General features: G+C 61.8%; 106 protein-coding genes, 3 tRNA genes and 1 rRNA gene (2 of these 110 cut by a window edge). 74 read left to right on the top strand and 36 right to left on the bottom strand.

The features are described 5' to 3' along the window. The 14 genes from OH764_RS11575 to OH764_RS11510 all read left to right on the top strand — a co-directional run. Positions 1-380, top strand: partial view of a CoA transferase subunit B gene (locus tag OH764_RS11575; protein WP_020069522.1) — the 3' portion only. It extends 262 nt beyond the left edge of the window; 380 of the gene's 642 nt are visible here — the last part of the coding sequence; its start codon lies off the left edge, out of view; its stop codon occupies positions 378-380. A gap of 275 nt (positions 381-655) precedes the next feature. Next, positions 656-1,567 carry an alpha/beta fold hydrolase gene (locus tag OH764_RS11570; protein ID WP_498846890.1) on the top strand — a complete coding sequence of 304 codons (912 nt, stop codon included), beginning with the start codon at positions 656-658 and terminating at the stop codon, positions 1,565-1,567. 81 nt (positions 1,568-1,648) lie between these two features. Then, positions 1,649-2,002, top strand: coding sequence for a RidA family protein (locus OH764_RS11565; protein WP_027776596.1), 354 nt, complete (start codon positions 1,649-1,651; stop codon positions 2,000-2,002). 69 nt (positions 2,003-2,071) lie between these two features. Beyond that, positions 2,072-4,315 (top strand): RelA/SpoT family protein, encoded by a 2,244-nt coding sequence (locus OH764_RS11560; RefSeq protein ID WP_498846889.1) that lies wholly within the window; start codon positions 2,072-2,074, stop codon positions 4,313-4,315. 138 nt (positions 4,316-4,453) lie between these two features. After that, positions 4,454-4,530, top strand: a tRNA-Val gene (locus OH764_RS11555). Positions 4,531-4,781: 251 nt separating this feature from the next. Beyond that, positions 4,782-6,689 (top strand): threonine--tRNA ligase, encoded by a 1,908-nt coding sequence (gene thrS, locus OH764_RS11550; RefSeq protein ID WP_498846888.1) that lies wholly within the window; start codon positions 4,782-4,784, stop codon positions 6,687-6,689. Between the two features lie 49 nt (positions 6,690-6,738). Then, a complete protein-coding gene (infC, locus tag OH764_RS11545) occupies positions 6,739-7,263 on the top strand; it encodes a translation initiation factor IF-3 (RefSeq protein WP_074263967.1) in 525 nt (174 codons plus the stop codon). 246 nt (positions 7,264-7,509) lie between these two features. After that, positions 7,510-7,707 (top strand): 50S ribosomal protein L35, encoded by a 198-nt coding sequence (gene rpmI / locus OH764_RS11540; protein WP_006052501.1) that lies wholly within the window; start codon positions 7,510-7,512, stop codon positions 7,705-7,707. 29 nt (positions 7,708-7,736) lie between these two features. After that, on the top strand, positions 7,737-8,096 hold the full coding sequence (gene rplT, locus OH764_RS11535; protein ID WP_006052502.1) for a 50S ribosomal protein L20: 360 nt from the start codon (positions 7,737-7,739) through the stop codon (positions 8,094-8,096). Positions 8,097-8,254: 158 nt separating this feature from the next. Continuing rightward, positions 8,255-9,268, top strand: coding sequence for a phenylalanine--tRNA ligase subunit alpha (gene pheS / locus OH764_RS11530; protein ID WP_020069527.1), 1,014 nt, complete (start codon positions 8,255-8,257; stop codon positions 9,266-9,268). 184 nt (positions 9,269-9,452) lie between these two features. Next, a complete protein-coding gene (gene pheT / locus OH764_RS11525) occupies positions 9,453-11,888 on the top strand; it encodes a phenylalanine--tRNA ligase subunit beta (protein ID WP_498846887.1) in 2,436 nt (811 codons plus the stop codon). Positions 11,889-11,957: 69 nt separating this feature from the next. Further along, the gene (locus OH764_RS11520) at positions 11,958-12,368 is read left to right on the top strand and encodes an integration host factor subunit alpha (RefSeq protein ID WP_012433735.1); all 411 of its coding nucleotides are present in this window, start codon (positions 11,958-11,960) and stop codon (positions 12,366-12,368) included. A 46-nt stretch (positions 12,369-12,414) separates the two neighbouring features. Continuing rightward, positions 12,415-12,828 (top strand): MerR family transcriptional regulator, encoded by a 414-nt coding sequence (locus OH764_RS11515; protein ID WP_027776601.1) that lies wholly within the window; start codon positions 12,415-12,417, stop codon positions 12,826-12,828. Positions 12,829-12,889: 61 nt separating this feature from the next. Continuing rightward, positions 12,890-12,966, top strand: a tRNA-Pro gene (locus OH764_RS11510). Between the two features lie 191 nt (positions 12,967-13,157). Here OH764_RS11510 and OH764_RS11505 read toward each other — a convergent pair. Further along, on the bottom strand, positions 13,158-14,066 hold the full coding sequence (locus tag OH764_RS11505; protein ID WP_498846886.1) for a LysR family transcriptional regulator: 909 nt from the start codon (positions 14,064-14,066) through the stop codon (positions 13,158-13,160). 111 nt (positions 14,067-14,177) lie between these two features. On the opposite strand from OH764_RS11505, the gene OH764_RS11500 reads away from it, so the two are divergent. The 3 genes from OH764_RS11500 to OH764_RS11490 are packed head-to-tail and all read left to right on the top strand — an operon-like array spanning position 14,178 to position 18,282. Continuing rightward, on the top strand, positions 14,178-15,527 hold the full coding sequence (locus tag OH764_RS11500; RefSeq protein WP_498846885.1) for an MFS transporter: 1,350 nt from the start codon (positions 14,178-14,180) through the stop codon (positions 15,525-15,527). Continuing rightward, positions 15,524-16,567, top strand: a complete 1,044-nt coding sequence (locus OH764_RS11495; RefSeq protein WP_498846884.1) for a hypothetical protein — start codon at positions 15,524-15,526, stop codon at positions 16,565-16,567. Before OH764_RS11500 ends, OH764_RS11495 begins: the two co-directional genes overlap by 4 nt. 59 nt (positions 16,568-16,626) lie before the next feature. Beyond that, the gene (locus OH764_RS11490; protein ID WP_498846883.1) at positions 16,627-18,282 is read left to right on the top strand and encodes an alpha/beta hydrolase family protein; all 1,656 of its coding nucleotides are present in this window, start codon (positions 16,627-16,629) and stop codon (positions 18,280-18,282) included. A gap of 99 nt (positions 18,283-18,381) precedes the next feature. Here OH764_RS11490 and rng read toward each other — a convergent pair whose 3' ends face one another. The 9 genes from rng to upp form a co-directional block, all read right to left on the bottom strand. After that, positions 18,382-19,851 (bottom strand): ribonuclease G, encoded by a 1,470-nt coding sequence (rng, locus tag OH764_RS11485; RefSeq protein WP_020069534.1) that lies wholly within the window; start codon positions 19,849-19,851, stop codon positions 18,382-18,384. A 9-nt stretch (positions 19,852-19,860) separates the two neighbouring features. Further along, complete coding sequence (locus OH764_RS11480; RefSeq protein ID WP_498846882.1) at positions 19,861-20,490, bottom strand: Maf family protein; 630 nt, start codon at positions 20,488-20,490, stop codon at positions 19,861-19,863. Positions 20,491-20,699: 209 nt separating this feature from the next. Further along, positions 20,700-21,170 (bottom strand): 23S rRNA (pseudouridine(1915)-N(3))-methyltransferase RlmH, encoded by a 471-nt coding sequence (gene rlmH / locus OH764_RS11475; RefSeq protein ID WP_020069536.1) that lies wholly within the window; start codon positions 21,168-21,170, stop codon positions 20,700-20,702. Between the two features lie 66 nt (positions 21,171-21,236). Next, the gene (rsfS, locus tag OH764_RS11470) at positions 21,237-21,692 is read right to left on the bottom strand and encodes a ribosome silencing factor (protein WP_020069537.1); all 456 of its coding nucleotides are present in this window, start codon (positions 21,690-21,692) and stop codon (positions 21,237-21,239) included. Between the two features lie 4 nt (positions 21,693-21,696). Further along, entirely contained in the window at positions 21,697-22,413 is a 717-nt protein-coding gene (locus OH764_RS11465; protein ID WP_498848809.1) for a nicotinate-nucleotide adenylyltransferase, read from the bottom strand. A gap of 61 nt (positions 22,414-22,474) precedes the next feature. Then, on the bottom strand, positions 22,475-23,398 hold the full coding sequence (hemF, locus tag OH764_RS11460; protein WP_498846881.1) for an oxygen-dependent coproporphyrinogen-III oxidase: 924 nt from the start codon (positions 23,396-23,398) through the stop codon (positions 22,475-22,477). 160 nt (positions 23,399-23,558) lie between these two features. After that, complete coding sequence (gene purD, locus OH764_RS11455) at positions 23,559-24,857, bottom strand: phosphoribosylamine--glycine ligase (protein ID WP_214877715.1); 1,299 nt, start codon at positions 24,855-24,857, stop codon at positions 23,559-23,561. 330 nt (positions 24,858-25,187) lie between these two features. Next, positions 25,188-25,916, bottom strand: a complete 729-nt coding sequence (locus tag OH764_RS11450) for a YebC/PmpR family DNA-binding transcriptional regulator (RefSeq protein ID WP_498846880.1) — start codon at positions 25,914-25,916, stop codon at positions 25,188-25,190. Positions 25,917-26,372: 456 nt separating this feature from the next. Continuing rightward, positions 26,373-27,023 carry a uracil phosphoribosyltransferase gene (gene upp, locus OH764_RS11445; RefSeq protein WP_027776630.1) on the bottom strand — a complete coding sequence of 217 codons (651 nt, stop codon included), beginning with the start codon at positions 27,021-27,023 and terminating at the stop codon, positions 26,373-26,375. Positions 27,024-27,271: 248 nt separating this feature from the next. Between upp and OH764_RS11440 the strand changes: the two genes are divergently transcribed. The 15 genes from OH764_RS11440 (at position 27,272) to OH764_RS11370 (ending at position 43,444) form a co-directional block, all read left to right on the top strand. Next, on the top strand, positions 27,272-28,051 hold the full coding sequence (locus OH764_RS11440; protein WP_498846879.1) for an SDR family oxidoreductase: 780 nt from the start codon (positions 27,272-27,274) through the stop codon (positions 28,049-28,051). A 98-nt stretch (positions 28,052-28,149) separates the two neighbouring features. Then, entirely contained in the window at positions 28,150-28,539 is a 390-nt protein-coding gene (locus OH764_RS11435) for a methylglyoxal synthase (RefSeq protein WP_020069544.1), read from the top strand. 63 nt (positions 28,540-28,602) lie between these two features. Next, the gene (locus OH764_RS11430) at positions 28,603-29,577 is read left to right on the top strand and encodes a quinone oxidoreductase family protein (protein WP_498846878.1); all 975 of its coding nucleotides are present in this window, start codon (positions 28,603-28,605) and stop codon (positions 29,575-29,577) included. 213 nt (positions 29,578-29,790) lie between these two features. After that, complete coding sequence (locus tag OH764_RS11425; RefSeq protein ID WP_020069546.1) at positions 29,791-29,904, top strand: hypothetical protein; 114 nt, start codon at positions 29,791-29,793, stop codon at positions 29,902-29,904. Next, a complete protein-coding gene (kdpF, locus tag OH764_RS11420; RefSeq protein WP_020069547.1) occupies positions 29,901-29,993 on the top strand; it encodes a K(+)-transporting ATPase subunit F in 93 nt (30 codons plus the stop codon). Before OH764_RS11425 ends, kdpF begins: the two co-directional genes overlap by 4 nt. Then, complete coding sequence (kdpA, locus tag OH764_RS11415) at positions 29,990-31,795, top strand: potassium-transporting ATPase subunit KdpA (RefSeq protein WP_498846877.1); 1,806 nt, start codon at positions 29,990-29,992, stop codon at positions 31,793-31,795. The genes kdpF and kdpA overlap by 4 nt, the downstream gene beginning before the upstream one ends. 82 nt (positions 31,796-31,877) lie before the next feature. Further along, positions 31,878-33,974 carry a potassium-transporting ATPase subunit KdpB gene (gene kdpB, locus OH764_RS11410; protein ID WP_498846876.1) on the top strand — a complete coding sequence of 699 codons (2,097 nt, stop codon included), beginning with the start codon at positions 31,878-31,880 and terminating at the stop codon, positions 33,972-33,974. Positions 33,975-34,019: 45 nt separating this feature from the next. Next, the gene (gene kdpC, locus OH764_RS11405) at positions 34,020-34,598 is read left to right on the top strand and encodes a potassium-transporting ATPase subunit C (protein WP_498846875.1); all 579 of its coding nucleotides are present in this window, start codon (positions 34,020-34,022) and stop codon (positions 34,596-34,598) included. Positions 34,599-34,791: 193 nt separating this feature from the next. Then, positions 34,792-37,710, top strand: coding sequence for a KdpD family sensor histidine kinase (locus tag OH764_RS11400; RefSeq protein ID WP_498846874.1), 2,919 nt, complete (start codon positions 34,792-34,794; stop codon positions 37,708-37,710). Continuing rightward, positions 37,703-38,401: a response regulator transcription factor KdpE gene (gene kdpE / locus OH764_RS11395; RefSeq protein ID WP_498846873.1), complete on the top strand. Its 699-nt coding sequence runs from the start codon at positions 37,703-37,705 to the stop codon at positions 38,399-38,401. Before OH764_RS11400 ends, kdpE begins: the two co-directional genes overlap by 8 nt. Positions 38,402-38,521: 120 nt before the next feature. Further along, positions 38,522-38,842 (top strand): quaternary ammonium compound efflux SMR transporter SugE, encoded by a 321-nt coding sequence (sugE, locus tag OH764_RS11390; protein ID WP_020069553.1) that lies wholly within the window; start codon positions 38,522-38,524, stop codon positions 38,840-38,842. A 203-nt stretch (positions 38,843-39,045) separates the two neighbouring features. Next, positions 39,046-39,657: a DUF4126 domain-containing protein gene (locus OH764_RS11385; RefSeq protein ID WP_088173579.1), complete on the top strand. Its 612-nt coding sequence runs from the start codon at positions 39,046-39,048 to the stop codon at positions 39,655-39,657. Between the two features lie 134 nt (positions 39,658-39,791). Further along, the gene (locus OH764_RS11380) at positions 39,792-42,281 is read left to right on the top strand and encodes an ABC transporter permease (protein WP_498848808.1); all 2,490 of its coding nucleotides are present in this window, start codon (positions 39,792-39,794) and stop codon (positions 42,279-42,281) included. A gap of 31 nt (positions 42,282-42,312) precedes the next feature. Then, the gene (locus OH764_RS11375; RefSeq protein ID WP_498846872.1) at positions 42,313-42,726 is read left to right on the top strand and encodes a group II truncated hemoglobin; all 414 of its coding nucleotides are present in this window, start codon (positions 42,313-42,315) and stop codon (positions 42,724-42,726) included. Beyond that, a complete protein-coding gene (locus OH764_RS11370; protein ID WP_498846871.1) occupies positions 42,719-43,444 on the top strand; it encodes a DUF924 family protein in 726 nt (241 codons plus the stop codon). The genes OH764_RS11375 and OH764_RS11370 overlap by 8 nt, the downstream gene beginning before the upstream one ends. A gap of 140 nt (positions 43,445-43,584) precedes the next feature. On the opposite strand, the gene OH764_RS11365 is transcribed toward OH764_RS11370, so the two are convergent. The 11 genes from OH764_RS11365 to OH764_RS11315 form a co-directional block, all read right to left on the bottom strand. Then, positions 43,585-45,420, bottom strand: a complete 1,836-nt coding sequence (locus OH764_RS11365; RefSeq protein ID WP_498846870.1) for an ArnT family glycosyltransferase — start codon at positions 45,418-45,420, stop codon at positions 43,585-43,587. A gap of 258 nt (positions 45,421-45,678) precedes the next feature. Beyond that, the gene (locus OH764_RS11360; protein WP_498846869.1) at positions 45,679-46,425 is read right to left on the bottom strand and encodes an SDR family oxidoreductase; all 747 of its coding nucleotides are present in this window, start codon (positions 46,423-46,425) and stop codon (positions 45,679-45,681) included. A gap of 66 nt (positions 46,426-46,491) precedes the next feature. Further along, complete coding sequence (locus tag OH764_RS11355) at positions 46,492-47,076, bottom strand: LOG family protein (protein WP_498846868.1); 585 nt, start codon at positions 47,074-47,076, stop codon at positions 46,492-46,494. Positions 47,077-47,087: 11 nt separating this feature from the next. Further along, complete coding sequence (locus OH764_RS11350; protein ID WP_020069561.1) at positions 47,088-47,801, bottom strand: TetR/AcrR family transcriptional regulator; 714 nt, start codon at positions 47,799-47,801, stop codon at positions 47,088-47,090. A gap of 246 nt (positions 47,802-48,047) precedes the next feature. Then, positions 48,048-48,695 (bottom strand): diacylglycerol kinase, encoded by a 648-nt coding sequence (locus OH764_RS11345; protein WP_498846867.1) that lies wholly within the window; start codon positions 48,693-48,695, stop codon positions 48,048-48,050. Between the two features lie 20 nt (positions 48,696-48,715). After that, the gene (locus tag OH764_RS11340) at positions 48,716-49,747 is read right to left on the bottom strand and encodes a glycosyltransferase family 4 protein (protein ID WP_498846866.1); all 1,032 of its coding nucleotides are present in this window, start codon (positions 49,745-49,747) and stop codon (positions 48,716-48,718) included. A 42-nt stretch (positions 49,748-49,789) separates the two neighbouring features. Next, a complete protein-coding gene (locus OH764_RS11335) occupies positions 49,790-50,731 on the bottom strand; it encodes a UDP-2,3-diacylglucosamine diphosphatase (protein ID WP_498846865.1) in 942 nt (313 codons plus the stop codon). 175 nt (positions 50,732-50,906) lie between these two features. Continuing rightward, a complete protein-coding gene (locus tag OH764_RS11330) occupies positions 50,907-51,407 on the bottom strand; it encodes an RDD family protein (RefSeq protein WP_440784343.1) in 501 nt (166 codons plus the stop codon). 70 nt (positions 51,408-51,477) lie between these two features. Beyond that, on the bottom strand, positions 51,478-52,236 hold the full coding sequence (locus OH764_RS11325) for a DUF3106 domain-containing protein (RefSeq protein WP_498846864.1): 759 nt from the start codon (positions 52,234-52,236) through the stop codon (positions 51,478-51,480). A gap of 16 nt (positions 52,237-52,252) precedes the next feature. Then, positions 52,253-52,681: a DUF3619 family protein gene (locus OH764_RS11320; RefSeq protein WP_498846863.1), complete on the bottom strand. Its 429-nt coding sequence runs from the start codon at positions 52,679-52,681 to the stop codon at positions 52,253-52,255. After that, positions 52,678-53,241: an RNA polymerase sigma factor gene (locus OH764_RS11315; RefSeq protein ID WP_020069568.1), complete on the bottom strand. Its 564-nt coding sequence runs from the start codon at positions 53,239-53,241 to the stop codon at positions 52,678-52,680. The genes OH764_RS11320 and OH764_RS11315 overlap by 4 nt, the downstream gene beginning before the upstream one ends. A 355-nt stretch (positions 53,242-53,596) precedes the next feature. Here OH764_RS11315 and OH764_RS11310 point away from each other — a divergent pair, with 355 nt between their 5' ends. The 7 genes from OH764_RS11310 (at position 53,597) to OH764_RS11280 (ending at position 63,626) form a co-directional block, all read left to right on the top strand. After that, positions 53,597-55,360 (top strand): acetolactate synthase 3 catalytic subunit, encoded by a 1,764-nt coding sequence (locus tag OH764_RS11310; RefSeq protein ID WP_498846862.1) that lies wholly within the window; start codon positions 53,597-53,599, stop codon positions 55,358-55,360. A 111-nt stretch (positions 55,361-55,471) separates the two neighbouring features. Beyond that, positions 55,472-55,963, top strand: a complete 492-nt coding sequence (gene ilvN, locus OH764_RS11305; RefSeq protein ID WP_020069570.1) for an acetolactate synthase small subunit — start codon at positions 55,472-55,474, stop codon at positions 55,961-55,963. A gap of 112 nt (positions 55,964-56,075) precedes the next feature. Next, positions 56,076-57,092, top strand: a complete 1,017-nt coding sequence (gene ilvC, locus OH764_RS11300; protein WP_020069571.1) for a ketol-acid reductoisomerase — start codon at positions 56,076-56,078, stop codon at positions 57,090-57,092. A gap of 1,171 nt (positions 57,093-58,263) precedes the next feature. Then, positions 58,264-59,961, top strand: coding sequence for a group II intron reverse transcriptase/maturase (gene ltrA / locus OH764_RS11295; protein ID WP_498846861.1), 1,698 nt, complete (start codon positions 58,264-58,266; stop codon positions 59,959-59,961). A 117-nt stretch (positions 59,962-60,078) separates the two neighbouring features. After that, positions 60,079-60,717, top strand: a complete 639-nt coding sequence (locus tag OH764_RS11290; RefSeq protein ID WP_027776652.1) for a phosphatidylserine decarboxylase — start codon at positions 60,079-60,081, stop codon at positions 60,715-60,717. Positions 60,718-60,741: 24 nt separating this feature from the next. Then, positions 60,742-61,611: a CDP-alcohol phosphatidyltransferase family protein gene (gene pssA / locus OH764_RS11285; RefSeq protein WP_498846860.1), complete on the top strand. Its 870-nt coding sequence runs from the start codon at positions 60,742-60,744 to the stop codon at positions 61,609-61,611. Between the two features lie 467 nt (positions 61,612-62,078). Next, the gene (locus tag OH764_RS11280; RefSeq protein WP_087754085.1) at positions 62,079-63,626 is read left to right on the top strand and encodes a 2-isopropylmalate synthase; all 1,548 of its coding nucleotides are present in this window, start codon (positions 62,079-62,081) and stop codon (positions 63,624-63,626) included. 122 nt (positions 63,627-63,748) lie between these two features. On the opposite strand, the gene OH764_RS11275 is transcribed toward OH764_RS11280, so the two are convergent. The 3 genes from OH764_RS11275 to OH764_RS11265 all read right to left on the bottom strand — a co-directional run bounded on the left by OH764_RS11275 (position 63,749) and on the right by OH764_RS11265 (position 66,828). Then, entirely contained in the window at positions 63,749-65,329 is a 1,581-nt protein-coding gene (locus OH764_RS11275; RefSeq protein ID WP_498846859.1) for a SulP family inorganic anion transporter, read from the bottom strand. A 77-nt stretch (positions 65,330-65,406) separates the two neighbouring features. Continuing rightward, positions 65,407-66,042, bottom strand: a complete 636-nt coding sequence (locus OH764_RS11270) for a carbonic anhydrase (protein ID WP_498846858.1) — start codon at positions 66,040-66,042, stop codon at positions 65,407-65,409. A gap of 234 nt (positions 66,043-66,276) precedes the next feature. After that, entirely contained in the window at positions 66,277-66,828 is a 552-nt protein-coding gene (locus OH764_RS11265) for a hypothetical protein (RefSeq protein WP_498846857.1), read from the bottom strand. A 185-nt stretch (positions 66,829-67,013) separates the two neighbouring features. Here OH764_RS11265 and OH764_RS11260 point away from each other — a divergent pair, with 185 nt between their 5' ends. The 30 genes from OH764_RS11260 (at position 67,014) to OH764_RS11115 (ending at position 95,579) form a co-directional block, all read left to right on the top strand. After that, entirely contained in the window at positions 67,014-68,330 is a 1,317-nt protein-coding gene (locus OH764_RS11260; RefSeq protein ID WP_498846856.1) for a branched-chain amino acid ABC transporter substrate-binding protein, read from the top strand. 206 nt (positions 68,331-68,536) lie between these two features. Next, positions 68,537-68,809 (top strand): 30S ribosomal protein S15, encoded by a 273-nt coding sequence (rpsO, locus tag OH764_RS11255; protein WP_006048211.1) that lies wholly within the window; start codon positions 68,537-68,539, stop codon positions 68,807-68,809. A 356-nt stretch (positions 68,810-69,165) separates the two neighbouring features. After that, positions 69,166-71,313, top strand: a complete 2,148-nt coding sequence (gene pnp, locus OH764_RS11250) for a polyribonucleotide nucleotidyltransferase (RefSeq protein WP_020069579.1) — start codon at positions 69,166-69,168, stop codon at positions 71,311-71,313. A gap of 234 nt (positions 71,314-71,547) precedes the next feature. Next, positions 71,548-72,564, top strand: coding sequence for an NAD(P)H-quinone oxidoreductase (locus tag OH764_RS11245; RefSeq protein ID WP_498846855.1), 1,017 nt, complete (start codon positions 71,548-71,550; stop codon positions 72,562-72,564). Between the two features lie 197 nt (positions 72,565-72,761). After that, positions 72,762-73,541, top strand: coding sequence for a triose-phosphate isomerase family protein (gene tpiA, locus OH764_RS11240; RefSeq protein WP_498848807.1), 780 nt, complete (start codon positions 72,762-72,764; stop codon positions 73,539-73,541). 83 nt (positions 73,542-73,624) lie between these two features. Then, positions 73,625-74,002, top strand: a complete 378-nt coding sequence (secG, locus tag OH764_RS11235) for a preprotein translocase subunit SecG (protein ID WP_088173587.1) — start codon at positions 73,625-73,627, stop codon at positions 74,000-74,002. 112 nt (positions 74,003-74,114) lie between these two features. After that, positions 74,115-74,199 (top strand) — tRNA-Leu (locus OH764_RS11230). Between the two features lie 160 nt (positions 74,200-74,359). Continuing rightward, entirely contained in the window at positions 74,360-74,719 is a 360-nt protein-coding gene (locus OH764_RS11225; RefSeq protein ID WP_498846854.1) for an NADH-quinone oxidoreductase subunit A, read from the top strand. A gap of 63 nt (positions 74,720-74,782) precedes the next feature. Next, positions 74,783-75,262: a NuoB/complex I 20 kDa subunit family protein gene (locus OH764_RS11220; protein WP_006052903.1), complete on the top strand. Its 480-nt coding sequence runs from the start codon at positions 74,783-74,785 to the stop codon at positions 75,260-75,262. Between the two features lie 20 nt (positions 75,263-75,282). Then, on the top strand, positions 75,283-75,885 hold the full coding sequence (locus OH764_RS11215; RefSeq protein WP_020069583.1) for an NADH-quinone oxidoreductase subunit C: 603 nt from the start codon (positions 75,283-75,285) through the stop codon (positions 75,883-75,885). A 9-nt stretch (positions 75,886-75,894) separates the two neighbouring features. Continuing rightward, positions 75,895-77,148 (top strand): NADH-quinone oxidoreductase subunit D, encoded by a 1,254-nt coding sequence (locus OH764_RS11210; protein ID WP_498846853.1) that lies wholly within the window; start codon positions 75,895-75,897, stop codon positions 77,146-77,148. A gap of 131 nt (positions 77,149-77,279) precedes the next feature. Further along, the gene (gene nuoE, locus OH764_RS11205; protein WP_006052900.1) at positions 77,280-77,765 is read left to right on the top strand and encodes an NADH-quinone oxidoreductase subunit NuoE; all 486 of its coding nucleotides are present in this window, start codon (positions 77,280-77,282) and stop codon (positions 77,763-77,765) included. After that, positions 77,762-79,090 (top strand): complex I 51 kDa subunit family protein, encoded by a 1,329-nt coding sequence (nuoF, locus tag OH764_RS11200; RefSeq protein WP_498846852.1) that lies wholly within the window; start codon positions 77,762-77,764, stop codon positions 79,088-79,090. Before nuoE ends, nuoF begins: the two co-directional genes overlap by 4 nt. 160 nt (positions 79,091-79,250) lie before the next feature. Continuing rightward, complete coding sequence (gene nuoG / locus OH764_RS11195) at positions 79,251-81,584, top strand: NADH-quinone oxidoreductase subunit NuoG (RefSeq protein WP_498846851.1); 2,334 nt, start codon at positions 79,251-79,253, stop codon at positions 81,582-81,584. Further along, on the top strand, positions 81,585-82,649 hold the full coding sequence (gene nuoH / locus OH764_RS11190) for an NADH-quinone oxidoreductase subunit NuoH (protein ID WP_020069587.1): 1,065 nt from the start codon (positions 81,585-81,587) through the stop codon (positions 82,647-82,649). A 15-nt stretch (positions 82,650-82,664) separates the two neighbouring features. Continuing rightward, a complete protein-coding gene (nuoI, locus tag OH764_RS11185) occupies positions 82,665-83,153 on the top strand; it encodes an NADH-quinone oxidoreductase subunit NuoI (RefSeq protein ID WP_020069588.1) in 489 nt (162 codons plus the stop codon). A 210-nt stretch (positions 83,154-83,363) separates the two neighbouring features. After that, a complete protein-coding gene (locus tag OH764_RS11180; RefSeq protein ID WP_020069589.1) occupies positions 83,364-84,050 on the top strand; it encodes an NADH-quinone oxidoreductase subunit J in 687 nt (228 codons plus the stop codon). 20 nt (positions 84,051-84,070) lie between these two features. Next, positions 84,071-84,376, top strand: a complete 306-nt coding sequence (nuoK, locus tag OH764_RS11175) for an NADH-quinone oxidoreductase subunit NuoK (RefSeq protein ID WP_013339863.1) — start codon at positions 84,071-84,073, stop codon at positions 84,374-84,376. 17 nt (positions 84,377-84,393) lie between these two features. After that, on the top strand, positions 84,394-86,469 hold the full coding sequence (gene nuoL / locus OH764_RS11170; protein ID WP_498846850.1) for an NADH-quinone oxidoreductase subunit L: 2,076 nt from the start codon (positions 84,394-84,396) through the stop codon (positions 86,467-86,469). A gap of 14 nt (positions 86,470-86,483) precedes the next feature. Further along, the gene (locus OH764_RS11165) at positions 86,484-87,974 is read left to right on the top strand and encodes an NADH-quinone oxidoreductase subunit M (protein ID WP_498846849.1); all 1,491 of its coding nucleotides are present in this window, start codon (positions 86,484-86,486) and stop codon (positions 87,972-87,974) included. Between the two features lie 24 nt (positions 87,975-87,998). After that, positions 87,999-89,471, top strand: a complete 1,473-nt coding sequence (nuoN, locus tag OH764_RS11160) for an NADH-quinone oxidoreductase subunit N (RefSeq protein WP_498846848.1) — start codon at positions 87,999-88,001, stop codon at positions 89,469-89,471. Then, entirely contained in the window at positions 89,471-89,767 is a 297-nt protein-coding gene (locus OH764_RS11155) for a DUF2818 family protein (protein WP_027776670.1), read from the top strand. The genes nuoN and OH764_RS11155 overlap by 1 nt, the downstream gene beginning before the upstream one ends. 43 nt (positions 89,768-89,810) lie before the next feature. Further along, on the top strand, positions 89,811-90,401 hold the full coding sequence (locus tag OH764_RS11150) for an NUDIX hydrolase (protein ID WP_498846847.1): 591 nt from the start codon (positions 89,811-89,813) through the stop codon (positions 90,399-90,401). Positions 90,402-90,717: 316 nt separating this feature from the next. After that, a complete protein-coding gene (locus OH764_RS11145) occupies positions 90,718-90,963 on the top strand; it encodes a hypothetical protein (protein WP_498846846.1) in 246 nt (81 codons plus the stop codon). Between the two features lie 45 nt (positions 90,964-91,008). Next, a complete protein-coding gene (locus OH764_RS11140; protein WP_498846845.1) occupies positions 91,009-91,533 on the top strand; it encodes a helix-turn-helix transcriptional regulator in 525 nt (174 codons plus the stop codon). A 261-nt stretch (positions 91,534-91,794) separates the two neighbouring features. After that, positions 91,795-92,220 carry a DUF1178 family protein gene (locus OH764_RS11135; protein ID WP_498846844.1) on the top strand — a complete coding sequence of 142 codons (426 nt, stop codon included), beginning with the start codon at positions 91,795-91,797 and terminating at the stop codon, positions 92,218-92,220. 48 nt (positions 92,221-92,268) lie between these two features. Further along, positions 92,269-93,465, top strand: a complete 1,197-nt coding sequence (locus tag OH764_RS11130) for an acyl-CoA dehydrogenase family protein (protein ID WP_214877686.1) — start codon at positions 92,269-92,271, stop codon at positions 93,463-93,465. 10 nt (positions 93,466-93,475) lie between these two features. Further along, positions 93,476-94,603: an acyl-CoA dehydrogenase family protein gene (locus tag OH764_RS11125; RefSeq protein ID WP_498846843.1), complete on the top strand. Its 1,128-nt coding sequence runs from the start codon at positions 93,476-93,478 to the stop codon at positions 94,601-94,603. Positions 94,604-94,638: 35 nt separating this feature from the next. Beyond that, positions 94,639-95,097, top strand: a complete 459-nt coding sequence (locus OH764_RS11120; RefSeq protein ID WP_498846842.1) for a MaoC family dehydratase — start codon at positions 94,639-94,641, stop codon at positions 95,095-95,097. Between the two features lie 2 nt (positions 95,098-95,099). Next, positions 95,100-95,579 carry a MaoC family dehydratase gene (locus OH764_RS11115; protein ID WP_498846841.1) on the top strand — a complete coding sequence of 160 codons (480 nt, stop codon included), beginning with the start codon at positions 95,100-95,102 and terminating at the stop codon, positions 95,577-95,579. 89 nt (positions 95,580-95,668) lie between these two features. Here the strand turns inward: OH764_RS11115 and OH764_RS11110 are convergent, their stop codons facing one another. The 6 genes from OH764_RS11110 to OH764_RS11085 form a co-directional block, all read right to left on the bottom strand. Next, positions 95,669-96,370: a glutathione S-transferase family protein gene (locus OH764_RS11110; RefSeq protein WP_498846840.1), complete on the bottom strand. Its 702-nt coding sequence runs from the start codon at positions 96,368-96,370 to the stop codon at positions 95,669-95,671. A gap of 144 nt (positions 96,371-96,514) precedes the next feature. Further along, positions 96,515-97,771, bottom strand: a complete 1,257-nt coding sequence (locus tag OH764_RS11105) for an acyl-CoA dehydrogenase family protein (RefSeq protein ID WP_498846839.1) — start codon at positions 97,769-97,771, stop codon at positions 96,515-96,517. Positions 97,772-97,891: 120 nt separating this feature from the next. Then, entirely contained in the window at positions 97,892-98,998 is a 1,107-nt protein-coding gene (locus OH764_RS11100; protein ID WP_498846838.1) for a phosphotransferase, read from the bottom strand. 20 nt (positions 98,999-99,018) lie between these two features. Beyond that, positions 99,019-99,735: a histidine phosphatase family protein gene (locus OH764_RS11095; protein ID WP_498846837.1), complete on the bottom strand. Its 717-nt coding sequence runs from the start codon at positions 99,733-99,735 to the stop codon at positions 99,019-99,021. 10 nt (positions 99,736-99,745) lie between these two features. Then, complete coding sequence (locus OH764_RS11090) at positions 99,746-100,534, bottom strand: oxepin-CoA hydrolase, alternative type (RefSeq protein ID WP_020069605.1); 789 nt, start codon at positions 100,532-100,534, stop codon at positions 99,746-99,748. After that, the gene (locus tag OH764_RS11085; protein WP_498846836.1) at positions 100,531-102,096 is read right to left on the bottom strand and encodes a 3-hydroxyacyl-CoA dehydrogenase; all 1,566 of its coding nucleotides are present in this window, start codon (positions 102,094-102,096) and stop codon (positions 100,531-100,533) included. Before OH764_RS11085 ends, OH764_RS11090 begins: the two co-directional genes overlap by 4 nt. 123 nt (positions 102,097-102,219) lie before the next feature. Here OH764_RS11085 and OH764_RS11080 point away from each other — a divergent pair, with 123 nt between their 5' ends. Further along, positions 102,220-102,867, top strand: a complete 648-nt coding sequence (locus OH764_RS11080) for a glutathione S-transferase family protein (protein WP_498846835.1) — start codon at positions 102,220-102,222, stop codon at positions 102,865-102,867. 121 nt (positions 102,868-102,988) lie between these two features. Here the strand turns inward: OH764_RS11080 and OH764_RS11075 are convergent, their stop codons facing one another. Both OH764_RS11075 and OH764_RS11070 read right to left on the bottom strand, forming a co-directional pair. Then, positions 102,989-104,161 (bottom strand): pyridoxal phosphate-dependent aminotransferase, encoded by a 1,173-nt coding sequence (locus tag OH764_RS11075; protein WP_498846834.1) that lies wholly within the window; start codon positions 104,159-104,161, stop codon positions 102,989-102,991. Between the two features lie 124 nt (positions 104,162-104,285). Further along, positions 104,286-104,801: a PIN domain-containing protein gene (locus OH764_RS11070; RefSeq protein WP_498846833.1), complete on the bottom strand. Its 516-nt coding sequence runs from the start codon at positions 104,799-104,801 to the stop codon at positions 104,286-104,288. 57 nt (positions 104,802-104,858) lie between these two features. On the opposite strand from OH764_RS11070, the gene yaaA reads away from it, so the two are divergent. Further along, positions 104,859-105,641 carry a peroxide stress protein YaaA gene (yaaA, locus tag OH764_RS11065; RefSeq protein ID WP_020069610.1) on the top strand — a complete coding sequence of 261 codons (783 nt, stop codon included), beginning with the start codon at positions 104,859-104,861 and terminating at the stop codon, positions 105,639-105,641. A gap of 76 nt (positions 105,642-105,717) precedes the next feature. After that, positions 105,718-106,872, top strand: a complete 1,155-nt coding sequence (locus OH764_RS11060; RefSeq protein ID WP_498846832.1) for a M14 family metallopeptidase — start codon at positions 105,718-105,720, stop codon at positions 106,870-106,872. Between the two features lie 188 nt (positions 106,873-107,060). Here OH764_RS11060 and OH764_RS11055 read toward each other — a convergent pair whose 3' ends face one another. The 4 genes from OH764_RS11055 to OH764_RS11040 form a co-directional block, all read right to left on the bottom strand. Then, positions 107,061-107,690, bottom strand: coding sequence for a BspC domain-containing protein (locus OH764_RS11055; protein WP_498846831.1), 630 nt, complete (start codon positions 107,688-107,690; stop codon positions 107,061-107,063). 189 nt (positions 107,691-107,879) lie between these two features. Further along, a complete protein-coding gene (locus tag OH764_RS11050; RefSeq protein ID WP_498846830.1) occupies positions 107,880-108,554 on the bottom strand; it encodes an energy-coupling factor ABC transporter permease in 675 nt (224 codons plus the stop codon). A 109-nt stretch (positions 108,555-108,663) separates the two neighbouring features. Then, a complete protein-coding gene (locus tag OH764_RS11045) occupies positions 108,664-109,542 on the bottom strand; it encodes a helix-turn-helix transcriptional regulator (RefSeq protein WP_498846829.1) in 879 nt (292 codons plus the stop codon). 210 nt (positions 109,543-109,752) lie between these two features. Further along, positions 109,753-110,967, bottom strand: coding sequence for a DUF2863 family protein (locus OH764_RS11040; protein ID WP_088173606.1), 1,215 nt, complete (start codon positions 110,965-110,967; stop codon positions 109,753-109,755). A 269-nt stretch (positions 110,968-111,236) separates the two neighbouring features. Here OH764_RS11040 and OH764_RS11035 point away from each other — a divergent pair, with 269 nt between their 5' ends. Further along, positions 111,237-112,352 (top strand): AI-2E family transporter, encoded by a 1,116-nt coding sequence (locus OH764_RS11035; RefSeq protein WP_498846828.1) that lies wholly within the window; start codon positions 111,237-111,239, stop codon positions 112,350-112,352. Between the two features lie 467 nt (positions 112,353-112,819). After that, a 16S ribosomal RNA gene (locus OH764_RS11030) occupies positions 112,820-112,898 on the top strand; it runs 1,454 nt beyond the window's last position.

Raw genomic sequence — 112,898 nt, 5'->3', positions numbered from 1 at the left:
CGTTCGCGATGATTCGCGGCGGCCACATCAACTTGGCCATTCTGGGCGCCATGCAGATCAGCAAGAAGGGCGACCTCGCGAACTGGATGATCCCCGGCAAGATGATCAAGGGCATGGGCGGCGCAATGGATCTTGTGGCGGGCGTCAAGCGCGTGGTCGTGCTGATGGAGCACGTCGCGAAGGGCGATCAGCACAAGATTCTCGAAGAATGCACGCTGCCGTTGACGGGCGTGGGCGTGGTGGATCAGATCATCACCGACCTCGGCGTGATCGAAGTCACCGACGACGGCCTGAAGGTGACTGAACTGGCGCCTGGCGTGAGCGTCGACGAAATCAAGGCGAAGACGGGCGCGCCGCTCGATGTGAGCGCGGTGAGCTGATCAGCGTTGTCGGGTCTGCTGCCGGGCTGACGCATGTGCGTCGGCCACGGCGGCGAGAATGGTGGGAAAGGCGGGCGAGGCGGGAGTCTCGTCCGCTTTTTTTTGCGGCTCGCGGTTTTGCTGCGTCCGTCTTATGCCTTCTGGCCGATCCTTGTCACGCGGCAAAGCGGTTTACAATCGTTCGAAGCAATCTCTTGAAGATTCGTCGCCTGTTTCTTCGCGCCGCGTTACGGTGCACACGGGCCATATGCACAGAGCTTTTGCAAGGACCACAGATGACCGCAACGACAGCTTTCGCCGGCGAGCGGCTCGCGCCGCGCCAACGTTATGTGCAGTGCGCGAGCGCCGCGGGCCTGCATCGTATTGCCTACACCGAGTGGGGCCATCCGGACAATCCGCGGGTGCTGTTGTGCGTGCATGGCTTGACGCGCTCGGGGCGTGACTTCGACCGGTTAGCGGCGCGGTTCGCCGGTACCTACCGTGTGGTCTGTCCTGATGTGGCGGGCCGGGGCTTGTCTTCGTGGCTCGCCAACCCAAACTTATACAGCGTGCCGCAATATGTCGCCGACATGGTGACGCTCATTGCGCGGCTGAACGTGGAAACGGTCGACTGGTTCGGCACGTCAATGGGCGGATTGATCGGGCTCGGCCTCGCGGGTCTCGCGGACACGCCTATCCGCAAGCTGTTGCTGAACGACGTCGGTCCGCATCTGGAGCCGGAGGCCGTCAAGCGTATCGGCGATTATCTCGGCAAGCCCGTGCGCTTCGACTCGCTGCGGCAAGGCATCGATCACGCGGCGTTCCTCGCGCGCAGCTTCGGCCCGCTCACGGCGGAAGAGTGGCGCGAGATCAATACGCCGCTGATTCGCGAAGAGAACGGCACATGGCTGTTCCGCTACGATCCGCGCATTGCGCAGCCCTTTGCCGCGACCACGGAAGAAACCGCGAAGCGAGGCGAGGCGGCGCTATGGCATTCGCTTGCGTCGTTCCAAGGGCCGGTGCTAGTGGTGAGAGGCGAGCTTTCCGATCTGCTGTCGCGTGAAACAGTCGCGAGGATGGTCGAGACGGGGCATGCGGTGTCGAGCGTCGAGATCAGCGGTGTGGGGCACGCGCCGGCGTTTCTTTCGGCGGATCAGATCGACATTGCGGAGCGGTTCTTTATCGGCAATGGCGGCGACGCGTCATAATATGCAGTTGCGCGTGGCGCTCTAACGCGTCATGCATAGCGCATCCTAGTCAATCTTCTTCTACTTACTTCAGGATTCTTCATGGCAGTCATTCGTCACCATGTCGGCAAGCGTCTTTCCGAAATTGCCGTGCACAACGGCACGGTCTATCTTGCCGGCCAGATCGCCGAAGACGCAGACCAGGACATCACGGGACAAACGCGCGAAGTGCTCGGCCATATCGACCGCCTGCTAGCCGAGGCAAACAGCGATAAATCGCATTTGCTGTCCGTGCAGATCTACATCTCGGACATGGAGCATTTCGCCGGCATGAACGCGGTGTGGGACGAGTGGGTAGCGCAAGGTGCGACGCCGCCGCGCGCGACCGTCGAGGCGAAGCTCGCCAACCCGAAGTGCCTCGTTGAGATCGTCGTCGTCGCGGCGCAGCGGAGCTGAGCGAAGCAAAACCAGGCAGTTGCTGTTGAAATTCCGTTGATTTGCCAGGGCCCGGTGGGCCGCCGCACCATGAATACCGAAACCGCTACGAGCACGCCAAACCCTCTTCCGTCTTTCGAAGAAGCGATGGCATTCGTGCGTCGTCATGCGGGCGAGGTGCGGCTGTCGTCGGGCGAGTCTCTCGCCGATCATGCGGCGGGCACCGCGTCGATCATGCGCACGCTGAATGTCGATCCGCCGGCCGTGCTGGCGGCGGCGTTGTTCGCATTGACGCCGCATTTGCAAGATCCCGAGCGCGTGATCGCCGACAACTTCGGCGAAGAAGTCGCGCAACTCGTCGGCGACGTGCGCAAGTTGCTGCGTCTCGGCACCGTGAGCTTGCGCGCTGCACAGAACGCCATGCCTGAAGCGGGGCGTGATGCGCAGGCCGCGCGGCGCGCGCAGGTCGAGGCGCTGCGCAAGATGCTGCTCGCGTTCGCACAGGATATTCGCGTAGTGCTGATACGCCTCGCGTCGCGCCTGCAATCGCTGCGTTATTACGCGGCGGCGAAGCTCACGCCGTCGCCGGATGTGGCGCGCGAAACGCTCGATATCTATGCGCCGCTCGCGAACCGCCTTGGCATCTGGCAGTTGAAGTGGGAACTCGAAGACCTTGCGTTCCGCTTCGAAGAGCCAGTGACTTATAAGCGCATCGCGAAGTTGCTGGATGAGAAGCGCGTTGAACGCGAAAGCTATGTTGCGCAGGCCATTGAACGCCTGCAGCAGGAACTTGCCGCCGCGAACATTCGCGCGGAAGTAAGCGGCAGGCCCAAGCATATCTATAGCATCTGGCGCAAGATGCGCGGCAAGGAACTCGACTTCGCCGAACTGTACGACGTGCGTGCGTTTCGCGTGATCGTGCCGGACATCAAGGATTGCTACACGGTGCTCGGCATCGTGCACAACCTGTGGCAACCGGTGCCGAGAGAGTTCGACGATTACATCTCGCGGCCAAAGCCAAATGGCTATAAGTCGCTGCACACGGTGGTGATCGGCGACGACGGCCGCGCGTTCGAAGTGCAGATCCGCACGCACGACATGCATCAGTTCGCCGAGTACGGCGTGGCCGCGCACTGGCGTTACAAGGAAGCCGGCACGCGCGGGTACGGCGGCCAGTTCGCCGCGAATGAGAAGTACGACGAGAAGATCGCGTGGTTGCGCCAACTGCTCGCGTGGAAAGACGACGTGTCCGAAGGCGAGCACGGCGAGAAGCGCGCGGCGCAGCCGTGGGAGCAATTGCGCCAGGCCACGCTCGACGACGACCACATCTACGTGCTCACGCCGCAGGCGCGCGTGATCGCGTTGCCGCATGGTGCGACGCCGGTGGATTTCGCGTATCACCTGCATAGCGAGTTGGGGCATCGGTGCCGCGGAGCGCGCGTCGACGGGGCCATGGTGCCGCTGAACACCCAGTTGCAGAACGGCCAGACGGTGGAAATCGTCGCGGTAAAAGAAGGTGGGCCGTCGCGTGACTGGCTCAATCCACAACTCGGTTACCTGCATAGTCCGCGTGCGCGCCAGAAAGTGCGCGCCTGGTTTAATGCCGTCGAGTTGCAGGAGCACATTGCGAGCGGCCGCGCAATGGTCGAAAAGACCCTGCAGCGCGAGGGCAAGACCTCGGTGAATCTGGATCAGCTTGCGGCCAAACTCGGCTTCAAGACTACCGACGATCTGTTCTCGGTCGTCGGCAAGGAAGAGTTCAGCCTGCGGCTCGTCGAGCAGGCGCTGCACGATGCGCCGCCGCCGGAACCGGTGGTCGAAGTACCCGAGCAATTCGAGAAGCGCAGTAGTGGCGCGAGCGTGGCGCGCGGTGCGTCGACTGGCGTGCTAGTGGTCGGTGTCGACGCATTGCTCACGCAGCTCGCTCGATGCTGCCGTCCGGCGCCGCCTGACGACATCTCCGGTTTTGTGACGCGCGGCAAGGGCATGTCGATTCACCGCAGCGACTGCCCGACGTTTTTGCGCATGGCCGAACGTGCACCGGAGCGTGTGTTGCAAACGGCATGGTCAGCGGACGTAATGAGCGGTCGCGGCCAATCGGTGTATCCGGTCGACCTCTCGATCGAGGCGACGGACCGCCAGGGTTTGCTGCGCGATATATCCGAAGTGTTCGCGCGAGAAAAAATGAATGTGATCGGAGTGAAGACCCAAACTCGACGCAATGCCGCGTTCATGCAGTTCACCGTCGAGGTGTCGAGTGCGGCGCAAATTCAGCGGGCCTGCACGCTGCTCGGCGAAGTGACGGGTGTCGTGCGGGCGTCGCGCAAAGGCTGACGCAGTGACGCGATGATGAGTTGATGAACGCACTTCCTCATGCGCAAGCGAGTGAGTGATGTGGGTAAGCGCAATTTAAAGTCGATGCATAAAAGTACTTGCCAAGCAGTGTGGGGCTCCATATAATCTCGTTTCTTCAGGCTCGTAGCTCAGCTGGTTAGAGCACCACCTTGACATGGTGGGGGTCGTTGGTTCGAGTCCAATCGAGCCTACCAACGAAAGAGAAATTCCGGTTCTGCCGGGGTTTCGCAAACTGCAGTAAGCGCCTGTGGCGCAAAAGGCGAATACGGTTATGACACCGCGAACGTTGACCGAAACCACTTCGGAGCGACGCTAGTCGAGGACCACTTTCGCCAGTGTAGTTTGCAGGAAATGTGAATGCGGCCCCTCGAAAGCGGGGCCGCATTTTTTTTGGCTTGTTTGATTGATGTATATGCCGCCGCCGGTCGGCACCACGGAGAACGCAATGGTTTCGATACGTCTGCCTGACGGTTCTGTTCGACAGTACGAGCATCCGGTGACCGTCGCCGAAGTGGCCGCGTCGATCGGTCCCGGCCTCGCCAAGGCCGCGCTCGGCGGCAAGATCGACGGTGAACTGGTCGATACGTCTGCGCTGATCGACCACGACGCGGCGCTTGCCATCGTCACCGAAAAAGACGCAGACGGCCTAGATATCATTCGTCATTCTGCGGCGCACCTGCTCGCGTACGCAGTGAAGGATCTCTATCCCGAGGCACAAGTCACGATCGGTCCGGTCATCGACAACGGCTTCTATTACGACTTTGCGTATAGCCGTCCCTTCACGCCGGAAGATCTCGAGAAGATCGAAAAGCGCATGCAGGAACTCGCGAAGAAAGACGAGCCTGTTTCGCGCCGCGTCGTATCGCGCGACGAAGCGGTGGACTACTTCAAGAGCATCGGCGAGAAGTACAAGGCTGAGATCATCGAATCGATTCCGGCTACGGACGAAATCAAGCTGTACTCGCATGGCGGCTTCACCGACCTGTGCCGCGGTCCGCACGTGCCGTCCACCGGCAAGCTGAAGGTCTTCAAGCTGATGAAGGTGGCCGGCGCCTACTGGCGCGGCGATTCGAAGAACGAGCAATTGCAGCGTATCTACGGCACGGCCTGGGCGAAGAAGGAAGATCAGGACGCGTATCTGCACATGCTCGAAGAGGCGGAGAAGCGCGATCACCGTAAGCTCGGCAAGCAACTCGACCTGTTTCACATGCAGGACGAGTCGCCGGGCATGGTGTTCTGGCATCCGCGCGGCTGGACGCTGTGGCAGCAGGTCGAGCAGTACATGCGCCGCCGTGTGAACGACGCGGGTTACCTCGAGATCAAGACGCCGATGATCATGGACCGGTCGTTGTGGGAAGCGTCGGGTCACTGGCAGAACTATCGTGAAAACATGTTCACGACCGAATCGGAAAAGCGCGATTACGCGATCAAGCCGATGAACTGCCCTGGCCACGTCCAGGTGTTCAACCACGGTTTGCGCTCGTACCGCGATCTGCCGCTGCGTTACGCGGAATTCGGCTCGTGCCACCGCAATGAATCGTCGGGCGCGCTGCATGGATTGATGCGCGTGCGTGGTTTTGTGCAGGACGACGCTCATATTTTCTGTACCGAAGACCAGTTCATCAGCGAGTCGATCGCCTTCAACACGCTGGCTATGAGCGTGTACAAGGACTTCGGCTTCGATAACGTCGAGATCAAGCTTTCGTTGCGCCCCGACGCACGTGCCGGCACCGACGAGACGTGGGACCGCGCGGAGCAGGGCTTGCGCGAAGCATTGACGGCTTGCGGCGTGACGTGGGAAGAGCTGCCGGGCGAAGGGGCGTTCTACGGTCCCAAAGTGGAATATCACATTAAGGACGCTCTGGGCCGCTCGTGGCAGTGCGGCACGTTGCAGCTCGATATGGTGCTGCCGGAGCGGCTGGGCGCGGAGTACGTCGCGGAAGACAACAGCCGTCGCCGTCCGATCATGCTGCACCGGGCAATCGTCGGATCAATGGAGCGTTTTCTCGGCATTCTGATCGAGCACCATGCTGGTGCAATGCCCGCGTGGCTCGCCCCGATGCAGGTAGTGGTGATGAATATCGCCGAAAGTCAGGCAGAATACGCCCAGTCTCTGGTCCAATCGTTGCAAAAACAAGGGGTTAGAGTGGAGGCCGATTTGCGCAACGAGAAGATTAGCTATAAAATACGTGAGCACACGCTCGAGAAGGTGCCGTACCTGCTTGTGGTCGGCGACAAGGAGCGTGAAGCCCAAACGGTAGCCGTGCGTGCCCGTGGTGGTGTCGACCTTGGCGTGATGCCGGTCGATTCTTTCATTGAGCGTCTGCGCCAGAACGTGCAGTCGTTCAACTGAGCCACTTGGCAGCGCGGCTCGTTTTTTTAATTTTTAGAGGAAACGTAACATCGCTACTGATAAGTCTGCGCACCGCATCAACGGTGAAATTACGGCACCCGAGGTGCGTCTGGTCGGAGTCGAGAACGAACCGCTCGGCATCGTGAAACTTGCTGATGCGTTCCGCATGTCGGAACAGCAAGACGTGGATCTGGTGGAAATCGCGCCGCAAGCGGTTCCGCCGGTCTGCCGTTTGATGGACTACGGCAAGTTCAAGTACTCGGAAGCGAAGAAGCAGCACGAGGCCAAGCTCAAGCAGAAGATCGTTCAGGTCAAGGAAGTCAAATTCCGTCCGGGCACTGACGACGGTGACTACAACGTCAAACTGCGCAACCTCATTCGCTTTCTCGACGACGGCGACAAGACGAAAATCACGTTGCGTTTCCGTGGCCGCGAAATGGCTCACCAGGAAATCGGTATGCGCATGCTGGAACGCCTGCGCACGGACCTCGACGAAGTCGGTCAGGTCGAGCAAATGCCGAAAATGGAAGGGCGCCAGATGATCATGGTGCTCGCTCCGAAGAAAAAGAAGTAAGCGGTCAGAGCGGCGACGCGCCATGTGGCGCGTGTTCTGGTTGTGAAAAGTCGAACGATGCCACACCGGGTGTCCGGTGCGGCATCAGCAGGTTTCGAGACGGCGCTTATGCAAATGCGCGCTGTTTCCGAAAAGCGGCTGCCGGCAGTATTGGCGGTCTGCATACCAAGTGGAATGGGTTTCGAAGGGCGGGTAATGGCCATCTGGCCGACCGCACACCCATATCCATCTAATAATGGAGTTGTCATGCCGAAGATGAAGACCAAGAAGAGTGCTGCGAAGCGCTTCGTGGTGCGTCCGGGCGGTACCGTCAAGCGCGGTCAAGCCTTCAAGCGCCACATTCTTACCAAGAAGACCACCAAGAACAAACGCCATCTGCGCGGTTCGACGGCAGTTCATGATTCCGATCTGAACTCCGTGCGCGCAATGCTGCCGTTCGCTTAACCCTTAACCGAAACTCATAGGAGCGAAACATGCCTCGAGTAAAACGTGGGGTTACCGCACGGGCCCGTCACAAGAAGATCATCAAGCTGGCCAAGGGTTACCGCGGCCGTCGCAATAACGTCTATCGCATCGCCAAGCAGGCGGTCATGCGCGCAGGCCAGTACGCCTATCGCGATCGCCGCAACAAGAAGCGTGTGTTCCGTGCATTGTGGATCACGCGTATCAACGCGGCGGTGCGTCAGCACGACATGACGTACAGCGTGTTCATCAACGGCCTGAAGAAGGCTTCGATCGAACTCGACCGCAAGGTGCTGGCCGACATGGCTGTGTTCGACAAGGCTGCTTTTGCTGCGATCGTTCAGCAGGTGAAAGCCGCCGTTGCAGCCTGATTGCGCTTCTGGCAATTAACACTGCGTGGTTCGTTGCAGCGAACATCCGGTAGTCTCGGTGACGCTGCAACAAAAACGGGGCTCCTCACCGAGCCCCGTTTTTGTTGGTAGAACCAGTTTTGCATCGATTGAACACTGACGTTGAAATGATGGGATCAATGGACCTGGACCAGATTGTCGCGGACGCGCAAAAAGCCTTCGCAGAAGCCTCCGACGTCACCACCCTCGAAAACGAGAAAGCACGCTTTCTCGGCAAGTCGGGCGTGCTGACGGAACTGTTGAAGGGCCTTGGCAAACTCGATCCCGAAACGCGCAAGACCGAAGGCGCACGGATCAACCTCGTCAAGCAACAGGTTGAAGCCGCGCTGACGGCTCGCCGCCAGGCGCTGGCCGACGCGTTGCTGAATCAGCGCCTCGCCGCCGAAGCGATCGACGTCACCCTGCCTGGCCGCGGCGCCAATACGGGCAGCCTGCACCCGGTCATGCGGACCTGGGAGCGCGTCGAACAGATTTTCGGCAGCATCGGATTCGACGTGGCCGACGGCCCCGAAATCGAAACCGATTGGTACAACTTCACCTCGTTGAACAGCCCGGAAAACCATCCGGCGCGCTCAATGCAGGACACTTTCTACGTCGACGGCAAAGATGCCGACGGCCGCCAGTTGCTGCTGCGCACGCATACGAGCCCGATGCAGGTGCGTTACGCGCGTACCAACAAGCCGCCCATCAAGGTGATCGTGCCCGGTCGCACCTACCGTGTGGACAGCGACGCGACTCACTCGCCGATGTTCAATCAGGTCGAAGGCCTGTGGATCGACGAGAACATCAGCTTTGCGGATTTGAAGGGCGTCTATACGGACTTCCTCAAGAAATTCTTCGAACGCGACGATATTCTGGTGCGTTTCCGCCCGTCGTATTTCCCGTTCACCGAACCGTCAGCCGAGATCGACATGCTGTTCGAAACGGGAAAGAACGCGGGCAAGTGGCTCGAGATTTCGGGCTCAGGCCAGGTGCATCCCACCGTGATCCGCAACATGGGCCTCGACCCGGAGCGCTACATCGGCTTCGCTTTCGGCAGCGGCCTCGAACGGCTCACCATGTTGCGCTACGGCGTGCAAGACCTGCGTCTGTTCTTCGAAAACGACCTGCGTTTCCTGCGTCAATTCGCTTGAACGAACGCATTGCGCGACAAGCATAGAGCGCGGCCACGCACAGAGTGCATGCCGCCACAGCGTCCCGGCAGTGACAGGCAGTGACTCGCTGTAACTCATGGCAACTGGCGATTGCGCCGCACGCCGAGTTGCGCGATGTATCTGCCTCACGCGGACCTAACCCGATCAGAACGTACAGAGAACCATGCAATTCCCGGAATCCTGGCTGAGAACCTTTGTCGATCCGCAACTGACGACGGACGAGCTGTCGCACGCATTGACGATGGCGGGTCTCGAAGTTGAAGACTTACGACCCGCTGCGCCGCCGACCTCGAAGATCGTGGTCGGTCAGGTGCTGGAAGTCGTCAAGCACCCGGATGCGGACAAGTTGAACGTCTGCCAGGTCAACGCCGGCACAGGCGCCACGCTCAATATAGTCTGCGGTGCGCCGAACGTGGCGCCAGGCATCAAGGTGCCGGTTGCGCTCGTTGGCGCGCAACTGCCGCCGGCCGAAGAGGGCGGCGCGCCGTTCGAGATCAGACTCTCGAAGCTGCGTGGCGTGGAAAGTCAGGGCATGCTGTGCTCGGCGCGCGAACTGAAGCTCTCGGAAGATCATAGCGGCCTCCTGATCCTGCCGGAAGATACGCCGATTGGCCAGGACATCCGCGAAACGCTCAATCTCGACGACACCATTTTCGAGATCAAGCTGACGCCGAACAAGGCAGATTGCTTGTCGGTGTTCGGTGTGGCGCGCGAAACCTCCGCGATCACCGGTGCACCGTTGCGTCCGCTCGAGATCAAGCCGGTCCAGGTCAAGCTCGACGAGACGCTGCCCGTCAAGATCTCGGCGCCCGATCTTTGCGGCCGTTTCTCGGGCCGTGTCATCCGCGGTGTGAATGCGCGTGCGAAATCGCCGCAATGGATGGTCGAACGTCTTGAGCGTTCAGGTCAGCGCAGCATCTCCGCGCTCGTAGATATTTCCAATTACGTGATGCTCGAGCTGGGCCGTCCGTCGCACGTGTTCGATCTGGACAAGATCCACGGCGGTATGGACGTGCGTTGGGGCCGCAAGGGCGAAACGCTCAAGCTGCTGAACGGCAACACCGTCGAAGTTGACGAAACGGTTGGCGTGATCGCCGACGAGCAACACATTGAAAGCCTCGCGGGCATCATGGGCGGCGATAGCACGGCCGTCACACTCGACACGACCAACATCTACCTCGAAGCCGCATTCTGGTGGCCCGATAGCATCCGCGGCCGCTCGCGCAAGTACAACTTCTCGACCGATGCGGGCCATCGCTTCGAGCGCGGCGTCGATTACGCGACCACCGTTGAGCACATCGAGCGGATCACGCAACTGATCCTCGACATTTGCGGCGGCGAAGCGGGTCCCGTGGACGACCAGGTCGTCAATGTACCGCAGCGCGAGCCCGTGAAGATGCGCGTGTCCCGCGCGAACCGCATTATCGGCATCGCGATTGGCGCCGAGGAAATCGCACAGATCTTCACGCGTTTGGGCCTTGCGTTCGAACGCGACGGCGACACGTTCTCGGTCATGCCGCCGTCGTACCGTTTCGATATCGAGATCGAAGAAGACCTGATCGAAGAAGTCGCGCGTATCTACGGCTTCGAAAAGATTCCGGCGCGACCGCCGGTCGCCAGGAGCGAAATGCGCGCGACCAACGAAACGCGCCGCTCGATCCACACAATCCGACACGCGCTTGCCGCTCGCGATTACGCTGAAACGGTCAACTTCAGTTTCGTGGATGCCGAATGGGAGCAGGACTTCGCCGGCAATGACAAGCCTGTGCGTCTGCTGAATCCGATTGCGAGCCAGTTGTCGGTCATGCGGACCACGCTGATCGGCAGCCTGATTCACGTGCTGCGCACGAACCTGAACCGCCGTGCTGCGGACCGCGTGCGCGTGTTCGAAGCTGGCCGCGTGTTCCTGCGCGATCCGTCGATCAAGGCCGGAGAGCTCACGGTCGAAGGCTTCGCTCAGCCGAAGATGATCGGCGGGCTCGCGTACGGTCCCGCGCTGGAGGATCAGTGGGGCGCGCCGTCGCGTACCGTCGACTACTTCGACGTGAAGGCCGACGTCGAGGCGTTGCTCTCGCCGGCAGTCGCGCGTTTCGTGAAAGCGGAGCATCCCGCGCTGCATCCGGGGCGCAGCGCGCGCATCGAACTGAATGGCCGCGCGATTGGCTGGATCGGCGAACTGCATCCGCGCTGGATGCAAAAATATGATTTACCCAATGCGCCGATTCTGTTTGAAGTCGAAGCGGACGCATTAATGCAACGCGTATTGCCCACACCGTCGGAAGTGTCTAAATTCCCGCCGGTGCGTCGCGATATCGCGGTCGTTGTCGATCAGAAAATCGAGGCGCAGGCGCTCCTGGACGAGCTCCAGAAGGCTCAGTCGGAGCCCGCCTGCAAGACCGTCCAGAAGGTTGTGCTTTTCGACGAATTCCGTCCAAAATCAAACACTTCCGGTGGCTTAGGGGCTCACGAGAAAAGCCTTGCGTTCCGTGTTACCTTGCAAGATACTGGCGGGACCCTTCAGGACGAAACGGTCGATCTGGCCATTCAGACTCTGGTGGAACGTCTGGCTCGAGTATATGGCGCACGGTTGCGCGGATAACCCGCATTTAACAATTGCGCGGCTGTTTCCGCATCCTTTGTTTTCTGCATGGCGCGCCATTTGATAGATATGAATGAAATGAACTCGAGTGATTTCGAAGCCCTTCTTACGGCGCAACGCAGCGCCATGATTCGAGAAATTCCGACATCACCCGCCGTCGTTTCAACTGAAACGCCGACGCTCACCAAAGCGGAACTTGCCGAGTTGCTGTTCGACAATGTCGGGCTCAACAAGCGGGAAGCTAAAGACATGGTGGAGGCGTTTTTCGAGGTGATCCGGGATGCGCTGGAGAGCGGCGACAGTGTGAAGCTGTCGGGCTTCGGCAACTTCCAGTTGCGCGACAAACCGCAGCGTCCCGGCAGAAACCCGAAAACCGGCGAGGCAATTCCGATTGCCGCGCGCCGCGTTGTGACGTTCCATGCAAGTCAAAAGCTGAAGGCTCTGGTCGAGAACGGCGCCGAAGCGAGCTTCACGCGCTGATCGACTGGCGCGTTCCTGCGCAACCCATCACGACGGCTAACTGACGATGACAGCGACGATGGAAAAAGTCGTCTTGCCTCCGATTCCGGCGAAACGCTACTTCACGATTGGTGAGGTCAGCGAACTATGCGGCGTCAAACCGCATGTGTTGCGCTATTGGGAGCAGGAGTTTACGCAGTTGCGGCCTGTCAAGCGACGCGGCAATCGCCGGTACTATCAGCATCACGAGGTGCTGTTGATCCGGCGGATTCGTGAGTTGCTGTACGAGCAGGGCTTCACGATCAACGGTGCACGCAACCGCCTGGATTCACATGGTGGCGGTGCGCACAATGCGCCGGCTGAAATGGGCGAACAGGTCGAGGGCTTCGTTCCGCCGGAGACAACAGCAACCGCGAGCGCCGTCGACGTCGAGCAGTTGCGCAAAGAACTGCTGAACGTGATCGATCTGCTGAATCGCTAGTCGCTTTATTGGCGCGAACGGTTCTATTCGAATGAAGTGTCTGTTATAATTTTGTGCTGTTCGGGGCGTAGCGCAGCCTGGTAGCGTACCTGCATGGGGTGCAGGTGGTCGGAGGTTCAAATCCTCTCGCCCCGACCAAGAAATCAAGGCCTTATGGATGCATGTCCATAAGGCCTTTTTCGTTTCGAGCCCATCTTAACCATACGTTTGCTCCACAGTACGGACGGCTCTAGCGGCAACAGAACAAGTTCTTATACATCACAGGACACGCCGCAAGAAACAGCGGCACCGGCCCGCACCTCTCCCCCAAACCTCGGCCAGCCCAACACTCACTCGCGGCTCGGATGCTGATGCACAAAAGCGAGCAGCGTCTTGCGAAAATGCGAAGCCGCCGGGCTTTGCGAGTCATCACGCGTAACGAGATGCAATGGTGCGCGAAAAGCATGGTCGCCCGCCACGCGGCTGTAGCGCACGCTTTCCTGGTGGTAGCGATGCATCGACGCGGGAACGAGCGAGATACCGCCGCCCGCTGCCACGAGGTTAATGGCCGTTACCATGCGCGGCACTTCGTCGACCACGTTTGGCTCGAAACCCTTTGACTGACAGGCGCTAATAAAATCCGCGTACATACCGGGGGCGCCAGGCCGACGCACGAAAATAAACGACTCGTTGGCAAGCTTCTGAAGCGCTATGGCGCGGCTGCTTATAAGCCGATGTCCCACGGGCAGCACCAGCAACATTCGTTCTTCGGCCAACAGTTCGAACCGAAGACCGGCCGGCGTGTGAACCGGTTTGCGCAGAATCGCCGCATCCGCACGGTCGTCTATCATCATTTCGATGATGTCCGCCGCGTTGACCTCCGTCATTTCGATGGCGACCTCGGGGTACAGCTCACGGAAATTGCGGATGGCGGTGGGCGTCAGAGGGTGGAACGCAGCCGAACTCGTGAGCGCAACGCGCACGGTGCCGATGTGCCCTCGCGCAACGCGGCGCGCCTGAACGACTGCATTGTCCAGTTCGAGCAGCATGGAGCGAGCGCGTGCTGCGAACGTTTCACCTGCCGCCGTCAACGAGACGCCGCGCGGCTGTCGCACGAAAAGCGCGAAGCCCAGTTCCTGTTCGAGTTCCTGAATCTGCTGCGACAGCGGCGGTTGCTGTATGTGCAGCCGGGCGGCGGCGCGGGTGAACTGGCCTTCTTCGGCGACCGCGAGGAAGTAGCGCAAATGTCTCAGTTCCATGGTTGGCCTGCTATATGTGTTGGATATGGCAACCGCGTCTCACATGTATTTTACATTGGTGACTTTCGCACGTACTCTCTATTTGCAGGCAGCCGAATACAAAGGAGACACATGCAAACCGTTATGCAAGCGGTCACGCCCGCTGTGCCCGCGCCACCTCTGAGCCGTTCACAGATGCGCCGCGCGGTGCTTGCTTCAGTCATCGGCAATGGTCTTGAGTGGTTCGACTTTCTGATCTACGGGTATTTCGCCAAGGTCATTGCACAGGTGTTCTTCCCTGCGAACAACAGCTTTGTGTCGATCACATTGACGCTCGCCACGTTTGCAATCGGCTTTCTGGTGCGGCCGCTCGGCGGCATTGTTATCGGCGCGTGCGCCGATCGTTACGGGCGCCGCAAGACGCTGTCGCTGCTGATTCTTCTAATGGCGCTGAGTACGCTGATGATGGGCCTCACACCCGGCTACGCGACTATCGGCATTGCTGCGCCACTCATTGTGATTGTCGCGCGCATTCTGCAGGGGTTGTCGGTGGGTGGAGAGTTCGCAACCGCAGCCGCAATGCTCACGGAATATGCGCCGCTTCGGCGCAAGATGTTCTTCGGCAGTTTTCAAATGACGTCGCAGGCCGTCGCGCTCCTGCTCTCGTCGCTCTGCTCGCTGCTCCTCACCACGCGGCTCTCGCACGAGTCGCTCGTGTCGTGGGGCTGGCGCGTGCCGTTCCTGCTCGGCGCGCTCGTCGGTCCGGTGGGCTTCTATATCCGGCACAAAGTGGGTGAGTCGCCGGAGTTTCTTCAGCTGCGCGAGCGGCTCGGACACCCGCCGCGTCAGTCGTTTCGCACGTTCATTCGTGAGCGCGGCGACGCGGCGCTGTGCGCGATGGGCGTCATCATCGTTGGGGCCGCAACGAACTACCTGTGGCATTCATACATGCCGCTGTATGTCGAGCACCAACTGCATTTGCCGCTGAAAAACGCGTTGTTTGGAACGGCCATGTCGGGCCTGATCGGGATTGTCGGCTATCCGCTGGCGGGGCGTCTTGCCGACCGTTTCGGCGCATATCGTTTGTTTTTCCCGGTCACGATAGCGTGGGTGTGCGTTGCGTATCCGCTCTTTGCATGGGTGCTCGCGGCGCCGTCCGCTGAACGTGTGTTCACCGCGCAAATGATTGCGACTGTCGTGCTTAGCCTCATGTCCGGTGCGCACCCCGGCATGCTCACGCAGCTCTTTCCGACCGCGACGCGCTCCACAGGCGTTGCGCTCTCGTACAACGTGGCGGTCACGCTGTTCGGCGGTCTTGCGCCCCTCACGGTTTCGACCTTAATCGACGTTACCGGCTCGCGGTTGGTCCCTGCATGGTATCTGATCTGCGCAGGCATCATTTCGCTGCTGCTTGTTGGACTGACGGCCTCCGGGCGGCGCCTGGTTCGCAAGCCTGATCTCTGGCTGGCCGACGGTCAATGAGCGGCGCGATGAATCTTGTAATGGACAGCGATGCACGGCCACGCAACGAAGTGCCTGTGCAGGTGGTAGCCAGCGAACGGTTGATCGTATCGAACGCGCGCGGTGAGGCGGCCGTGCCGCTTTTCAAGGGCGGCAGTACGCGGCCCACTCAAGCGACTCGCGTGGTCGTGATGCTGCACGGAAGACTTCGCGATGCGGATGCGTATCTGCAATCTACGCAGTGCGCGCTGGCGTCGTCGACTGTCGAGCCCGACAGCGTGATCCTCGCCGTACCGCAGTTTTTGGCGACGGCCGATGTCCAGCATCACTCGTTGCCGGCCGACTGTCTGCACTGGGAGTGGACCTCGTGGATGGGCGGTCTCGATGCGATCGGGCCGGCGCCGCTAAGCTCTTTCGACGTACTCGACGCGCTGATCGAACATTACGTGCGTGACGGCGCTTACCCGAACGTGCGGGAGATCGTCATTGCCGGGCATTCCGGCGGGGCGCAGGTCGCGCATCGCCACGCGATACTTAGCGACGCCGCCGCGCGATGGAGGGTGGCGGGAGTGAACGTGCGTTATGTCGTTGCGAATCCGTCGTCGTATGTGTACTTCGACGCGTGGCGTCCGCACTGTGCAGACGGATCGAGCGCAGACGCACGCGCCGCTTGCACCGGGTTCAACGCATGGAAGTACGGCACGGAAGGGCTGCCGCGCTATGCGAAGGGACTGGATGTCCAACAGCTCGAATACCGTTATGTCGATCGCGACGTCACTTATCTGCTCGGCACCCACGACAACGATCCGGCGCATCCGGCTCTCGACCGTTCATGCGAGGCCATGATGCAGGGCCCGCATCGGCTCGCAAGGGGCCGCGCCTATTTCGCGTATTTGCGCAGACGGCATCCGCAGTTGCGTCATCAACTGTACGAGGTGGCGGGCGCGGCGCACAGCGGTGACGCGATGTTCGTGTCGCAGGCGGGTGTGCAGGCGCTCTTCGGCACAACTGCACGGCTTATCGACCCCGGCGTCGTGCATGAGGGCCGCGCGCTCGAATAGCAACAGCGGCGCGGACGCATAGCAACAACATAACCAGCCAATCGTTTCAGGAGACGAAGATGATCAGAAGATCGCTCGGGTGGGCGCTCGCCTTCACCTTTTGCATCAGCGGATGCGGCGGCAATGGACCGAACAGCGAGAATGCGGGCGGTTCGACGCCTGCGCCGACGGCGGCCACGCAATGCGGCGCGCTGAGCGGGCTGTCGATTCCTGCGTCCTCGATTGCTGTACCGACCAGCGGCGCGACAATCACGAGCGCGACGCTAGTCGAAACGAGCGGTGAATACTGCCAGGTGAATGGTGCAATCGCACCGGTCGACCCGGCTGCGCCTTCCATCAATTTCCAGGTCAACCTGCCGACCAGGTGGAATCGTAAGGCGCTGCATTATGGCGGCGGCGGTTTCGACGGCACGCTGATCACTGGTGTCGATCCGCTCGACATGGCCCCGACCGGCACATCGACGCCGCTCGCAAACGGCTACGCGACCTTCGGCGACGACTCGGGGCATCAGAGCTCGAGCATTACGGACGGCAAGTTCGCCGCCAACGACGAGTCGCTTGCGAACTACGGCGGCTTGAGCCTCAAGAAAACACACGACGTCGCCATGATGTTGATCAAGAAGCGCTACGCGAGCGCGCCCGACAAGGTCTATTTCTTCGGCAGTTCGACGGGGGGACGCGATGGTCTGAGCGAAGCGCAGCGCTGGCCGCAGGACTACGACGGCATTGTGGTGAACCGTCCCGCGCTCAACTATACGGGGCTTCGTCTGAGCAATGTCGTGCTCGGCCGGGCGCTCTATCTGAATAACGGTGCGGGTTGGCTCGACGTGGCCAAAACGGTGTTGCTGCAGAACGCGGTCATGACCGCTTGCGACGCGCTCGACGGCGTCGCCGACGGCGTCATCGCGAACGTGGCGGCGTGCAAGGCACAGTCGGCCACGCTGCTGGCATCGCTGCGCTGCCCGAGCGGCGCGGACTCGGGCGATACCTGTCTGTCGGACGCGCAGATCGCGACCGTGCAGACCATTGCAGCGCCGCTGCAATTGCCTTATTCGCTTGCTAACGGCGTGACGCGTTACGCCGGCTACAACATTCTCGCCGGTTCAGTCTTCGCCGGGCCGAACACGACGCGCGATCTTGGCGAGTCCAGAGTCCCTGCGAATCCTGCCGGCAAGAAGGACGCTAACCAATGGGTAACGGGCGACCAGTGGGTCAAGTACTTCGTCACGCGCGTGCCGACTTTCGATTCATTGACATTCGACCCGCTGAATCCCGGTACGTACCAGTCGCGAGTGCAAACCGTGTCGGCGCTCGCGGACGCGACCAGCACCGACCTGAGCGCCTATGTCGCGAAAGGCGGCAAGCTCATCATGACGCACGGTCTTGCAGACGAGATTGTCAGCACTGATTCGAGCACGGATTACTACAACGGCCTTGTGCAGCGCTTCGGACAGAGCACGGTGGATGGGTTCGTACGCTTCTACCTGATGCCGGGCGTAGGGCACGGCACGGGACCGTTTCATCCGGCTGTCGATTCCCTCTCCGCGCTCGATCAATGGGTAGAGACCGGCAAGGCGCCCGAAACGCTCTCGATGAGCGATCTGAACGCCGCAACGCTCGGCAGAACGCGGCCGCTGTGCCGTTATCCGCTATGGCCAAAGTACATTGGCGGAGATATCAATGTGGCCGCGAGCTTCCAGTGCGCTAGCTCGTAACGCGCAATTGCCTGACGCCGCCCGCAGGGCGGCCCCACGATCGGCGTGAGTCGAGTCTCTGAACGATGGAGAGCGCGGTTCCCGGTCCAGTCGGTGGACCTACATCAGCACGATGTCGTACTGCTCCTGGCTCAGATTCGACTCCACCTGCAACGACACCGGCTTGCCGATGAAATCAATCAACATTGCCAGATGTTGGGACTCTTCTTCGAGAAACAGGTCGATCACCTGTTGAGACGCAACCACGCGAAACTCGCGCGGATTGAACTGTCGCGACTCGCGCAATATCTCGCGCAGCACGTCGTAGCAAACGGTACGCGGCGTTTTCACCTGGCCCTTGCCCTGGCAAACCGGGCAGGGTTCGCACAGCACGTGCGCGAGCGATTCGCGCGTGCGCTTGCGTGTCATTTCAACCAGCCCGAGTTGCGAAAAACCATTCACGGTCACGCGTGTGCGATCGCGCGACAACGCCTTCTTCAATTCGCCCAGCACCTGATCGCGATGCTCGACATTTTCCATATCGATGAAATCGATAATGATCACGCCGCCCAGGTTGCGCAACCGCAATTGACGCGCAATGGTATGCGCTGCTTCCAGGTTCGTCTTGAAGATGGTGTCGTCGAAATTACGCGCGCCGACGTAGCCGCCCGTATTTACGTCGATGGTGGTCATCGCTTCGGTCTGGTCGATCACCAGATAGCCGCCCGACTTCAGATCCACACGGCGCGACAACGCGCGCTGGATCTCGGCCTCGATGTTGTACAGATCGAAAAGCGGCCGCTCGCCTGTGTAGTGATGCAGTTTCGCGGACACCGCCGGCGTGAACTCCGCCGCGAAATCGGCAAGCATCTGATACGTCTCGCGCGAGTCGACCTGAATGCGCGATGTTTCATCGTTGACGAAATCACGTAGCACGCGTTGCGCCAGATTCAGATCTTGATAAAGCAGACTCGTGGGCGGCATCCGCTGGCCTTGCGACAGGATCGTTGCCCACGTCTTTCGCAGATAGGCGACGTCGGCGGCCAGCTCTTCGCTCGTCGCATCTTCGGCGATGGTGCGCACGATGTAGCCGCCTTTCTCGTCGGCAGGCAATACGGCGGTCAAACGCGCGCGCACGGCCTCGCGCTCAGCTTCGCTTTCGATCTTCTGCGAGATGCCGATATGCGGCTCTTGCGGCAGATAGACGAGCGTGCGCCCGGCAATGCTCACTTGCGTGGAAAGCCGCGCGCCCTTGGTGCCGATCGGATCCTTCACCACCTGGACCATCAGCGTCTGACCTTCGAACACGATTTTTTCAATCGGCTGATGCGGCGTCTGATGTTGCGGCTCGCCGGCAATGCGCGGGTGCCAGATATCGGCTACATGGAGAAACGCGGCGCGCTCGAGACCGATGTCGATAAAAGCGGATTGCATGCCCGGCAACACGCGCACGACCTTGCCGAGATAGACGTTGCCGACGCGGCCCCGCGACAGCGTTCGTTCGACGTGAAGTTCCTGGACGGCGCCTTGCTGGACGAGCGCGACGCGCGTTTCCTGCGGCGTGACATTGATCAGGATTTCTTCATTCATGGTGTTGTTCTAGAAGTCGATGCGCGCTGCACGCAGGAGGGCAGCGGTTTCAAAAAGCGGCAAACCCATGATACCTGAATAGGACCCGTCGATATGCTCGATAAACTCCGCGGCGCGCCCTTGCACGCCGTACGCTCCCGCCTTGCCGAACGGCTCGCCGCTCGCTACGTAGCGGCGAATCGCGTCTCGATGCAACGCAGCAAAGCGCACTGTCGATGTGGACAGCGCGGAGGGCAGTAGCTCGCCGTAAGCATCGACCACCGCCACGGCCGTCAGCACTTCGTGATCGCGGCCAGACAGGCGCGCGAGCATCGCTTCGGCGTCGTCGGCGTCGAGCGGCTTGCCGAGAATCGCGTCGTCAATCGTGACGGTTGTATCCGCAACCAGAACAGGTCGTGCGGCGTGGTTGCCGGCCACGAGCCGGGCGTGCGCGGCGCGCGCTTTGGCCACGCACACGCGCTGCACGTAGTCGTGCGCACGCTCGCCGGGCAATTCGGCTTCGAGCGCTTCGGCGTCTTCATCGGGGCGCGGCAGCAGCAGTTCGAAGCGCACGCCGATCTGTTGCAACAACTCCTGACGGCGCGGACTTTGCGACGCGAGATACACGAATGGATGCAGCGGAGCGGCGGACGTTGGCATGAAATTGTCTCGAACAAACGGTTTATGTGAGCGTGCGATACCGAGCGCGCCCGGGCGCGGCTCGGTATGCGGGCGCGGGGCTACGCGAGCGCGTCGGCAGCGTAACGAGGAACTAAGGCAATTGCCGGCGATTGCTGGCAACTGTGGTCGCAACGTCCCGTGTCAGGACCAGCGGGACTCGAAACGCCAGGCGTCCCGATCGATCTCACTCACGCGCGATGATAGGGATGATTCTGCGTGATGGTCCACGCGCGGTAAAGCTGTTCGGCGAGCAGCACACGTACCATTGCGTGCGGCAGCGTGAGGCTCGAGACGCGCAGCATCATGTCGGCACGTGCCTTGAGTTCGGGATCGAGCCCGTCTGCACCGCCGATCAGAAACGCGACGTCGCGGCCGTCCTGCTGCCAGCCGGGCAGGGCGCCGGCAAGTTGCATGGTGGTCCAGTCTTTGCCGCGTTCGTCGAGCGCAACGATGCGCGCGTTTTTGGGCAACGCTGCTTCGATCTTCAGTCGCTCGGCGGCCATTACGCTCTCGGCCGGACGGCCGGACGAACGCTGCTCGGGCTTGATTTCGCGCAGCTCGATACGCAGCTCCGGCGGCATGCGCTTCGCGTATTCGTCGAAGCCGACAGCGATCCAGTCGGGCATCTTGTGGCCGACAGCGAGGATGTGCAGTTTCATGATGCGTAGGAGCGCCGCTCGCGCAGTTCCGCTGGGACGCGGTTGCAGCGAGCGGTCAAAGCCCGCTCACTTGCGGCGCGCGGCCGTCTTGCGCGCGGGCTTCTTCACAGCCGGCGCCTCTTCGTCTTCTTCGTCCTCGTCGGGCTCGCTCGAACGCGCGCCGCCGAACGGATCAGGCGTAGAGAGCTTGATGCGGACCGGCTTGTCGCCCCAGATTTCCTCGAGGTTGTAGTACTGGCGCAGCGCCGGTTGCAGGATGTGGACAATCGCGTCGCCGCAATCGACCAGCACCCATTCGCCGATGTCCTCGCCTTCGGTGCTGACGATGTCGCCGCCGGCTTCCTTCACGCCCTCGCGCACGCTCGAGGCCAGCGCCTTGGTTTGCCGGTTGGAGGTGCCGCTCGCGACGATTACGCGATCGAACAGCGCCGTCAGGTGGCTGGTGTTGAACACCTTGATGTCTTGCGCTTTGACGTCTTCGAGAGCGTCGACGATCACGCGTTGCAGTTTGCGAATATCCATGGGTTTACCGGTGGTACAAATGATGTTGAAGAATGTAGTCCCACACCGCAGTGGGGACGTGGCTTGCGGCCTCACCCTGTTGTTCGCCGCCCACATGGGCTAGCCGCTGGCTCACCTGTTCACGCAGATGCGCGCGAATGTCGGTGGCCGAGACGTTGAACGCAAGCGTGGTGTCGATCAGCAAGTGGCCGCAAGGCGTGGCTCGCAGAACGTCGGCGCCGGCGCGGCGTGCGTCGATTTCACTCGCGACCGCGGGCGGAATCGACGCGAGATCGAAACCGGGCCGCGTGGCCGCGCAGATGTGCGCGAAGTCGAACAGGCGCCGCCAGTCGCGCCATGTATCGAGATGCACCAGTTGATCCGCGCCGATCAGCAATGCAATGGACACCTCGTCGCCTTCCCGTTCGCGCCAGCGTTGCAGCGTGTCGACAGTGTAGGTCGGGCCTTCGTGGTCAATTTCGTCGGTTGCGACTCGCACCGTCGCGCCCGGTAGCTCGAGTTGACCGGCCGCCGCGCGTGTCATGGCGAGGCGATGCACGGCCGGCGACACGTCCGCTTTCTGCCACGGCTGGCCGGCCGGCAACAGTACCAGTTCGGTCAGTTGCAGCACGTCGGCGAAACGCCGCGCGAGCGCAAGGTGGCCGTCGTGGATCGGATCGAAAGTGCCGCCGAGCAAACCGATCCGGCGAGGCAGTGCAACAGGATGAGCGTTCGGCTTCAGGTGAAAGTCCTTTGTCGTAGCCAGGAGCGGGGCAGTGCGCGTCTGCGGGGTTGCCGAGCGCTCACACCCAGTCGCGTGGCACGAGAAAATCGGTGTAAAGGCGCGCTTCCGGCGTGCCCGGTTCGGGATGCCAGTTGTAGCGCCAGTTCACCACAGGCGGCATCGACATCAGAATCGATTCGGTGCGTCCGCCGCTCTGCAGCCCAAACAGTGTGCCACGGTCGAAGACCAGATTGAACTCGACATAGCGCCCGCGCCGGTAAGCCTGGAAATCGCGCTCGGCCTCGCCGTACGGAATGTTGCGGCGCTTTTCGATGATCGGCAGGTACGCTTTGAGGAATCCTTCGCCCACGCTTCTCAGCATGGCGAACGATTGATCGAAGCCCGGCGCCGAGTAATCGTCGAAAAAAATCCCGCCGATGCCGCGCGGCTCGTTCCTGTGCTTCAGGAAGAAATAGTCGTCGCACCAGCGCTTGAAGCTCGGGTAGAGGTCCGCGCCATAAGGCTCCAGCGCATCGCGGCAGACGCGGTGGAAATGCTGCGCGTCTTCTTCGTAGCCGTAGTACGGCGTCAGATCCATGCCGCCGCCGAACCAGAACACCGGCTCTTCGCCGGGCTTGGTGGCGACCAGCAGGCGCACGTTCATATGCACGGTCGGGCAATGCGGATTGTGCGGGTGCAGCACGAGAGACACACCCATCGCCTCAAAGCCGCGCCCGGCCAGTTGGGGACGCGCCGCGCTCGCGGAGCCCGGCAACGCGTCGCCCGCGACGTCGGAAAAGCCAATGCCGGCACGTTCGAAGAAGTTGCCGCCTTCCAGAATGCGCGTGAAGCCACCGCCGCGCAGCTTTTCGCCGGGCGTGCGCTGCCATGCGTCGGTGGCGAAGGGCTTGCCGTCGAACGCGCCCAGCGTGTCCGCGATTTGCGTTTGCAGGCTTTGCAGCCAGATGCGCACGGCTTGTGCGTCGTAGCTCGAATCGGTCATCAATGCAGGTGCTGAAGGCGGCACGTCGGTGCCGCGGGTTGCTCGTGAGGCGCCGCGCTGTGTTTCAAAAACGCCGCCGCGAAGGCGCGGCCGAACGGGCGCGCCCGCATACCCGCAGTGTAGCGCCGCTGGCGCCGCGAACCGGCGAGCGCCTCGCGCGTCAGTGCTTGCCTTCCGTTTTCGCGTCGTGCTTGCGGTTCAGCGCGCGATAGCCGATGTCGCGCCGGTACTGCATGCCGTCGAACGAAATCTGGTTGATCGTTTCATACGCGACCGACTGCGCGCTGCGCACCGAATCGGCCAGACCGACCACGCACAGCACGCGGCCGCCCGACGTGAGGAGCTTGCCGTCGGTTAGCGTGGTGCCCGCATGGAACGTGACCGAGTCCGCCGTCTCCGCAGGAATGTCGTTGATGCGGTCGCCCTTGCGCGGGGTATCCGGATAGTTGTGCGCGGCGAGCACCACGCCCAGCGCGGTGCGGCGGTCCCACTCCAGTTCGACCGTGTCCAGCGTGCCGGCGATTGCCTGCTCGACCACCTTCGAATAGTCGCCCTTCAAACGCGCCATGATCGGCTGCGTTTCGGGGTCGCCCATGCGGCAGTTGAACTCGAGCGTTTTGGGATTGCCTTGCGCGTCGATCATCAGACCCGCGTACAGAAAGCCGGTGTAGCGGATGCCTTCTTTTTCCATGCCGCGCACGGTCGGCAGGATGATTTCGCGCATCACGCGTGCATGCAGTTGCGGCGTGACAATCGGCGCGGGCGAGTAGGCACCCATGCCGCCAGTGTTCGGGCCCTGATCGCCGTCGAGCAGACGCTTGTGGTCCTGGCTCGACGCGAGCGGCAGCACGTGCTTGCCGTCCACCATCACGATGAAGCTTGCCTCTTCGCCCGCGAGGAACTCCTCGATCACGACGCGCGCGCCGGCGTCGCCGAGCTTGTTGTCCGACAGCATCATGTCGACCGCGGCGTGCGCTTCTTCCAGCGTCTGCGCGACGACCACACCCTTGCCGGCGGCGAGGCCGTCAGCCTTGATGACGATCGGCGCGCCCCTGGCGTCGAGGTACGCGTGCGCGGCGGCGACGTCGGCGAAGGTTTCGTATTCGGCCGTGGGGATCGCATGGCGCTTCATGAACGCCTTCGCGAAGTCTTTCGAGCTTTCGAGCTGCGCCGCTTCCTTCGTCGGTCCGAAAATCTTCAGGCCGCGGGAGCGGAACAGATTGACAATGCCTGCCGCGAGCGGCGCTTCGGGCCCAACCAGCGTGAAGGCGATCTGTTCCTGCTCGACGAAATCGGCGAGCGCGGCCGGCTCCGTAATGTCGACGTTGCGCAGACGCTCGTCCTGCGCGGTTCCGCCGTTGCCAGGAGCCACGTAGACGAGCTGGACCCGCGGCGATTGCGCGAGCTTCCATGCGAGCGCATGTTCGCGACCGCCGGAACCGACGACGAGTAACTTCATGTGAATCCCCGAGACTTTAAAAACGATAAACGGCTGAAGCAGCGAGCGCAGCCGTGCAATAAATAGCGAGATTCGCGCCGGGTCGGCCCGCGCCGGCGATCAAGCCGGCGCACCAAGCCCGGGACGAGCCCGAGTGGCGATGACGTGGCGGGCGCACAACCCTGCACCTCTGTCCGAAACGCCCGTTCAGCGCAACGATCTGCATAAAGCGGCAGCAAACCAGCAACAAAGCCGCAATCAAGCAGCAACCAGAAGGCGCGCCGGCAGCCCGTCGCGGGTTCGGGTTCGTCGATCAACGCGAGCCCCAACCCGAACGGTGCCTGAGCATGCTCACTCGTCGGCGATCGCGGCGTTTGTATAGACTTCCTGCACGTCGTCCAGATTTTCCAGCGCGTCGAGCAGCTTCTGCATTTTCACCGCGTCGTCGCCGGTGAACTCGACTTCCGTCTGAGGTTTCATTGTCACCTCGGCCACTTCGGCCTTGAAGCCCGCGACTTCGAGCGCGGCCTTCACCTTCGGGAAGTCGTTCGGCGGGCACAGAACTTCAATGCTGCCGTCTTCGTTCGTGACGACGTCGTCGGCGCCGGCTTCGAGCGCGGCTTCCATCAGCTTGTCTTCGGGCGTGCCCGGCGCAAACAGGAACTGGCCGACGTGATCGAACATGAACGAGACCGAGCCGTCGGTGCCCATGTTGCCGCCGTTCTTCGAGAACGCGTGACGCACTTCCGCGACCGTGCGGGTACGGTTGTCGGTCATGGTGTCGACGATCACCGCCGCACCGCCGATGCCGTAGCCTTCGTAGCGGATTTCTTCGTAGTTCGCGCCGTCCACACCGCCCACGCCGCGCTGGATTGCGCGGTTGACGTTGTCTTTCGGCATGTTGGCGTCGTACGCCTTTTCGACGGCGAGCCGCAGACGCGGATTCGAGTCGATGTCGCCGCCGCCCATGCGCGCCGCGACCTGAATTTCCTTGATGAGCCGCGTCCAGACCTTGCCGCGCTTGGCGTCGGCCGCTGCTTTCTTATGCTTGATGTTGGCCCATTTCGAATGACCCGCCATACCTTTCTCCGTCGCGCGCGCCAGCGGGGCGCACGCATTGTGCAATTGTCGTTGCGATTCCGGGCGCTCGTGCGTGTGCTTGCCGCTTTGCGCCTCGATGCTGAATTCGCGCCCTTGTCCGTTTAGCCGCCGTTACTCAAGTCCAAGTCGCGTCGTGTCTCGTCTCATCGCGCCGGGCGCGGCTGGCGGGTGCGAAGCACTGTGGCGCGGCCGGCAGGCGCCGTGCGGCTAACGCCGCGATTAACGGCTGGCTCGCCCGGTCGGCGTGCATTGGCCGCCAGGACACGCTGCGAGCCTCGAGGTGCCGGAAGCGGGGCTGCCCTTTAAGTGGACTCGAATTTTATCACGGCGGGACGGGGCGGCAGAGGCAGACGTCGACGTGAATTGCACAGAAAGTGCGCGTGCACGGTGTTCAGCGGCGGCAATGAGATGCCGCCGGCCCCATTTTTCTATTCGTCAGTTCTTCGTTCCGAACAAGCGGTCGCCCGCATCGCCCAAGCCCGGCACGATGTACGCGTGCTCGTTAAGATGCGAATCGAGCGATGCAACAAAAAGCTTCACGTCCGGGTGGGCGTCCTGGAACACCTGCACGCCTTCGGGCGCGGCGACCAGCGCGAGGAACAGGATGTTCTCGCCGGCCACGTTGCGGCGCTTGAGCACGTCGACTGCATGCACAGCCGAATAGCCGGTCGCGACCATCGGATCGCACAGAATGAACACGCGGTCTTCGAGATCGGGCAGGCGCACCAGATATTCGACCGGCCGGTGATCTTCCGCGCGGTAAACGCCGATGTGACCCACGCGCGCCGACGGCACCAGTTCCAGCAGGCCGTCCGACATGCCGATGCCGGCCCGCAGCACCGGCACGATGGCGAGCTTCTTGCCGGCGATCACCGGCGCGTCGATCTCGACGAGCGGTGTGCTGAGCCGGCGGGTGGTCATCGGCAGATTGCGGGTGATTTCGTAGCCCATCAGCAGCGTGATCTCTCGCAGCAGCTCGCGGAACGTGCGCGTCGAGGTGTCCCGGTCACGCATGTGCGACAGCTTGTGCTGGATCAGCGGGTGATCGAGGATGAAAAGGTTGGGGAAACGGCTGTCCTGAGTCATGGGCGGGGCACGAGCGGCGGCAAAAAGGTCGATTCGGGGCCGATTCGAGGATCGGTTCGGCGCATTGCGCGGCGAGCGCAATCAACTTGCGACGGCCGGCGCACGCGCCACGGCGCAAGTTTACCGAAAGAGTGGCACCGGAAGATACCGGAGATTGCAACAGCCCGGCGCAGTCCGGCACCGATTCTTCTAGAATCGGGGGAAACTTTGCAACCATTCATCAAGACGCCAGCGAGGAGAACGCATACATGGACATGGGCATTGCAGGACGCACGGCGCTGGTTTGCGCGGCGAGCAAGGGTTTGGGGCGTGGTTGTGCTGAAGCGCTCGCGGCCGAAGGCGTCAACCTGACGATCGTCGCCCGCACTGCCGGCCCGCTCGAGGCGACAGCCGACGAAATTCGCCGTCAAACCGGCGTCGAGGTGAAGACGGTCGCATGCGACATCACCACGCCCGAAGGCCGGGCAGCGGCGCTCGCAGCCTGTCCGCAGCCGGACATTCTGGTGAATAACGCGGGCGGCCCGCCGCCGGGCGACTTCCGCGAATTCACGCACGACGACTGGATCCGCGCGCTGGAAAGCAACATGCTCACGCCGATCGAGCTGATCCGGGCGACCATCGACTCGATGAGCGCGCGCGGCTACGGGCGCATCGTCAACATCACGAGTTCGTCCGTGAAGGCGCCGATCGACGTGCTTGGCCTGTCGAATGGCGCGCGTTCGGGCCTGACCGGTTTTGTCGCAGGTCTGGCACGCAAGATGGCGCCCACCGGCGTCACGATCAACAACCTGCTGCCGGGCCTGTTCGACACGGACCGGATCGCCGTCACCATGCAGGCGGCAGCGAAATCGAACAACATTTCCCTCGAAGAAGCCCGCGTGCAGCGCATGAAGGCGATTCCCGCCGGACGCTTCGGCAATCCCGACGAATTCGGCCGTGCCTGTGCCTTTCTGTGCAGCGTGCACGCGGGTTACATCACCGGACAGAACTGGCTGATCGACGGTGGCGCCTATCCCGGCACGTTCTAGACGCATACGTTCACATAGGTGCGTGCCGTGGGTCCACGGCAGCACTTCGAGCAACATCACAACAACGACAATCACAACGGTTCCAGGAGTCTTACGTCATGACCACCCGCATTGCGCTGATCGCGCACGATCACAAGAAAGACGACATCGTCAAACTCGCCGGCGAATACGTCGACACGCTCAAACGCTGCGACGTCGTCGCGACCGGCACGACCGGCGGGCGCATTAGCGAAGCGCACGGGCTGACCGTCGAGCGCATGCTGTCCGGCCCGCACGGCGGCGACCTGCAGATCGGCGCGCAACTCGCGGAAGGGCGCGTGGACATGGTGATTTTCCTGCGCGATCCGATGACGCCGCAACCGCACGAACCGGATATCAACGCGCTGGTACGCGCATGCGACGTACACAACATTCCATGCGCGACCAACATCTCGACGGCACGCATGGTTCTCGACGTCCTCACGCTGCGTCTCACGCAGCAAGTTTGACGCTGCATATGCGAGGCTCATCGGCCAGACAATCAGCCCGCATTCCAAATCAAGGAGACACGAATGGTCAAAGCAATCCGATTCGATAAAACCGGCGGCCCCGAGGTGATGAAATGGGTCGACGTCGAGGTGGGCGACCCGGGAGCCGGCGAAATTCGCATCCGTCAGACGGCGGTCGGGCTCAACTATATCGACGTGTACTTTCGTACCGGTTTGTATCCGCTGCCGCTGCCGGGCGGCCTCGGTATGGAAGCAGCCGGCGAGGTGATCGCGGTCGGCGCGGGCGTGAACGATCTGAAAGCGGGCGATCGCGTCGCCTACGTGGCAAGGCCGCCTGGCGCCTATGCGCAGGAGCGCGTGTTGCCGGCCGCACAGGTCATCAAGTTGCCGGACGCGGTGAGCGATGAACAGGCCGCCTCGGTGATGCTGCAAGGCCTGACCGCTCAGTACCTGCTGCGCCGCACGTATCGGGTCAAGGCCGGCGACACCATCCTGATTCAGGCGGCCGCGGGCGGCGTCGGGTTGCTCGTGTGCCAGTGGGCGAAGGCACTGGGCGCCACGGTGATCGGCACCGTCGGCTCGGACGAGAAAGCGGAGATCGCGAAGGCCCATGGCTGCGATCACGCGATCGTCTATACGCGTGAAAACTTCACGAAGCGCGTGCGCGAGATCACCAACGGCGCAGGCGTGCCGGTGGTGTACGACTCCATCGGTAAAGATACGTTTACGGGCTCGCTCGATTGCCTCGCGCCGCTCGGCATGTTCGTGAGCTTCGGCAATGCGTCGGGCCCGCTGCCGCCTATCGACTCATCCGAATTCGCCGGCCGCGGTTCGCTGTTCTTCACGCGCCCCACGCTGTTCACGTATATCGGCAAACGCAGCGACTACGAGGCGATGTCGGCCGAACTATTCGATGTGCTGGTTTCAGGCAAGGTCAAGACGAACATCAACCAGCGCTACGCGCTCGCCAATGTAGGTCAGGCGCATAAGGATCTCGAATCACGCAAGACCACGGGGTCGACCATCCTGTTGCCGTAGTTCTCATGCGCGTACACGCGTCTTCCTGACAGCGCGGACCTGAGCATCTAGCCAGGTCGAGCCGTTGACCACCACCAGGGCCGTTGCATCTCGCGATGCAACGGCCCTGTGCGTTTACGCGATTTTTATATCGCAAACCACAGCTTTGATCAGCCCTTTACGCGCTTGCGCATACCGTTGCGGCTATCCGAATTCCGTCAATGGAGAATAAAAATGGATGCGCTGTACGTCGTAGCCGTCGCGCTTTTCACCGCGCTGACGTTTGCACTGATTGCCGGCTGCGAGAAGCTGATGCTGTCCCGTCGCGGCCAGGGAGCACGCTCATGAACTGGATGTTGTGGCTCTCTGGCGCGGCGACCGCGCTGCTGTTTGCGTACCTGGTCTATGCGCTGTTGCGCGCGGAGGACATCGAATGAACGCGAATAATGTCTTGCAGGCGGCGCTCTTTATCGTCGTTCTGCTGGCCGCGGCGGTGCCTTTGTCGCGTTATCTGCACGGCGTGATGGACGGCAGTTCGCGCGTGCTGCGCATCGGCGGACCCATCGAGCGGCTGTTGTATCGCGTCGCCGGCGTCGATCCGTCGACGGAAATGAGCTGGAAGCATTACGCGATCGCCACGATCGCGTTCAATGCGCTGGGCGTCCTGTTTCTTTATCTGCTGTTGCGCGTGCAGGGCTGGTTGCCCGGCAATCCGCAGCAGTTCGGCGCCATGACTGTCGACGGTGCGTTCAATACCGCGATCAGCTTCGTGACCAATACGAACTGGCAGGACTACACGCCGGAACAAACGGTGGGTTATCTCACGCAGATGCTCGGCCTCACGGTGCAGAACTTTTTCTCTGCGGCGACCGGCATCGTCGTCGTGATCGCGCTGATTCGCGGCTTCGCCCGCCATACGGCGCAAACCATCGGCAATTTCTGGGTCGATCTGACACGCGTGACGCTATATGTGTTGCTGCCGATGTCGGTCATCGTTGCGACGCTGATGATGAGCCAGGGCGTGATCCAGAACTTCAACGCGTATAAGGACGTGCCGACGTTGCAAACCACGACCTACGCCGCGCCGAAGCTCGACGCGCAAGGCAATCCGGTCAAGGACGCGAAGGGTAATGCGGTGACAGTCGATACGCCGCTCAAAACGCAGACCATCGCGATGGGTCCGGTTGCGTCGCAGGAAGCGATCAAGATGATCGGCACCAACGGCGGCGGTTTCTTCAACGGTAACTCCTCGCATCCGTACGAGAACCCGACGCCGTTCTCCAACTTCCTGCAGATCTTCTCGATCCTGGTCATCCCGGCCGCGCTCGCGCTCGTGTTCGGCCGCATGATCGCGGACCGCAAACAGGGTGTAGCCGTGCTCGCGGCAATGACGATTGCGTTCGGCGTGTGCGTATTCGGCGAGATCGCAGCGGAGCAGGGCGGCAATCCGGCTTTCACCGCGCTGCATGTCGATCAGTCGGCGAGCGCGATGCAGTCGGGCGGCAACGCGGAAGGCAAGGAAACGCGATTCGGCATCGCGCAATCCGGCATCTTCACTGTCGCGACGACGGCGGCTTCGTGCGGCGCGGTCGCCAACACGCATGATTCGCTGACGCCTATCGGTGGCCTTTATCCGCTGCTGCTGATGCAGCTTGGCGAAGTGATCTTCGGCGGTGTCGGCTCGGGCCTGTACGGCATGCTGGTGTTCGCGCTGCTCGCCGTGTTCGTGGCGGGTCTGATGATCGGCCGCACGCCTGAGTATGTCGGCAAGAAGATCGAAGCGTACGAGATGAAGATGGTGTCCATCGTCGTTCTGCTCACGCCGTTGCTCGTGCTGGTCGGCACGTCGATCGCGGTGCTGAGCGACGCGGGCAAGGCGGGCATCGCCAATCCGGGCGCACACGGCTTCTCGGAGATTCTCTACGCGTTCAGCTCGGCCGCGAACAACAACGGCAGCGCGTTCGCTGGCCTGACGGTGGGCACGCCCTTCTATAACTGGCTCACTGCAATTGCGATGTGGTTCGGCCGCTTCGGCACCATCGTCCCCGTGCTCGCGATTGCCGGCTCGCTTGCCGCCAAGAAGCGTATCGGCGTGACCGGCGGCACGCTGCCGACGCACGGGCCGCTCTTCGTCGTTCTGCTACTCGGCACGGTGCTGCTAGTCGGTGCGCTCACGTACGTGCCGGCGCTCGCGCTCGGTCCGGGCGTCGAACATCTGATGATGATGGGCGCGAACTGATGCCAGTACTGATGCGCAACGACGTGGCAAGGCGCGTATCCGTACGCGCCGGCAAAAAAGCAACGCGAAATTCGAGGATGCAATGACTGAACACAATGCAACGAGGTCCATGTTCGATCCGGCGCTGCTGCGCCCGGCGATCGTGGACTCTTTCAGGAAGCTCACGCCGCGCACGCAGTTCCGTAACCCGGTGATGTTCTGCGTGTACGTCGGCAGTATTCTCACGACGATCCTGTGGATCGCCGCGCTCGCTGGTCAGGCGGAGGCGCCTGCTGGTTTCATCCTCGCGGTCACGCTGTGGTTGTGGTTCACGGTGCTGTTCGCGAACTTCGCCGAAGCGCTCGCCGAGGGCCGCTCTAAAGCGCAGGCCGCCTCGCTGCGCAGCGCGAAGAAAGACGTGATGGCGAAGAAGTTGAACGAGCCGCATCCGAAGTCGCCAATCCGGATCGTCACCGCGTCGGATCTGAGTCGTGGCGACGTCGTGCTGATCGAAACCGGCGACGTGATTCCGGCCGACGGCGAGGTGGTGGAGGGTGTTGCGTCCGTCGATGAATCCGCGATTACCGGCGAATCCGCGCCCGTGATTCGTGAGTCGGGCGGCGACTTTTCTTCGGTGACGGGCGGCACGCGCCTGTTATCCGACTGGATCGTCGTGCGCGTCACCGCAAATCCCGGCGAAGCGTTCCTCGATCGCATGATCGCGATGGTCGAAGGTGCGAAGCGTCACAAGACGCCGAACGAGATCGCGCTGACCATTCTGCTGGTCGCACTGACCATCGTGATGCTGCTCGCGACGGCCACGCTGCTGCCGTTCTCAATGTTCTCCGTCGAAGCGGCGCATCTGGCAAATGCGGCGGGCCACGTCGTGACGATCACCGCTCTCGTCGCACTACTGGTTTGCCTGATCCCGACCACGATCGGCGGCCTGTTGTCGGCCATCGGCGTGGCCGGCATGAGCCGCATGATGCAGGCGAACGTCATTGCAACGTCGGGCCGCGCGGTCGAGGCCGCCGGCGACGTCGACGTGCTGTTGCTCGACAAGACCGGCACGATCACGCTCGGCAATCGCCAGGCATCGCTCTTCGTTCCGGCGCCGGGTCTCACTGAAGAAGCGCTCGCCGACGCAGCGCAGCTCTCGTCGCTTGCCGACGAAACGCCGGAAGGACGCAGCATCGTCGTGCTCGCGAAGCAGCGTTTCAATATCCGTCAGCGCGATATGGCGTCGCTGCACGCGGTGTTCCTCGCGTTTACGGCGCAAACCCGGATGAGCGGCGTCGATCTGCCGAACCGCGAAATTCGCAAGGGCGCCGCGGATGCGGTGAAGCATTACGTCGAAGCGAACGGTGGCCGTTTTCCGCACGAAGTCAGCGACGCCGTCGCCGAAGTCGCGCGGCGCGGCAGCACGCCGCTCGTTGTCGCGGAGAAAGGCGAACACGGCGCGCGCGTGCTGGGCGTGATCGAGTTGAAGGATGTGGTGAAAGGCGGCATCAAGGAACGCTTTGCCGAGCTGCGCAAAATGGGCATCAAGACGGTGATGGTGACGGGCGACAACCGGCTGACGGCGGCGGCGATTGCGGCAGAAGCGGGCGTCGACGATTTTCTCGCCGAAGCGACGCCCGAGGCAAAACTCGCGACGATCCGCGCGCACCAGGCCGAAGGACGCCTCGTGGCGATGACGGGCGACGGTACGAACGATGCCCCTGCGCTCGCACAGGCCGACGTCGCGGTAGCGATGAACACCGGCACGCAGGCCGCGAAAGAAGCCGGCAACATGGTGGACCTCGATTCGAATCCGACGAAACTGATCGAGATCGTCGAAATCGGCAAACAGATGCTGATGACGCGCGGCTCGCTCACCACGTTCTCGATTGCCAACGATCTGGCCAAGTACTTCGCGATCATTCCGGCTGCGTTCGCGACCACCTATCCGGCACTGAATGCGCTGAACGTGATGCATCTGGCAACGCCGGCCTCCGCGATCATGTCGGCGGTGATTTTCAACGCGCTGATCATCGTGCTGCTGATTCCGCTCGCGTTGAAAGGCGTGCGTTATCGAGCGCTCGGCGCTGCGGTTCTGCTGCGACGCAATCTGCTCGTGTACGGGCTGGGTGGAATCGTGGTGCCGTTCATCGGCATCAAGTTGATAGATATGGTGCTCGCCGCGTTTGGCTGGGTTTGAGTCCGGCTGCTTGAAAAATCGGCAGCCTACGAGGAAACAATCGTCATGAAAAATCTGTTGCGTCCGTTGATCGTTCTTTTCGCGGTGCTGAGCGCCGTTACCGGCCTCGCTTATCCGGCGTTGATCACCGCCGTGGGCCAAACGCTGTTTCACGATGAGGCCAATGGCAGCCTCATCGAGCAGGACGGCAAGGTGGTCGGCTCGAAGCTGATTGGCCAGCAGTTCGATGCGCCGCAGTACTTCTGGGGACGCTTATCGGCCACGAGCCCGATGCCCTATAACGCGCAGGCTTCGGGCGGCTCCAATCTCGGGCCGACCAATCCGGCGCTTCTGGACGAAGTGAAAGGCCGCATCGACGCGTTGAAGGCTGCGGGAACGGATATGTCGAAGCCCGTGCCGGTCGATCTGGTGACGTCTTCTGGAAGCGGGCTGGACCCTGAGATCAGCCCGGCGGCGGCCGCTTATCAGATCGATCGGGTCGCGAAAGCGCGAGGGCTCGGAGAGAACGATGTGCGAGCGCTAGTGGACCGTTATACGAGTGGGCGTCAATTCGGCATTCTCGGTGAGCCGCGCGTGAACGTGCTGCAACTGAACCTCGCGCTCGACGAGATGAAGCGCGGGTGAGGGCGTCTGACCGGAGCCCGGCGCAGCGCTAACCGGGAAGCGGCCGGACAACCCGCGGAACAGGCGGCGCGCGCGAATGCGGTTCTATCTTTTCACAGGCCATGGCCGCACATCGTTATGAACGATTTGCGGCCGGGCCGCCGCCGTGCCACCATGCACGCACCGCCGCGTGCCTATCACCGAACATGCAAGCATGAACCGCCCCGATCCCGATCAACTGCTCGACAAGCTGCAGCGCGACGAACAACAACGTCAACGCGGCAGGCTGAAGATTTTTTTTGGCGCGTCGGCGGGTGTCGGCAAGACATATGCGATGTTGCAGGCGGCGCGCCGCCGTCGCGACGAAGGCGCGGACGTGGTGGTCGGCATCGCCGAAACGCATGGACGTGGTGAAACAGCCGCGCTGCTCGAAGGACTCGACGTGCTGCCGCTTGCACAGTTCGAGTACCGTGGGCGCAAGCTCGGCGAATTCGATCTCGACGCGGCGCTGGCGCGCAAGCCGCAACTCATTCTCGTTGACGAACTTGCGCATTCGAATGTGCAGGGCGCGCGGCATCTCAAGCGCTGGCAGGACGTGTATGAACTGCTCGACGCCGGCATCGACGTCTATACGACTGTCAACGTTCAACACCTCGAGAGCCTGAACGACGTGGTTGGGCAGATCACGGGCATCCGCGTGTGGGAGACAGTCCCCGACCGCGTGTTCGATCGCGCCGACGAAGTCACGCTGGTCGATCTTCCAGCCGAGGAACTGCTCGACCGCATGCGTGACGGCAAGGTGTATCTGCCGCAACAGGCCGAGCGCGCCGTGCGCAATTTCTTTCGCAAAGGCAACCTGATCGCGTTGCGCGAGCTGGCATTGCGCCGTACCGCCGATCGGGTCGACGCGCAAATGCGGGAGTATCGTGCCGACCGCTCGATCGAACGGATCTGGCAGGCGCGGGAACGCTTGCTGGTATGCGTCGGTCCCGGCCCCGAAGCGCCGATGCTGGTGCGCGCGGCGGCGCGTCTCGCCACGAGTCTGAAGGCGGACTGGATCGCGGTGTATGTGGAGACACCCGCGCTGCAGCGCTTGCCCGATGCGCGGCGCGAACGCACGTTGAATGCATTGAAGCTCGCCGCTGAACTCGGCGCGGAAACGGCGACGCTCGCGGGCGTCGACGCGGCTTCGGCGCTGGCCGGTTACGCACAGGCTCGCAACGTGTCGAAACTGGTGGCGGGCGCGTCGATCCGCTCGGGTTTAACGCGCTGGTTGCGCCGCCCCCTTGGCGAACGCATCGCGGAAAAGGCGGGCCATGTCGATCTCACGCTGATTCGCCCGTCGTCGTCGGAAAGCGGCAGCGGCGAGCAGCACCGCTTGCTCAACACGACTGCGAACGCGTGGCGCGATGCGTTGAGCGCCGCGCGCGAACGCCGCTCGCCGCCGCGCGCGTACGGCTACGCTCTGGCGATCTGCGCGGGCATCACCGCGTTGTCGAGTCAGTTGAGCGATCACATCGATCTGACGAACCTGGTCATGCTGTATCTGCTCGGCGTGATCTTCACAGCAGCGAAACTCGGGCGCGGGCCAGGCGTGCTGCTGTCGTTCCTGAGCGTCGCCGCATTCGACTTTTTCTTCGTGCCGCCGCGCTTGTCGCTGTCGGTGTCGGATACGCAATATCTGCTGACGTTCTTCGGTATGTTGCTGACCTCGCTCGTGATCAGCCATCTAACGTCGAGCTTGCGGCGCGAGGCGAGGGTGGCGCGGCGTCGCGAGCAGCGCACCGGCGCGATGTACTCGATGGCGCGCGAACTGGCCGCGGCGCTGACGGCCGAACAGATCGTCGGCATTGGGAGCCGTCACGTAAGCGAAGTGTTCGGCGCGCGCGTTGCGGTTCTGTTGCCGGACAGCGCCGATCGGGTGAAGCAGAAAATTGAGGACCCGGACGCCGCGATCACGCTCGAAGGCGAACTGCTCGATACCGATGTCGGCCAATGGGTCTACGATCACCAGAAGCCGGCTGGACACGGTACCGACACGCTGCCCGCTGCGGCTGCCCTGTATCTGCCGCTAAAGGCACCCATGCGCACGCGCGGCGTGCTTGCGGTGGTGGTGCGCGACGAACGCGAACTGGACGTGCCCGAACAGGAGCGCATGCTCGACGCGTTCGCCGCGCAGATCGCGCTCGCGCTCGAGCGCGTGCATTATGTGGACATCGCGCGCGACGCGCTGGTCAGTATGGAATCCGAACGTTTGCGCAACTCGCTGTTGTCCGCGATTTCGCACGATTTGCGCACTCCGCTTACAACGATTGTCGGCTTCTCGTCGATGCTCGCACAATCGCGGGGAACTCATGTCGACGTGGAGCGCGACGGTGAACTCGTCGAGGCGATCCATGAGGAAGCGCTGCGCATGACCGGGATCGTCACGAATCTGCTCGACATGGCGCGCTTGCAGGAGGGCAGCCTGCAGCTAAACCGGCAGTGGACGCCGCTCGAAGAAACAGTGGGGGCCGCGCTGCGCGCCTGCAAGCGTGCGCTGAACGGACACCCGGTGCAGGTCAATCTCGCGGCCGACCTGCCGTTGCTGCATCTGGACGCCGTACTGATGGAGCGGCTTTTTTCAAACCTGTTCGAGAATGCGGCGAAATACACGTCGCCCGGTACGCCGCTGACCATCGGCGCGCAACGCTTCGAGCCGGACGGCAAGCCGTTCGTGCGCGTCACTGTCGACGATAATGGGCCGGGCCTGCCGGTCGGCATGGAAACGCGAGTGTTCGAGAAGTTCACACGCGGCGAGAAGGAATCGGCCAAGCCCGGCGTGGGTCTGGGTCTCGCGATTTGTCGGGCGATCGTGGAAGCGCACGGCGGGAGCGTCGGCGCGCTCAATCGCATGGCGACCGGGTCGGGAGGGTCCGGAGGTTCGGCAGAGGCGGCTGAAGGCCGCATCGACGGTGCGCGCTTCTGGTTCACGCTGCCCGTCGAGACGCCGCCGGACGCGCCGGATCCGATGGACGAAGAAGCTGACGACGATCTGGGACACAATCCGGGACAAACAGACTCAACACCCGCGGATTTGGACTCGCATTCAGACCCGCACCTGGACCAGCTAGCGAAACCAACTCATGAGTGAGCCGAGCATCACCGTCGTTCTAATCGAAGACGAAAAGCAGATTCGCCGCTTTGTGCGCACGGCGCTGGAAGGCGAGGGCATCGCTGTGTATGACGCCGAGACCGGTAAGCAGGGCCTGGTAGAAGCCGCGACGCGCAAGCCCGATCTCGTGATCGTCGATCTCGGCCTGCCCGACACCGACGGTCTCGACGTGATCCGCGAATTGCGTGGCTGGAGCGAGTTGCCGGTGATCGTGCTGTCCGCGCGCACGCAGGAGAGCGAGAAAGTCGCGGCGCTCGATGCCGGTGCGGACGATTACCTGACGAAGCCCTTCGGCGTGTCCGAACTGCTCGCGCGAATCCGCGCGCATCTGCGGCGTCGCAATCAGGGCGGCGCGAACGAGTCGCCGCAGGTGCGCTTTGGCGCGGTAAGCGTCGATCTGGCCTTGCGCCAGGTGACGCGAGACGGCGCCGCGGTTCATCTGACGCCAATCGAGTATCGGCTACTCGCGACGCTGGTGCGCCATGCAGGCCGCGTGCTGACGCACCGGCAATTGTTGCGCGACGTGTGGGGTCCGTCGCATGTCGAGAGCTATCACTATCTGCGAATCTATATGGCGCACTTGCGGGGGAAACTGGAGCGCGATCCGGCGCAACCCGAGCACATCGTGACGGAAACGGGTGTCGGTTACCGGTTGGTCGGCGTGGCTTGAGCACGACGGCGGGCGCCTCGCAACGCAATGGCGAGCGGATCGTTATAATTACGAACCGTAAGGACGACCTTACGCTTTTCACAAACGGGGACGGCCCCATCTGATCAATGGAGCTGTTTCATGTCCTGGATTCTTCTATTCGTCGCCGGTTTGCTCGAAGTCGCTTGGGCGGCCGGCCTCAAAAGCTCGGACGGTTTCACTCGGCTGTGGCCTTCGGTGTTCACCATCGTGACGGCGGTCGGCAGCTTCGTGCTGCTGGCAATGGCTATGAGGCAGTTGCCGCTCGGCACTGCTTACGCGGTGTGGACCGGCATCGGCGCGGTCGGCGCGTTCATCTTCGGCATCGTGATGATGGGCGAGGCGCTGACGGTCGCGCGGGTTGCAAGCGCGGCGCTGATTGTCGTCGGCCTGGTGGGCCTCAAACTGTCGTCGGGACATTGAGTCCCTGCGCATGCCGCCATTTTGCAAGCCACTCTGCGTTCTGCGAATTAACGTGGCTATAATGAGATTGAAACCAACCTGAAGTTGCCCGCGGCCTGCTCGGCGCGGCCGGCTTGGCGCGGGTCTGACGACTTCGGTGTGGCGGCTCCTTCGTGATTGGCCTGCCGAAGCGCCCGGCACGCACCGCGCGCCTGGAGGCGGCCATGCTTGAATCACTTTCGCTTGCTGCGGGGCTCTCATGGGGCAGCGGCCTGCGCCTCTATCTGACGGTCCTGCTGGCCGGCGTGTTCGAGCGCCTCGGCCTCGTTCATCTTCCCGATACCTTGTCCGCGCTGTCCTCGCCTTGGGTGATCGGCGTGGCGGGCGCGCTGACCGTCACTGAATTTCTTGCCGACAAAATTCCCGCGTTCGATTCCTTGTGGGACGCAATTCACACCTTTATCCGCATTCCGGCCGGCGCGGTGCTCGCAGCCGGTGCACTCGGCCATGCTGATCCCGCGCTGCTGACGGTAGCCGCGCTCGCGGGCGGCACGCTCGCTGGCACCGCGCATTTGACGAAAGCGGGTACGCGCGCGCTGATCAATCTGTCGCCGGAACCGGTGTCGAATATCGTCACGTCGACCGCCGAAGACGGCCTCGTATTCGGCGGCATCCTGCTCGCGCTCTTCCTGCCGTTGCTGTTTCTCGTGCTGATCGTCGGCTTCCTGGTGCTGGCCGGCTGGGTGTTGCCGCGGCTGTGGCGCGGTGTGCAGGGCGGCTTCCGTGGCATGGCCACGCATATGGTGTCGCGCCTCGCGAGGAGCCGGCACGATTGAGCGATACCAGCGAAACCCGCGAGACCAGCGAATCCGACGAAGCCAGCGACAAGGTCACACATTCCACGGCACGCGTCGGCGTATCCGCGACGCGCCGCTTTAGCGGCGGCGATCTGCTGCGCCAGGCGATTCGCATGACGGCGCGCGACTGGCGCGCGGGCGAACTCACCATGCTGCTGCTCGCGCTGGTGCTGGCCGTTGCGGCGCTATCGAGCGTCGGCTTTCTCGCCGACCGTTTGCATCAAGGGCTCGAGCGCGACGCACGCCGGATGATCGCCGCCGACTTCATCGTGCGCGCCGACCATCCGGTCGATCCGCAGTTTGCGCAGCAGGCGTCGGCGCTCGGGCTGAGAACGGCGACCACGGCAATCTTTCCGAGCATGATCAACTCGACCGGCGCGCAGCCGGTGTCGCGACTCGCCGCGATCAAGGCGGTGTCGCCGGGCTATCCGCTGCGCGGCGCGTTGCGGATTGCTTCAGCGCCCGCTGCGACGGATCATCCCGCGCAAACCATTCCCGCGCCTGGCACCGTCTGGGTCGATCAGCAACTGCTCGACGCGTTGAAGGTGCGCATAGGCGACACGGTGAAGGTCGGCAACCGCAGCTTCACCATCGGCGCGATGATCACGCGCGAACTCGACCGCGGCTTTTCGTTCGTCAACTTTTCGCCCCGGCTGATGATGCGCGCGGACGAAGTTCAGTCCACCGGACTCATCACGTTCGGCAGCCGCGTGACGTACCGGCTGCTGGTCGCGGGCGCCGATGCGTCGGTCGCGCGCTTTGCAGAGTTCGCGCACGGCAAGGTGGACGGCGGCAAGATGCGCGGGGTCGCGCTCGAATCGTTGCAGGACGGCCAGCCGCAAGTGCGCCAGACACTCGACCGCGCAAGTCATTTCCTCACGCTCGTGTCGCTGCTGACCGCGCTGCTCGCGGCGGTGGCGATCGCGATGGCCGCGCATCGGTATATGCGCAGGCATCTCGACGGGTGCGCCGCAATGCGTTGTCTCGGCGTGAGTCAACGGACGCTGCGCGCACTGTTCACGCTCGAATTCGTCGGCGTGGGCGTGCTGGGCGGCGCGCTTGGCGTCGCGCTGGGGTATCTCGGCCATCTGGCGTTGCTGACTTGGCTTGGCAGTCTCATCGACGTCGCGTTGCCGTACCCCACGGCATGGCCGGCGCTCGAAGGCATCGCAGCCGGTCTGGTGCTGCTGCTCGGCTTCGCGCTGCCGCCGCTGTTGCCGCTCACGCGTGTGCCGCCGGTTCGCGTGCTGCGTCGCGAGTGGGGCGAAGAAGGGCGCACGGCGTGGGCCGCGTACGCGCTCGGCATCGTGCTCTTCGCGGGACTGTTGATCGTCGCGGCGGGCGAGTTGAAGCTCGGCGGAATCGTCGCGGGCGGTTTCGCAGGCGGGCTGCTGGTGTTCGCGTGCGTCGCCCGCGTTGCGCTGTGGGGCGCGGCGCGCGTGGTTCGCAGCGAGCGTGTGAATGCGGGCATCGGCTGGCGTTATGCGCTCGCCTCGCTGGAGCGACGCAGCAGTGCGAGCGCGTTGCAGATCACCGCGCTCGGCATCGGCCTCATGTGCCTGCTGTTGATCGCGATGACGCGCAACGATCTCGTGGCCGGCTGGCGCAAGTCGACGCCGCCCGATGCGCCGAACGAATTCATCATCGACATTCAGCCCGATCAGCGCGACGCGGTCACGCATTATCTGGACACGCACGGCGTGCCGGACACGGTGCTCTCGCCGATGGTGCGCGGCCGGCTCACCGCCATCAACGGCAAAGCGGTGAATCCCGATTCGTTCAAGGGCGACGACGCGAAACGCCTGGTGGACCGCGAGTTCAATCTGTCGTACACGACGCGGTTGCCCGAGGACAATCGCCTTTCCGCGGGCACCTGGTACGGCGACGCGAAGACGCCGCAGATTTCCATCGAAGAAGGCCTCGCGAAACTGATCAACGTGAAGCCGGGCGACGTGCTGCGCTTCGACGTCACCGGCCTGCAGATCGACGCGCCGGTCACGAGCGTTCGCAAGCTCGACTGGGGTTCGTTCAAGGTCAACTTCTTCGTGCTAATGCCGCCGGCCGCGTTGCAGGACTTCCCGGCTACGTTCATTACCAGCTTCCATTTGCCGCCGGAAAAACGTTCGACCATCGACGGCCTGATTGCCGCGTACCCGAATCTGACGGCCATCGACACCGGTCCGATTCTCGCGCAGGTGCAGCGTGTGTTGCAGCAGGTGATAGGCGCGGTGCAATTCCTGTTCGCCTTCACGCTCGCGGCGGGTGTGCTCGTGCTGTACGCGGCGCTCGCCGGCACGCGCGACGAGCGTATGCGAGAATCCGCGCTGTTGCGCGCGCTGGGCGCGTCCCACGGCCAGGTTCGCGCGGTGCAGATTGCCGAGTTCGTCGCGGTCGGCGCGCTCGCCGGATTCATGGCGGCGCTCGGGGCGCAGGTGATCGGCTGGGTGCTCGCGACTCGCGTGTTCCAGTTCTATCTTGAGTTCAATCCATGGCTGCTGCCCGCCGGAATCGCGGCGGGCGTCGCGTGTGCGGCGGTCGGCGGCTGGCTGAGCTTGCGGCATGTGCTGTCGCGGCCCGCGTTGCAGTCTTTGCGGGACGCCTGAATTTCCCCTCGATTTCTGTTGATGAGTTGTTATGAGTGAGCTTGATGATGAAGTGTCGGCGGCGCAGCCTACGGCCTTCGAACTGGTTAGTGGAGAAGCGCGTGTCCGTGAGCTCGTCGACCGTTTTTACGACCTGATGGATCTCGAAGCGGAGTTCGCCGGCATTCGCGCGTTGCATCCGGAGTCGATGGACGGCTCGCGCGACAAGCTGTTCTGGTTCCTCTGCGGATGGCTGGGCGGCCCCGATCATTACATCAGCCGGTTCGGGCACCCGCGCCTGCGTGCGCGGCATTTGCCGTTTGCGATCGCGTCGAGCGAACGGGACCAGTGGCTTCGCTGCATGGCTTGGGCGATGGAAGACATAGGGCTTGCCGAGCCGCTGAGAGAACGGCTGCTCGGCTCGTTTTTCGAAACGGCCGAGTGGATGCGCAATCGCAATGGCTGACCTCGGCACCGACACCGACGGCGCGGCGCCGTACCCGGTGACGGATGCGCTGACCGATGCGCTTGCAGGCGAGGAGGCCGACCGCAGGTCGGCTGACTACGCCGCGCTCGATCCGCAGGCGCGCTCTGTGCTCGACTGCTGGTTCGGTGCGCCCGAGTCGCCGGACTTCGGCGAGCCGCGCAAGCTCTGGTTCACCGCCGACGATTCATTCGATGCGAGCTTGCGCGAACGTTTCGGAGCGTTGATCAATGCCGCGCGCGAGTCCCGACTCGACAGTTGGGCCGCAACGCCGTTAGGCGCACTGTCGCTCGTCATCGTGCTGGATCAGTTTTCGCGCAATTGCCACCGCGACACGGCTACGGCATTCGCGGCCGACCGGAAAGCGCTGCCTATTGCACAGCAGATGGTTGCGAGTGGAGCGGATCGGCTGTTGCCGGGCGTGCATCATCGCGCGTTCGCTTATCTGCCGTTCGAACACGACGAATCGCTTCCGAGCCAGCATGAGTCGCTGCGTCTTTTCAAGGCTCTTGCCGCTGAGCCGGGCGGTGCGTCTTATTACCCATTCGCGGTGAGGCACGCGAAGATCATCGAGCGCTTTGGACGCTTTCCGCATCGGAATGCGGTGCTGGGGCGCGAGTCCACAGCCGATGAAATTGCCTTCCTGCGCGAGCCGGGCTCGTCGTTCCAGTCGCGCGCGAAAAAAGCCGGCCGTCGGTGATTGACGGGCGTTCTGGCCGCCTGACGCACCGCGTTGCGGGCTAACGCGCGAACGGCGCGCACTCTTGAATGGGCGCATTGCCCAGCATTGCCCGGATTGCCCCTTAAGCGAACGCCGCTCTATCAACGCACGGTCTCGCGTTATGGCGTTCCTACGCCCACAGCCGGCGTTCCAGCCGGGGTGCGCACGAAGACGCGCAACAACTCGTCGGTATCGCCCGGACGCGCGCCCGACCAGAAGAGACGCCAGTCGCCCGCCGGTGTGGATGGGTTGTCCCGCCGGCCTCCGACAATCAGCCACGTACACCCGGTCGTGCGGGCGTCGACGGTCGGCTGATGCTCGATGCCCGCAAAATATTCGAGCATCGGCGCTTCGGACTCGCCTAATCCGATGCTCGCCATGCAATCGCCGTCATTCCATTCCACGTTCAACGCCTCGCCGAGGTTTTCGAACACTGAGCGGTAGCTCTTCGCGTAATCGAGCCAGGGCAGCAGCAGCGTGCTCACCAACCCCCAGGCGACGACAGCGCCCGCGCACCAGCTGAGCGCGCCGCGCCACTTGCCCGTGTATTTGAAGGCGGGCAGCAGCCACAGCCAGCCGATAGTCATCAACAGCGCGGCGGCGATCAGCCCGGGGCGGACGGGCAAAACGAAGTCGAGCGGCAACCATCGGCCGAGCCGGTGCAGCGATGCGTGCGTGTTCACCGGGCTGCGCGCGATGGACCAGACAATCCAGGCGAGTGCCGCCGTGCTGCCGAACAACACGCGGCTCGTCATGTCCCACGCCGTATGGAAACGCTGGGGCAACCGCTCGGCGCCTTGCATCGCGAGCAACGCCAGCGGCGCGATGAACGGCAGAATGTACAGTTCGCGGATCGTCGCGGAGCTTTGCAGCACGGCGAAACCAGTGCCCGCGAAAATCGCCGGCAACGCGACGCGCGGGTCGCGCCAGCGCCGCCATGCGCCGCCAGCAAGCGCCGCCACTGCCAGCGGCACGACGGGAAAACCGACGGTCAGCACGGTGCGCAGCACGAATAGCCGGTTCTCGCTTTCCGAGCCGAGTTCGGCCACCGAAAAACCGAAAAACCGGCCGACGTTGTTATCCCACAGCCAGACCTTGAAGAGCGCTTCAGAACGTAGATAGAAGCAGAACGGCCAGATCAGTGCGAACGGCGCGCAGACCAGCGCGGCCACGCCGAGCGCGCCGGCGAAGCTCCGGGTGCGGCAGGCTGGATAAAGCACGAGTACCGCGCAGACCGTCGCGCCGAACACGAGTGGCACGAACAGGCCTTTCGCGAGAAACGACAGGCCGACGCCCGCGCCGAACATCGCGGCGCCGCTTAGTATCGCGTGGCGACGCTGCGCGGCATCGTTGTTTCGTTCTCCGTCATAACGAAGATGGGCGAGCACGAGTTCGAACAGCCCGCAGAAGCCGATCGCCGCACCGGCCATCAGCGCGACGTCGGTCATCATGTCGTGCACGTGTTTGACAACGACGAGGGTGCCGCCAAACAACGCCAGCGTGCTGACCACGCGCAAGTCGCGCCAGTTCGTGGCATCCACGGCGCGGCGCGCGACACGGGCCGTGTAGTACACGGTCAACCCGGCGAACAGCGCGCTCGCGAGACGCGCCGCGTCATGCAGGGGCAGATAGCGGCCGAACATCCATGCGAGGCCGGCGGCCACCCAGTCGTACACAGGCGGTTTTTCGACGAACGGCTGGCCCGCGTTGGTCGGCACTACGAGATCGCCGGTGTCGAGCATGTGCTGGACGATGCCGAATGTGTAAGTCTCGTCCTGTTTCCAGGGATCGTGACCCAGCGTGCCCGGCAAAAGCCACGCGCAGACGATCGCCATCGCCACGAGCCAAAGCAGCGGACGCACGTTGCCGAGCGCACGCCAACGATCGAGGTAAGGCGCGCGATCGGCGGCTTGCGAGCCGGCGGCCGGAGATGGTGCGATTGGCTTTTCTTGCATAAGACGATCTCTTATCGCGGCAAGCGGCGACTCAGGCGCGCGTACCGGTTTTGTATTCAGCGTCGCGGGCATGGCGCGCGATCGGCCGCGATTGTAGTCTCCTAATCTTACGAACGAATACACGCGCGGCGGCGCACAGCCGCGGCAGTTGAACGTGCCGGGGCAATGCCTATGCCTGATGGGCGGCGAACGGGAACAAGAAGGAGACGCGGCGCGACATCGGCCGCCGCGTGAATCGACGTTGAAGAAGAGGGGCGCCTAGCGGCCGCCCGCAACGTCGATGAGAGCGCCAGTCACATACGACGCGGCATCGCTCAGCAGCCAGGCGATGGTCCCTGCAACTTCGTCGGCGCGGCCGGGACGGCCGAGAGGGGTTGTCGAACCCAGTTGGGCGGCGCGATCGGGCTTGCCGCCGCTCGCGTGGATTTCAGTGTCGATGAGACCCGGCCGTACTGCGTTCACACGCACGCCTCGCGGGCCGAGTTCCTTCGCAAGCCCGAGCGTCATGGTGTCGACCGCGCCTTTCGCGCCTGCATAGTCGACGTATTCGTTCGGCGAACCCAGCCGCGCCGCCGCCGATGACACATTGACGATCACGCCGCCCGCGCCGCCGCGATCCGTCGACATGCGCCGCGCGGCTTCGCGCGCGCACAGATACGCGCCCAGCACATTGACGTTGAAGATACGCGTGAGGCGCGCAAGGTCCATGTCGGCGAGTTGCATCGACGGTGCAACGATGCCCGCGTTGTTGACGAGCGCATCGAGCCGGCCAAAGGTCTGCTCCGTCTGGTCGAACATCGCAATCACGTCGGTTTCGTTTGCGACGTCGCCGGCAACCGGCAATGCGCGCCCGCCGGCCCGCTCGACTTCGGCGACGGTCTCCTGTGCGGCGGCCAGATTTTGCGTGTAATTCACGCCGACGGACCAGCCGCGCGCGCCCAGCAAGCGCGCAGTCGCGCGGCCTATACCGCGGCTGCCGCCGGTGATCAGAACGGTTTGCGTCATCGCAACCTCAACGTGCAGGAGAGTGGGCGCCAGGCAAACGCGGCCGCCTTTTAGTCGCGACCGAAATCAGACGGCGTCGCGATTGATCGCCCATTTGTCGGCGGCGGGCGGTTGATAGCGTTGCAGCTTGTCGATCAATGCGCCGGGATCGGCGTCGATCTGCAGAATGTCGAGATACGTTTTGCGCATGAAGCCTTCGTCGACAGTGTGCTGCAAGAGATTGATCAATGGATCGTAAAAGCCGTCGATATTGAGCAGTGCCACCGGTTTCTGGTGATAGCCGAGCTGCGCCCAGGTGTAGACCTCGAAGAGCTCCTCCAGCGTGCCCGCGCCGCCCGGCATCGCAACGAACGCATCGGACAGATCGGCCATCATCTTCTTGCGATGATGCATGTCGGGCACCACATGCAGTTCGGTCAGCCCGTTATGGCCCACTTCCTTGTTGACGAGCAACTCGGGAATCACGCCGATCGCGCGGCCGCCTTCGGCCATGACCGTGTCGGCGATCACGCCCATCAGGCCAACCTTGCCGCCGCCGTACACCAGCGCGAGATCGGCTTCTACCAGCGTGCGGCCGAACGCGCGCGCCGCTTCTGCATACAACGGTTTGGCCCCGTTCGCGGAGCCGCAATACACACACACCGACTTCATGAAGAAACGTCCTATTCGTTGCGAGGCGCGGCGCCTTCTTTCGGCGGCAGATAGTCGTAGAACTCGCGCTTGGGCAGCTTGCCCGACACCAGGTCGTCGAAAATCTGCCGCGAGCGGCCGCGCAGATAAGGCGCCATCAACGACACGATCTGTACGCTCACCTGGTGGAGTTCCGCGCGAATCGCTTCCTGCTCGTTGTATTTGCGCGGGTTCATCACGAACTGATACGACAGCCAATACGTTGCGATCACGCCGATGTTCGTCGCGATCACTTGCAGTTCGTCAGGCGTGGCGACCATCTCGCCGTCAGCCACGAGTTGATCGCAGAACTGGCTGGCAAAGCGCACCTTGTGACTGATGATCTGCTTGAAGTGTGTTTCGAGCGTGCGGTTGCGCGCGAGCAGATCGTTCAGATCGCGATACAGGAAACGGTAGCGCCATGTGAAATCGACCATGTATTGCAGATACGACCACATTTCGTCGATGGTCGCACGGTGGTCGTCGGGAAAACGCAGACGCTTTTCGATCTCCTGCTCGAACTGGCTGAAGATGCTGTTGATGATGTCGTCTTTGTTGCGGAAGTGGTAGTACAGGTTGCCTGGACTGATCTCCATTTCCTCGGCGATAGTCGTCGTCGTGACGTTCGGCTCGCCGATTTCGTTGAACAGTTTCAACGACAGTTCGAGTATCCGTTCGCGCGTGCGGCGGGGAGGTTTGGCTTCCATGTCGTCCGGCCCTGGTTACGCCGGGTCGGACGCGCGGCGGTGTGCCGCTGCTGCGTATTCCACCCGGACGCGGTTGCTATTTTGAGACTGCCGGACGATTATAAACCGAGCGTTCTAATATCAAACGGATACCGAGGGTTTTCGTTTGTGCGGCGGGCGCAGGCCATCTGGAAACTGCGTTTTTTTATCGATTTGCTCGCGCCGCCGGCTTCGTTGGGTTGTCCTTGCGTTTTCCTTGGGTTGTCCTCAAAGCCACGCCTTAACCCAGTGCACGACGAGCGGGCCCACGATCAGCACCCACGTCATCAGGCACATGCCGAGCGCAACCATCACCGCCGCGCTGCCCAGGTCTTTCGCGCGGCGCGACAGTTCGTGCCGTTCCAGCGAAATCCGGTCAATGGCCGCTTCCACGCTCGAATTCAGCAACTCGACGATCAGCACCAGTAGCACGGAGCCAAGCAGCAACACGCGCGATACCGGTTCGACCGGGACCAGTACGCCGCACGGAAGCAGAATCGCGGCAAGTGTCAGCTCCTGGCGAAACGCGCTCTCCTCGCGGATAGCGACGCGAAAGCCCGCGAGCGAGTTTTTCATCGCGTGCCAGGCGCGGGTCAGGCCGCGGTTGCCCTTGTATGGATTGAAGGGCAGAGGCGCGAGCGGGTCGTCGGGACCGAGCGGTTCGTGCTGGGCGTCGCTGTTCGCAGGTGTGCCGTTGGGGACGCGCCCTGCGCTTTGGTCGTTCCTGCGATGCCCGTCGATTCGATCCGGCACGGTGGATTCGCTGACGTCGTCGAACGGCTCGACGCCCGCGGTGTCGTGTTCGTTGGGGGCGTGAACGGCGCGCAGCGCGCCGTTCACGGACGCGCGGCTTGCGGGAGAGTATCTGCTTCGCATGGGCGGCCAGGCGCGCCGCGTCACGCGGCTGCGCTCTCCTCGCGATACGACGCACGCGGCAACGGCTTCAGATGCGCGGCGAACTGCTCCGAGGCCGCCGCCCACGAAAAGCGCTCGGCCCACGCACGCGCGTGCGCGCGGTCGATCTTGAGCGCTTCCAGACACGCGTCGCGCAGGTCTTCGTTCATCGCGCCGGCGCCGCCGTCGCCGAGCACGTCGATCGGGCCGGTAACCGGATATGCAGCGACCGGCGTGCCGCAGGCGAGCGCCTCGAGCAGCACGAGCCCGAACGTGTCCGTGCGGCTCGGAAAGACGAACACGTCTGCCGCAGCATAGACCCTGGCCAGTTCGGCTTGGGTGAGCACGCCTAGATAGTTGGCTGTCGGATAGCGCGATTTCAGCTCGGCCAGCGCGGGCCCTTCGCCGGCAACCCATTTCGAGCCGGGCAAATCGAGCTTCAGGAATGCCTCGACGTTTTTCTCGACGGCCACGCGGCCCACGTACAGAAAGATCGGCCGGGCGGTGTTCAGAACCTTCGAATCCATCGGGTGGAAGATGTCGAGATCGACGCCGCGCGTCCACAACACGACATTCGTAAAGCCGTATTTTTCCAGGTCGCTTTTGACGACCGGCGTCGGCGCCATCACGGCAAGCGACGGCTTATGAAACCAGTGCAGGAATTTGTACGTCGCGGCGAGCGGAATGCCGAAGCGTGCCTGCACATATTCGGGAAAGCGCGTGTGATACGCGGTCGTGAACGGTAGCTTGTGCTGGATCGCGTAAGCGCGCGCGGCCATGCCGAGCGGGCCTTCGGTCGCGATGTGCAGCGCGTCTGGCGCAAATTCGTCGATACGCTGGCGCAGCTTGCGGCGCGGCAGCAGCGACAGGCGAATCTCGGGATACGTCGGGCAGGGAATCGTCCGGAATTCGAGCGGCGTCAGCAAGTCGACGTGGTGGCCGAGCTGGGTCAGCTCGCGCGTGGTGTTCTTCAGCGTGCGCACGACGCCGTTGACCTGCGGTTCCCATGCGTCGGTGACGATCATGATCTTCATCGATTGGTTTCCTCGATTCGAGCCAGCAGAGGTTAAGAGGGATTACGCCGTCGCCCGGGCCTTTTGCACGCCCGCTTCCGGGGCTCGCATCACGGTCCAGTAGATCACCTTGAGTTCGCCTTCGTACGTCTCGACGAGCGCCGACAGGCTTTCGACCCAGTCGCCGTCATTGCAGTACAGCACGCCGTCGATGTCACGTATCTCGGCCTTGTGGATGTGCCCGCAGACCACGCCATCGCAGCCGCGGCGGCGCGCTTCGTCGGTCATCACACGTTCGAACGACGAGATGAAGTTCACCGCGTTCTTCACCTGATGCTTCAGGTATTGGGAAAGCGACCAGTATGGAAAGCCGAGCCGGCTGCGGATCCGGTTGAACCAGCGGTTCAGGATCAGGATCATCGTGTAGAGCGTGTCGCCGAGGTAGGCGAGCCACTTCGCGTGCTGGATCACGCCGTCGAACAGATCGCCGTGCACGATCCACAGGCGCTTGCCGGCTAGCGTGGTGTGGAACGCTTCGCCGCGCACGTGGATGTCGCCGAACGCGAGGTCGCAGAACTGGCGCGCCGCTTCGTCGTGATTGCCGGGCACATAGACCACCTGCGTGCCTTTACGCGCCTTGCGCAGCACTTTCTGCACGACGTCGTTGTGGGCCTGCGGCCAGTACCAGCCTTTTTTCAACTGCCAGCCGTCGATGATGTCGCCGACGAGATACAGATACTCCGACTCGTTGTAGCGCAGGAAGTCGAGCAGATATGGCGCCTGGCAGCCGCTCGATCCGAGGTGGATGTCGGACAGCCAGATCGTGCGGTAACGGTGCGGCTCCGCGTGCTCGTCGTCGTGCTGGGGCGCGTGCGTGTCGAGTGGCAACGGTGCTACGGGAAGCGGCAAGCCGTGGCTGTGGGTGGATTCGGGGCGGAACGCGACGGAGTCGACGCTCGGGCCAGTCTGGCGGAACAGGGAAGTCGCGGACGTTTTGGAGTCCATGGCTCACGCGTCGAGTTGCGGTGCCTGTATTGGGCCTACGGCGCGTGACTGTGCCGTGACAGTCATGAGAAGTTCTTATTACTGCGGCGGGCGAGACGGGGCGAGAGCGGGCGAGAGCGGGCGAGAAGGACGAGCGGGGACTGCAGGACGGATGCGGATATCTGGGCCAGGCCGCTTAGCGCGCGACGTCGATGACGCGCGTTCCGGCCAGGCGGTCATGAAGAAACTGACGGCTTGCGCCGAAACGGCCAGTGGCCGCCCACAACACGAACCAGATAGCAGCGATCACGAGGGTTTGCGGCAAGCGCAGGCCGAGGAGCGGATGCAACGCGAGCGGCGGCAGAAACCATAGCCACGCGAGCACGTAGCGTGCAATCGCCCGCCACGCGGAGAGCGGCGCGCCGCTGGCCGCGACCACGCGCAGACGCCAGGTTTTCATCGGCAGGGTCTGGCCGCTGTGAGTCCAGAACCACACGAAATAGAGGCCAACGACGAGGCCGATCCACGCTGCCAGCAGATTGTGGTGCGTGAGTCCGTTGCGCTGCTGCGTGAGCGTGCTGAACAGATAACCGGCGACGAAAACGACGCCGAACAGCAGCAACGCTTCGTAAAGCAGCGCGGCGAGACGGCGGCGCACGGTAGGCGGGGTGTCCGTTGAACCGGGCGGCTTGGCCAGGGACGGACTCGCGTCGGAGTTCGAACTGGATCCGGAAGTCACGCGCGGTTCTGACACGGGCAGGCGCGGTTCACGAACCGTTGAAAATCGACGGCGCTTCCGCCGGGGAGACCGGCAGCGGCGTGGCCGGCACGAAGCTGCCGGCGGCCGGGATACCCGGCAGCGAAGCCGGGCTCGGCAAAGACACGGCCGCCGCTGCGCTCGCCGACGACGTGCCGCTAGCGGCACGCTCGCGCGCATTGACGAGCCGGTCGAGCCCCTTGATCTCGCTGCGGCCCGACGGCGGCGCGCTGACCACGCTCGGACGCCGCTTGTGCTCACTCGCGGCAAGCCGCTGCTTCAGTTCTTCCGGCAACTCCTGGTAGGCCTTCCACGCGTTCTGACGCGCTTCACGGGGCAATTGCTTGGAAACCTGGTAGTTTTCACGCGCGACGCGGCGCTGATCCGGCGTCATGCGCACCCATTCGGTCATCCGCTCACGCAGGCGTTTTTGTGCATCGGTTGACAACTTCGAGTAACGCGATGCGATCTTCAGCCATTTTCGTTTGCGTTCGTCGCTGAACGAATCCCACTGCGCCTCGAATGGCGCGAGGGCCATGTGCTCCGCGGCGCTCAGGCGTGACCACGCCAGCGGGCTTTTGCTGCCAGGCAGGCCGGGCAATTCGACGCCGAGTGCGGGCGCGGGCGCGGGCGCCGCGCCGTTACCGGTCGCGGCAGGCGCGCCGGCGGGCGAAGGGCTCGGGTAAAAGCGCGGATACGTCGCGGCAAACGACACGAGAGCCGCAATCGCACATCCGAAAACAACGGCAAGACCGCGCTTGTAGCTCACCCGAACACTCTCCCGCTCAGTGGGCGCGCGAAAGATACGCGTTGAAACCGTGGTCGAGATAGGCATTGAGCGGCAGGTCGTCGCTTAACATGGCGGCATCGATATCGGCGAGTTCAGCCGTGCGCTGCTGGTCTTCCCAGTAGGCAATGCCGACGAGGCTCACGACGAGCGCAGCGAGCGGCCACGCGAGAGCGAAGCGGCGCAGCGGCGAACGGCGGCGTTGTGGCAGCTCGCCATGCGACAGACCGCCCGGCATACGCGCTCCGGCGAGAGCGGGCGCGAACACCGGCGCGCTCACGGTTTCGGGCTTCTTGCGGGCGAGCGCGGCGCGGCGCGCCGCGGCGAGTCGATCGACGGTGGCGGGCGGAATGCTGGCGGCGTTTTCGTCGAGCGCGCGGCGCACCTGGCGCGCGAACTCGAGTTCTTTTGTTTCTTGGGAGCTCATAGCGTGATTCCTTTGGCCTTGAGCGCTTGCGCCAGCGTGTGGGTGGCCCGCGAACAGTGCGTCTTCACACTGCCTTCGGAGCAGCCCATTGCGGCGGCAGTCTCGGCGACATCCATATCTTCCCAATAACGCATGAGAAACGCCTCCCGTTGACGTGCCGGTAACTTTCGGATCTCGTCGTCGATCATCTGCAAGACCTGTTCGCGTTCGAGCTTCTGTTCGTTGCTCTCGGCGCCCGCCGAGCCCTGCTGGGCCTCGAACGTTTCCAGCGGATCGAATTCGTCGTCGTCGGCATTACCTAGCGACGAGAAGAGACTGACCCACGTATTGCGTACTTTCGCACGACGGAAATGGTCGTGCATCGCATTCTGCAGAATACGCTGAAACAGCAGCGGAAGCTCGGCTGCCGGACGGTCGCCGTATTTTTCGGCGAGCTTGATCATCGCGTCCTGCACGATATCCAGCGAGGCGTCGTCGTCCCGCACGGCGTAGACCGTCTGCTTGAATGCGCGCCTTTCGACGCCCGCCAGAAAATCGGCGAGTTCCTTGTCTGATGCCATCCGTTTGGGGGTCGGCGCAGCGAGCGTGCGCGTAATCGTTCGAAAAATGTCGTAAAACTCGCGGATGCTAACAAACTTTTGCGAAAGCAGGGGCGAAAGGTGGATTGGCCGACATCTTCATGACGTTGTCAGGCGGTCAGAAAAGCGCGTCAGGGACGGCGGTTCGGGCAATATTTGCTTGACCGCGCGGGCGTCTGCCGCTATCGTCGCTGGTTCGCAACATAAGTGACTTGTCTCATTGAGGTGTGGCCCAAGAAGCTCACCTGTCAACTGGACGCGCCGCTTGAACCCGAGCCACAAGCCCGGCAGAGAGCACCCGATCAATTTTTTGCCGAAAATTCGAAAGGTGAATTGAATGAATATGCCCAGCGCGGAATTCTCCACGTCGGATACCACTCCACAACACGAAGCTGACTCTATCGGCGCCACCGTGCTCATGAAGGCACTGGCCGACGAAGACGTCGAATTTGTTTGGGGCTATCCCGGCGGCTCGGTACTCTACATTTACGACGAGCTGTACAAGCAGGACAAGTTTCAGCACATTCTCGTGCGTCACGAGCAGGCCGCGGTTCACGCCGCCGACGCTTATTCGCGTTCCACCGGCAAGGTCGGTGTGTGCCTCGTGACCTCCGGCCCCGGCGTCACCAATGCGGTGACCGGTATCGCCACCGCCTACATGGATTCGATCCCGATGGTCGTGATCAGCGGCCAGGTTCCGACTGCCGCGATCGGCCAGGACGCGTTTCAGGAGTGCGATACGGTCGGCATCACGCGTCCCTGCGTGAAGCACAACTTTCTCGTGAAAGACGTGCGCGATCTCGCCGCGACGGTCAAGAAAGCGTTCTACATCGCCCGTACCGGCCGGCCCGGCCCGGTGCTGATCGACATTCCGAAAGACGTGTCGAAGGCGCCTTGCCAGTACGAGCCGATCAAGACGGTTTCGCTGCGCTCGTATAACCCTGTCACCAAGGGGCACTCCGGTCAGATCCGCAAGGCGGTTTCGCTGCTGCTGTCGGCGAAGCGTCCGTACATCTACACCGGCGGCGGCATCATCCTGGCCGATGCGTCGCGCGAGCTGAACCAGTTCGCGGATCTGCTCGGCTACCCCATCACGAATACGCTGATGGGTCTGGGCGGCTACCGCGCGAGCGACAAGAAATTCCTCGGCATGCTCGGCATGCATGGCACGTACGAAGCCAACATGGCGATGCAGCACTGCGACGTGCTGATCGCAATCGGCGCTCGCTTCGACGACCGCGTGATCGGCGACCCGGCGCACTTCGCGTCGCGTCCGCGCAAGATCATTCATATCGACATCGATCCGTCTTCCATTTCCAAGCGCGTCAAGGTCGACATTCCGATCGTCGGTGACGTGAAGGAAGTGTTGAAGGAACTGATCGAACAGTTGCAAACGGCCGAGCATGGCCCGGACACCGCGGCGCTCGCCGACTGGTGGAAGGACATCGAAGCCTGGCGCGCGAAAGACTGCCTCAAGTTCGACCGCAAGAGCGACGTCATCAAGCCGCAGTACGTGGTGGAAAAGGCGTGGGAATTGACCGACGGCAATGCGTTCGTCTGTTCCGACGTCGGCCAGCATCAGATGTGGGCTGCGCAGTTCTATCGCTTCAACAAGCCGCGCCGCTGGATCAATTCGGGCGGCCTCGGCACGATGGGCTTCGGCCTGCCGGCGGCGATGGGCGTAAAGATGGCGCACCCGGACGACGACGTGCTGTGCATCACAGGCGAAGGCTCGATCCAGATGTGCATTCAGGAACTCTCGACCTGTAAGCAGTACGAGACGCCTGTGAAGATCATCTCGCTGAACAATCGCTATCTGGGCATGGTCCGCCAGTGGCAGCAGATCGAATACAGCAAGCGCTATTCGCATTCGTACATGGACGCCTTGCCGGATTTCGTGAAGCTCGCCGAAGCGTACGGCCACGTCGGCATGCGCATTGAACGCACGGCCGACGTCGAACCGGCGCTCAGGGAAGCGCTGCGCCTGAAAGATCGCACGGTGTTTCTCGACTTCCAGACCGATCCCACCGAAAACGTCTGGCCGATGGTACAGGCCGGCAAGGGCATCACCGAGATGCTCATGGGTTCGGAAGATCTATAACGACCGTTTCTGACGCCGGCTTCGTCACGCACGCCTTCACGAAGGGCGAGTGCGGACGAAGCGGCGCGAAGCCGCTCGCGTACATCGACAAATATCTGGAAGAAGCGAAACATGAGACACATTATTTCCGTCCTGCTGGAAAACGAACCGGGCGCGTTGTCACGCGTGGTGGGTCTCTTCTCGGCACGCGGCTACAACATCGAAACCTTGACGGTGGCTCCGACCGAAGACCGTTCGCTGTCGCGCATGACCATCGTCTCCATTGGCTCGGACGACGTGATCGAACAGATCACGAAGCATCTGAACCGCCTGATCGAGGTGGTGAAAGTGGTCGACCTTACCGAGGGCGCCCACATCGAGCGCGAGCTGATGCTGATCAAGGTGAGGGCGGTCGGCAAGGAACGTGAGGAGATGAAACGGATGTCGGATATTTTCCGCGGCCGCATCATCGACGTCACCGAAAAGACCTACACGATCGAACTGACGGGCGCAGCCGACAAGCTCGACGCCTTCATCGAAGGGCTCGACGCCACAGCGATTCTCGAAACTGTCCGCACGGGCAGTTCGGGCATTGGGCGCGGCGAGCGCATTCTGAAGGTGTAACCCGCACCGCTTCGATTCGGCCGGGTGGCGTTCATCACCGTCCGGCCTTGCAACACAACATTCGCAGTATCTGAATCTCTCTGAATCATCCGAATTTAGCCAAGGAACCGACATGAAAGTTTTCTACGACAAGGACGCCGATCTCTCCCTCATCAAGGGCAAGCAGGTCACCATCATCGGCTATGGCTCGCAAGGCCATGCGCACGCGCTGAACCTGAAGGAAAGCGGCGTGAACATCACGGTCGGTCTGCGCAAGGGCGGCGCATCGTGGAGCAAGGCTGAGAACGCCGGCCTGCAGGTCAAGGAAGTGGCGGAAGCCGTGAAGGGCGCGGACGTCGTCATGATGCTGCTGCCGGACGAGCAGATCGCCGAAGTCTATGCCAAGGAAGTGCATGGCAACGCCAAGCAAGGCGCTGCACTCGCATTCGCACACGGCTTCAACGTTCACTACGGTCAGGTGATCCCGCGTGCGGATCTGGACGTGATCATGATCGCGCCCAAGGCGCCCGGCCACACGGTTCGCGGCACCTACACGCAAGGTGGCGGCGTGCCCCACCTGATCGCCGTTGCGCAAGACAAGTCGGGCGCGGCGCGTGACATCGCTCTGTCGTACGCGGCAGCGAACGGCGGCGGCCGTGCGGGCATCATCGAAACGAACTTCCGCGAAGAAACTGAAACCGACCTGTTCGGCGAACAGGCCGTGCTGTGCGGCGGTACCGTCGACCTGATCAAGGCCGGTTTCGAAACGCTGGTTGAAGCCGGCTATGCGCCGGAAATGGCGTACTTCGAATGCCTGCACGAACTGAAGCTGATCGTCGACCTGATCTACGAAGGCGGCATCGCGAACATGAACTACTCGATCTCGAACAACGCCGAATACGGCGAGTACGTGACGGGTCCGCGCATCGTGACGGCTGAAACGAAGAAGGCGATGAAGGCCGTGCTGACCGACATTCAGACGGGCGAGTACGCAAAGAGCTTCATCATCGAGAACAAGGCCGGCGCACCGACGCTGCAATCGCGCCGCCGTCTGACGGCCGAGCACCAGATCGAGCAGGTCGGCTCGAAGCTTCGCGCCATGATGCCGTGGATCGCGAAGAACAAGCTGGTCGACCAGTCGAAGAACTAAGAAGTCCGTTTTATCGCCTTATACCGGCGCGGCGCACCGCCGCATGCGCCGGTAATGCAAAAAGCCGCCCGAGGGTGCTGAACCCCGGGCGGCTTTTGCTATCCTACGGTTTTACGTGCGACACGCACGCTCGTGTCCGTCAGCCCCACGTTACGGGGCATCGACTAGAGGGTTATTGAGGAAGGTCTTGACTGGACTCACCATGCCCTCCGCAGGCGGCTCCCTTGTGAGCTGCACTTTAAGCAGTAGGTGTGTTCCTTATGGACGCACCTTGGTAGTGAACACGGGACACGGTGCAGTCTGCCGTCAACCGTATTGCATTGACCTGATTACCGTCAGGTCCCGCCCAGTCAGCGGCTTCATCTCCGCCGACAGGGCGGGGTGATGTTTGCAATTCCCGCGCCTTCGGGCAACGGAGTCGCTAAACGATACGAGCGAAAGCTCGGCGTGTCATTGTTCGGCCTCGCTGGCTGCATTGGCGAGGGTAGTGAACCTGCTGTACGACCAGCAGTAGCCTAGGAAGACATGCGTCACTGGCAATGGTGAGGTGTGAAGCTCTTCTAACAATGTACCCCCCGGAAGTTCGGGCGGATGGTGGCTGTGAAACGACCATCTGGAGACTCCCAGCAGCAACGGGGTTGAGGGGCTAGGCTGACTGATACGGTTAACGTAAGTGAATTGCTGATAAACCTCGTAAGTAGGACGGTGCCAAAGCTGCTGGTAGGCATCAACCAAAAGGGTGTGCGGTCGGATAGCTCGCTGTAAATTCGGGCTACGTCGTCTTCGGACCGCCGGGGAATAGGCAGAACCTAAGTCAGTCGTGTGACATGTCGGGAACGTGGTAAGCCTGTATGGTTGCCGGCGCAGTGAGGCTGGCAGGCGGACCGTGAGGAATGCTGTTAATTGTGCAGGTAGAGGACGACGGAAAAAGCGAAGGCCGGGCTGTAATGGTCCCGATAGGGGTTGAGACATCACCTCACGCGAAAGCGGGCAGACTTCCGTCTGGTCTACCGTCGCAAGACGGCTGACTGACCTTTAGCTGGAACTGGTGATTGCGGGCGGCTTCTTAGTCGTCAGTGCTTGTTGTTTACCCCCTTGCGGGAGCAGATCGCTCCCGCAAGGGGTGATCTGTTCTCCGCTCGGGATTCACTTCTTCGAGTAGGAGAGCAGCATGAAAGTATCTGGCCGAAAGACTGGATCTGCGCTTTCCCATGCGCCGGACAACTGGTACGCCGTAGATTGGCGGCGGGTTGAACGGAACGTGAGAGGGATGCAGATACGAATTGCGAAGGCGACGCGGGAAAGTGACTGGCGCAGGGTGAAAACCCTGCAACGGATGCTGACCCGCACGTTGTCCGCGAAGCTTTATGCGGTACGACGTGTTACGCAGAACCAGGGTGCGCGAACGGCGGGAGTCGATCGTGAACTGTGGGATTCGCCTGAGAGCCGATGGGAAGCCATCGGCAGGTTGAAGCGGCGCGGATATAAGCCTCTGCCATTACGGAGAGTCTTTATCCCCAAGGCCAATGGAAAAGAACGCCCTCTGGGCATTCCAACCATGCGGGACAGGGCGATGCAAGCTCTGTATCTGCTGGCTCTGGAGCCGGTGTCGGAATCGACGAGCGACGCGAACTCGTATGGGTTCAGGCTGAACCGCTCGACGGCTGACGCCATGTCGCAGATTTTCGTCGCCATGTCCCAAAAGGGCTCAGCCCGCTGGGTACTGGAGGCGGATATCAAAGGCTGCTTTGACCACATCAACCATGAATGGCTGGAGAACCATGTCCCTATGGACAAGGAAATCCTCCGGAAGTGGTTGAAGGCTGGCCTGATTTATAAAGGTCAGCTACAGGCGACTGAGGCTGGTACGCCGCAGGGAGGGATCATCTCCCCGACGCTGGCGAACGTGACGTTGAACGGGCTGGAGCGTGAACTGATCGCGCACCTCGGTGCGAAGTTCGGGATCGCAAAGGCGAAGAAGCTGAAAGTGAATGTGGTGCGGTACGCGGATGACTTCGTGATTACTGGTGACTCGCAAGAGGTGCTGGAGCAGGAAGTTCGGCCTTGGGTGGAAGCATTCCTTGCCGTTAGAGGATTGCAACTTTCCGAGGAGAAAACACGGATCACGCACATTGACACAGGCTTTGATTTCCTTGGGTGGAATTTCCGAAGGTACTCGGGAACGCTACTCATCAAGCCGAGCAAAAAGAACGCGCAAGCGTTCTATCGCAAGGTGGCGGAAACGATCAGCGGTAACAAGACGGTGAAGCAGGCGAGTCTGATCCGGCTGCTGAACCCGATGCTACGAGGCTGGGCGCGGTATCACAGTCCTGTAGTAGCCAAAGAGGCGTACAGCCGCATGGAGTCTTTGATTTTCCGGAGGCTCTGGCGGTGGTCTAAGAGGCGGCATCCGAGCAAGAGTGCCGACTGGGTGAGAAAGAAGTACTTTCACTCAGAGGGCAGCCGACACTGGGTGTTTGCTGTTCCAGTGGTTCGTGAAGCAGGAAAGGGGTTACTTGAGCTGTACCAGATCAGCGGTACAGAAATCAGGCGACACAGAAAGGTCAAAGGGGCGTTCAACCCATTTGACCCAGAGTGGGAGCAATACGGCGAGCAGTTGCGCGAGGCACGCATGGAACATTCGATGCGACACCGGCGACAATGGGTTTCGTTGTACATGTCACAGAGCGGATTGTGCGCGCACTGTGGATGCGCTCTGACGAAGGAAACCGGTTGGCATGACCATCATCTGGAATATCGGATGCATGGTGGATCGGATGCTCTTTCGAACAGGGTTTTGCTTCACCCGGACTGCCACCGGCAAGTGCACGCAGGTAAAATTGCAGTAACTAAGCCGGCCCGGGACTAACCCCGGGCTTTGTTTGTAGATTTGAGCCGTATGCGGGGAAACTCGCACGTACGGTTCTTAGGGGGCTCCTCTTCCGCGAGGAAGGGGGGCTACCCTCCAAAAATACTGAAGCCACCCATGAATTACCCACATCCGATCATCGCGCGAGAAGGCTGGCCGTTCATCGCCATCGCGGCCGTCGTTGCATTACTGGTTCACGCCTTCGCGGGATTCGGCTTTGCGTGGCTGTTCTGGCTGATCCTGATCTTTATCGTGCAGTTCTTCCGCGATCCGGCGCGCCCGATTCCGACTCAGGCGAATGCCGTGCTATGCCCGGCCGACGGCCGCATCGTCGCAGTCGAAACCGCGCATGATCCGTACGCCAATCGCGAAGCGCTGAAAATCAGCGTCTTCATGAACGTGTTCAATGTCCATTCGCAGCGCTCGCCTGTCGACGGCGCGATCTCGAAGGTCGAATATTTCCCTGGCGCTTATCTGAATGCCGCAGTGGAGAAGGCTTCGCTCGAAAACGAACGCAATGCAATCGTGATCGAAATGGCCGGTGGGCAAACGGTTACGTCGGTGCAGATCGCCGGTCTGATCGCGCGGCGCATTCTTTGCTATGTACGTGCTGGCGAGCCGCTTACGCGCGGCCAGCGCTATGGCTTTATCCGCTTCGGTTCGCGTGTCGATGTGTACCTGCCTGTGGGTAGCCGTCCGCGAGTGTCTATCGGCGAGAAGGTGTCGGCGTCGTCCACGATCCTCGCTGAACTGTAAAGCGGCACAAAGGAGATTGTCCGAATGGCCGCATTCAAACCGCGCCGACCGCGCACCAGTGGACCGTTACCGCGTCCGTTTCGCCGCAACAAGCCGCTCGGTACGGATTCACCCGTGGTGGAGAGTCGCCGCGCGCAGCGTCAGCAATTTCTGAGAAAGCGCGGCATCTATCTGCTGCCGAACGCGTTCACCACGGCGGCGCTCTTTTGCGGCTTCTTTGCCGTCGTCCAGGCAATGAACGTGCGTTTCGAAGTCGCGGCAATCGCGATTTTCGTGGCCATGGTGCTCGACGGCATGGACGGCCGCGTCGCCCGTATGACGCATACGCAAAGCGCATTCGGCGAGCAGTTCGACAGTCTGTCCGACATGGTGTCGTTCGGCGTTGCGCCGGCGCTCGTCATGTATGAGTGGATTCTCAAAGACCTGGGCCGGTGGGGCTGGCTTGCGGCATTCGTCTACTGTTCGGGCGCGGCGTTGCGGCTTGCGCGCTTCAACACCAACATCGGCGTGGTCGACAAGCGTTTCTTCCAGGGCATGCCGAGCCCGGCAGCCGCGGCGCTGATTGCAGGCTTCGTGTGGCTTGCCACAGACAACCGCGTGCCGCTCAAGCTCGTCTGGCTGCCGTGGGTCGCTTTCGTGCTGACGATCTATGCGGGCGTCACGATGGTGTCCAACGCGCCGTTTTACAGCGGCAAGGCGCTCGACGTGCGGCATCGCGTGCCCTTCGGCGTGATTCTGCTGGTGGTGGTGGCATTCGTGCTGGTGTCGTCCGATCCGCCTCTGATGCTGTTCGGCCTGTTCGTGTTGTACGGTCTGTCCGGCTATGTGTTCTGGGGCTATCAGGCGCTCCGCGGCAGGGCGAATCCCGCTCGTTCGGTCGCGCACGACCGGTAGTCTGGTGTGCATGCACGCTATGCACGTGCAGTCCGAGAGCTTGCGAAGTATCGAATCGGCGACCTTGGGGTCGCCGATTTCATTTCCGGACGCCGGTCTCAATCTCGCTCCGACGCGCGCTGCGTGGAGGTTTGACGTCAATTGCACGGCGAAGGGAATGCCGCTATAGTCGTTGGATGACTGCGTCCGCGTTGGCTTTCCAGTCGCAGTAAATGCGGCAAGAACTGGGCGGCGCCACGAGCCACGATCGAGCCACCAGGAATCACGAAGATCCACTAAGAGCTACGATCCAGCCGCGCCGCGAACCTCGACAAGCCGGCGCATCGATTGCGCTGACCGTCGCACTGACCCGGCTGGTGCCCGTTGCGCTTCATCCATGGTTGAGCGTTGCTTGCGGCGCTCACGGCGGCGACATCCACGTCCAATATCCGATTCCCACAATTGAACGACTCCGCAGGAGACTCGACATGTCCGACAAACTGATCATTTTCGACACTACGCTGCGTGACGGCGAACAATCGCCCGGCGCGTCGATGACGAAAGAAGAAAAAATCCGTATCGCGAAGCAACTCGAACGGATGAAGGTCGACGTGATCGAAGCAGGCTTCGCGGCTAGTTCGAATGGCGACTTCGACTCGATCCAGACAATCGCCGGTCTGATCAAAGAGAGCACGGTGTGCTCGCTCGCACGGGCGAACGACAAAGATATCCAGCGTGCAGCCGACGCGCTCAAGCCCGCTGAGCGTTTCCGCATTCACACGTTTATCGCCACGTCGCCGCTGCACATGGAAAAGAAGCTGCGCATGACGCCAGACCAGGTGTTCGAGCAGGCGAAGCTGGCGGTTCGTTTCGCCCGCAAATTCACCGACGACGTCGAGTTCTCGCCGGAAGACGGCAGCCGCTCGGACATGGACTTCCTGTGCCGCGTGCTGGAGGCGGTGATCGCAGAAGGCGCGACCACCATCAACATCGCGGACACCGTTGGTTACGGCGTGCCCGAACTCTACGGCAACCTCGTGAAGACGCTGCGCGAGCGCATTCCGAACTCGCACAAGGCGGTGTTCTCCGTGCATTGCCATAACGATCTCGGCATGGCGGTGGCGAATTCGCTGGCCGGCGTGCAGATCGGCGGCGCACGTCAGGTCGAGTGCACGATCAACGGTCTCGGCGAGCGTGCGGGCAATACGTCGCTCGAAGAAATCGTGATGGCCGTGAAGACTCGCAAAGACTATTTCGGCCTCGAACTCGGTCTCGATACGACTCAGATCGTCCCGGCTTCGAAGCTCGTATCGCAAATCACCGGTTTTGTCGTACAGCCGAATAAAGCGGTGGTGGGCGCGAACGCATTCGCGCATGCGTCGGGCATTCATCAGGATGGCGTGCTTAAGGCGCGCGACACCTACGAGATCATGCGCGCGGAAGACGTGGGCTGGAGCGCAAACAAGATCGTGCTCGGCAAGTTGTCGGGGCGCAATGCGTTCAAGCAGCGTCTGCAGGAGTTGGGTATCGCGCTCGACAGCGAGGCCGAACTGAACACGGCGTTTGCCCGCTTCAAGGAGCTAGCCGATCGCAAGGCGGAGATTTTCGACGAGGACATCATTGCGATCGTCACCGAAGAATCGGCTGAAGCGCAGCAAAAAGAGCACTACAAGTTCCTGTCGCTCTCGCAGCATTCCGAGACCGGCGAGCAACCGCATGCAAAAATCGTATTCGCGATGGACGGCAAGGAGATCACCGGCGAGGCGCGCGGCAACGGTCCCGTGGATGCCACGCTCAACGCAATCGAAACGGAAGTCGGCAGCGGCTCGGAGTTGCTGCTTTACTCGGTGAACGCAATCACCACCGGCACTCAGGCGCAGGGCGAAGTGACCGTGCGGCTTTCGAAGAGCGGACGCATCGTCAACGGCGTGGGCACCGATCCGGATATCGTCGCGGCTTCCGCGAAGGCTTATATCTCCGCGCTCAACAAGCTCTATTCGAACGTCGACAAAGTGAATCCGCAGCGTTCCGAATAAATTCGCGGCAGCGGCTCATGCGCTGCCGTCGCTAGAAAACGATGCCCCGCGCCTTCAGTGGCGCGGGGCTTTTTTTTTATTGCGGCATGCTGGTCTCGCTCGTTCGCCGCAGTCTCCCCACGTTACTCGGTCGCCGTACGTCGCATCGACCAGCCGCGCGCCGCGCGCGCCTGGCCTCGCGCCTGATGCCGCACTTCGACTGCAATGCCGCGGCGTGGCGCATCCTCGACAAAGGCATCGAGCAGTTCACGCACATCGTGGTCGACGAAATCGGCGCGCGTCGCATCGACTATCAGTGTCGCGCCGTCGGGAATCTGCTGCAGGTAGTGCTTGAGCGGCACCTTGCCGAGAAACGACACGTCTTTGCGAAACGACAGCAGGTAATGATCGCCATGTTGTGCAAGCACGATCGGACTGCGCAGATTCGCATACAGCGCAAGCATCACGCTGCACAGAATGCCGAGCACGATGCCGATCAGCAGATCGGTCGCGAGTACGCCGACGAGTGTGACGATGAACGGCGCGAACGGCGCGAAGCCCTGTCTCGCGACCGCGACGAACAGTGACGGCTTGGCGAGCTTGAGTCCCGTGAAGATCAGAATCGCCGCAAGACAGGCGAGCGGAATCAGGTTGATGACGCTCGTCAACGCAAACACGCTGACCAGCAGCAGCACGCCGTGAATGATCGCCGACAGACGGCTTTGTGCGCCAGCATGCACGTTGGCGGAACTGCGCACGATCACCGCCGTAATCGGCAGGCCGCCAATCGCGCCCGCAATCAGATTGCCGACGCCTTGGGCCTTCAGTTCACGATCGGGCGGCGCCGGGCGGCGTTCGGGGTCGATCTGCTCGACCGCTTCGAGGCTCAGCAAGGTTTCGAGACTTGCAACGATCGCCAGCGTGATCGCGACGCGCCACACGTCCGGGTTCGCGAGTTGGGCGAAATGCGGCCCGAAGTCGGCCCACTCGAGCGCGACGCTCAACGCCGCGAACGATTCCAGCGACGGTAACGCAACGCGATGTTCGGCGGGCGGCGCGAGCGAAGGCGCGAGCACGTGCAGCAGCAACGTAGCGCCGATACCCAGCAAGACCACCGCGAGCGGCGCTGGGACGATGCGCACCAGCGCGAAGCGGCGCATCGGGCGAGTTTCCCAGCCAATCAGGATCGCCAGAGACAGCAGCGTGATCACGCAGGCGACGAGCGAGATCGAGCCGAACGGCGCGACTATCGTGCCAGCAGCTTGCGCGGAGGCGGGCGCGTCGCTTGCCGCTTGTCCGGCGACCAGCCCGAGCGCAAGCGGGAACTGCTTGACGATCAGCAGGACGCCGATTGCGGCCAGCATGCCTTTGATGACCGGCGACGGCACATAGGCGGCGAAACGGCCCGCCTTGAGCATACCGAAGCCGAACTGGATCGCGCCGGACAGCAACACGGCCGCGAGGAACGCCGAAAAGCTTCCAAGCTGCGCGATTCCGCCGACGACAATCACGACGAGACCCGCCGCCGGTCCGCTGACGCTCAGGCGCGAGCCACTGAGAACCGCGACCACGAGGCCGCCGACGATGCCTGATACAAGTCCGGCAAACGGCTCGACGCCCGACGCATTGGCGATGCCAAGGCACAGCGGCAGAGCTACGAGGAAAACGACGGTGCCGGCTAGCGCGTCGCGCTGAAATGTCGAAAAGAAAGCTCGAAGGTTCATGGTGTCGGTGCTGGGAATAAGTGATGCCTGATCAGAGGCGAAGGCTGAACCGGATAGGCCCTGAACGATGCCGCGCTTCAGGCGGCGCTATGGGCGGCGGTCTCGCAGGTCATTGCATCGTCGGCTTCGTAACCGGACGCGAGCACCTTGATGCGCCCGTCTTCGAGCGCAAAGATCCAGCCGTGCACGAGCGGCGCAGTGTCGGCGTCGCGCACGATCGGATTCGCACGAAGCTGGCTGACCTGTTCGAGCACGTTGAGTTCGGCGAGGCGGTCGACGCGCTCGCGTTCGCTCACGTGTGTGTCGAGTTCATCGCGATGAATTCTCGCGAGTGAACAGAGCGGCGCGATACGGCGGTTTACGTGCGGCAGGCTCGGGTCGGGCGGCAACAACGAGGCACGCACGCCACCGCAACCGTAATGTCCGCAGACGATCACGTGCCCGACCTTGAGCACGCGCACCGCGTATTCGAGGACGCTCGCGGAGTTGTCGTCGTCGGGACGGAACAGGTTGGCGATATTGCGGTGTACGAACAGGTCACCGGGCTCGCAGTGCGTGATGGTTTCGGCCGGCACGCGGCTATCGGAGCAGCCGATCCACAGTACGTGCGGATTCTGTCCGCGTACCAGATCGCGGAAAAACTCGGGGTTGCGCTCGGCGGTTTCGTGCGCCCATGCGACGTTGGCGACGAGAAGGCGTTTGGGACGATTCATCGATAGCGGCTCCATAAAGGGCGCATCGTCCGGTGCAGCAATCACGGCTGTGCCGTGTGGTCGCGCTCGTTGTTCCGCAGTCGGACCTGCATCGGATCAATGCTTACAAAAGCCTTTCTATCAAAAAATTAATGGCCTGTGTGTGAAATAAAATTCGTTGCTATGCGAAATAAATAAAAAAAACCGCTCCAGGGAGCGGTTTTGGGAGATGCGTGGGTAGGACTCGCAGCAGGGCTAGAACAAGTTGCGGCGGTCGGGATCATGCAGCGGATCCGGCGTTTTCTGCGTGAGACGCAGCACACCCTGATCGTCGAAATAGAAACTGAACATCATGTACCAGTAGTCGTCCTCGAGGTAACGATAGGTCCAGACTTCGCGCTTCATCAGCGGGAAGTAGGACGTCTCCACCGGGCGGCCAAAGTTCACCAGCACGTCGCTTCTCGTCCAGTTGCCGATTTCCGCGCGATAAAACTCGTTCGGCTGCAGTACCTGGCGGACGTTCACGATCTTGCCGGAGGCGTCGATGTCCGCGGCGGTGGTCGTTTCGCCCATTGGCTGGGTCGGCCACATCAGCCGCTTGCCGCCGTTTGGCAAATCGTAGCTTTCGCGCGGCGGGCCGAGGCGCGCGACGATTGTCGATTCGTCCGCGCCCGCCTGATATTGTTGCCAGGGCTGCGCGCAGCCGGCGAGGGCGAGCGCGCTCAGGCACACGAGCGCCGCGCGGCGCACGCGCCCGGTAGCCGGCGCCACGATCAAGGCCGCCTTACGGTGATGGCGGTTCAACATGATTCCTCCGATGGCTTTCAAGTAGTGTTTTTATCATCAAGACGGATTATTTTGACACGCGCCGCCGCAAAAGAATTGCGATGCGCGCGCGCAGGCCGGTCTGCTCGATAACGGTTGGCGCGGCTTGCTTATTCCGTTGTCGACGCCCTATGATCCGCGCTTCGACGAATCAGACGGAACGGACGATGGCGAAGTGGCAATGGAAGACGGCCGTAGCTTTGGCAGCACTCTCGGTGGCGGTGTCTGCGGCCAGCGCGGCTGCGGCGCAGACGCCGCAACCGGCGCGGACACCGGAAGCGGCGCCGGGCCCGACCGGCGCGCCGATCCAGCTGGCGCTGATCGAAGGCATGTCAGGTCCGTTCGCGAACGCCGGCGCGGCAGTGGAGCGCAACTTGCGCTACGGCGTCGAACAGGTGAATGCGCACGGCGGTGTGAAGCTTGCGGACGGCGCTCATCCGTTCGAGCTGGTCGTGCTGGACAGCAAGGGCGGCACCGAAGAGGCGCTGACGCAACTGCGTAGCGCAGCCGACCGTCACATCGGCTACATCCTGCAGGGCAACAGTTCGGCGGTCGCGGCGGCGCTGATCGGCGCAATTGAAAAGCAGAACAGCCGCGAGCCGGGCAACCGCGAGCTATTTCTCAACTATTCCGCCGACGACCCGGCACTGACCAACGCCAATTGCAGTTTCTGGCACTTTCGCTTCGACGCGCATGCGGGTATGCGCATGGACGCGCTTGCCGACGTGATCCAGCGCGACGTGGCGGTGAAGAAGGTGTACCTGCTGAATCAGGACTACAGCTTCGGCCACGACGTGAGCCGTCTCGCGCGTTCGGCGCTGTCGGCGAAGCGCCCGGACATTGCCGTGGTCGGCGACGAGTTCCATCCGATTGGCCGTGTAAAGGATTTTGCGCCGTACGTCGCGAAGATCCGTGCGAGCGGCGCGAACGCCGTCATTACCGGCAATTGGGGCAACGACCTGACGCTGCTCGTGAAGGCTGCGCGCGAGCAGGGGCTCGACACGAAGTTCTACACGTTCTACGGCAACAGTCTCGGCGCGCCTGCCGCGCTTGGGGACGCGGGCGTCGGCCGCGTAATCGCCGTCGCTGACTGGCATCCCAATGCGGGCGGCGCGGCCTCCGACGCCTGGTACGAGGCGTTTCGCGCCCGCTTCCCGGCCCCGCAGGACGACTACCCGGTATTGCGCATGCCGCTGATGATCGAAACCCTCGCCGCGGCGATGAATCGCGCGAAAAGCGCCGATCCCGCGGCGGTCGCGCGGGCGCTCGAAGGCATCCGGTTCGACAACGGCTTCCACCCGTCGTGGATGCGGGCGGACGATCATCAACTGATCCAGCCGCTTTACGTGATGGAAATGGACAAGGTCGGCACGCGCGGTGTGCGCTTCGATAACGAGGGCTCCGGCTTCGGTTTCCGCACGGTGCTGGCGTTGCCGGCAGAGCGCACCGTGCCGGCGAGCGCGTGCAAGATGAAGCGACCCTGACCGGTCGATGCCTGCGCGCGGTGTTCTCGTGGTCGCTGTCCGGCGCGGCAGGGCAGGGTTCGCGGCGGAATCGTGCTGTGCTACAATACGCGTCCCGTTGCGGTACCGGCTGTCATGCAAGGTGTCTGGCAGCGCTAGTTCGCGCGGGTAACCCACGGCACGGCCTTTCTTCCGTGACCGCCTGTCTAGTTATCAAGGAAATCGACATGTCCGCAGTTGATACAAGCAAGAAGTCCGAAGTCGTTGCGCAATTCGCACGCGCAGCCAACGACACCGGCTCCCCCGAAGTTCAGGTCGCGCTGCTCACGACCCGCATCAACGAACTGACCGTTCACTTCAAGGCACACGCGAAAGATCACCACAGCCGCCGCGGTCTGCTGCGCATGGTGAGCCGCCGCCGCAAGCTGCTCGACTACCTGAAGGGTAAGGACGCGGATCGTTACCGCGCACTGATCGAGAAGCTGGGTCTGCGTAAGTAATCGGCCAGTCGTTCAGCAAGATGCCTGTGTCAGTTCCACTGATACAGGCATTTTGTTTTTGCGCGGTGCGCTTCATGTGGGGCGCACAGCCTGTAGTCCGCCGCGGCGTGCTGGTTGATGCGGCGGGCAGTAAGCAGTAAAAGCAGTAAAAAAGCAGCAAATACAGAAACATGGCCGGGCTTCAGGGCGGAGCTTTGTGTCATTCCAGCGATTCGCGCGCTTAGTCGACGTAAGCAATGCAGACGGCGCAGAGCGTGGCTCTCTGGAATGGCATAACACTACTCTTCCCATGCGGCGCCGGTCCTGGCGTTGCCGCGCCGCTTCTGGTCCGCGCGGCATAACGATGAGGAAAAGCAATGACTATGTTCAGCAAGATCGTCAAAGAATTTAAGTGGGGACAACATAACGTTCGCCTCGAAACCGGCGAGATTGCTCGCCAGGCGAGCGGTGCGGTGATCGTCGACGTCGAAGACACCGTGGTTCTGGCGACCGTGGTGGGCGCCAAGACGGCCAAGCCGGGCCAGGACTTTTTCCCGCTGACCGTCGACTATCTCGAGAAGACCTATGCCGCCGGCAAGATCCCGGGCGGTTTCTTCCGCCGCGAAGGCCGTCCGTCTGAGGGCGAAACGCTGATCTCGCGCCTGATCGACCGCCCGCTGCGCCCGCTTTTCCCGGAAGGCTTCTACAACGAAGTCCAGGTCGTGATCCACGTCCTGTCGCTGAACCCGGAAATCCCCGCCGACATTCCCGCGCTGATCGGCGCGTCGGCGGCGCTCGCCGTGTCCGGTTTGCCGTTCAACGGCCCGGTCGGCGCTGCACGCGTGGCCTACATCAACAACGAATATGTGTTGAACCCGACGCGTCCGCAAATGAAGGAATCGGCGCTCGACCTGATCGTCGCCGGCACGGAACGCGCGGTGCTGATGGTGGAATCGGAAGCGCAGCAACTGAGCGAAGAAGTGATGCTCGGCGGCGTGGTGTTCGGCCATGAGCAGATGCAAATCGCGATCGACGCAATCCACGATCTGGTCCGCGAAGGCGGCAAGCCGGAATGGGATTGGCAACCGGCCGCGAAAAACGAGCCGCTGATCGCGCGCGTGACGGAACTGGCGCAAGCCGAACTGCTCGCCGCTTACCAGATCCGCGACAAGCAGGCACGTTCGACCAAGCTGAAAGAAATCTACGCAGCAGTTTCCGCGAAGCTGGAGCAAGACGCGTCGGCAAACGGCACCGTGGCGGCCGACAAGGCAACCGTCGGCAACGTGCTGTTCGACATCGAAGCGAAGATCGTCCGTACGCAGATCCTGAACGGCGAGCCGCGTATCGACGGCCGCGACACGCGCACCGTGCGCCCGATCGAAATCCGTACCGGCGTGCTGCCGCGTACGCACGGCTCGGCACTGTTCACGCGCGGCGAAACGCAGGCGCTGGTGGTGGCGACGCTCGGCACGAAGGGCGACGAGCAGAACATCGACGCGCTCGAAGGTGAGTATCGCGAACGTTTCATGCTTCACTACAACATGCCTCCGTTCGCGACCGGCGAAACCGGCCGCGTCGGTTCGCCGAAGCGCCGTGAAATCGGTCACGGCCGTCTCGCCAAGCGCGCGCTGGCCGCGTGCCTGCCGAGCGCCGACGAATTCGGTTACTCGATTCGCGTCGTGTCGGAAATCACGGAATCGAACGGCTCTTCGTCGATGGCGTCCGTGTGCGGCGGCTGCCTCGCGCTGATGGACGCCGGCGTGCCGATGAAGGCGCACGTCGCCGGCATCGCCATGGGCCTGATTCTCGAAGGCAACAAGTTTGCCGTGCTGACCGACATCCTCGGCGACGAAGATCACCTCGGCGACATGGACTTCAAGGTGGCGGGCACCGAACATGGCGTGACCGCGCTGCAGATGGACATCAAGATCCAGGGCATCACGAAGGAAATCATGCAGGTCGCTCTCGCGCAAGCGAAGGAAGGCCGTATGCATATCCTGAGCAAGATGACTTCGGCGGTGTCGGGCGCGAACACGCAATTGTCGGAGTTCGCACCGCGCATGATCACCATCAAGATCAATCCGGAAAAGATCCGCGACGTGATCGGCAAGGGCGGCTCGGTGATCCGCGCGCTGACGGAAGAAACCGGCACGACGATCGATATTTCCGACGACGGCGTCGTGACCATCGCGAGCACCAGCAGCGAAGGCATGGCCGAAGCGAAGAAGCGTATCGAGAACATCACGCTTGAAGTCGAAGTGGGTCAGGTGTACGAAGGCACCGTGCTCAAGTTGCTCGATTTCGGCGCGATCGTGAACATCCTGCCGGGCAAGGACGGTCTGCTTCACATCTCCGAAATCGCCAACGAGCGTATCAAGGACATCAACGACTACCTGAAGGATGGCCAGCAAGTGAAGGTCAAGGTCATCCAGACGGACGAAAAGGGTCGTGTGCGTCTGTCGGCAAAAGCTTTGCTGAACGACGGCGCGCCGAGCGCGCCGCAAGGCGAGCCGACGCCGCAGTAAGGCAGTAGCGGCACAACGGCCGGCAGCGCGTATGCGCGCCGGCCGTTTTTCATGATGGGCGCAGGGTGGATTGCCTTGCAGACGAACCGATTCGACAGGTGAATAACCGGGTAGAAGCGGCGGCTTTATCGGCGGTTCACGCGGCTCGTGCCTGATTCCCGTGATCCGGCGACAATGCAGGGAACGCGGACGAACGCGGGTACGCAACGCAATCCAATCTTGGAGTTGACGCAGATGAAAGCGATCGAAATCACGGAATTCGGAGCGCCGGAAGTTCTCAAGCTCGCGGAGCGGCCCACGCCGCAGCCAAAAGCGGGGGAGGTGCTGATCAAGGTGGCGGCTTTTGGCATCAACCGTCCGGACGTGTTTCAACGCAAGGGCGCCTATGCGCCGCCTCCGGGCGCCTCCGACCTGCCGGGGCTCGAAGTGGCGGGCGAGATCGTCGGCGGCGACATCGACGCGAAGAACAATCCGTTCGGCCTGAAAATCGGCGATCGCGTATGTGCGTTGTTGGCGGGCGGCGGCTACGCCGAGTATGCGACCGCGCCGCTTCTGCAATGCCTGCCGGTGCCGAGCGGCCTGTCCGATGTCGAAGCAGCCTCGCTGCCGGAGACTTTTTTCACGGTCTGGAGCAATGTGTTCGATCGCGCGCAACTCGGCAAGGGCGAGGGCGGCCCAAACGAAACGTTGCTCGTGCAGGGCGGCTCGAGCGGTATCGGCGTCACCGCGATCCAGATTGCCCATGCGCTGGGTTTTCGCGTGTTCGCAACCGCCGGCTCGGACGAAAAGTGTCGTGCGTGCGAGGCATTGGGCGCGGAGCGCGCCATCAACTACAAGACGGAAGACTTCGTCGAAGTCATCAAGTCGCTGACTAACGACCGTGGCGTGGACGTGGTCCTCGACATGGTGGCGGGCAGCTACGTGTCGCGCGAACTCACGGCACTCGCCGACGGCGGGCGCGTTGTGCTGATCGCGCTGCTAGGCGGCGCGAAGGCGGAATTGAATTTGAACGAGGTGCTGCGCCGCCGGTTGACGGTGACCGGTTCGACGTTGCGTCCTCGGCCAGTTGAGTTCAAGGCGAAAATTGCCGCACAACTCAAGGCGCAAGTGTGGCCGCATCTGGAAGGCGGTCGGATCAAGCCGGTGGTGCATCGCGTGTTTCCAGCCGCGCAGGCCGCTGAAGCGCATGCGCTGATGGAAAGCAGCACGCACGTCGGCAAAATCGTGCTGACTTGGGGTCAGGACGCTTGATGCTGGCTCACGGCGGGATTCGGTGCGCACAGGCTTGTTTGACCCGATCTCGCCCACGCAGTAAAATTGCGCGTTTTGCGCACGCTGCATGAATTCGAAGGGCGGGTTGCGAGGTACGCAAACGGTGCGCACAAAGAGTGCATACCAAGCCCGCCGCCAAGACACCGCAAGCAGACGACAAGGGGCAAGACGAGACGATGTCCACGCAACGAGGGAAACTGGTAGTTGGTAACTGGAAGATGCACGGGTGTCTCGCCGATAACGCGGGGCTGTTGCAGGCGGTGGCGAAAGGTGCCGCAGAACTCCCGGCCGACGTGCGCGTGGGTGTTTGCGTGCCGAGCCCGTACCTCGCGCAAGCGCAGTCGTTGCTGGAAGGCAGCCGGGTGGTGTGGGGCGTGCAGGACATTTCCGCTTTCACGCACGGTGCGTATACCGGTGAGGTGGCTGCGCAAATGGTGGCGGATTTCAGCGCCGCGTTTGCCATCGTCGGGCATTCGGAGCGCCGCGCCTATCATCGCGAAAGCGCCGAGCTGGTCGCCGTAAAGACGCAGCGCGCGCTCGAGGCGGGATTGACGCCGATCGTATGCGTCGGCGAAACGCTCGAGGAGCGCGAAGCCGGATCGACCGAGCAGGTAGTCGGCGCGCAGCTCGACGAGGTGCTGGCCAAGCTGTCGGCGGATGAAGCGGCGCGTATCGTGGTTGCGTACGAGCCCGTTTGGGCGATCGGCACCGGCAAGAGCGCGAGTTCCGAGCAGGCGCAGGCGGTGCACGCTTTCTTGCGCTCGCGTCTTGCGGCAAAGGGCGCCAGTGTTGCGAATGTGACGCTGCTGTATGGCGGCAGTGTGAAGCCGGACAACGCGGAAGAGTTGTTCAGTCAGCGGGATATCGACGGTGGCCTGATCGGCGGCGCGTCGTTGAAGGACAAGGATTTTCTGGCGATCTGCAAGGCGGCGGCTGCAACGACAGCCGCGACTTAAGTGGCTCGCCGTCGTCGAGGATGACCCATTCCGGGGTCTCGCAGCCTGCGAGGCCCGGCTAAATAAAGACTCAGGTGAGTGTAATGCTGTATTTGAAAACATTGATTATCGTCGTTCAGCTGTTGTCGGCGCTCGGGGTCATCGGCCTCGTGTTGCTGCAGCACGGCAAAGGCGCCGATATGGGCGCGGCTTTTGGCAGTGGAGCGTCGGGCAGCCTCTTCGGCGCCACCGGGTCGGCAAACTTTTTGTCGCGGACAACGGCAGTGCTCGCCGCGGTGTTTTTTGTAACCACGTTGACGCTGACCTACCTCGGTGCGTATCGCGCAAAGCCTTCTGCAGGCGTGCTCGGTGCGGCGGCGACGGCACCTGTTGTAGCTTCTGCCGCTTCGGCGCCGGCAGGTGGTTCGGGTGCGTTGGCGGCATCGGCTGCGTCCGTGCCCGCTACCGACGTGCCGAAATAAATTTTCGTAGAAAGTGGTTTTGTGCGTTGAACAAACTGTTTAGAGCAGTTACAATCTAAGTCTTGAAGCGATTCGCGGGTTTTATAAGTTGTTTTCCCGGATTGCATACAGTGCCGACGTGGTGAAATTGGTAGACACGCTATCTTGAGGGGGTAGTGGCGAAAGCTGTGCGAGTTCGAGTCTCGCCGTCGGCACCAAATGTTATCTAATGCCAGCCGCTTGCTTCGCTTCGGCTGGCATTTTCACTTCTGGCGCACGGATTGCGCTCAATCCGTGACATGTACGTCTCAGAAGTGATTTCGCGTCAGGGGTGCTATGCTCCTGACGGCACTCAGAACCAACCGATTGAGGATAGTCTTGAACCTCGCAGCCTATTTCCCCGTCTTGTTGTTCCTCGTTGTGGGCACCGGTTTAGGCGTAGCACTGGTCAGCATTGGCAAGATCCTCGGTCCCAACAATCCCGACACCGAGAAGAACGCACCCTACGAGTGCGGCTTCGAAGCATTCGAAGATGCGCGCATGAAGTTCGACGTGCGCTATTACCTCGTCGCCATTCTCTTCATCATTTTCGACCTTGAAACCGCGTTCCTGTTCCCGTGGGGCGTCGCCCTGCGCGACATCGGCTGGCCCGGCTTCATGGCAATGATGATTTTCCTGCTCGAATTCCTGCTGGGCTTCGCCTATATCTGGAAGAAGGGCGGCCTCGACTGGGAATGATGGTTTAATCGCCGGTTTGCGTGGGTGGCCAAGGCTTGCCGCCCCGTCTGGAGTGGAAAGCAAATGAGTATCGAAGGGGTCTTGAAGGAAGGGTTTGTCACCACAACGGCTGACAAGCTGATCAACTGGACGCGTACCGGCTCCCTGTGGCCGATGACGTTCGGTCTTGCATGCTGCGCGGTCGAGATGATGCATGCGGGCGCTGCCCGTTATGACCTCGACCGCTTTGGCGTGGTGTTTCGTCCGAGTCCGCGTCAGTCGGACGTGATGATCGTCGCCGGCACGCTTTGCAACAAAATGGCGCCGGCTCTGCGCAAGGTGTACGACCAGATGGCCGAGCCGCGTTGGGTGATTTCGATGGGCTCCTGCGCGAACGGCGGCGGCTATTACCACTACTCGTATTCGGTAGTGCGTGGCTGCGACCGCATCGTGCCGGTCGACGTCTACGTACCGGGCTGCCCGCCAACAGCGGAAGCGCTCGTGTACGGCGTGATCCAGTTGCAGGCCAAGATTCGCCGCACTAACACAATCGCCCGTCAATAAGGCAACGCCTCCCCCACAATATGGCAAGCAAACTCGAGACCCTGAAAGCGAACCTCGAGGCGGCATTTGGCGGCCTCCTGCTGAGCACCACCGAGGCAATCGGTGAGTTGACGATCGTCGTGAAAGCAAGCGACTACCTCAACGTGGCAACGCGTCTGCGCGACGACCGCTCGCTCGGTTTCGAGCAGATGATGGACCTGTGCGGCGTCGACTATCAAACCTATGCCGACGGCGCTTATGACGGTCCGCGTTTTGCGGCCGTTCTGCAGTTGTTGTCGGTGCAGAACAACTGGCGTGTGCGGCTTCGCGTATTCGCGCCTGACGACGAAATGCCCATTCTGCCATCGGTGGTCGACGTGTGGAATTCGGCGAACTGGTACGAGCGCGAGGCATTCGACCTGTATGGCATCGTCTTCGAAGGCCATCCGGATCTGCGCCGTATCCTGACCGACTACGGTTTCATTGGTCACCCATTCCGCAAAGATTTCCCTGTCTCCGGGTACGTTGAAATGCGTTACGACCCGGAAGAAAAGCGCGTCGTCTATCAGCCTGTGACGATCGAGCCGCGGGAAATCACGCCACGCGTGATCCGCGAAGATCGCTATGGCGGTCTGAAACACTAAGAGAACGCCATGGCAGAGATCAAGAACTACACGCTCAATTTCGGTCCTCAGCACCCGGCAGCGCACGGCGTGCTGCGTCTCGTGCTGGAGCTCGACGGCGAAGTCATTCAGCGCGCCGATCCGCACATCGGCCTGCTGCATCGCGCGACTGAAAAGCTTGCCGAAACCAAAACGTTCATTCAGTCGGTGCCGTACATGGACCGTCTCGACTACGTGTCGATGATGGTCAACGAGCACGGCTATGTAATGGCAATCGAAAAGCTGCTCGGCATCGAGGTGCCGGTACGTGCCCAATACATTCGCGTGATGTTCGATGAAATCACGCGTGTGTTGAACCACCTTATGTGGATCGGCGCGCACGCGCTCGACGTCGGCGCAATGGCAGTGTTTCTGTACGCGTTCCGCGAGCGTGAAGATCTGATGGACGTGTACGAAGCAGTGTCAGGCGCACGGATGCACGCGGCTTACTATCGTCCGGGTGGTGTCTACCGCGATCTGCCGGACGCGATGCCGCAGTACAAGGCGTCGAAGATTCGCAATGCGAAGGCATTGTCGAAGATGAACGAGAACCGTCAGGGTTCGCTGCTCGACTTCATCGACGATTTCTTCACGCGTTTCCCGAAGTGCGTCGACGAATACGAAACGCTGCTCACCGACAACCGGATCTGGAAGCAGCGTCTGGTCGGCATTGGCGTGGTCAGCCCGGAGCGCGCCCTGCAAATGGGTATGTCCGGTGCAATGCTGCGCGGTTCCGGCATCGAATGGGATTTGCGCAAGAAGCAGCCGTACGAAGTCTATGAAAAGCTCGATTTCGACATTCCCGTCGGCGTGAACGGCGACTGCTACGACCGCTACCTGGTTCGCGTCGAAGAAATGCGCCAGTCCACGCGAATCGTGAAACAGTGCATTGAGTGGCTGCGCAAGAATCCGGGCCCTGTGATGATCGACAATCACAAGGTTGCTCCGCCGTCGCGCGTGGGCATGAAGTCGAACATGGAAGAACTGATTCACCACTTCAAGCTGTTTACGGAAGGCTTCCACGTACCGGAAGGCGAGGCTTACGCCGCCGTCGAACACCCGAAGGGCGAGTTTGGTATCTACCTGGTGTCGGACGGCGCGAACAAGCCGTATCGCCTGAAGATCCGCGCACCCGGCTACGCGCATTTGTCCGCGCTCGACGAAATGGCGCGCGGTCACATGATCGCCGACGCCGTAACGATCATCGGCACGCAGGATATCGTGTTCGGCGAAGTAGATCGCTAGGACGTAATCATCGGCGCGCGCCTTCAGGAGGTTCCGAAGGCGCGCGTCAAGCAAGGAACGCCGGGTCTGTCGCAGCACGAAGTGAGCGACAGGTTTTCGTTCGGTAGGAATTGAAAGAGTCGTGTCTGAAAATGATCTCAGCTGAAGGCCTGAAAGAAATCGATCGTGCGATCGCGAAGTATCCCGCCGATCAGAAACAGTCCGCCGTGATGTCGGCGTTGGCCACTGCTCAGGAAGAGCATGGCTGGCTGTCGCCCGAACTCATGCAGTTCGTCGCGGACTATCTCGGCATGCCGGCAGTCGCCGTGCAGGAGGTGGCAACCTTCTACACGATGTACGAGACGTCGCCGGTCGGCAAGCACAAGATCACGCTCTGCACGAACCTGCCGTGTCAACTCGGCCCGGACGGCGGCTCCGACAGCGCCGCTGAATATCTGAAGCAGAAGCTCGGCATCGACTTCGGCGAAACCACGGCTGACGGCAAATTTACCTTGAAAGAAGGTGAATGCATGGGGTCGTGCGGCGACGCGCCGGTGATGCTGGTGAACAACCATCGCATGTGCAGCTTCATGAGCCGCGAGAAGATCGACCAGCTGCTCGAGGAACTTTCGAAATGACGTCTTTACACGATCGTCACATCAAACCGCTGATTCTCGCTGGCCTGAACGGCGACAACTGGCATCTCGAAGACTATGTGGCGCGCGGCGGTTACGCCCAGCTGCGTCGCATCCTTGAAGAAAAGATTCCGCCCGAGCAGGTGATCGCCGACGTCAAGGCGTCGGGTCTGCGCGGCCGTGGCGGTGCCGGTTTCCCCACCGGCCTGAAGTGGAGCTTCATGCCGCGTCAGTTTCCGGGCCAGAAGTACCTGGTCTGCAATTCGGACGAAGGCGAGCCGGGTACGTTCAAAGACCGCGACATCCTGCGCTTCAATCCGCATTCGCTGATCGAAGGCATGGCCATCGGCGCATACGCGATGGGCATCACGGTCGGCTACAACTATATCCACGGCGAAATCTGGGAAGTCTACAAGCGCTTTGAAGAAGCGCTGGACGAAGCTCGTCGCGCAGGTTTCCTCGGCGAGAACGTCATGGGTTCGGGCTTCTCGTTCGAACTGCATGCGCACCACGGTTACGGCGCCTACATCTGCGGCGAAGAAACCGCGCTGCTCGAGTCGCTGGAAGGTAAGAAAGGCCAGCCGCGCTTCAAGCCGCCGTTCCCGGCGAGCTTTGGCGTGTACGGCAAGCCGACCACGATCAACAACACCGAGACGTTCGCGGCTGTGCCGTTCCTGCTCGCGATCGGGCCGCAGAATTATCTGGAAATCGGCAAGCCGAACAACGGCGGCACGAAGATCTTCTCGATCTCGGGCGACGTCGAGCGTCCGGGCAACTACGAGGTTCCGCTCGGCACGCCGTTCGCAACGCTCATGGAGCTCGCTGGTGGCATGCGCGGCGGCAGAAAGATCAAGGCTGTGATTCCGGGCGGTTCGTCGGCGCCGGTGATCCCGGGCGACGTCATGATGCAGACGGACCTGGACTACGATTCCATCGCCAAGGCCGGCTCGATGCTCGGCTCGGGCGCGGTCATCGTGATGGACGAGACGCGCTGCATGGTGCGTTCACTGCTGCGTTTGTCGTACTTCTACTACGAAGAGTCGTGTGGTCAATGCACGCCTTGCCGTGAGGGCACGGGCTGGCTGTACCGCGTCGTGCATCGCATCGAGCACGGCCTTGGCCGACCGGAAGATCTGGATCTGCTGAACTCGGTTGCGGAAAACATCATGGGCCGCACGATTTGCGCGCTCGGCGATGCAGCGGCCATGCCGGTGCGCGGCATGCTCAAGCACTACTGGGACGAATTCGAATATCACGTCGCTCACAAGCATTGCCTCGTCGGCGGTCATGCGGGCGCCGCGGCGGCTGCGGAAACAGTGGCTGCCTGAGCGGGCGGTAAGCGACCCCGGTAAGCGACCGGACAAGCGGTCCATAGGAACGCTGCACAGGTACGTACCAGAACACGTCAACCACGGGATTTCATTGCCTGAACGGGCGATGAACGGGGCGAACGATTGAGCGGTAACAGGTTAAGGAAGATTGACCATCATGGTTGAACTTGAAATAGACGGCAAGAAAGTAGAAGTGCCCGAAGGCAGCATGGTGATCCAGGCTGCGCATAAGGTCGACACGTACATTCCTCACTTCTGCTATCACAAGAAGCTGTCGATTGCGGCCAACTGCCGGATGTGTCTCGTCGATGTCGAGAAAATGCCGAAGGCCGTGCCCGCATGCGCGACGCCGGTGTCGGCCGGCATGATCGTGCGCACCAAGTCGGACAAGGCGGTGAAGGGCCAGCAAGCCGTGATGGAATTCCTGCTGATCAACCACCCGCTGGATTGCCCGATCTGCGATCAGGGCGGCGAGTGCCAGTTGCAGGATCTCGCGGTGGGCTACGGCAAGTCGTCGTCGCGTTATAGCGAAGAAAAGCGTGTCGTGTTCCACAAGAATGTCGGCCCGCTGATCTCGATGGAAGAGATGTCGCGTTGCATTCACTGCACGCGCTGCGTGCGCTTCGGCCAGGAAGTGGCCGGCGTAATGGAACTCGGCATGCTGGGCCGCGGCGAACATTCGGAAATCACGTCGTTCGTCGGCAAGACGGTCGACTCCGAACTGTCGGGCAACATGATCGACCTGTGCCCGGTCGGCGCGCTGACCAGCAAGCCGTTCCGCTACAGCGCACGTACCTGGGAACTGTCCCGCCGCAGGTCGGTGAGCCCGCATGATTCGGTCGGCGCGAACCTCGTGGTGCAAGTGAAGAACAACCGCGTGATGCGTGTTCTGCCGTTCGAAAACGAAGCCATCAACGAATGCTGGATTTCGGACAAGGACCGCTTCTCGTACGAAGGCCTGAATAGCCCGGAGCGTCTGACGCAGCCGATGCTGAAGCAGGGCGGCAAGTGGGTCGAAACCGACTGGCAGACCGCGCTCGATTACGTGGTGAAGGGTCTGAAGGGCATCAAGGGCGACCACGGCGCGAACGCGCTGGCCGCGCTCGGTAGCGCCCATAGCACGGTCGAAGAACTGTTCCTGCTGAAGCAACTCGCTCAAGCGGTCGGCACGCCTAACGTCGACTTCCGTCTTCGTCAGTCTGACTTCTCGGCTCCGGTCAACGGCACGCCGTGGCTCGGCACCGCGATTGCGGATCTGTCGAACATCGACTCGGCTCTGGTGATCGGCTCCGATCTGCGTCGCGATCATCCTCTGTTCGCCGCGCGCCTGCGTCAGGCCGCAAAGGGCGGCGCGAAGCTCACGCTGGTCCAGGCAACGGGCGACGACGCGCTGATTCCACAAGGTCAACGCCTGTCCGCAGCGCCGTCGGCGTGGCTCGACACGTTGGCTGGCATTGCATCGGCGGTCTCGCAAGCGAACGGTACAGCGCTGCCTGAAGCTTTCTCGAGCGCACAAGCTACGGACTCGGACAAGGAAGTCGCGAAATCGCTCGCAACGGGCGAACGCCGTCTCGTGCTGCTCGGCAACGGCGCGGTGCGTCATCCGGATTTCGCAGTCATTCATGCGGCAGCCCAATGGATCGCGGACGCAACCGGCGCAACGCTCGGCTTCATGACGGAAGCCGCCAACACGGTTGGTGCGCATCTGGTGAACGCATTACCGGGCGAGGGCGGCCTGAATGCTCGCGAGGTGTTCGAACAGCCGCGCAAGGGCTATTTGCTGCTGAATGTCGAACCTGAATTCGATACAGCGAATCCGGCTCAAGCTTTGGCGGCGCTCAAGCAAGCTGAAATGGTTGTCGTGATGTCGCCGTTCCAGACCGGCGCAGAATACGCAGACGTGCTGCTGCCGATCGCGCCGTTCACGGAAACGGCCGGCACGTTCGTCAACGCTGAAGGTACGGTGCAGTCGTTCAACGGCGTCGTGCGTCCGCTCGGCGACACGCGCCCGGCATGGAAGGTGTTGCGCGTGTTGGGTAGCCTGCTCGGCGTGCCCGGCTTCGAATACGACACGGCGGAAGAAGTTCGCCAGGCTGCTCTCGGCGACGGCGAACTGCAATCGCGTCTGTCGAACAGAACCGGCGTGGCAGTTGCGCGCGGCAAGACGGCAGAGGCGGCGGAAGGCAGGTTCGAGCGGATCGCCGACGTGCCGATCTATCACGCCGACGCGCTCGTCCGTCGCGCGGAGTCGCTGCATCTGACCGCCGCGGCGCGTGCCGCGAACAACGTCGGCCTGCCGGCTGCGCTGTTCGACAAACTGGGTTTGAAAGAAGGCGACGCGGTTCGCGTGCGCCAGGGCGAGCAATCGGTGCAGTTGCCGGCCGTGCGCGACGCGAATCTTGCGGAGACGGTCGTCCGCGTATCGGCGGCTACGCCTGCCGGTGCAGCGCTGGGCAGCCTGTTCGGTGAACTGGTGGTGGAGAAGGCGTAAATGAGCTTGTTCGATACGATCAACTCGGGCGGCACCCAGCTTCTCGGTGTGGCATGGCCCACGGTGTGGGCACTGGTGCGCATCCTTGTGGTGGCCGTCGTGATCCTGCTGTGCGTGGCTTACCTGATTCTGTGGGAGCGTAAGCTGATCGGCTGGATGCACGTACGTCTCGGCCCGAACCGCGTCGGCCCGGCGGGTCTCTTGCAGCCTATCGCCGACGTCCTGAAGCTGTTGCTGAAAGAAGTGATTCAGCCTGCTCAGGCAAGCCGCTGGATCTACCTGATTGCGCCGATCATGGTGGTGGTGCCGGCCTTCGCGGTCTGGGCGGTCATTCCGTTCCAGGCAGGCGCGGTGCTCGGCGACATCAACGCGGGTCTGCTGTACGCGATCGCGATTTCGTCGATCGGCGTGTATGGCGTGATTCTGGCCGGCTGGGCGTCGAATTCGAAATATGCGTTCCTCGGCGCGATGCGTGCCGCGGCGCAGATGGTCTCCTACGAAATTTCAATGGGCTTCGCGCTGGTCGTCGTCCTGATGACGGCGGGCACGCTGAACCTGTCGGGCATCGTCAATTCGCAGGAACAGGGGTTCTTTGCATCGCACGGCCTGAACTTCCTGTCGTGGAACTGGCTGCCGCTGCTGCCCATGTTCGTGGTTTACTTCATCTCGGGCATTGCCGAAACGAACCGTCACCCGTTCGACGTGGTGGAAGGGGAGTCGGAAATCGTCGCGGGCCACATGATCGATTACTCGGGGATGGCGTTTGCGCTGTTCTTCCTCGCCGAGTACATCAACATGATCGTGATCTCGGCCTTGGCGTCGACACTGTTCCTCGGGGGCTGGAGCGCACCGTTCGGGTTCCTGTCGTTTATCCCCGGCATCTTCTGGCTCGTCCTCAAGGTCTTCCTGTTGTTGTCGGTGTTCATCTGGGCGCGTGCCACATTCCCGCGTTACCGCTATGACCAGATCATGCGTCTCGGCTGGAAGATTTTCATTCCGGTTTGCGTGGTATGGCTGGTGGTGGTCGGCTTCTGGATTATGTCGCCGTGGAATATCTGGAAATAAAGGGCGGATGAACTCATGACCGCAATCCAAAATTTTTTCAAGACCTTCTTTCTGACGGAGCTCCTCAAGGGCCTCGCGCTGACCGGACGCTATACGTTCCAGCGCAAGGTCACGGTGCAGTTCCCGGAAGAGAAGACGCCGATGTCGCCGCGTTTTCGTGGCCTGCATGCGTTGCGCCGCTATGAGAATGGCGAAGAGCGCTGCATCGCATGCAAGCTGTGTGAAGCCGTGTGTCCCGCGCTCGCCATCACGATCGAGTCGGAAACGCGCGAGGACAACACGCGCCGCACGACGCGTTACGACATCGACCTGACCAAGTGCATCTTCTGCGGTTTTTGCGAGGAAAGCTGTCCGGTCGACTCGATCGTCGAGACGCACATCCTCGAATATCACGGCGAGAAGCGCGGCGATCTGTACTTCACGAAGGAAATGCTGCTGGCCGTGGGCGATCGCTACGAAGCGGAGATCGCCGTGAACAAGGCTGCCGACGCACCGTATCGTTGAACGTTCCAGTTGTCGAAGCGGTAGATGCGGCAGTCGCGCATCGATATCAGTAAATGCAGCAGTAACACGGCCTGTTGTCGGGCCGAGCGCCGCGGCCTGAGCGCCGCGGCACGGCGCACCTGTGCGGCTGTTCTGGCGGGTTTCACGCTGTTGCCAGACACACGTGCCAAAGAAAATGCCTGACGATGGCCTAACGATGAACCGGTAATCATGGAATTCACGACCGTACTGTTCTACATCTTCGCGCTGCTCCTGGTGGTTTCAGGGCTGAAGGTGATCACCTCGCGCAACCCGGTGTCGTCCGCACTGTTTCTCGTGCTGGCGTTCTTCAACGCAGCCGCGATCTGGATGCTTCTGCAAGCCGAGTTCCTCGCAATCCTGCTGGTGCTGGTCTATGTGGGCGCCGTGATGGTGCTGTTCCTGTTCGTCGTGATGATGCTCGACATCAACATCGACGTGCTGCGAAAGGACTTCAAACGCTTCGTACCGATGGCCACCGTGGTGGGCGCGATCATCGTGCTCGAAACCGCGCTGATCCTGTGGCACGGCTACGGCGCGACCAGCACCGTGGTGCGTGACACGACCGCCGCCGCGAACGGCATGGGCGACTGGTCGAACACTCGCCTGATCGGCAAGGTGATCTACACCGACTACATCTTTGCATTCGAAGTCGCCGGCCTCGTGCTGCTGGTGGCGATCATCGCGGCAATCGCGCTGACCACGAGCCACAAGAAAGACAGCAAACGCCAGAACGTCAGCCAGCAGGTGAAGGTGCGTGCCCAGGACCGTGTGCGCGTCGTCAAGATGCCGTCGGAAAAGAGCGCTGCAACCGTCGCGGCGGAAGAAGCCGCAGCAGCGGCGGCAGCTGCCGAATCGGCATCTGCCAAGAACAGCTGAGCGGACAGGAGATAGAAACCATGTTGACCCTTGCTCATTACCTTGTGCTCGGCGCGATTCTCTTTGCGATAAGCGTCGTTGGCATTTTCCTGAACCGTCGCAACGTCATCATCATCCTGATGGCGATCGAACTGATGCTGCTCGCGGTGAACACCAACTTCGTCGCTTTCTCGCATTACCTCGGCGACGTACATGGTCAGATTTTCGTCTTCTTTGTGCTGACGGTTGCGGCAGCGGAAGCGGCAATCGGCCTCGCAATTCTGGTGACCCTGTTCCGTAGCCTCGACACGATCAATGTCGAAGATCTCGATCAGCTCAAAGGTTAATTTCAGGAAAAGCGGTTATGTCCACGATACTCAATGAAAACCTGCTGCTAGCGATTGCGCTGGCACCGCTGGCCGGTTCCCTGGTTGCTGGGCTGTTCGGCAAGGCGGTAGGGCGCGCGGGTGCGCACTCGGTCACCATTCTCGGCGTTGCGATTTCGTTCGTGCTGTCGATGATGGTGTTCTTCCAGGTGCTGGACGGCGCGAGCTTCAACGCGACCGTCTACGAATGGATGACGATCGGCAAGACGAAGTTCGAAGTCGGCTTCCTCGTCGATTCGCTGACGGCAATGATGATGTGCGTCGTGACCTTCGTGTCGCTGATGGTGCACATCTACACGATCGGCTACATGGCCGACGACGACGGTTATCAGCGCTTCTTCTCGTACATCTCGCTCTTCACGTTCTCGATGCTGATGCTCGTAATGAGCAACAATTTCCTGCAGCTGTTCTTCGGCTGGGAAGCAGTGGGTCTCGTGTCGTATCTGCTGATCGGCTTCTACTTCACGCGTCAGTCGGCGGTGTACGCGAACATGAAGGCGTTCATCGTGAACCGCATCGGCGACTTTGGCTTTCTGCTGGGTATCGGCCTGCTGTTCGCGTTTGCCGGATCGATGAACTACGGCGACGTGTTTGCAAAGCGCACCGAACTCGCGGCATTGAGCTTTCCGGGCACCGATTGGGGCCTGCTGACGGTAGCCTGCATCTGTCTTTTCATCGGCGCAATGGGTAAGTCGGCGCAGTTTCCGCTGCACGTGTGGCTGCCCGATTCGATGGAAGGCCCGACGCCGATTTCCGCGCTGATTCACGCGGCAACCATGGTGACGGCCGGTATCTTCATGGTCACGCGCATGTCGCCGCTGTTCGAACTGTCGGATACGGCGCTGTCGTTTGTCATGGTGATCGGTGCGATTACCGCGCTGTTCATGGGCTTCCTCGGGATTGTCCAGAACGACATCAAGCGTGTGGTGGCGTATTCCACGTTGTCGCAACTCGGCTACATGACGGTCGCGCTCGGCGCGTCGGCTTACCCGGTCGCCGTGTTCCACCTGATGACGCACGCGTTCTTCAAGGCACTGCTGTTCCTTGGCGCCGGTTCGGTGATCATCGGTATGCACCACGATCAGGACATGCGCAACATGGGCGGCCTGCGCAAGTACATGCCCATTACGTGGATCACGTCGCTCGTCGGTTCGCTCGCGCTGATCGGCACGCCGTTTTTCTCAGGCTTCTATTCGAAAGACTCGATCATCGACTCGGTAAAGCTGTCGCATCTGCCGGGTTCGGGCTTTGCATACTTCGCCGTGGTGGCCAGCGTTTTCGTTACCGCGCTGTATTCGTTCCGTATGTACTTCATGGTGTTCCACGGCAAGGAACGCTTCCGCGATCCGAAGCATCCGGACTCGCCGATGGGCGCGGAAGCCGCGGCACACGGTCATGGCAATGGGCACGACGCGCATGGTCATGATCACGGTCACGACGACCACGGTCACGCTCACGAGCCGCATGAAACGCCTTGGGTCGTCTGGCTGCCGCTCGTGCTGCTCGCGATTCCTTCTGTCGTGATCGGTGCAATCGCAATCGGTCCGATGCTGTTCGGCGACTTCTTCCAGCACGGTGTGGCGTTCGACAAGGTGATTTTCATCGGCGAAAACCATCCCGCATTGCACGAAATGGCGGAAGAGTTCCACGGCTGGGCGGCAATGGGGCTGCACTCGGTGGCGGGTCTGCCGGTCTGGCTGGCGCTCGCGGGTGTCGTCGTCGCGTGGTTCCTGTATCTCGTTCGCCCCGAATTGCCGGCTACCATCAAGCGCGTGTTCGGACCGATCTACACGCTGCTCGACAACAAGTACTACATGGACAAGATCAACGAAGTCGTGTTCGCGCGGGGCGCCGTGGCAATTGGCCGTGGTCTCTGGAAGGAAGGCGACGTCGTCGTGATCGACGGTATCGTCAATGGCAGCGCACGCTTCATCGGCTGGTTCGCCGGCGTGATCCGCTTCCTCCAATCCGGCTACATCTATCACTACGCGTTCGCCATGATTATCGGCATGTTGGGGCTCCTGACCCTGTTTGTAACGCTCGGCGGCAAATAAGGCGAGGGACACTAATGCACGCTTATCCGATTCTCAGTATCGCCATCTGGTTGCCGATCCTTTTTGGCCTGCTGGTTCTGGCCATCGGTTCTGACCGGAACCCGGGCCCCGCGCGCTGGGTCGCGCTGATCGGCTCGGTCGCCAGCTTCATCGTGACGATTCCGCTGATCACCGGTTTTGATTCGAGCAGCGCAGATTTGCAGTTCGTCGAAAAGGCGAACTGGATTGAACGGTTCAACATTACTTATCACCTGGGCGTCGACGGCATCTCGATGTGGTTTGTCGTGTTGACCGCATTGATCACCGTGATCGTCGTGATCGCCGCGTGGGAAGTGATCACGAAGAACGTTGGCCAGTATCTCGCGTCGTTCCTGATTCTGTCGGGCATCATGGTCGGCGTGTTCAGCGCAGCTGACGGCATGCTGTTCTACGTGTTCTTCGAAGCGACGCTGATCCCGATGTACATCATCATCGGCGTGTGGGGCGGGGCGAACCGCGTGTACGCGGCGTTCAAGTTCTTCCTGTACACGTTGATGGGTTCGCTGCTGATGCTAGTCGCGCTGCTCTATCTGTACGTCCAGACCGGCACGTTCGACCTGGCGACCTGGCAGCATGCACAGATCGCGATGACGCCCCAGGTATTGCTATTCATAGCGTTCTTCATGGCGTTTGCCGTGAAGGTGCCGATGTGGCCGGTTCACACGTGGTTGCCTGACGCCCACGTGGAAGCGCCGACGGGCGGCTCGGTGGTGCTGGCGGCGATCATGCTGAAGCTCGGCGCCTACGGTTTCCTGCGCTTCTCGCTGCCGATCACGCCGGACGCCAGCCACTTCCTCGCGCCGGTTGTCATTACGCTGTCGCTGATCGCAGTGATCTACATCGGTCTGGTCGCGATGGTGCAGGCCGACATGAAGAAGCTGGTCGCGTATTCGTCGATTGCACACATGGGCTTCGTCACGCTCGGCTTCTTCATCTTCAACCAGCTCGGCGTTGAAGGCGCGATCGTCCAGATGATCTCGCACGGCTTTGTGTCGGGCGCAATGTTCCTGAGCATCGGCGTGCTGTACGACCGCATGCACTCGCGTCAGATCGCGGATTACGGCGGCGTCGTCAATGTCATGCCGAAGTTTGCGGCCTTCGTGATGCTGTTCTCCATGGCAAATTGCGGCTTGCCGGGCACCTCCGGTTTCGTCGGCGAATTCATGGTGATTCTGGCTGCCGTCCAGTACAACTTCTGGATCGCGGGCGGCGCGGCTGTCACCCTGATTCTCGGCGCGGCCTATACGTTGTGGATGTACAAGCGCGTGTACTTCGGCGCGGTCGCCAACGACCACGTGAAGAGCCTTGTCGACATCAGCCGCCGCGAGTTTTTCATGCTGGCAGTGCTTGCCGCACTGACACTGTTCATGGGCCTGTATCCGAAGCCCTTTACCGATGTGATGCACGTATCCGTGGAAAACCTCCTCTCCCACGTTGCGCAGTCCAAGCTGCCGTTGTCTCAGTAACGCAGAGCGGAGGAATTAAAGACCATGCAAAACGCCCCTATGACTGCCCTGTTGCCCGACGCACTGGTGATGCTCGCCGTTGTCGTCGCGTGGCTCAACGACACGTTCGTCGGCCAGGCCGGTCGCCGTATCACGTACCTGATCGCGGTTCTGTCGACGCTCGTCGCCGGCATCTGGTTCGCGGTCAATGCGTTCGACCCGTCGGTGCACTACTTCTTTAGCCGCATGTATGTGGTCGACTCGTTCGCGAGTCTGATGAAAGCGGTGGTAACGCTCGGCTACACCGTCTCAATAGTGTATTCGCGCCGCTACCTCGAAGATCGCGGCCTGTTCCGCGGCGAGTTCTTCCTGCTGGGCATGTTCTCGTTGCTCGGACAGCTCGTCATGATCTCGGGCAACAATTTCCTGACGCTGTACCTCGGTCTCGAACTGATGTCGCTGTCGCTGTATGGCGTGATCGCCCTGCGTCGCGAAGCCGCGCCGTCGAACGAAGCTGCGATGAAGTACTACGTGCTCGGCGCGCTGGCTTCCGGCTTCCTGCTTTACGGCATTTCGATGCTGTACGGCGCGACCGGCTCGCTCGACCTGAACGAGGTGTTCAAGGCAATCGGGCAGAGCCACTACGACCCGAGCGTGCTGCTGTTCGGCGTGATCTTCATCGTGGCGGGTGTTGCGTTCAAGATGGGTGCGGTGCCGTTCCACATGTGGGTGCCTGACGTGTATCAAGGCGCGCCGACGGCCATGACGCTGCTGGTTGGCGGTGGGCCGAAAGTCGCGGCATTTGCCTGGGGTCTGCGCTTCCTCGTCATGGGACTCTTGCCGCTCGCCGTCGAATGGCAGCAAATGCTGGTGATCCTGGCGGCGCTTTCGCTGATCGTCGGCAATATCACCGGTATCGTGCAGCGCAACGTCAAGCGTATGCTCGCGTACTCGGCGATCTCGAACATGGGCTTCGTGCTGCTCGGTCTGCTGGCCGGCGTGGTCGACCACAAGACCACGGGCGCTGCCAGCGCGTACGGCTCGGCGATGTACTACAGCATTGTCTATCTGATCACGACAATGGGGACGTTCGGCGTCATCATGCTGCTCGCACGCCGCGAATTCGAAGCCGACACGCTGGAGGACTTCAAGGGTCTGAATCAGCGCAGCCCGGTGTTCGCGTTCGTGATGATGGTCATGATGTTCTCGCTGGCCGGCATTCCGCCCGCAGTCGGTTTCTACGCGAAGCTCGCGGTGCTGCAGGCCACCATGAACGCTGGCCTGACTTGGCTGACGGTGCTTGCCGTGATCACGTCGCTGTTCGGCGCGTTCTACTACCTGCGTATCGTCAAGCTGATGTATTTCGACGAGCCGCAGGACAAGTCGGCGATCGTGGCCGATACGGGTACGCGCGCGTTGCTCGCGCTCAATGGCGTTGCCGTGCTGGTGCTCGGTATCGTGCCCGACCCGCTGTTGAAGGCTTGCCTGCAGGCTATTCAGCACACCCTGTCGTTCTGATGTCCGCAGCGGGCTGGTTTATTGTGCTGTTGGCACTGGTCGGTGCCAACCTGCCGTTCCTGAATCAGCGACTCTTCGCCGCCGTGCCGCTCAAGGCGGCGAAGAAAAGCGCATGGATCCGGATTGCCGAACTGATCGTGCTGTACTTTGTGGTCGGCGCGTTGGGTTTTCTGCTTGAAGCGCGTGCGGGCAATCGCTTTGATCAGGGCTGGCAGTTCTACGCGATCACATTTGCGCTATTCGTTGTGTTCGCGTTCCCCGGCTTCACCTTCCAGTATCTCGTCAAACGCCGCTGACGGCGTCCCGCCGTCGCGCACCACGCTGTTCCGAGGTCCGCATATGGCTGAACTTCCCGATCACGACGCCGCGCTCACCGAGACGTGTGTCGAGAGCAAAACGGTTCATCAAGGGCCGTTTCTGACGCTCAAGTGCGACACGGTTCGCCTGCCGGACGGCAAGCATGCCACGCGCGAATACGTGCAGCATCCGGGCGCCGTGATGGTGATTCCCATGTTCGACGACGGCCGTGTGCTGCTAGAGAGCCAGTATCGCTATCCGATGGGCAAGGTCATGGTCGAATATCCGGCCGGCAAGCTCGATCCGGACGAAGGCGCATTGACTTGCGCGGTGCGCGAGTTGCGTGAAGAAACCGGATACACGGCGCGTGAGTACGTGTATCTGACGCGCGTTCACCCGATCATTTCCTATTCCACCGAGTTCATCGACATCTATCTTGCGCGCGGCCTTACGGCCGGCGAGCGCAAGCTGGACGACGGCGAGTTCCTGGAACTGTTCACTGCGACGGTTCCCGAAGTGTCGGAGTGGGTACGGACCGGCAAGATCACCGACGTGAAAACGATAATCGGGACGTTCTGGCTGGAAAAGGTGTTGGCGGGTGCCTGGCCGCTCGCGCAGCCGCAGTCGCAATAGTCCCGCCATCGGGCGCCGGGCGGCGCTTACGTCGCATGCATACAGCCCCTGTCGGTCGATGACCGGCGGGGGCTTTTTCATGGCGATTCGCCGCCGGGCAACAGCATCTGCCGCATTGTCTGAACAAGCGCGCCATTGTCTTATGCCATTAGGCCGTCTCGCTTCGTTGCCGTGATAACTCTAGTATGAATCTCCCAAGGCGTCTTCATCGCTCACGTGTTTCGGATAACGAAATATTGAAGCGCTTGAGTCGGACGAGGCAGGCACAAGTTGTCACTTGACAACTTGTGCCGCGAGTACTAAATTGGAGGTCCGGATGGTTCGTCGAACCCATGCAAAGAAAGAGATAGAGGCCGCGTTGACCTATGCCGAGCGGCGCGGCTGGCGCATACGCAGTGGCGGAACGGGTCACGCTTGGGGAAAGATGTATTGCCCTCATAAAGAGGCGGAATGTCGCTGCGGGGAATTCTGCATTTCGAGCGTATGGAGCACGCCGAAAAACGCCGTGAATCACGCCAGACACTTGCGGCGCGTTGTCGATAATTGCACGGCGCACCGTTAGCAAACGTTGAGTGGCAAGCCTTGAATGAACAAGCAGGAGTAGCACATGGAATATACATTTACGTTGAAGTACAAGCTTGCCGCGCAAGACTGCGATCTCGACGCGATCGTCGAGAGGTTGGGCGCAGCGGGGTGCGACGACGCTACGATCGGCGTGGGGCAACCGGGGCGGCTCGCGCTGGTCTTTTCGCGTGAAGGGACGTCCGCGCTCGAGGCGTTGGTCAGCGCGCTCGGTGACGTTAAAGAGGCGGTGCCGTCGGCGCGACTGGTCGAGGCAGGGCCGGATTTTGTGGGACTGACCGACGTAGCGGAGATTGCCGGCGTGTCGCGGCAGAACATGCGCAAGTTGATGCTGAGCCATGCGGTCGAATTTCCGCCGCCGGTGCATGAGGGAAGTGCGTCAGTCTGGCATCTGTCCGACGTGCTTGACTGGCTGAACTCGCGCGGCGGGTACGATATCAACGCAGAGGTATTCGACGTTGCCAGATCGGCCAAACAGATCAACCTGGCAAAAGAGGCACGAGGACTTGAGCCACGGCTTAATCGAAGACTGGAATGCCTCGTGGCTTGAATCCGGCTCTGAGCAGAGTCAGCAATGGGGGCTTCGTCGACAGACTCATCGCGGCTCGCCCGCGGCCTACGTTCTAGGGTTGACGTCGCGCTTTGCGGTATCTGGCCTTCGGCAGCGGTTTGCCCAACGCGTTAAAATCGCCAACCACGTCTGATTTTGTGGGCAGCGCGTAATCGCGGCTCGCCCCGCATGAAGTTTTTACGAACGACCGTTCACAAATTTTTGATTTGCGCTAAACTGGCACGCAAGCCCTGATTCCACATGAAGGTCCTCGATTTACAGTGTCCGCACGGCCATCGGTTCGAAGGCTGGTTCGCTTCGGCTGATGACTTTGAATCGCAGCAGTCCCGCAAGCTGGTCGAATGTCCACTTTGCGGCGCGAAAGAGGTGAGCCGTTTGCCGTCGGCCCCGCGCCTCAATCTGTCGGGTGCGACGGAAGCAAAGGCGCCGGCGGAACCCGGCGAATTGCAGGCGCGTGTCATGCGCGCATTGCGCGAGGTACTGGAAAAGACCGAGAACGTGGGCGACCGCTTCGCTGAGGAAGCGCGGCGCATTCACTACAACGAAGCGCCCGCGCGCAATATTCGCGGTGTCACAACACCGGAAGACGCGCGAGCTTTGGTCGAAGAAGGCATCGAAGTGATGCCGTTGCCGGTCCCGGCTGCTTTGAAGGAACCTCTGCAGTAACGCAGTGGCTCTCTGGCGGCGGGCGGTGGCGGCCAGGAGACACTACGTATGAATCTGGACTATTCCCCTACTGAAACGGCGTTTCGCGCCGAGATCCGCGTTTGGCTCGAAGCCAATCTGCCCCGCGAGCTGAGCGAGAAAGTACTCAACCATAAGCGTTTGAATCGCGAAGACTTCGCAAGCTGGCACAAGCTGCTAGGTACGCGAGGCTGGTCGGCTGTGGCTTGGCCCAAGGAGTATGGCGGCCCCGGTTGGGACGCGACCCAGCGGCATATCTGGGACGAAGAGTGCGCACGTGTCGGTGCGCCTACCGTATTGCCGTTCGGCGTGTCGATGGTCGCGCCCGTTCTCATGAAGTACGGTAGCGAAGCTCAGAAACGCTATTACTTGCCGCGTATTCTCGACGGCACCGACTGGTGGTGCCAGGGTTACTCCGAGCCGGGCTCGGGCTCCGACCTCGCGTCGCTGCGAACACGCGCCGAACGTGTCGGCGACCACTACGTCGTCAATGGCCAGAAGACCTGGACCACGCTGGGGCAGCACGCAGACATGATGTTCTGCCTCGTGCGCACGGACAGCGGCGCGAAAAAGCAGGAGGGCATCTCATTCCTGCTCATCGACATGAAAACGCCGGGTATCACGGTACGGCCCATCATCACACTCGACGAAGACCATGAGGTCAACGAAGTCTTCTTTGAAGACGTGAAGGTGCCCGTCGAAAATCTGGTCGGCGAAGAAAATCGCGGCTGGACTTATGCGAAGTATCTGTTAGGACATGAGCGCACGGGCATCGCGCGCGTCGGTCAATCCAAGCGCGAACTGGTTTTTCTCAAGCGCCTTGCGCTCGACACAAACAAGAACGGCAAGCCGCTACTTCATGACCCGGTATTCGCTGCAAAGGTCGCTAATCTCGAAATCGAACTGATGGCGCTCGAAGTCACCGTGCAACGCGTTGTCGCTAATGAAGCGGGCGGACGTGGACCAGGACCGGAGGCGTCGATGCTGAAGATCAAGGGCACGGAGGTGCAACAAGCGTTGACCGAGCTCATGTTCGAGGCTGTGGGCCCTGCCGCCGCGCCGTTTGACGTACCGTTCCTCGAGGGTGAGCGCGAGCACAGCATCGCCGGAGACGACGACGCTGCGCCGTTGGCTGCGTACTACTTCAACTTCCGCAAGACGTCGATTTACGGCGGCTCGAACGAAATTCAAAAGAACATCATCGCGCAGATGATTCTGGGACTTTGAGGAGCGGCGCATGGACTTCACTTTCAACGACGAGCAACAGCAACTTGCCGACGCGCTGCGCCGCTATCTGGAAAGGAACTACAGCTTCGAAGCGCGCCAGGCGATCGTGAGATCGGATGTCGGGATCTCGGAAACGCATTGGGCCGCTTTAACTGAATTGGGCTTGCCGGCATTGCCTGTGCCCGAGGCCCAAGGCGGCTTCAATGGCGGAGCCGTCGATATGCTGGTCGTCATGCAGGAGCTCGGCCGCGCGTTGGTGGTCGAGCCTTACTGGGCCACCGCGGTTGGCGTCGAAGCGCTGCGTCTTGCCGGCACGGGGCAGGGCGAGGACGCATCGCTGCTGGAGCGCGCGGCGCAAGGCGAGATCAAGCTGGCCGTGGCGTTTCATGAGCCGAAGGCTCGCTACGATCTGTTCGAGATCGCGACAGTCGCGACCTCGCAAGGCGAACAGCACACGCTGACCGGTACGAAGTCAGTCGTGCTGCACGGCGCGCAGGCGAATTACTGGATCGTGCCTGCGCGTTCGAACGGCGAGATCGCGCTCTTTGTCGCGCCGCGCGACGCGGCAGGCGTCAAGATCACCGATTACCGAACCATCGACGGCCAACGCGCAGCGACGCTCGAATTCGACGGCACGCCCGCGCGCCAATTGCGCGGCCAGCACTCAGGCGCGGCGGCGTTGGATCACATCGCCGACTACGGCACGCTGCTGCTCTGTGCTGAAGCGGTTGGCGCGCTGGACGCATTGAACACCGCGACCGTCGACTACACAAAAACTCGCCAGCAGTTCGGCCAGCCGATTGCGCGCTTTCAGGCATTGCAGCACCGCATGGTCGAGATGCTGATTCACGCCGAGCAGGCCCGCTCGGTCACGTACCTTGCCGCCATGCGCTATTCGAGCGAAGACGCCGATCAGCGTCGCCGCGCGATCTCCGCCGCGAAAGTACGTGTGGGGCAAGCGGCGCGTTTCGTCGGCCAGCAAGCGGTTCAATTGCATGGTGGCATGGGCGTGACGAACGAGGTCGCGGCCGCGCATCTGTTCAAACGTCTCGCTATTATTGAGACCACACTGGGCGATGTCGATCATCATCTTGCGCGGTTCGCTGCGCTGCCCGATTTTGCCAGCATCGAAGTTTAAGTGGCCGATTGAATCGACCGCAAGGAGATAGAGCAATGGCTTTGAGTTACGAGGACATGACGGTCGGATCAACGACCGAGATCGGCAAGCATACTTTCACACGCGACGAGATCATCGAATTCGCTGAGAAGTTCGATCCGCAACCGTTCCATCTGAACGAGGCCGCAGCTGAGAAGTCGCCGTTCCGGGGATTGGTGGCGAGCGGCTGGCATACGTGTTCGGTCATGATGGGCATGCTGGTGCGTAACGCGCTGGCGGACTCCACGTCGATGGGGTCGCCCGGCATCGACGAGATACGCTGGCTCAAACCGATACGCGTCGGCGATACGATCACCATGACGAATTCCGTGCTCGACAAGCGCATCTCTGAAAGCAAGCCGGATCGGGGCATCGTATCCACGCAATGGGCGGGCATCAATCAGCATGGCGAGACGGTCGTTACGGTGCGCTCGAAAGGAATGTTCGGACTGCGCAATCCGGGCGCGGCGTCGTGACAATGGAGAGCACGCCACCGGCTGCCGCGTTCCGGAATGCCGCGGCGTTGCGTGCGCTTGTCGGAGCGGCGCCGCTCATTAGCGACTGGGTGACGATCGACCAGCAGAGCGTCGATCGTTTCGCGCAAGCCACCGGCGACCACCAATGGATTCACGTGGATCCGGAGCGGGCGCGGCGCGAGTCGCCCTTCGGCGGCGCAATCGCGCACGGCTTCATGACTCTCTCACTGATCCCCACGCTGCTGGAAGAAACGGTACGGCTCGAGCAGCGGATAGGCGTGAACTATGGGTTGAATCGCGTGCGGTTTACTTCGCCGGTACTTGTCGGCTCGCGATTGCGTGCACAGTTCGCCGTCGCGTCCGTCGCCGACGTCGATGCCGGCAATGCCGGCGTGCAAGTAGTGTGGAATGTCACGTTGGAGCGGGCGGGCAGCGAACGGCCCGTGTGCGTCGCCGAGTTCATCACTCGCCATTATTTCTGACGCCTGCGATCGATACGAAAAGACGGCGTAGACGGCAAGCGCTTCGGCTCACGCTTGCTTGCCATCTTGCCGCTCCACACTTCGATCCTTTAATGCTTCGCGTATTGCGTCGCGCCGAACAGCACTTCTTTCGCCTTGTCGTCCATGAGAGGCTTGCGAGCGGACGCCAGCACTTCGACGCCGCGTACAACCGCCGGGCGCGCCGCGATTTCCTCGTGCCATCGCTTCACATTTGGAAACGCATCGAGTTCGATGCCCTGGTTTTGCCACGAGCGGGTCCACGGGAACGAAGCGATGTCCGCAATCGTATAGTCGTTTCCAGCGAGGTACTGAGTTTTGCCAAGCTGCTTGTCCATGACGCCATACAGGCGCCGCGTTTCGTTCGTATAACGGTTGATCGCGTACTCGATCGGCTCGGGCGCATAGACACGGAAGTGGTGTGTCTGCCCCAGCATCGGACCGAGACCGCCCATCTGAAACATCAGCCATTGCAGAACGGAATAACGCTCAGCCGGATCAGTCGGCAGGAAGCGGCCCGCTTTCTCGGCGAGATAAATCAGGATTGCGCCGGACTCGAACAACGCGAACGGTTTGCCGTCCGCGCTCTTTGGACCTTCGGAATCCACCATGGCGGGAATCTTGTTGTTCGGACTGATATCGAGAAATTCGGCCTTGAACTGATCGCCAGCGCCGATGTTCACTGCGTGCACCGCGTACTCGAGTCCCGTCTCCTCGAGCATGATATGAACCTTGTGGCCGTTCGGGGTCGCCCAGCTATAGACGTCGATCATCCTCGCTCCTTTCGTTCTGTAAAGCGGCGCTCCAAGGAGCGCCGCGCTTGTCGAAAATTAGAGCATAGATCGCACGATGATGCTGGCGGCGCCCACAGATGCGCGCCTCGCCAGCGGTACTCGAGACGACGTTCGAGCAAGACGTCAGACGCGCGCAGCCGGTGTCTCCATACTAGCCGCCGCAGGCTCGATGTAACGCGCGAGCTCGAGTTTCGCGATTGCGTTGCGATGCACTTCGTCCGGACCGTCGGCGAAGCGCAAGGTCCGCGCGGAGGCGTAAGCATAAGCCAGCGGGAAATCGTCGCTGACGCCGCCGCCGCCGTGCGCCTGAATGGCCCAGTCGATTACCTGACACGCCATGTTCGGCGCGACGACCTTGATCATCGCGATCTCGCCGCGCGCGCCCTTGTTGCCGACGGTGTCCATCATGTACGCGGTTTTGAGCGTGAGCAGCCGTGCCTGTTCGATCATGCAGCGCGCCTCGGCGATGCGTTCCTGCGTGACGCCTTGCGTGGCAACGGGCTTGCCGAACGCGACGCGTTGCATCGAGCGTTTGCACATCAATTCCAGCGCGCGCTCCGCAAGTCCGATCAGACGCATGCAGTGGTGGATGCGTCCCGGTCCAAGACGCCCTTGTGCAATCTCGAAACCTCGGCCTTCGCCGAGCAGCATGTTCGTTGCAGGCACGCGTACGTTGTCGAGCGTGATTTCCATATGGCCATGCGGCGCGTCGTCGTAGCCAAAAACGGAAAGAGGGCGGTGCACCGTGACGCCTGTCGCGTCGGCGGGCACGAGAATCATTGACTGCTGCTGATGGCGCGGCGCATCGGCATCCGTCTTGCCCATCACGATATAAATCTTGCAGCGCGGATCGCCCGCGCCCGAAGACCACCACTTGTGACCATTGATCACGTAGTAGTCGCCATCGCGCACGATGCTGGTCTGAATATTGGTCGCATCGGACGACGCCACTTCCGGCTCCGTCATCAGAAAGGCAGAACGAATCTGCCCTTGCAGAAGAGGTTCGAGCCATTCGCGTTTGTTCTCTTCGCTGCCGTATCGCTCGATTGTTTCCATGTTGCCGGTGTCGGGCGCATTGCAATTGAACACTTCCGGCGCCCACGGCACCCGGCCCATGATTTCGCACAGCGGCGCATATTCGAGGTTGGTCAACCCGGCGCCGCGCACGGAGTCGGGTAGGAACAGATTCCACAAGCCCGCGTCGCGCGCATTCTGCTTGAGTCGCTCAATCAGTTCAGTCGGCTGCCATGCGTTGCCGTTCAGCCGGTTTTGCGCAATCTCCGCGTAGAACGCTTGTTCGTTCGGATAAATGTGCTCGTCAAAGAAGGCGAGCAGTTTTTCGCGCAATGCCTGAACTTTCGGCGTGTAATCGAAATTCATCTATGGACCTCGCGGATAACGGACGGAATTTAATATGGGCGCTGCTTGCTGTGCTTTTTGCTATTCGCTATTTGCTGCGCGCAGGCGTGGTCAGCAGTCTCGCGGCGTACTCAAGCGCGGTCAACGCACTTTCTGCGCATATTGCCAGGCGAGTTCGGCCATCGGCTTTGCCCGGCGGCCGGCGTCGAGCGCCTGCGCGCTGGCCGCAGTGCCGTCGACCACACGCTTCATGATGCCCTGCAGAATCGCGGCGATGCGGAACATGTTGTACGCGAGGTAGAAATTCCAGTCGCCCTGAATTTCAAAGCCCGTGCGCTTGCAATAACGCGCGACGTACTGCTGTTCGTCGGGAATGCCGAGCGCCGACCAATCGAGACCGGCGATGCCGCGAAACTGTGCGGGATCGACATGCCACGACATGCAGTGATAGGCGAAGTCGGCGAGCGGATCGCCTAACGTGGACAGTTCCCAGTCGAGCACCGCAAGCACTTTCGGTTCCTCGCGATCGAAAACGAGGTTATCGAGCCGGTAGTCGCCATGCACGATCGACGCGCGCTCGTCGGATTGCGTCGGCATGTGCTGCGGTAGCCATTCGATCAGGCGCTGCATTGCGTCGATAGGCTCGGTCTCGGACGCAAGGTACTGCTTGCTCCAACGGCCGATCTGACGCGCGAAATAGTTGCCAGGCTTGCCGTAGTCCGATAGTTCCACGCTCGTGGGATCGACGCTGTGCAGCGCTGCAATCACGCGGTTCATCTCGTCATAGATTGCGCTTCGTTCACTGGCAGTCATGCCTGGCAGCGACTGGTCCCACAACACGCGGCCATCGACGAACTCCATGACATAGAACGCACGGCCTATCACGCTTTCGTCTTCGCACAGGGCCAGCATTTGCGCGACAGGTACGTCGGAGTCTGCGAGCGCATGCATTACGCGGTATTCACGTTCGATAGCGTGCGCAGACGGCAGCAACTTTGCCGCCGGTCCGGGCTTCGAGCGCATCACGTAGGCTCGCGACGGCGTGACGAGTTTGAATGTCGGATTCGACTGGCCGCCGGCGAACTGCTCGACCGTTAGCGGTCCGGAGAATCCATCGACATGCTGTGTCAGCCAGGCGGCAAGCGCTTCGTCGTTAAAGCGCTGCCGCTCATTGACCGGTCGCGTGCCCTCGAAGGCAGAGTAGTCCGCCTGCTGTTCCGGCTCGCCGCTTTGTGTGGCTTGCACCATCTGTCTCCTCCGGTTTGGGTTCAGCTACGCGTGTATTGGATGAATTGTGCGTAGAGGATTTCCATCGTCGTATTGCGGATGTCGCGATGCAGCGGCGACGGCGGCGAGTAATTGATCGCGCGCAGCACCCAGTCGCGCGGTGCTTCGCCGACGTCGAGCGCGTTAATGCAGCCGGTCGCCTGCGCGAGATGGCCGAAAAATGTGCGTCCACCCGCGGTAAGCGCATGCGAAAGGATTGCGCGATTCACGCCGCCATGCAGCACTAGCAGAACGGTGTCCCACGAGGTGTCCTCGCGCAGGGCCGCCACGGCGGGCAGCACGCGATCGAACAACTCGCCGATCGTCTCACCGTCGAGAAAACGCGTGCTCTCCGGCACGATTCCGTCGAACACACCGAGAAACGCGGCCTCGATATCTTCCAACGGAATATGGCGCAGCTTGCCGCCGCGAATCTCCTGCCATGCAGGCTCGATTTCCAGTGTGATCTGCTGACCCGTCTCGGCCAGCACGCGCTGCGCGGTTTCAACAGTGCGCGGCAAGCCGCTCACGATCACGCGATCGAACCGAACCTGCTGCTCTGCAAACACCCGGCCCGCCGCGCTCGCCTGTTCGCGGCCATTGGCGTTTAGCGGCACCGTTTCGGGATCGATCGTGCGGCCTGAATCGTCAAAGTACGTCACGTCGCCATGACGCATTAAAAAAATGCGGCGGCGTTTAGGCAACTGATAAGGGGGCATGGTTTCTCGCTCACTTATAAACGGGCGCGCGTTTTTCGAGGAACGCGGAAATGCCTTCGAGTCCCTCCCGATGATGCAGCGACGCGACGAAGTTATCGCGCTCTGCGACCAGGTGTTCGGAAAGCGGCTGCGTGCCGGCCGCACAGACGAGGGTCTTGATGCGCGCCACCGAGTTCGGCGATATTTTGCCGAGTTCGTCGGCCCATGCGATGGCGGCGTCGCGCGCGGTGCCCGGCTTCGTCAGTTTGTTGACGACGCCTAGTTCGTGCAAACGTGCCGCGCCAATCGGCTTGCCTTCGATCAGCACTTCGGTCGCGAGCTGGCGAGGCAAGGCCTGCGCGAGAAACCACGAGCCGCCGCCGTCGGGCGTGAGGCCGACCCGGGCATACGACATCACGAACTTGGCGTCGTCGGCCGCGACGATCAGGTCGCACGCGAGCGCAAGCGAGAATCCCGCGCCGGCTGCCGCACCGTCGACGGCGGCAATCACGGGTTTCGAGGACAGCCGCAGCGCCGAGATCCACTCGGCTAGCAAATCGATACTCTGCGCCTGGACCGACGGATCCTTCGCGCGGTTCTCGAGCAGTCGGTTCAGGTTGCCGCCTGCACAGAAAAAATTGTCCGCGCCCGTGATCACCACGGCGCGGATCGACGGATCACGTTCCACTGAATCGAGCGCCTCGATGCCGGCCGCGTACATGTCGGGATGCAGTGCGTTGCGTGCGCCCGGGTTGGACAGCGTGAGTACAAGCGTCGATTCGCTTTCGGTAGGGCGCGAGGTCAGCAGTTCGGCGCTCATTGTTGGGTCTCCGGATTCTCTGTTTGAGTGTCGGCGGCGTCGCTCCGAGTCAGCGACATGCCGAGTTGCGCGCGGCGTGCGAGCCACGGCGAGGGGCGGTAGCGTGGATCGCCGAGCACGTCGAACATATTGCGCAGGATGGCGAGGATGGTTTTCGCACCGAGCGCGTCGCCGAGCGCGAGCGGCCCGCGTGGATAGCCGAGGCCGAGCATGACGGCGAGGTCGATGTCCTCTGGCGTCGCAATCTGCTTTTGCGCGATATCACAGCCGATGTTGACGATCGTGGCGACCACGCGTTGCGCGACGAAGCCGGTGGAATCGCGGATCACGGTGACGGGCACGCCGTCGGCCGAAAAAAGCGCTTGTCCTGCGTCACGTGCGGCACGGGTTGTCGCGGGCGTGGTCATCAACGTACGGCGCTGCGTGCCGACGAGCGGAAAGAGTGTGTCGATAGCGACGACGCGGCTCGCGTCCAGCGCTTCGTCGACCGCGGCCGTGGTCGCGTCGTGACCGTACGGCGTGACGACGATCAGCGAGTCCGCAGCGGGCGAGGCGCCGTCGTCGAGCTTCACGCCCGCTTTGTCGACGAGTTCCACGACGGCCTGGTACGCCTCCCGATAGCGCTTGCTGACCCACACGCTGGTCGGCAGCGTGGCCGGCGCCGGTGCTTCGGCAGGCGTCTGCTGCTTGCCGTCTTCGTACCGATAAAAACCTTCGCCCGTCTTGCGGCCAAGCAGCCCACCTGCCAGCCGTGTGCCGGTGATAGGCGAGGGCGTGAAGCGCGGCTCTTCATAAAACTGATGGTAGATCGACTCCATGACCGGATGCGATACGTCGAGTGCTGTCAGATCGAGCAATTCGAACGGGCCGAGACGAAAACCCGCCTGCTCGCGCATGATCCTGTCGATATCGACGAAGCTCGCCACGCCTTCGCCCGCCACGCGCAGGCCCTCGGTGTTCATGCCGCGGCCCGCGTGATTGACGATGAAGCCAGGCATGTCTTTCGCGCGCACCGGCGTGTGGCCCATGCGGCGCGCGAGATCCAATAATGCGTCGCCTGCCTGGCGGTCGGTGCGCAGGCCGTCAATCACTTCGACGACTTTCATCAGCGGGACCGGATTGAAGAAGTGATAGCCGACCACGCGCGAGGGGTCCGTGCAGCCGGCCGCGATTGCCGTGATGGATAGCGAAGACGTGTTCGACGCGAGCACGCAACGTCCGCTCACCACGGTCTCCAGTTCGCGAAAGAGCGCCTGCTTGACGTCCAGCTTCTCGACGATCGCCTCGATGACCAGATCGCAATCCGCCAGGTCGTTGATCGCGTGCGCGGCCGTGACGTTGGCGAGCGCTGCAAGCGAGCGCGCCTGCTCGAGCTTGCCTTTGGCGGTCAGTTTGGCGAAAGTTTCGGCGAGATAGTCTCGTGCGGCGCCGATCGCAGCGGGGTTGGCGTCGTACAGACGCACGGCGAGGCCCGCGAGTGCAGCGATCTGTGCAATGCCGCGGCCCATTGCTCCGGTCCCGACAATGCCGATTGTCTCTATGCTGAAGTTGCGAGAGGTCATTGTGTTGCTCGACTCCATGGTTATTTTAGAATAGCACGATCGTACAATTCATTTGATGATCGCCCGGGGGCCGCCTTCAATCCATTCGGCGGTCTCACACACCGAAGAAGGAAGGAGACAACGATGATCAGGCTCTGCGGGTTCGCGCTCTCTAACTACTACAACAAGGTGAAGTTCGTTCTGCTCGAACACGCTATCGAGTTCGAAGAGGTGCTCGTACAGCCGAGCCAGGACGAGGCCATCCTCGCACACTCGCCGCTTGGCAAAGTGCCTTATCTGCAAACCGAAGAGGGCGATCTGTCGGAATCGCAATGTATCGTCGAGTACCTGGCCGCGCGCTTTCCCGACAAGCCGATTTTTTCCCCCGAGCCATGGGAGGCGGCCAAGGAGCGCGAGTTGATCACCTTCGTGGACGTGCACCTGGAACTGACGGCACGCAACCTGTACAAGGAAGCATTTTTCGGTGGCACGTTGACCGACGCGACCAAGGGCCGGGTCGAGAAGCTGCTCACGCATCACATTGCGGGCTTCAGGCGGATCGCCCGATTCACACCGTATTTGCGCGGGGAACGGTTCAGTGTCGCGGACGCAGCGGGCTACGTGAGTTTGCCGCTCGTCGGCATGGCCACACAGGCTGTCTACGATCGCGATTTCCTGCTCGACGCGGGTCTCGACTGGAAGAGCTACGTGAAGACGATCAACAGCCGGCCGGCCGCGCAGCGTGTGACCGAAGACCGGAAGGCGTACATTGCGGCGTCGCGTCCGGCCTGACGCATAGCCCTGTGAGATCCGAGGCGAACCGCGACGCGAACTTCGACGCGTAACGCACGCGTTGACGGTTGCGCGCGATGGCGAGGAACGTGGGTTCGTTCGCAGCATCGCGCGTGACATGCTAGAGGCGCGCGAGTCGTTCAAGCGCGGTGGCGAGCGTGCTTTCCTGCTTCGCGAAACAGAAGCGCACGACGCCCGACTCATGCGCTTCGTGATAGAACGCCGACACCGGAATGGCAGCGACGCCGATTTCGCCCGTCAGCCACTGTGCGAAATCTGCTTCGGGCAGGTCGCTGATTGCCGAATAATCGACACACTGGAAGTACGTGCCGGTACAGGGCAATAGTTTGAAGCGCGAATTGGCGAGGCCGGCGCGGAAGAAGTCTCGCTTGCTCTGATAGAACGCCGGCAGTTCGAGATAGGGCGCCGGGTCCTTCATATATTCGGCCAGTCCGATCTGCATCGGCGTGTTCACTGTGAACACGTTGAACTGATGCACTTTGCGAAATTCAGCGGTGAGCGCAGCCGGCGCGGTGACATAGCCGACTTTCCAGCCAGTGACGTGATACGTCTTACCGAAACTCGATACGACGAAACTGCGCTGCGCCAGTTCTGGGTAGCGGGCCACGCTCTCGTGCGGCGCTCCGTCGTAGACCATGTGTTCATATACTTCGTCCGACAGAATGAGCACGTTGGTGCCGCGCACGATTTCTTCGAGCTTGCGCATGTCTTCGGCGCGCCAGACGGTGCCCGTCGGATTGTGCGGCGTGTTGATCAGCAGGAGCCGGGTTTTCGGCGTGATCGCGGCGGCGAGCTTGTCGAAGGGGATTGCGTAGTCGGGCGCCTCGAGCGTGACGAATACCGGCTTGCCGCCCGCCAGTTCGATTGACGGTAGGTAACTGTCGTACGTCGGCTCGATCACGACTACTTCGTCGCCGGGGTGGACCGTGCAGAGAATCGCCGTGAGCAGTGCCTGCGTCGCTCCGGCCGTGATCGTTATTTCGGTGGTCGCGTCGTAGCGGCGGCCATACACGTTTGCGATCTTGTCGGAGATCGCCTCGCGCAGCGGCGCGGCGCCCGCCATGGGCGGATACTGGTTGTGGCCGTCGCGCATTGCGTTCGCAACCGCATCCACGATCCGGGGATCGCAACCGAAGTCTGGAAAGCCCTGACCAAGATTGACTGCGCCTTTTTCGGCGGCGAGCGCGCTCATAACGGTAAAGATCGTCGTGCCCACATTCGGCAGACGCGATGGGAACGAGGGACTCATGGGCGTGTCGTGCGGTGCATTCATAGCGCTGTTCGGGCGTGACGAGTGAGTGGACGAAGGCATCGTTTTCAAACCGGCGAAGCCTGATTGTAGGGAATAGCGGCAGGGCGTGCGCGCCTGCCGTGGGCCGTTAGCCGTTCGGCCAGGGTTATACCGGACTCTCCACCGGTGCGGCGGCCCCGCTCGTCGAACCGCTGACCACGCCAGTAAGCAAAGCGGCGAAGGGCGCCGGCTGTGCAATCTGAAACCCGAAATCCCGTGCGACCCGCTTCGCAAGTTTCAGCACCGCGCGATCTTTCGACACGAGCCAGTCGGCGCGCGCGGCGTGCGCGAGTTCGAGAAATTTCTGATCGTCGCGGTCTTTGCATTTCGGCAGTGGACGCGAGTCTTCCGGCTCGGCGACAAGTTCAACCATTTGCGCGAGCCGCGCGACGACGGCGAGCGCGGCGGACTTATCCACGTTGCGACCGGCAAATTGCGGATAGTCCAGCACGTAAGTCAGTTCGGCGAGGCAGCGGGCGTCGATCACTGCGGCGAGCGAGCCGTTTTCCAGCGCGGCGCGAATTGGACGCGTGTGCGGGTCGTCGAACACGAGAATATCGATCCACACGTTCGAATCGAGAACGACGCGCAAATCGTCGTGTGAGGCATGGGAACCGGGCATTCGTTACAATCTGGCTTTCGTCTTTGACCGCCAGGCACGGCGTGCCTGCAAGCCTCTATGATAATCGTTCTGTCGCCGGCGAAATCGCTCGACTACGAAACTCCACCGCACGTCAAAAAACACACAATCCCCGATTTCGTCGACGATGCCGCCGAATTGATCGGCGGTTTGCGTCGTTTGTCGCCGCAGCAGATCGCTTCGCTGATGAGCATTTCCGACCAGTTGGCGCACCTCAATTTCGAGCGCTACGCGCAGTGGTCGCCGCGCTTCGGCACGGACAACGCGAAGCAGGCCGTGCTTGCGTTCAATGGCGACGTGTACGAGGGCTTCAACGCGAAGACTCTGTCCTCGGCAGATCTGGATTTTGCGCAGAACCATGTGCGCGTGTTGTCAGGTCTCTATGGTTTGCTGCGCCCGCTCGACCTGTTGCAGCCGTACCGGCTGGAGATGGGTACACGCCTGCCCAATCCACGCGGCAAAGACCTATATGCGTTCTGGGGCGAGCGGATCACGCAGGCGTTGAACGCCCAGTTGAAAAAGCGCGCTGCAAAATCCCGTGTGCTGGTGAATTGCGCGTCGGGCGAATATTTCAAATCGGTCAAGCCGAAGCTGCTTGAGGCACCGGTCGTTACGCCCGTGTTCGAGGACTGGAAGGGCGGCCGCTACAAGATCATCAGCTTCCATGCGAAGCGGGCTCGCGGTTTGATGGCGCGCTACGCGGTAGAAAACCGCCTCGACGAGCCCGAGCAACTGAAGGGGTTCGATTCTGAAGGCTATGCGTTCGACGCCGAAGCTTCGAACGATTCCACGTACGTATTTCGCCGCCGCGTCGCTGAATGAGCGCGGTGCCCCCAGCGGGGCGCCCAGCGGATTACCGCCCAGCGGATTGCCGCCCACATATGCAGGAAATGACATCATGAGTTTATCGATTACGAGCAACTTCGACGGCGGCGCAATCGAGGTGCTGTCTTGCGCCGAGGCCGGCAATATCCGCTTGCGCGTGCGGCCCGACAGCCACGCGGAGTTCGCGCAGTGGTTCTACTTCCGCCTCTCCGGCGCGGCGGGCGAGCGCTGCGTGATGACCTTCGAGAATGCGGCGGCGTGCGCGTTCGCGGAAGGCTGGCGCGACTACCAGGCTGTCGCCAGCTATGACCGCGTGAACTGGTTTCGCGTGCCCACGTCGTACGACGGCCGCGTGCTGACGATCGATCACACGCCGGAATTCGATCGCATTTATTACGCGTACTTTGAACCGTACAGCGAGGAGCGCCACTCCGAGTTTCTCGGCGCAGTTCAGCAGATGCCGCAGGCCACGCTTACCGAGTTGGGCACGACCGTCGAAGGCCGGCCGGTGTCGCTGCTCACGCTCGGCACACCGCAAACCGGCGACGTCGCAAGGAAAAAGATCTGGCTGATCGCGCGTCAGCATCCGGGCGAGACCATGGCCGAATGGTTCATTGAAGGACTCGTGAAGCGGCTGGTCGGCTGGGGCGATTGGGCGGGCGATCCGGTGGCACGCAAACTGTATGACCACGCGGTGTTCTTCATTGTGCCGAACATGAATCCGGACGGCAGCGTGCGCGGCAACCTGCGCACGAATGCAGCCGGCGCCAATCTGAATCGTGAGTGGATGGAACCGGACGCCGCGCGCAGTCCCGAGGTGCTCGTAGTGCGTGACGCGATTCACGCAACCGGCTGTGACCTCTTTTTCGATATTCACGGCGATGAGGCGCTGCCTTACGTCTTCGTGGCCGGCTCGGAGATGCTGCCGGGATTCACTGAGCGGCAAGGCGAGGAACAAAAAGCGTTCATCGAAGCGTTCAAGCAGGCAAGCCCTGATTTCCAGAACGAGCACGGCTACGCCGCGAGCAAGTATCGCGAAGACGCGCTCAAGCTGGCTTCGAAATATATCGGCAACGAGTTTGGCTGCCTTTCCTTGACGCTCGAGATGCCCTTCAAGGACAACGCCAACCTGCCGGACGAACGAGTGGGCTGGAACGGCGAGCGTAGCGCGTCGCTCGGCGCGGCGATGCTGCAAGCCATCTTGCGGCATGTAGAGACCTTCGCCTGAGTTCGCCCCATTGACGAAGGCACACATGCATTGCGTGTGTGCCTTTTTTGTTGGCTGCTCGGAACGGCCAGCGCGTTTTTGCGCCTTCCCGGTTTGCTGACAAGGAGCGCGAATTCGCCCGATTGTCGAATTCAGTAACGCTGCAATCGTGCATTGGTGCTTGCACGATTCGCAGCGTTAGCTTCGTCTTAGTGCTTTTTCTTTGCGGGCGCAGTCTTGCTGGACGACTTGCCCGAAGTGCTTTTTGACGACTTCGCGGAACTCTTTTTTGCGCCTTTGCCGCTTGCCGCCTGCTTGCCCTTCGCTCCGTGATGCTTACCCGATGCTGCGCGCGACGTTGAGGGCTCCGAGCTGCGCGCCCGCGCCGGAGGCACCGGATCGTTCCAGCTGAACGCCAGCATCTGCGCGCCGACATAGCCGCAGCGGAACTTCAGGTCGGCAGCGTCGCCCCCGCCGCTTTGAGGAATACCGAGCCCTTCGACGGTGACGATGTTGTCGACCTTGACGCGTTGCTTGCCTTCGTCGAACGAATCGTTCCACGGTGTGATTGCGGCATGCGCACTGTCGAACGAACTTGGTGGAAACTCGACATGATCGAACGCGGTCGAGGTGCTCGCGACGAAGTTGCCATGTGCGGCGCAATCCGCGATGAGCGGATCGGCGTGCATTTCATTGACAAATCTGTTGACGAGATCGTTGTGCTGTTCGAGTTGATCGGCGAATGCGGGCGCAGTGCATGCGAGGGAGAGGCTCGCTGCGAGTGTTGCCAACCGGCCGACCAGCCGCAGCAATCGGCGCGGTACGTTGGTGCAATCCATCTAGTTCGTTAGCTGCTATCGAGACGTGAGGCACGTAAGATGCCTGGCGGCAGGGTTGAGTTCAATCGTGCCGCAACTATTTTTCGGCCGCGATTTTCGCCGCGCTTTGCGATGCTGGGCGCGCGACTGAACGCATTGACGCGACGAGCTCACCAGCACGTTGATCACGTGTTGAGCGTTGCGCGCGTCTCACGTGCGCGGTCCGCCCAGCCGGTATCGCCGCACATCATAAGTGGTGACCCAGGCAGGGCGGTAGACGGCGATCAACGCCGTGGACATTCCCGTGAACCATGCCTCGCCGGTAGCGAGGAGAAGTACGCTGAGCGCGTAGCCTGCTGGCACGACGGTCGCTGAGCCGTCGGCGAGCGCCACGTGAACGCCGAGCGCCGCAGCCGCGGTGAGCGACACTGTGATAGCCGGCGACACGAAGCCTTGGCCGAAGATGAACATGAAGAGATTACGCGGCAGCCACGCAATGCTGGCTCGCTGGAGCAATGTCGAGATGCCGACGGGCACCGCGCCGAACACGAGGAAGGTGAGTGCGATGCCTTGCCACGGAGCGTCGAAGATCAGGCCGGCAAGGCCGGTGACCACCGCCATTGCAATCAATGCCAGCGCCCAGTCGAATAGCGTCACGACGAGGGTCGCGCCGAGCAGGTGCATGACCGTGCCGTCGTCGAGCCAGGCGTTGCTGGCCCACAGTACCGACAGGGCGACGATGATCGCCAGCCAGACATGCTGCAACGTGCCGTCTTGAAGTCGTTTGAAAGGATTTTTCCACAGCGCGAGCGCGACCGCTATCGCAGTGACGATCCAGCCACCGACAGCAACCCAGAACGGAAGCGGTGTGTAGAGGAAACCCATGAGTCTCATATTACTCGTTGGACGAGAAAAGGTGTGAGCGGATTCCATGCCAGCCGATGCGCGCACTGGCACAAATCGCGCATCACTTACGTGACGCGCAGGCGTCAGCTCACGTGGAGCCTTCTGTGACCGGCCCGGAGGAGGGCTCCGCCACGGACGCGTCGTCATAGGGCGTGCCCGGCTCGGCCACCATCGGCGACGGAGCAGTTGAATCGTTAGCGGACAGGGGATACTGGAAGCGCCGCCCTGTGGCGCGCCGCAGCGGTACGGCGCCGGCCTCGCCCATGACTGGCCGGAGCAAGCCTTCTGCGTTACTGCGCAGTACTTGCAAATGATTTGTCAGCCAACCGTTGTAAAGCGCGACAGCGGCGGCGCGATTGGGCGCGCCTAGCTGCTGGAATATGCTCGTCAAATGGATTTTGACCGTGCCCTCGCTTATGCCCAGTGTGCGCGCAATCATCTTGTTGGTACTTCCCATATGAACGCAGCGCATGATCTGCTCCTGGCGAGGCGAGAGTCCGTTCGACAGTCTCGGCCGGCGCGGTGGCGGGCTCTTCTCGTCAAACGGGCGGATAGCGGTATCCGCCGGCAGCGGAGGGTTGAGCGCCAGCGCGCCGGAAGGCACATAGTGACCGCCTAGCATCACCATTTCGAACGCGCGCACGATCAGGCACGGATCGGTTTCGCGCGGCACGACGCCGAGCACACCCTCATCCATGAGCTCGCTCACCACCTTCGGCGAGATTTTGTCCGTCAGCACTGCAATGCGCAGATCCGGGTAGTGGCTAAGCAGGTTGCGGATGTCGATGACCGACATCCAGTCCTGCCAGTCGACCACGAGCAGGTCGGGCCACTGACGTTTGAGCGTGCGCTCGACCTGGCGCCAGTCTTGTGCTTCGTTAAAACGCGCCAGCCGGTTGATTTGCCGTAACAGCGCCTTGAGGCCGTCGCGTCGTTCCGCGTCTGAGTTGAGAATCGAGAATCGCATGCATGTCTCCAGATGAATCGGGCGAAATGGCGCGATGCATTCGCCAGGCGTTGGGCCGGGCGGGTGTGCGATGCGTCGCCGTTCCTATGATGACAAATTCCCTGTGATTTGACGGCCTGTCCAAAAGGCATAGGAGAAATGACGTACAAAAAACCCCGCACGCGGCGGGGTTCGTCATGGAACTGCGATACGCCGAAGCGGCGCGGCGCCCTAGTGGAAGTGCGGTTGCGCGGGTTCGGCGTCTTCGGGCATTTCTGCGTGGACGATTTCGCCGAGCGGATCGGCGTACAACGGGACGCCGCAGTCATCGCAATATTCAGGCTCGAAGCGGCCGGCGTGGCGGCGCACGTCCGTCACGCCCGTTTCCTTGAGCAGCGCGACGATTTCTTCGAGGGGCGCGTCCGGCGGTGCGGTTTCCTGCGGCTCTTCGTCAATGCCGGCCTCGCCATTTTCACGGCCATACAGCGGCCATACGACGCCGTAGATCACCTCATTGCTGCCGCGGCGCGTAAAGCCGACGCGGTATTCGTCGATGCGGCGCTCGCCGAAGCCCGCAACCACGGCGCGCAGGTCTTGCGGAGCGGCACCAATTGTGTCGAACAGATAACGCACGGCAGTGCGCACCGTGTGAGGGCGCACGCGTTCGTCGGCGTCGCGGCATGCGGAGTAGTAGGCGTCCGGCAACAGACACTCGAACTCACAACCAGGCAGCACTAGCGACAGGTTCGCACCGCCTTGCGTTGCCCATTGCTCGAGGCACTGCCCCCGTTCGATGCGGGTTCCGTGCTCTTCTTCTTGCCAGCGAAACGTCGGCTCGCCGACGGGCGCCGCAACCACGGCGAGCAGGAAGCGCGGGTCGGCAAGAATCGGCGACGTTTCCGGCAGTTCGCCGAAGTTCAGCTTGAGGCTGCCGCCAGCCATGGCTGCTTGTGCAAGCTGTTGGGCAATGCGCCATGTTTCGACGTGATGGCGCGGCAGCTGGTCGATGCTGTAGAGGAACGGCGCCATGGCGACACGCGTGTTCGCGGCGAGCACGTGAGCCTGCAGGTGCGCGCGCAAAGCGTCGGCGGCGTCGGCTTTGAGCGGCCCGGATGGAATCATGTAGCGAGTCCACGCGAGGATGGGCGCCGCAATCAGTAATGCCTCATAAGCCACGCCTTCATGCTCGACGACGAACGACTCGCTGTGCGTCTCCGCCATGTCTGCGAGCGCCCCATATGCATCGGGATGATTCTGCTGCAGATGGTCGAGGGCTGCGTCGAGCGTGGTCTGATTGGCGTTGCGCACGATCTTGGCCAGCAGCGCGTCGAGCTTCGCTTCCCAGAAGCGGTCCTCGGTGCGGCTGCCCGACGCGAAAAGCGCGAGCGAGAGACCGACAAGCTTGTCGGCATCGGGGGGGAGACGTTTGGCGATTCGCGAGCGCATAAATCCGGAAGTTGGGTGCACAGAACCTTTTATTGTAGTCGTTTCCGTGGCGCCATATTATTTGGCGCGCGGTGCTGCAACGATTCGGACGTTTCTGCGCGAAAAATCAGACCGTCGGCGTATGTTTGATCGTGCTTCGGTCGTTAATTCGTCAAATAATGTAAGCGGGTCAGCTAGCGAAAGTGGCTTTTCTATACTGGCCGATTGGACGGGCGCCGAACGCGGCGTTCGTACTTGTCGCCTCGATATGGGGTAACGGGAGATTCATTGTGAAATCGGACCAACTGATTGAACGCCTCGCCGCGGTGTTCGCGCTGATCGTCCTGGTGGGTGGCTCGTTACTGGTCCTCGCGCCATTCACGACGGCGTTACTGTGGGGCGCCATTCTCAGCTATAGCTCCTGGGGGCTCTACCGCAGGCTGACCGCGGCGCTTGGCGGCAGGCGCAAGTGGGCCGCCACGTTGATTGTGTTCATTATTCTGATCGTGGTACTGGGGCCGTTCGTCTACGCAGGCTTCGCGTTTGGTGCGCACGTTCACGACATAGTCGCTCTGGTTCAAAGGTTGTTCGAAGCAGGTTTGCCGGATTTGCCGCCTTGGGTAGCGCGCGTTCCGGTGGTCGGGTCGAGCATTGAGAGTTTTTGGGAGCGTCTGACAAGCAGCAATTCAGAGCTGATCGCTCAGTTGCGTACACTTGCTGCGCCGGCCGGCAAGTGGATCCTTGCGGCAGCCATTGCTGTCACGCACGGTCTGGGGCTATTGGCGCTAAGCATTGTGCTGGCTTTTTTCTTTTATACCGGGGGAGAGGGTGCGGGCGCGTGGTTGAACGCGGGCATGCGGCGTATCGCCGGCGACCGTGCCGATTACCTGCTGGCGCTCGCGGGCAGTACCGTCAAGGGCGTGGTCTATGGAATCCTGGGCACTGCGCTTGTTCAGGGCATTCTTGCTGGGTTCGGCTGCTGGGTAGCTGGCGTGCCGGCGCCTGCATTGCTTGGTCTGGCGACGTTTTTCCTGTCCGTAATCCCGGGAGGACCTGTGGTCGTATGGTTGCCGGCGGCAATCTGGCTCTACCACGGCGGTGCGACAGGATGGGCGCTATTCCTGGTGGTGTGGGGTGTGCTCGTCGTCGGCATGTCCGACAACGTTATTAAACCGATTCTGATCGGCAAGAGCAGCGACATGCCGTTGATCCTCGTCATGCTAGGTATCCTGGGCGGCGCGTTCGCTTTTGGCTTCCTCGGGGTTTTCATTGGACCGACTTTGCTCGCAGTCGCGTACACGGTGCTGCACGACTGGACTATCGGCGCCACCGCTGGCGGTACGTTGGTGTCGGGTGCCAAACCTGCCGTTGCGGAAGAAGTTGGCCGGATAGAAAAGACGCCTTGAGTAAGAGCGAAATAACGCTTGCAAGGTGCTGGCCGGCTCGCTAGAATCTCGCTCTTTCGTGCTCCGGACGCCGGGGCACGGGAAGCGGGAAAGCCAGTAGTGGCAAGGCTTCGAGCGGTGGCAGCGGGTTCAGGCAGTAACAGAAACCTGTTGACGGCGCAGCCGGAGTTCTTCATAATCTCGTTTCTCTGCTGCAGATGCAGCGACGCAGAGCGAAGCGGTGCCGGGTAGGTGTGGTAAGGCGGCGCGGCGTGAGGCGGACCGATCTTTAAAAACTAACAGCCGATAAGTGTGGGCGCTTGATGCGCGACGCGAGCCGGGCCTTTCGGGGTCTGGCGCAAAGCGAAAGTATCAAGTCTCACACAGTAATGAAAGGAAGGTTTGGTCATCGAGAGATGGTTGAACACTTCGTCAGTACGTTGAGTGAGCGACCGGTTGGTAAAACAACCGAAAACAGTAACAGGTTTGAACTGAAGAGTTTGATCCTGGCTCAGATTGAACGCTGGCGGCATGCCTTACACATGCAAGTCGAACGGCAGCACGGGG

This window comes from Burkholderia sp. M6-3 (assembly GCF_050858985.1).
GTDB lineage: Bacteria > Pseudomonadota > Gammaproteobacteria > Burkholderiales > Burkholderiaceae > Paraburkholderia > Paraburkholderia caledonica.
This window is presented reverse-complemented; position numbering and strand designations above follow the sequence as displayed.

What these genes read in the sequence shown, in the direction of transcription:
- OH764_RS11505 (WP_498846886.1), bottom strand. Translation starts at nt 14,066, where the DNA reads ATGGAACTGAGACATTTGCGCTACTTCCTCGCGGTCGCCGAAGAAGGC.
- kdpA (WP_498846877.1), top strand. Translation starts at nt 29,990, where the DNA reads ATGAACGCGAATAATGTCTTGCAGGCGGCGCTCTTTATCGTCGTTCTG.
- OH764_RS11095 (WP_498846837.1), bottom strand. Translation starts at nt 99,735, where the DNA reads ATGCCCCCTTATCAGTTGCCTAAACGCCGCCGCATTTTTTTAATGCGT.
- OH764_RS11360 (WP_498846869.1), bottom strand. Translation starts at nt 46,425, where the DNA reads ATGACGCAAACCGTTCTGATCACCGGCGGCAGCCGCGGTATAGGCCGC.
- secG (WP_088173587.1), top strand. Translation starts at nt 73,625, where the DNA reads ATGCTGTATTTGAAAACATTGATTATCGTCGTTCAGCTGTTGTCGGCG.
- OH764_RS11215 (WP_020069583.1), top strand. Translation starts at nt 75,283, where the DNA reads ATGGCAAGCAAACTCGAGACCCTGAAAGCGAACCTCGAGGCGGCATTT.
- OH764_RS11290 (WP_027776652.1), top strand. Translation starts at nt 60,079, where the DNA reads ATGAATTACCCACATCCGATCATCGCGCGAGAAGGCTGGCCGTTCATC.
- OH764_RS11345 (WP_498846867.1), bottom strand. Translation starts at nt 48,695, where the DNA reads ATGCGAAGCAGATACTCTCCCGCAAGCCGCGCGTCCGTGAACGGCGCG.
- OH764_RS11320 (WP_498846863.1), bottom strand. Translation starts at nt 52,681, where the DNA reads ATGAGCTCCCAAGAAACAAAAGAACTCGAGTTCGCGCGCCAGGTGCGC.
- OH764_RS11400 (WP_498846874.1), top strand. Translation starts at nt 34,792, where the DNA reads ATGAACCGCCCCGATCCCGATCAACTGCTCGACAAGCTGCAGCGCGAC.
- OH764_RS11380 (WP_498848808.1), top strand. Translation starts at nt 39,792, where the DNA reads ATGACGGCGCGCGACTGGCGCGCGGGCGAACTCACCATGCTGCTGCTC.
- OH764_RS11130 (WP_214877686.1), top strand. Translation starts at nt 92,269, where the DNA reads ATGAATCTGGACTATTCCCCTACTGAAACGGCGTTTCGCGCCGAGATC.
- OH764_RS11210 (WP_498846853.1), top strand. Translation starts at nt 75,895, where the DNA reads ATGGCAGAGATCAAGAACTACACGCTCAATTTCGGTCCTCAGCACCCG.
- nuoH (WP_020069587.1), top strand. Translation starts at nt 81,585, where the DNA reads ATGAGCTTGTTCGATACGATCAACTCGGGCGGCACCCAGCTTCTCGGT.
- pheS (WP_020069527.1), top strand. Translation starts at nt 8,255, where the DNA reads ATGGACCTGGACCAGATTGTCGCGGACGCGCAAAAAGCCTTCGCAGAA.
- nuoK (WP_013339863.1), top strand. Translation starts at nt 84,071, where the DNA reads ATGTTGACCCTTGCTCATTACCTTGTGCTCGGCGCGATTCTCTTTGCG.
- nuoF (WP_498846852.1), top strand. Translation starts at nt 77,762, where the DNA reads ATGACGTCTTTACACGATCGTCACATCAAACCGCTGATTCTCGCTGGC.
- OH764_RS11440 (WP_498846879.1), top strand. Translation starts at nt 27,272, where the DNA reads ATGGACATGGGCATTGCAGGACGCACGGCGCTGGTTTGCGCGGCGAGC.
- OH764_RS11220 (WP_006052903.1), top strand. Translation starts at nt 74,783, where the DNA reads ATGAGTATCGAAGGGGTCTTGAAGGAAGGGTTTGTCACCACAACGGCT.
- OH764_RS11430 (WP_498846878.1), top strand. Translation starts at nt 28,603, where the DNA reads ATGGTCAAAGCAATCCGATTCGATAAAACCGGCGGCCCCGAGGTGATG.
- rpmI (WP_006052501.1), top strand. Translation starts at nt 7,510, where the DNA reads ATGCCGAAGATGAAGACCAAGAAGAGTGCTGCGAAGCGCTTCGTGGTG.
- ilvN (WP_020069570.1), top strand. Translation starts at nt 55,472, where the DNA reads ATGAGACACATTATTTCCGTCCTGCTGGAAAACGAACCGGGCGCGTTG.
- upp (WP_027776630.1), bottom strand. Translation starts at nt 27,023, where the DNA reads ATGACTCAGGACAGCCGTTTCCCCAACCTTTTCATCCTCGATCACCCG.
- OH764_RS11180 (WP_020069589.1), top strand. Translation starts at nt 83,364, where the DNA reads ATGGAATTCACGACCGTACTGTTCTACATCTTCGCGCTGCTCCTGGTG.
- nuoG (WP_498846851.1), top strand. Translation starts at nt 79,251, where the DNA reads ATGGTTGAACTTGAAATAGACGGCAAGAAAGTAGAAGTGCCCGAAGGC.
- yaaA (WP_020069610.1), top strand. Translation starts at nt 104,859, where the DNA reads ATGATAATCGTTCTGTCGCCGGCGAAATCGCTCGACTACGAAACTCCA.
- OH764_RS11155 (WP_027776670.1), top strand. Translation starts at nt 89,471, where the DNA reads ATGTCCGCAGCGGGCTGGTTTATTGTGCTGTTGGCACTGGTCGGTGCC.
- OH764_RS11110 (WP_498846840.1), bottom strand. Translation starts at nt 96,370, where the DNA reads ATGATCGACGTCTATAGCTGGGCGACCCCGAACGGCCACAAGGTTCAT.
- OH764_RS11050 (WP_498846830.1), bottom strand. Translation starts at nt 108,554, where the DNA reads ATGGGTTTCCTCTACACACCGCTTCCGTTCTGGGTTGCTGTCGGTGGC.
- OH764_RS11080 (WP_498846835.1), top strand. Translation starts at nt 102,220, where the DNA reads ATGATCAGGCTCTGCGGGTTCGCGCTCTCTAACTACTACAACAAGGTG.
- OH764_RS11060 (WP_498846832.1), top strand. Translation starts at nt 105,718, where the DNA reads ATGAGTTTATCGATTACGAGCAACTTCGACGGCGGCGCAATCGAGGTG.
- OH764_RS11375 (WP_498846872.1), top strand. Translation starts at nt 42,313, where the DNA reads ATGAGTGAGCTTGATGATGAAGTGTCGGCGGCGCAGCCTACGGCCTTC.
- OH764_RS11565 (WP_027776596.1), top strand. Translation starts at nt 1,649, where the DNA reads ATGGCAGTCATTCGTCACCATGTCGGCAAGCGTCTTTCCGAAATTGCC.
- OH764_RS11140 (WP_498846845.1), top strand. Translation starts at nt 91,009, where the DNA reads ATGGAATATACATTTACGTTGAAGTACAAGCTTGCCGCGCAAGACTGC.
- rpsO (WP_006048211.1), top strand. Translation starts at nt 68,537, where the DNA reads ATGTCCGCAGTTGATACAAGCAAGAAGTCCGAAGTCGTTGCGCAATTC.
- OH764_RS11245 (WP_498846855.1), top strand. Translation starts at nt 71,548, where the DNA reads ATGAAAGCGATCGAAATCACGGAATTCGGAGCGCCGGAAGTTCTCAAG.
- OH764_RS11260 (WP_498846856.1), top strand. Translation starts at nt 67,014, where the DNA reads ATGGCGAAGTGGCAATGGAAGACGGCCGTAGCTTTGGCAGCACTCTCG.
- OH764_RS11385 (WP_088173579.1), top strand. Translation starts at nt 39,046, where the DNA reads ATGCTTGAATCACTTTCGCTTGCTGCGGGGCTCTCATGGGGCAGCGGC.
- OH764_RS11280 (WP_087754085.1), top strand. Translation starts at nt 62,079, where the DNA reads ATGTCCGACAAACTGATCATTTTCGACACTACGCTGCGTGACGGCGAA.
- pnp (WP_020069579.1), top strand. Translation starts at nt 69,166, where the DNA reads ATGACTATGTTCAGCAAGATCGTCAAAGAATTTAAGTGGGGACAACAT.
- OH764_RS11105 (WP_498846839.1), bottom strand. Translation starts at nt 97,771, where the DNA reads ATGAATTTCGATTACACGCCGAAAGTTCAGGCATTGCGCGAAAAACTG.
- pheT (WP_498846887.1), top strand. Translation starts at nt 9,453, where the DNA reads ATGCAATTCCCGGAATCCTGGCTGAGAACCTTTGTCGATCCGCAACTG.
- rsfS (WP_020069537.1), bottom strand. Translation starts at nt 21,692, where the DNA reads ATGGATATTCGCAAACTGCAACGCGTGATCGTCGACGCTCTCGAAGAC.
- nuoI (WP_020069588.1), top strand. Translation starts at nt 82,665, where the DNA reads ATGACCGCAATCCAAAATTTTTTCAAGACCTTCTTTCTGACGGAGCTC.
- OH764_RS11120 (WP_498846842.1), top strand. Translation starts at nt 94,639, where the DNA reads ATGGCTTTGAGTTACGAGGACATGACGGTCGGATCAACGACCGAGATC.
- OH764_RS11335 (WP_498846865.1), bottom strand. Translation starts at nt 50,731, where the DNA reads ATGGACTCCAAAACGTCCGCGACTTCCCTGTTCCGCCAGACTGGCCCG.
- OH764_RS11040 (WP_088173606.1), bottom strand. Translation starts at nt 110,967, where the DNA reads ATGCGCTCGCGAATCGCCAAACGTCTCCCCCCCGATGCCGACAAGCTT.
- OH764_RS11145 (WP_498846846.1), top strand. Translation starts at nt 90,718, where the DNA reads ATGGTTCGTCGAACCCATGCAAAGAAAGAGATAGAGGCCGCGTTGACC.
- kdpF (WP_020069547.1), top strand. Translation starts at nt 29,901, where the DNA reads ATGAACTGGATGTTGTGGCTCTCTGGCGCGGCGACCGCGCTGCTGTTT.
- OH764_RS11310 (WP_498846862.1), top strand. Translation starts at nt 53,597, where the DNA reads ATGAATATGCCCAGCGCGGAATTCTCCACGTCGGATACCACTCCACAA.
- OH764_RS11070 (WP_498846833.1), bottom strand. Translation starts at nt 104,801, where the DNA reads ATGCCCGGTTCCCATGCCTCACACGACGATTTGCGCGTCGTTCTCGAT.
- OH764_RS11075 (WP_498846834.1), bottom strand. Translation starts at nt 104,161, where the DNA reads ATGAATGCACCGCACGACACGCCCATGAGTCCCTCGTTCCCATCGCGT.
- purD (WP_214877715.1), bottom strand. Translation starts at nt 24,857, where the DNA reads ATGAAGTTACTCGTCGTCGGTTCCGGCGGTCGCGAACATGCGCTCGCA.
- OH764_RS11365 (WP_498846870.1), bottom strand. Translation starts at nt 45,420, where the DNA reads ATGCAAGAAAAGCCAATCGCACCATCTCCGGCCGCCGGCTCGCAAGCC.
- OH764_RS11570 (WP_498846890.1), top strand. Translation starts at nt 656, where the DNA reads ATGACCGCAACGACAGCTTTCGCCGGCGAGCGGCTCGCGCCGCGCCAA.
- OH764_RS11045 (WP_498846829.1), bottom strand. Translation starts at nt 109,542, where the DNA reads ATGCGATTCTCGATTCTCAACTCAGACGCGGAACGACGCGACGGCCTC.
- sugE (WP_020069553.1), top strand. Translation starts at nt 38,522, where the DNA reads ATGTCCTGGATTCTTCTATTCGTCGCCGGTTTGCTCGAAGTCGCTTGG.
- OH764_RS11520 (WP_012433735.1), top strand. Translation starts at nt 11,958, where the DNA reads ATGAATGAAATGAACTCGAGTGATTTCGAAGCCCTTCTTACGGCGCAA.
- rng (WP_020069534.1), bottom strand. Translation starts at nt 19,851, where the DNA reads ATGAATGAAGAAATCCTGATCAATGTCACGCCGCAGGAAACGCGCGTC.
- OH764_RS11315 (WP_020069568.1), bottom strand. Translation starts at nt 53,241, where the DNA reads ATGGCATCAGACAAGGAACTCGCCGATTTTCTGGCGGGCGTCGAAAGG.
- OH764_RS11500 (WP_498846885.1), top strand. Translation starts at nt 14,178, where the DNA reads ATGCAAACCGTTATGCAAGCGGTCACGCCCGCTGTGCCCGCGCCACCT.
- thrS (WP_498846888.1), top strand. Translation starts at nt 4,782, where the DNA reads ATGGTTTCGATACGTCTGCCTGACGGTTCTGTTCGACAGTACGAGCAT.
- kdpE (WP_498846873.1), top strand. Translation starts at nt 37,703, where the DNA reads ATGAGTGAGCCGAGCATCACCGTCGTTCTAATCGAAGACGAAAAGCAG.
- nuoE (WP_006052900.1), top strand. Translation starts at nt 77,280, where the DNA reads ATGATCTCAGCTGAAGGCCTGAAAGAAATCGATCGTGCGATCGCGAAG.
- OH764_RS11085 (WP_498846836.1), bottom strand. Translation starts at nt 102,096, where the DNA reads ATGACCTCTCGCAACTTCAGCATAGAGACAATCGGCATTGTCGGGACC.
- OH764_RS11425 (WP_020069546.1), top strand. Translation starts at nt 29,791, where the DNA reads ATGGATGCGCTGTACGTCGTAGCCGTCGCGCTTTTCACCGCGCTGACG.
- OH764_RS11450 (WP_498846880.1), bottom strand. Translation starts at nt 25,916, where the DNA reads ATGGCGGGTCATTCGAAATGGGCCAACATCAAGCATAAGAAAGCAGCG.
- ltrA (WP_498846861.1), top strand. Translation starts at nt 58,264, where the DNA reads ATGAAAGTATCTGGCCGAAAGACTGGATCTGCGCTTTCCCATGCGCCG.
- tpiA (WP_498848807.1), top strand. Translation starts at nt 72,762, where the DNA reads ATGTCCACGCAACGAGGGAAACTGGTAGTTGGTAACTGGAAGATGCAC.
- OH764_RS11340 (WP_498846866.1), bottom strand. Translation starts at nt 49,747, where the DNA reads ATGAAGATCATGATCGTCACCGACGCATGGGAACCGCAGGTCAACGGC.
- hemF (WP_498846881.1), bottom strand. Translation starts at nt 23,398, where the DNA reads ATGACCGATTCGAGCTACGACGCACAAGCCGTGCGCATCTGGCTGCAA.
- nuoL (WP_498846850.1), top strand. Translation starts at nt 84,394, where the DNA reads ATGTCCACGATACTCAATGAAAACCTGCTGCTAGCGATTGCGCTGGCA.
- nuoN (WP_498846848.1), top strand. Translation starts at nt 87,999, where the DNA reads ATGCAAAACGCCCCTATGACTGCCCTGTTGCCCGACGCACTGGTGATG.
- OH764_RS11270 (WP_498846858.1), bottom strand. Translation starts at nt 66,042, where the DNA reads ATGAATCGTCCCAAACGCCTTCTCGTCGCCAACGTCGCATGGGCGCAC.
- OH764_RS11370 (WP_498846871.1), top strand. Translation starts at nt 42,719, where the DNA reads ATGGCTGACCTCGGCACCGACACCGACGGCGCGGCGCCGTACCCGGTG.
- OH764_RS11125 (WP_498846843.1), top strand. Translation starts at nt 93,476, where the DNA reads ATGGACTTCACTTTCAACGACGAGCAACAGCAACTTGCCGACGCGCTG.
- kdpB (WP_498846876.1), top strand. Translation starts at nt 31,878, where the DNA reads ATGACTGAACACAATGCAACGAGGTCCATGTTCGATCCGGCGCTGCTG.
- OH764_RS11150 (WP_498846847.1), top strand. Translation starts at nt 89,811, where the DNA reads ATGGCTGAACTTCCCGATCACGACGCCGCGCTCACCGAGACGTGTGTC.
- OH764_RS11560 (WP_498846889.1), top strand. Translation starts at nt 2,072, where the DNA reads ATGAATACCGAAACCGCTACGAGCACGCCAAACCCTCTTCCGTCTTTC.
- ilvC (WP_020069571.1), top strand. Translation starts at nt 56,076, where the DNA reads ATGAAAGTTTTCTACGACAAGGACGCCGATCTCTCCCTCATCAAGGGC.
- OH764_RS11515 (WP_027776601.1), top strand. Translation starts at nt 12,415, where the DNA reads ATGACAGCGACGATGGAAAAAGTCGTCTTGCCTCCGATTCCGGCGAAA.
- OH764_RS11100 (WP_498846838.1), bottom strand. Translation starts at nt 98,998, where the DNA reads ATGGTGCAAGCCACACAAAGCGGCGAGCCGGAACAGCAGGCGGACTAC.
- OH764_RS11350 (WP_020069561.1), bottom strand. Translation starts at nt 47,801, where the DNA reads ATGGAAGCCAAACCTCCCCGCCGCACGCGCGAACGGATACTCGAACTG.
- OH764_RS11090 (WP_020069605.1), bottom strand. Translation starts at nt 100,534, where the DNA reads ATGAGCGCCGAACTGCTGACCTCGCGCCCTACCGAAAGCGAATCGACG.
- OH764_RS11165 (WP_498846849.1), top strand. Translation starts at nt 86,484, where the DNA reads ATGCACGCTTATCCGATTCTCAGTATCGCCATCTGGTTGCCGATCCTT.
- rlmH (WP_020069536.1), bottom strand. Translation starts at nt 21,170, where the DNA reads ATGAAACTGCACATCCTCGCTGTCGGCCACAAGATGCCCGACTGGATC.
- OH764_RS11275 (WP_498846859.1), bottom strand. Translation starts at nt 65,329, where the DNA reads ATGAACCTTCGAGCTTTCTTTTCGACATTTCAGCGCGACGCGCTAGCC.
- OH764_RS11480 (WP_498846882.1), bottom strand. Translation starts at nt 20,490, where the DNA reads ATGCCAACGTCCGCCGCTCCGCTGCATCCATTCGTGTATCTCGCGTCG.
- OH764_RS11265 (WP_498846857.1), bottom strand. Translation starts at nt 66,828, where the DNA reads ATGTTGAACCGCCATCACCGTAAGGCGGCCTTGATCGTGGCGCCGGCT.
- OH764_RS11495 (WP_498846884.1), top strand. Translation starts at nt 15,524, where the DNA reads ATGAGCGGCGCGATGAATCTTGTAATGGACAGCGATGCACGGCCACGC.
- OH764_RS11055 (WP_498846831.1), bottom strand. Translation starts at nt 107,690, where the DNA reads ATGGATTGCACCAACGTACCGCGCCGATTGCTGCGGCTGGTCGGCCGG.
- rplT (WP_006052502.1), top strand. Translation starts at nt 7,737, where the DNA reads ATGCCTCGAGTAAAACGTGGGGTTACCGCACGGGCCCGTCACAAGAAG.
- OH764_RS11135 (WP_498846844.1), top strand. Translation starts at nt 91,795, where the DNA reads ATGAAGGTCCTCGATTTACAGTGTCCGCACGGCCATCGGTTCGAAGGC.
- OH764_RS11115 (WP_498846841.1), top strand. Translation starts at nt 95,100, where the DNA reads ATGGAGAGCACGCCACCGGCTGCCGCGTTCCGGAATGCCGCGGCGTTG.
- OH764_RS11355 (WP_498846868.1), bottom strand. Translation starts at nt 47,076, where the DNA reads ATGAAGTCGGTGTGTGTGTATTGCGGCTCCGCGAACGGGGCCAAACCG.
- kdpC (WP_498846875.1), top strand. Translation starts at nt 34,020, where the DNA reads ATGAAAAATCTGTTGCGTCCGTTGATCGTTCTTTTCGCGGTGCTGAGC.
- pssA (WP_498846860.1), top strand. Translation starts at nt 60,742, where the DNA reads ATGGCCGCATTCAAACCGCGCCGACCGCGCACCAGTGGACCGTTACCG.
- OH764_RS11435 (WP_020069544.1), top strand. Translation starts at nt 28,150, where the DNA reads ATGACCACCCGCATTGCGCTGATCGCGCACGATCACAAGAAAGACGAC.
- OH764_RS11490 (WP_498846883.1), top strand. Translation starts at nt 16,627, where the DNA reads ATGATCAGAAGATCGCTCGGGTGGGCGCTCGCCTTCACCTTTTGCATC.